Origin of the sequence: Butyrivibrio sp. WCE2006 (genome assembly GCF_000701985.1) — a bacterium.
GTDB lineage: Bacteria > Bacillota > Clostridia > Lachnospirales > Lachnospiraceae > Butyrivibrio.
Genome location: NZ_JNKH01000009.1, coordinates 1 through 115,343 on the forward strand (window position 1 = coordinate 1; position 115,343 = coordinate 115,343).

Consider the following 115,343-nt stretch of genomic DNA (forward strand, 5'->3'; position numbering starts at 1 on the left):
TTTTTGGAATTTTCAGGGTTGCATTACTATTTCATTGTCAAAGTGCTTTGTCTTGGCTTGTCAGCCGCAACTCTGATAGAATATCATGTCTACGACTTTCTGTCAAGAAGTTTTTTGCTTTTCTTCAAAAGATTTAATCAAGCAGTTATCAACTCTTGTATTGTTCTCTCTCGAAGTGAGCGAAATTGATTATAGCATCACTTACATGGGAATGCAACTAATAATTTTTAAAAATGTAAAATTTATTGCATCGTCTATTCGATATCCAATTATATGTTGAATAAGCATTACCCACATGTAAGTTTCAAGTGCTCCAAAGCATGCTCCAAGTAGTTTATTAACATTACTGAGTATAGGAACCTTGCCTGCTCCTTTTGTCCCTCTGGCAATTCCCTGGACCACTCTATATATAACCACCACTATTGCCAGCTCAACTATCGTTCTGAATATCTGCAGGTTCTCTCCATGAATCAGCTTTCCTATAGAACCTGCGGAGAGTGTAAATATCACGAATCCTACAGCGAGTCCTGCTATTTCAATCAGTTCATTGATCAGTCCAAACTTGAATCCATAGGACACTCTCCACAATAGTACAATTAATACCGCAAGTGATACTATCACCTGCGGCATTGATATAAATTCCATTACATCCATTATAATTCCCCTTATCTATAGATTCCCCTCCCGAAACAAGGATCGGAGTTTATCAAACTTTTACTATATATAATAGATACTTTATAAAACTTTTATCTTTACCACTTATTATTTTATAAAACTTTAATCACAATATTTATCTGTATAGGTTCTCGAAATGATTTTCATCTTGGCGTTCAAAAAGTAATAGAATTCTGGACTTATTGAGGCACAACAGATAAAAATCATATGCATACGATATAGTAAAATATTAGCGTGTTCGTACGTCATTAACAGTAAACGCCTTCATCAAAAGATGAAAGCGTTCTTAATAAAGACTTGTACATTTCTAATTATTTTAATTCAAGAGTATCAATAGAGTTCTCGGTAACCAGAATAAACTTACTCCTTACATTAGTAGGTATCATGACTTTAACCGCGCGGTCGAAACCTGCTCTGTATTTTTCATTTCCCTTCATATCATAAAGTATGTACTCATTTTCGCCGTAAACAAGTATCTGTCCGCTTTCAAATAGCACATCTACGTATTCGGTATCAAAGTACAATGTGGTTTCCAGATTACCTGATTCACCATATATCTGCAATCTATACGCACCCTCATCAGTATTGTTTACAAAAACAATACCCACATGGGATTCGTTATAAAACACCGATTTTATTTCTTCTTCTCCGGTAAGACTCTCTGTCTGGCTGGTCGGAACTTCTTTTCCTGAATAAAACATTATTCTGTCATCAGCTACTGCAAATATCCTGGAGTCATTCATAAACTGCACATAAGGCACTACCACATTAGGATAATCGTATCCGCTGGCATAATTATCTGCCAGATTTTGTCCGACAGCACCGAAATTAAAAAACGCCACGCTTGTCTTTATTCTGCCACTATCCGCTTTCAGATATGACACACAGACCAATTCTCCACTCGGTGATATGGCTATGTCGACAGGATAACCACTATCCTGCATTGTAGTTTTGAAATTCGCAAGAGTATTACCTGAAGCATCGAAAAGATATATCCAGGTCACATTCTTATCATCAAGAGCAGCTGCAACTACCCCCTGTGAAGCTACACAAAAATCTCTGATAGGAAGATTAGTATCAATCTCACCCAGTGTCCCACTGGTATTAGCCACATATATGTTGTGCCCGTTATAGTCGCCTATAGCCACAACATTTTTACAGGTATGAACTGTTGGGTTCTGCATCTGGTATGTCTGGTTCCAAAGCTGCTGCCCCTGACCATCTATACAGCTTGCGCCGTCTTTACTGTAGGATAAAATATATCCCCCAAGATTTATTGCCTTTGCCCCGCTGGCATCAGTTATTCTAACCGATGAAATGATCGAACTTTCCGTAAATTGTTTATCTCTCCAGCTGATATATACAGCAGCAACTACAAAGACAGCTATTACCAATATGACTACCGTTCTTATAAACACAGCTATACGGTGTTTTCTGATTTTTTCCTGATATGAAGGCCCGGTGCTCTCATAATCATCTTCCGCATCAAGAGACTTATCCTGATTGTCATCCCAATCATAATCTCTGTTTAAGGCTTCAAAGGGATCGTAATCCCTTTCATCACCTGCGGAATTCTTCTTTTGTAATTTCTTAATATACTTGGTGAAATCTTTGACTTCTGCCATTTAAAACTCTTTTCCAAAAAATGCATTATTATAATTTTGCAGCCAACATAATTGGCTGCAATAATCAATAATTTACAAAAATCTATATACAGTAATTGAATCGTATTCACGCTCAGGTCCAAATACAGCATCAGGGAATCCTGCATGATGTATTGCATCAGGGAAGATCTGTGTTTCTAAGCAAAAACCTTCTCTTGGCTTATAGTCGACACCGCCTTTTCCTCCTTCAGCTTCAAGGAAGTTACCTGCGTAAAACTGAAATCCGGGAAGAGTTGTTGAACACTGCATGGTAATGCCTGACTCAGGACATTTTACCGTAGCAAAAACTCGTCTTGTTCCATCGGCGCCATCTATAATGAAATTATGATCATAGCCACCGCCAAGCTTAATCTGAGGGTCATCAGCATCTATCTCCAGGCCGATTCCTTTTTCTTTTCTAAAATCAAAAGGAGTACCCTCTACATCTGCGAACTCTCCTGTAGGAATAAGTCCATCACCAACAACTGTTGTCTTTGATGAATTGAACTGGGCAATGTGATCGGTAATTGAACCGGTGCCCTGTCCACGAAGGTTAAAGTAGCAATGGTTAGTAAGATTTATCAATGTTTTTGCATCACTTACCGCATGGTAATGAAGTGATAATGCATTGTCTTCTGACAGTGAATATGTAACGTAAAACACTCTGTTACCTGAAAAACCAAGATCCCCATCCTCTGCTTTCAGTGTGAAGGTCACGCTGTCCTCAGTTTCTGAAGCCTCCCATACTCTTTTATGAAAGCCATTGTCAAAATCACTGTGAAGGTTATTAGGTCCATCATTAACGGCCATCTGAAATTTCTTTCCGTCTATTTCATAACTTGCTCCGCCAACTCTGTTTGCAACAGGACCTACGACTACACCAAGAAAACATGAGTTATCAAAATACTTCTCAGGATCATCAAATCCAAGAACTATATCTCTTTTTTCTCCGTTTTTGTCCTTCACAAAAATATTACGGATTGCGGCACCGTAATTCATAAGGCAAACTTCTGTCCCCTGGCTGTTTGTCATATGATATCCATAGATAGGTGCACCGTCTTTTGCTTCTCCAAGAAATTCTCTTTTCACACTCATCATCTTACCTCCAAAGATTTATAATTCAGTTCTGCCTTCCAATGCACGAAGCAAAGTAACTTCGTCAATGTATTCCAGATCTCCTCCTACCGGAACACCACTTGCAATTCTTGTAACCTTAATACCTGTCGGCTTAACAAGCTTACTGATATACATTCCTGTAGTCTCGCCCTCGAGGCTTGAATTTGTTGCAATAATAACTTCATCGACCGGATCAGTCTGTAGCCTTTGCATCAGCTCTTTAAGTTTTATATCTCCCGGCCCGATTCCAAGCATTGGCGAAATAGCCCCATGGAGCACATGATAAACGCCATCATATTTTCCTGTCTTCTCATAAGCTGCAAGGTCTCTTGCATTCTCCACAACCATTATCGTTCTATGATCACGCTTTTCATTGGCACAGATCGGGCAAATCTCGTTGTCTGTAAGAGTGCAGCATTTACTGCAGTAATGTACATTTTCTCTTGCATCCGTAAGCGAGTTTGCCAGCCTTAAAACCCTGTCCTTGGGAAGTCCTATTATATAAAAAGCCAATCTCTGGGCCGACTTGCCTCCAATCCCCGGAAGGGATGAAAGCTCTTCGATCAATCTGTTAATATGTCCGCTATATAAATCCATTAAAATGAAAGTCCTCCGAGACCACCGAGGCCTCCTGTCATTTTGCCCATGATGTCGCCCTGGGCCTTTTCAGCAAGATCCATAGCCTCGTTAACAGCAGCAACTATCATATCCTGCAGCATCTCAACATCATCAGGATCTACTGCATCCTGTGCAATAGTTATAGATAACAGTTTTTTGCTTCCATTAACAACTGCCTCTACTGCACCACCGCCTGCGCTCGCCTTAAACTCCTTTGTTTCAAGCTCTTTCTGGCTCTCCTCCATCTGGCGCTGCATGCGCTGTGCCTGTTTCATAAGATTATTCATGTTTCCGGGCATGCCCCCGGGAAATCCACCTCTTTTTGCCATTTTATTATTCCTCCTGTTAATACTTTATTTAAGCATAGCACTTAGCAATATTTCAAACTTGTTTCGTAAATCCAATATGCAAAACTATAAACCTTCTCACACTCAGCGCAGCAAGTGCTCAGAGCTGAGTAAATAGTAACTATAAGTTCGCTATGTTAGCGGTGCTTATTTACTCATCTTCATCATGGTCCTTCTCTTCGAAGGCATTCTCGTCATCCATAGCCTGTTGATCATCAAAATATGAATCATCATCAATTCCGGTAATTATGTTTCCTCCGGAATTCTCATATTCCTCATAAGATTGCTCCTGAGACCCTTCCAACTGTGAATCAGACTCGTCATCTTCAGTCATCTGCATCTCCAAAGGAAGCTCCGGCATCTCTACGTCCTCTTCAGTAACTATGTCAAAGTGGATGTTATTAAGGCTTACGTACTGTTCCTGCATGGGCTTATCGTGATCGGCGTAACGCATTTCAAAATCTATATGTTTCCCTATAGCTTCATCCAGCACAGCAGATAATTCAGATTTCCCCGGATCATCGTTATACTTTTGCACGCGCTCCTTATTATCGAGCACAATGAAAAGTTTGTTATCATTTCCCTGACTCAGTACCGCTTTCTCCATGTATACTCGCATCGGATTACTCATTTTCACAAGAATCCTGCCCCAGTTGTTAACAACCTTTTTCACATCTTCAGCTACCGCTGACTCAAGAATCTGTGTCTTTTCTGGTGTTTGACCCGTTCCGGAGGCATTCGCTGAATTCCTACCGTTTCCGTACGTGCCACCCCCTCCTGAACTTACCGCAATCTGACCGGATTTTATCCCGTCCAGCACGCCATCAAGTTCCTGACTTTTCTCTTCGAGGATTCTGATTCTGTCAAGCAAAGCGTCATTCCCCTCATCCATCTGCGGCTTGCAAAGTCTGATGATTGCAACCTCTATAAGAATTCGTTTCTGCGGCGCATATTTTAGGCTCTGTGAAAGCTCGGAGAAAACTCTGATATATCGCATTATTGTATCCACATCAGAATTCTTAGCAAGTTCTTTCAGGATATTTAAGTTGTCGGTGGACATATCCACCGCATCCTCCATGTCATCCGATGTACTTACCAGCATCAGATTCCGGAGATACCATATGAAGTCATTTACAAACTGGGAAAGCTCGCGCCCCTTTATTACTATCTCAGACAGCAGGTTCAGCGCTCCAGTCACATCCTGCTTTATCAGATGTGAAAAAAGTCTTCCAAATATCTCGGTATCTACTGCACCAAGTACTCCAAGCACCTTATCGTAGGTCAGCTCTTCACCATAATTAAACGCTATACACTGATCCAGAAGACTTAAAGAATCTCGCATGGATCCGTCTGCTGCCTTGGCAACATATCTTAAGGCTTTATCCTCAACCTGTATTCCTTCTTTATCAACAACTTCCCTAAGTCTGTCAGCAATGGTATCTATGGTTATTCTATGAAAATCATACCTCTGACATCTTGAAAGGATTGTAATCGGTATCTTCTGGACCTCTGTGGTTGCCAAAATGAATATTACATAAGACGGCGGTTCCTCAAGACTCTTCAACAGTGCATTAAATGCTCCCGTTGAAAGCATATGAACCTCATCGATAATGTATACCTTATATTTTCCAACTGTAGGGGAATAGGAAATCTCATCTATAATCTCACGAATATTATCTACGCCGTTATTTGATGCAGCATCAATTTCAATAACATTCCCCATCGCCGCACCGGACTCTATCGCCTTGCAGGTAGGACACTCTCCACAGGGACTTCCATCCCTTGGTGTTTCGCAGTTAACCGCTCTTGCCATGATCTTCGCAACAGAGGTCTTACCGGTTCCTCTGGTTCCGCAAAACAGGTATGCGTGTCCGATTCTGTCTGATTTGATCTGATTCTTCAGCGTAGTTACTATATGATCCTGTCCCTTAACATCATCAAAGACAGGGGGTCTGAACTTTCTGTATAAAGCTACGTATGCCATCTAAAAATCCCCAAATATTTTGAACTTCAACTAACTAATTATACTCAATTACGAGGGCATCAACAACTCTTTATTAAATTTGTAAAGCTCACTATGAATCCTTTGCAAATAGAAAAAAGGTATGCAGCACATACCGCATACCTTCACTTAAAACTTTATATTCACTTTTGTTTGTTACTCAAATTATTACTCGGGCTTAAACTCGTCCTTGCCTACTCCGCAAAGCGGGCAAACAAAATCTGCCGGGAGTTCATCCCACTTTGTTCCGGGTGCTATTCCGTTATCCGGATCGCCTGCTGCCTCATCATAAACATAGCCACATGTGCCACATACATACTTCATAGAAAAGCTCCTTTCCTGTTAGATGTACAAGTAATATCAACAATCATATTATACCATAGGCCATATAGTGTAATTATTATTATTTTGTAAATTTATTGGCTTATTTTCGAATGTATTCACGCATATCATAGTTCGTATATGAGCATCATAAAATATGAAAAACAATACGTTTTTATGTCAGTGCTATCACAATATATTGATTGACTTAACTTATCCACCCTTTTATAATAATAAAGCATGTAAAAATCAGCGCACAATTATGCAGAGCTACTCAAGAGGTCCAAGAGGGAGCACTCGAAATGCTTTAGGCCGGTTTCCGGCGCGTGGGTTCGAATCCCACGCTCTGCGCGCAAAAAGAGCTTCGCAAACGCGAAGCTCTTTTTGTATGTAATCATTATGTAATCGGATTCCAAAATTCCCTCGAAAATTCAGAAATCGTATCGAATCAGATTCTGCAATTACAAAGTGTATTTTATCTTATCTTCAACAGAAATGTCGGTTCCAAGCTGAACTTCTATTACCTGAAGTTCCTCGTCACTTTCATTGATAATGGTGTGCTTGCTTCCGGCTTTCATGTTTACCACATCACCCGGACGTACTATCTGCTCCTGTCCATCAATGATGACTTTTCCTACGCCTCGAACAATACTCCAGACCTCATCTCTTCTCTCATGGCTATGATAGTTCATCTCATGCCCAGGATTTAATGTGACCTTGATTGTAAGAGAATCCTTTTCAGCATCCAGCACTCTGTAACTTCCCCAGGATTTCTCAGCAAACATTATCGGCTGCTCGATTTTTTCTACGAAGGGCTTTATGTATGAGCTCTGTTCCTTATCAGACACAAGGATACCCTCCGGAGAAGCTGCAACTACTGCATCCTTTAGTCCCATAACAATAACAGGAATATTGAGATCATTTATTACATGAACTCCATCACACTTATCATTTAAAAGTGCCTCACCGATTACATTTTCTTCCATGGCTTCGGTAAGTGTATTCCAGGTTCCAAGATCTTTCCAGAGACCTGCAAATCGCATAACACTGATATTTGATTCCTTTTCAACTACTGCATAGTCAAAGGAAATCTTTTCAAGGGTTGCATACTTTCCAAAAAGATCATCATAATCCTTGAAATCAATGATCTCATGAGCCTTATCAAGAAGATAAGAAAGCTTATATGCAAAAATACCGCCGTTCCAAAGAGCGCCCTTTGAAATGTATTCCTTTGCGGTAGCTACATCCGGTTTCTCTTTGAAAGATACTACTTTTGATACATCAGATTTATCCTCAGGAATAATATATCCATATTTCTCTGAAGGATAAGTGGGATCCATTCCCAATAATGTAAGATTCGCATCTCCTTTAGCTGCAAGGTCAGAGAGTTTTTCAAGTGCTAGGAAATACTCTCTGTCAACATACGGATCCACGGGGCATACAACCACAGGTTCATCAAGTGCTACTCCCTGCTTATCATGAAGATAGGCACTGGCGAGTGCTATTGCAGGAAATGTATCTCTTCTGCAAGGTTCGATTGATATTCCCACGTCTGTTCCGAGCTGATTATGAATGGCTGAAATCTGTGTCTTACTGGTTGCTATCGTGATCTTAGCATCCTTGTCAACTTCCTTAAGCTGACGATAGACACGCTGAACCATGGATTCATAATCACCGTTCTGATCCTTAAATATTTTAATAAACTGCTTTGATCTTATATCGTTGGAGAGAGGCCAAAGACGCTGACCTGATCCTCCGGATAATAATACAATATTCATCTAAATACTATCTTTCCTTTTATTTCTTTGTATCACAATAGGCTAGTGTTCTGCACAATCTGTATATCCAATCATAATGGTTAATCGTCATATAATTTTTATCCTGCAGAGCTTTTCACCTTATGAGTAATATACTTTACTCCTCAGTTACTCATTTTGCAAGTTTTTTATTTTATTCTACAGTTACGCTCTTTGCAAGGTTTCTTGGCTTATCTACATCAAGTCCCTTTGCAACGCTTATGTAATAACCCAAAAGCTGAAGAGGTATAACCGCAAGAGATGCCGCAAAGTGCTCATCAATCTTTGGAACATATGCTGCAAAATCAACCGTATCCTCTATCTCATAGTGGCCATAGGTCGTAAGTCCCATCAGATAAGCTCCTCTGGCCTTACATTCAACCATATTGCTGATTGTCTTTTCATAAAGGTCATTCTGAGTAAGCACACCTATAACCAGGATTCCATCCTCGATAAGGCTTATGGTACCATGCTTAAGCTCACCTGCTGCATAAGCCTCTGAATGAATATATGAAATTTCTTTCATCTTAAGGCTTCCCTCAAGAGAAGCTGCATAATCAATTCCACGTCCTACAAAGAATACATCCTTTGCATTTGCATATTTTGCTGCAAACCACTGAAGTCTTTCCTTATCATCGAGAATCTTCTGTATCTTTTCAGGTATAGTCTTCATCTCAGAGATATACTCTGCACATTTTTCATCATCGATAAGTTCTCTCACGTATCCAAAATGAACAGCAAGAGCATAGCATGCTACAAGCTGAGTGCTGTATGCCTTTGTAGTAGCAACCGCGATCTCTGGTCCTGCGAGGGTATACAGTACGTGATCAGCCTCTCTGGCGATTGATGAACCCACAACATTTACTACTCCAAGAGTAGCAACACCCTGATTCTTAGCCTCACGGAGCGCAGCAAGAGAATCAGCTGTCTCACCTGACTGTGAAATGATCATTACGAGATCATCTTTATCAAGAAGCGGTTTTCTATATCTGAATTCTGAAGCAAGTTCAACTCTGACAGGAATATGGGAAAGCTCCTCAAACACATACTGGGCAGCCATACCCACATGCCATGCAGAACCGCAGGCAACAATGTAAATCTGTCTTATGTTTTTAATCTTTTCATCACTTATTCCGCACTCTGAAAGGTCTATTTTATTGCCTTTAACCACAGAGTTAATTGTATCTTCAACAGCCTTTGGCTGCTCATGGATTTCCTTCATCATGAAATGCTCAAATCCACCTTTTTCAGCAGCCTCAGCATCCCATTTGATCTCTACCTTATCCTTCTGGATTTCATCACCATCAAGGTTGTAGAACTTTGCATCGCCTTCTGTAAGACATGCCATTTCCTGATTGCCAATGTAGTAAACATTTCTTGTGTACTTAAGGATTGCAGGCACATCAGATGCGACATAGGTAGCACCATCCTCAACACCGATAACCATAGGGGAGTCTTTGCGGGCAACCCATATCTGATCCGGATAATCCTTGAACATAAGCGCAAGTGCATAGGATCCGCGCACACGTACCATTGTTTTAGCAATAGCATCTATGGGGCCGATATTATACTTCTTGTAATAGTAGTCAACAAGCTTAACTGCCACCTCAGTATCAGTCTGTGAATAGAATTCATAACCATGACGAAGAAGCTTTTCTCTAAGTTCCTGATAATTCTCGATGATTCCATTATGAACACCAACAACATTTGCTTCTTCTACTGTTGTGCCATGTGCAAACTCATTAGCTGAAACATGAGGATGAGCATTGATTTCAGAGGGTTCGCCATGAGTTGCCCATCTGGTATGACCGATACCGATAGTTCCCTGAAGAGAAGTTCCATCATTGGTCTTTTCAGCAAGAACCTTAAGTCTGCCCTTTGCCTTTACAACCTTGACCTTCCCGTCTAAATCTCTAACAGCCAGGCCTGCTGAATCATATCCGCGATACTCAAGCTTAGACAAACCATCCAAAAGAATCGGAGCTGCCTGCTTTCTACCTACATATCCTACTATTCCACACATAAAACATATCCTTTCTTATCTTACAACCACTGCGCCGAGAATATTCACGCCAAACTTCTTACAAAGCTCAACTTCTCTTGCAACATCCTCAAAACGTGATTTGTCTATTTTTTCAACAAGAACAACAGCATCAGAATCTGAGAGATCCTTCATGGAAACAGCATCATTGACTGCTGAGCTTCCAGCCTTTACGCTTGACAGATGGGCATCCTGATTCATCTCTTTACAAATGGCATTTCTGATCTTAACAGAAATATCATCATCAGATGCACCCATAATATATACACTATTACTTGAAAGTTTTGAAGCCCCAATGGCAGCCCCCTGGGATACGAGTCCAAACTCGCCTGCATTACTCTTAACCTCTCCGATAACAGAAATGCCAAAAGCTCTTCTTATATCATCAGCGGTGTGAACCTTACCTGAAAGGACATAAAACAAGGCATAGAGGAACGCTACTATAAAAATTCCACCTACAAGGCCTGCAGCAATGTATTTCTTGCTTACAGTTCTCACAACCATCGTTTCTACAGAAGAATCATCAGTAGCATCTGCCTCTTCGTTTTCATTTGAATAATCGGCCACAATAGCATTAAAATAGGCTTTTTCCTCAACAGACATTGCATTGGAAAGACCTGTTATATAATTTCTCAATGTATTAATAGTATTCTCACTGTTGGTCTGAAGTCCAAGAATATAGCCGTCATAGCCTTCAAAATAATATGTTCCAACAGGAGTGATATCATAGTTGTATACACCACTTACAGTTTCTGTAACAGCATCAAAATGACTATCAAGAACATCCATAACAGCCTTAGCATCTTCCTTGGTATTTCCAAAGGTACTAATTGTCAAAATAGAATCAGCATCCAGCACTATTCTAACCATCTCTCTTATGGATGTAGCATCAAGTTCTTCATCTGCACCGATTGCTTTTTTTATCTCAGCAACGGTATCAGCAGTCATAAGTTCATTACTGTATGCAACAACAATATTATTAAGTCTGCTTTCTGCATTACTTATTTCTATTGTATTACCGGATAAATCCGAATCCAGAGGTGAGGATATACCATCAGCAGCACCTCTGATGCTTACAGATGTGTTACTGCCATTTACAAAGTCATCCATTACATACTGTTTTGTTACTCTGGAGACATCGTAGGCATTCATGGTAAGAACAGGAGATTTTTCATTATGCTCAATTGCACGCATATAGTTCTGCATATTCTCTTCGTACTGTTCAGCAGCTACTTCACAATACTTTGCGCTGGGCTCCGTTAGTTTAATCCGTAGTTCTGCAGCATTGGAATTGCTTGAATTTGCAACAGCAACAGGCTCACCTGTTTCCTTATCAACAACAACTCCACTCTTCAAATATCCGAAGGCACCTAAAAGAACAGCTCCCACTATTGCACATACTACCATTACCTTCCATCTGCGAAGAAGATACAGCGCAAGATCTATGAGATCTATCTCCATATTGTCTTTGTAATCCATCAAAGTAACTCCTTTCACTTCTTAACTAGTCACTAATTTTTTATATAAACAGAAATTCAGAGATTTTTCAAGGATGATATGTCCCGACTATATCAGCAACCATACTTTTCACTTCTGCGCTATCCTTTTTAGAAGCCTCATCAAGTATTCTTAACTTCTCTTCAAATTCTGAATCATTCATCTCTATCGGATGTCCAATATATATCATGTTATTTGCAGTCTTCTCTTTGCCCTCATCATCCATAAGAAGCTCCTCGTACAGCTTCTCTCCCGGGCGAAGTCCTGTGTAAACTATCTCTATATCTTCATCCGGCTTATAACCTGAGAGCTTAATGAGATTCCTTGCCATATCGTCTATTCTGACCGGTTTTCCCATATCAAGGATAAATATCTCACCACCGGTCGCATAATATGACGCCTGCAAAACCAGAGAAACCGCTTCAGGAATCGTCATGAAGTATCTCACTATGTCCTTGTGCGTCACTGTAACAGGTCCGCCCTCAGCAATCTGCTGCTTAAACAGCGGTATAACGGATCCATTGGATCCGAGAACATTGCCAAATCTCACTGCTGCAAAAATCGTACCACTACTCTTTCTGTTCATCATCTGAACAATCATTTCACAGACTCGCTTCGAAGCCCCCATAAATGATGTAGGGTTAACAGCTTTATCCGTAGAAATAAGCAGAAATCTCTTGACTCCATATTTAGCTGCCGCAAGAGCTGTCTTATAGGTTCCAAAAATATTGTTCTTAACTGCTTCGTTCGGACTCTTTTCCATAAGCGGAACATGCTTGTGTGCAGCAGCATGAAAAATAATATCAGGTCTGTACTGCTTAAGTACATTATTGATTCTGTCCGTGTTTCGAACAGATCCGATAAGTGCTTCAACCTTAAGATCCGGATATTTTCGCTTAAGCTCCTGCTCGATATCATATGCATTATTCTCATATATATCAAAAATAATTAGCAACTTGGGATTTGCAGCCGCTATCTGTCTGCACAGTTCTGACCCGATAGAGCCACCACCACCTGTGACCATGACTACCTTGTCACTGATTGCTTCTAAGATTTCGCTATTATTAACTCTTACCTCATCTCTCTCCAAGAGGTCCTCAAGATTTACATCACGAAGTCTCGATACACTTACTTCTTCAGATACTATCTGGGTCAATCCCGGAACAGTCTGTAATTTACATCCAGTTTCCTTACATATATTAAGGATTTCTCGTCTGTCTTTATCGCTGGCGGAAGGGATTGCGAATATAATCCTGTCAATGTCATACTTTTCGCAAAGCTCAGTTATGCTGTTTCGTCCGCCACCTATCTTAATTCCTCCCAGATATCTGCCCCAGGTAGTCTTATTATCATCAATTATCACCCTTACTTTATATCTTTTGTCGAGCTTTAAATCTGTAATAAGTTCACGTCCTGCTGCGCCGGCACCAATTATCATAACATTGGCACGTTCTATGAGTTCTCTGTCCTTAGGATTAATCCTAAATACACTGCCTCTGAATATTCTGTAGGAAAATCTGATTCCCATACAGAATATCAGATTAAGTATTATTCCCATAAACATGCAGCTTCTGGGAAGATTTATCCTTTCAATTCTGTTCTCCGTAAAAAGAAGGATCGCAATAACAAAATATGCCCCGATAATCCTGTATACTTCAGTAAGTGAGGCAAATCTCCAAATGCTGTGATACAGCCTGAAAACATAATATACAGCAAGGGTTGTCAACGTAGCTATCGGCAGCATATACAAAATATTATCTGTATAAATCTGAGGTATTTCGCGATATTTGAAATCAAAACGCACAAGCAAAGAGAGCAGATGTGCTGCAACAACGCTAAGCGCATCTGCTACCAAAATCAGAATAATCCTGCAATAATATCTAACGTCTGTCTTCTGTTTGTTGTATAAGTCCGGCACTATAGTATACCAATCCTTGCTATCGAATTATCACTTCCTATTTAACGAACACTTAACGACAAAAGATTACTTCCTGTAATAGTCTACAAGTTTTTTAACAGCTCTGATAACATCATCTACATCTTCATCCGTCATCATAGGATAAAGCGGTATACTCATGATTCCCTTATATACATCCTCTGCAACAGGACAAAGTCCCTTCTTATATCCCATCTCCTGGTATAATGGCATCCAGTAAACCGGAATATAGTGTACCTGGCACTGAACATTCTCAGCACTCATTGCTTCAAAAAATTCACGCCTTGTGCAGCTTAGTTTCTCAAGATCAAGTCTTATGACATACAGATGTCTGCTGGAATCCGACTGAGGAATATCCTCCTCAAGTAAAATTTCCGGCACGTCAGCAAAAGCTGCATTATACATCTCAACAATTTCTTTTCTTCTCTTAACAAAACGATCAAGTTTATCAAGCTGGCTTGACAGAAGAGCAGCCTGTATATCGGTCATCCTCAGATTCATTCCTAAAAGCTGCTGCTCATAGTACCAGACTCCCCCGTTATCCTCGTCAGCAGGAGTCATAAATTTGGAATGATCATGTTCCATACCATGAGAACGGAAAAGATAAGCTTTTCTGGCATATTCGTCATTATTGGTGATGACAGCACCACCTTCACCTGCTGTTACCGTCTTCACAGGATGAAATGAAAAAGTAGTAATATCTGCCAATGATCCGACAGGTATTCCATTATATTTAGATCCTATGGAATGAGCTGCGTCCTCTATGAATACCAGATTGAACTCATCACAGATTTTCCTTATCTCCTCAACCTCCACAACCTGCCCGGTGTAATCAACCGCAACTATTGCCTTGGTCTTCTCAGTTATATGCTCCCTTATACTCTTGGGATCAATCTGATAAGTCTTGGGATTAATATCTGCAAAAACAGGCTTAGCACCACAATATAGAGCGCAGTTTGCACTTGCCATAAATGTAAGTGGAGTGGTTATAACTTCATCACCCGGTCCAACTCCTGCGATCACACATGCTGTATGCAGAGCAGCGGTATCATTTGTCATGACTATCGCATGCTTTGCTCCGGTTATTTTTCTAAGCTTTTCCTCCGCTTCATCAACCTTGGGACCACATGTAATAAACGGACTCACAAGAGTTTGTGCAACAGCATCAACATCCTCTTTTGTAATGCACTGACTTCCATAATAAATTTTTTCACTGCGGACCGGCGTTCCGCCATTAATTGCAAGCTCTTCCATTAGTATATTTAAATCCTTTCACAAGGGTAAATAGAGCTGAGATTTAGACCAGCCTTATCTACAATCATTATAAATGAACAAAATCAATCTCTTCTGAAGAGGTCTCTGGTATAAACCTTCTCCTCAACATCATCAAGAACAGAATCGTATCTGTTTGCAATAATACTGTCGCAACCAGTCTTGAACTTATTTATATCATTAACAACGAGAGATCCAAAGAAAGTAGTTCCGTCAGGAAGTGTCGGCTCATAAATGATAACCGTTGCACCCTTTGCCTTGAGGCGCTTCATAACTCCCTGAATAGAGCTCTGTCTGAAATTATCACTGTTGCTCTTCATAGTAAGTCTGTATACACCAACAGTTATGGGACGCTCTTTGTCTGCATTCCACATACTGCTTGCAGTATAATAACCTGCTTTTTCAAGAACTCTGTCTGCAATATGATCCTTACGTGTTCTGTTACTCTCAACAATAGCTCTGATAAGATCTTCGGGAACATCCTGGAAATTAGCAAGAAGCTGCTTTGTATCCTTAGGAAGGCAATAACCACCGTATCCAAAACTGGGATTGTTATAGTGTGTTCCTATTCTGGGATCCAGACATACACCTTCAATAATATCCTTTGTATCAAGACCCTTAAGCTCAGCATATGTATCAAGCTCATTAAAGTAAGATACACGGAGTGCAAGATATGTATTAGCAAAAAGCTTAACCGCCTCAGCCTCTGTAAAGCCCATAAACAGAGTATCAATATTCTCTTTTTCTGCGCCTTCAACAAGGAGAGATGCAAATGTCTCTGCAGCTTTTCGACTATTATCATCGCAGCCAACAATTATACGGCTGGGATAGAGATTGTCATAAAGTGCCTTGGATTCCCTAAGAAACTCAGGACTAAACAGAATTCTGTCTGTCTTAAACTGCTCCCTTACCTTCTGTGTATAACCTACAGGGATGGTGGATTTAATTATCATAACCGCACGGTCTGATGATTTAAGTACGAGATCAATAACGGCTTCAACTGCTGAACAGTCAAAGAAATTCTTCTGAGGATCATAGTTAGTGGGTGCAGCTATGATAACATAGTCAGCATCTGCATAAGCTGCAGCACCATCTGTAGTCGCATGAAGTTTTAATCCTCTCTCTTCATGCTCATCCAAAAACTTTTCAATATAATCATCCTGTATAGGACTTTTCCAATTGTTTAATTTCTCAACCTTTTCAGGAAGAATGTCTACTGCTGTAACCTCATTGTGCTGTGATAAAAGTACTGCCAAAGAAAGGCCTACATAGCCTGTTCCTGCAACTGCGATTTTCATATTATTTTGTCCTCCCAAAATTTATGATGTAATTTGTTTCATTCCATAAAATGATGTGGGTGTCAAAAGTAATTTTTGACACCATATGATATACGAATTGCTTCAAAACTTCGTCATTCTCACAATTCTACAAATATTCGGGTCATAAAATTATTTTACAACGCCCTTTTCAAGGTACTCTTCCAGATTGGTTCTGATGTGCTCCTCTGCACGTTCAACCGCAACCTTCTCCATATCATGCTTCACCATGATCTCAACAAGCTGCTCAAAAGTTGTTGCTGTCGGATTCCATCCAAGCTCTTTCTTAGCCTTAGTGGGATCTCCCCAAAGGTTAACTACGTCGGTAGGTCTGTAAAAATCAGGACTTACTTCAATTATGACCTTGCCTGTGGCTTTATCTATACCCTTCTCATCTATGCCTTCGCCCTGCCACTCAAGCTCTATTCCTGCATAACGGAAAGCAAGTGTTGCAAATTCTCTCACAGAATGCTGAACTCCTGTAGCAATTACAAAGTCCTCAGGCTTGTCATTCTGAAGAATCAGCCACATACATTCAACGTAATCCTTAGCATAACCCCAGTCACGAAGTGAATCCAGATTACCAAGGTAAAGCTTATCCTGTTTTCCCTGGGAAATTCTTGCAGCTGCAAGAGTTATCTTCCTTGTAACGAAAGTCTCGCCTCTTCTTTCTGACTCATGGTTAAACAGAATACCCGAACAGCAGAACATGTTGTAAGCTTCTCTGTATTCCTTAACAATCCAGAATCCATACTGCTTGGCAACAGCATAAGGGCTGTAGGGATGGAAGGGAGTATTCTCGTTCTGAGGAACTTCCTCAACCTTACCATAAAGTTCTGAAGTTGATGCCTGATATATTCGGCATGTATCAGCAAGTCCACAAAGACGAACAGCCTCAAGAACTCTTAATACACCTGTTGCATCAACATCTGCCGTAAATTCAGGTGAATCAAAGGATACCTGAACATGGCTCTGAGCTGCCAGGTTATATATTTCATCAGGTCTGACAAGGCTTACCACCTGCATGATACTCATGGAATCTCCAAGATCCCCATAGTGAAGATGAAAATTCGGTGCACCCTCAAGGTGTGCTATTCTCTCCCTAAAATCTACAGATGAACGTCGTATAACGCCATGAACCTCATAGCCTTTTCCCAGTAGAAGCTCTGCGAGATAAGAGCCATCCTGTCCTGTTACGCCTGTTATCAGTGCTTTCTTTGCCATAATAATTCCTTTTCTAATTTCATAATGAATTAGGGCCTAAAAGTAAATATAGCCTAAATCATTGTAATAATCTGAGTAATTATATCATAAAAATAATGGTACATCATCACGATATAACTTCCATCATTCCCACTAAATCTTAGGTTCTATTTTTCAAATACATTACCCTATCAATACATGAATAAATTATATAAGCAACTACGCCTATCAAGAAAGTTAACCCTGCATACTTTAAAATATTAATTACAAATGTTGCAGTACTATTATACCAATAATATATCCAGTCTGTTTTTTCCCACAGGCTATAGAATACCCCATTATCATGGATGAGGTATATCATAAACGTTGAACTTCCAAGAAAGTTAATTATCCTGCTGCTAAATGTTTTCATACGTCTGAATAATTCAAATAGCATTATTCCTGATATTATTACTAATACATGCCAATTACTGTACTCTGTTACCACCTGGATATATATTTTTCCACCAAATTTTTCGAAATTCTCCATGCTTAATGACCTGACATTATATGCAGATAAGCATATTAAGCAAATCACAAATAAACCACCAAGCACTATAAATGGCAGTTTTATTCTTCTTAATGGATCATATTTTTTAATATATCCCGAAAAAGAATACAGAAAAATACCTGTGCCCAATGTACGTAGTCCCGGAATCAAACCATCTAATAAAGCTCCGGTCCACCCAAATTCTACCATCGCAAATATAATTAACAAAAATTCTGAATATTGTTTGAAGTCAAGTTTAGACAGCCAGCTATTAAGAAATAGCTTACCAATAAGAATTATCATAAAGTAGTAGCCAACATACCATGACATGGTATTAAAATTGGATATGTCTGCCAGACCTACATATCTTCCGACTTCAAGTTTTGTAAGTCTATACCATAAAAATGATCCGCCTATTAAAGCTACTGATGCAAAAGCAAGCTGTGACAATAGTTTCTTAGAAATCTTAACCATATTCACATTTTCTTTTTGTACCAGAAAATAACCAGATATTAATACAAAAATCGCATTACCTAAAGGTCCAAAAAAAGATCCAAAATCTGACAACCATAATCTTTTAAAAATAATTGGATTATTAAAATATCCATTATCCATCCTGGTCATTGATGAATAATCGGTAAGCTGAATATTAATGCAATGAACAAAAATGTGATGAATTATGATCATGACCATTGCCAGCACTCGTAGCAATTCAAAATTAGAAGACCTATTATCGCTTTTTTCTTTCATTCATACTCCGCCAATCGTACTTTTTCGAGAATTAATATCAATTTGCTTCTTCTGACTTAAATGCCCAAAACTTATTAATTATAAAGTTAACCGGAACGCTAACAAGAAGATTTATTATGGGCGCGATAAACTCTGATATATGAAAAATCTGAACCCACAAAACCATCAATACACTATTTAAGAATAATCCTGTAAACGAATATGAAATATATGTTTTTATCAAAGCCTTCCACAAGTTGCGGCTCTGGCCCTCTTCCATAACAAAAACCATCTTATTATTCCAATAAAATGACCATAATACGCTGAGTACAAAAGCTATGACAGTTGCAATTAGATAATCAATGCGCTCAAAAACCCCTACAGCTCTCATCAAAAGAAGAGAGAACGTATATAACAAATAGGAAATTACTGTATTACTGACACCCACAATTCCAAACTTCACGAACTGCATCAATGCAGCGTGAATCTCATCAGTATAGTCTCTTCCAACAATCTTAAAGCAGCTTTTAAAAACAAAAGCTGCTATTCCTTCAATAATGTTCCATGCAATATTAGTACTTTTCACAATAACCTCTCTAACGTGCAAGCATATTTAGATCCCAAAACAGGGAACATATGATTACATCTTATTTAATCATATGTCTTATAGCTTATTTTAAAGAACTGATACCCAATCTTAATAAGCCAATCAGGCCAGAACTTTCTAAACATATAAATCTCTTCTTCTTTTCTCTTATTATCCTCAGTCCATTCTTTACTCGTCGCATCATCATGTATACGATAGTAGGTCAGAACCTTATCTACATACAGAAAAGGGTGTTTTGTGCCGGCAAGATCAACAAACGTCTCCCAATCACAGGCAAATTTTAAACGTGACTGAAAAATAGTGGTTCTACACAATTCCTTGTTATAAGCGCATGTAGGACAGCATATAGAATTACCAAATGCTAAACAATATTTCTTAAAAAATTTAATTCCTGACAGAGTCTTGCTTTTCATAGGAGATCTAAAAAATCTTCTAAGTCTTGAATTTAAATCTGTGGTAATTTCACCATGTTTAATTGGGTAATAATCTGTAAATGCCATAATGGCATCAGGTCTCTTTTTTATAGCGTTCACAAGTTCAATTGAATAGCTTCTATTATACAAATCATCCTGATGAGCAACAGTTACCCATGGTGTCTTGGCTTTACTTACTGCAAAGTTCCAATCATCAACTATATCACTCTTTCCTTCCCTTATATACAGAGGAATTCCGTGTTTCTCAGCTATTCCCTTAATATAATCATCCGGAGTTGAAGTGCACATAATAATATCACTATATTTTCTCTGATACATAAGTGATTCTACACAGTCATTTAAATATGGAGAATCTTTATATGCACAGACTGCAAATGTATGTATCTTAGACATAAATTAATCCTCATCCTTAAGATATTCTTCTACTATATATCTTGGTCTTCTCTTGGTTTCAAGATAAATCTTTCCTATGTACTCTCCAATCACCCCAAGACATATCATAATAATTCCACCAATACCCCAAACAGATATGACGGTAGTGGTCCATCCGGGAATGGTTCTTCCATTAAGTTCACCAATAATACAATAAACAAGAACAAAAAGGCTCACAAAGAATATTAGTATTCCCAATCCACTGATCATTCTTATAGGCTTTACACTTAATGAAGTTATTCCTTCCATGGCAAAATGCAGCATTTTCTTAAGAGGATATTTACTCTCTCCTGCAAAACGTTCCGCACGGTCATAAAAAACTCTATCCGTTTTATAACCAACCATGGGGACCAGACCTCTTAGAAACAGATTGACTTCATCAAATTCAGCCAGTCCATCCAAAGCCCTTTTGCTCATGAGTCTGTAATCGGCATGATTATACTCAATATTGGCTCCAAGTAATGACATAAACTTATAAAAGCTTTGCGCAGTAAATCTCTTAAAAAATGTATCCGTTGTTCTTTCTGCACGAACACCATAAACTATATCTGCTCCTTGAAAATACTTTTCAAGCATTTCATCAATAGCATCTATATCATCCTGAAGATCAACATCCATTGAAATAACGACATCACCAATTTGACGTGCTACCATAAGTCCGGCAAGAAGCGCATTCTGATGTCCGCGATTCCTACTGAGGCATACACCTTGAAACAGACTATCTTCATCATGAAGCTTTTTAATAATTTCCCATGTTCTATCAGCTGAACCATCATTCACAAACATCACTCTGCTATTCTTAGCAATCTTGCCAGAAGATATTAACTGATTCATTTTTTCTTTCAAACGTTTTGATGTTTCCGGCAAAACTTCTTCTTCGTTATAGCACGGTAAAACGCATATCAATCTATTCATCTACCATCAACCTCTACTTATTATTCTGATAAACATTCTGATATATCCTTCCACACTATTTCAACATCTTGCGGAATATCATAGTATTCTTTCATCCAGATATCTGTAAATTCAAATCCCTCGTCACAGGACATCATTCCACGACCTGCCTCGTTGTCGTATTCCAGAAGATATATCGTATCCGAATTTCCATCATAATTTCTTAGTATACTCCTATTTAAAGAATCTGCATAATAATTCCTCTCGTATTTGCGATAAGTGCTGATCATATTAAGTGTCCCAATCAGTAAAAAGAGAAGCATAACCCAAATAAAAGGAATCTTCATCAATGTAGTCTTATTGATAAACATTTGAAATAAAAGGTTAATAAAAATCACTGACAAAAAAACATAGGGTATACACTGCCTTAGTGAAAAAGTTGGCGCTATCAGCAAACAGTAAACTGAAGAAATAGCCGCCATCATTATTGGAATAAACTCTGCCATTTTAAATATGACAAAGAACTCCACTATTCCAATACATAAAACTACTTGAAACACAAAGAACAACAAGTTTTTCATTTCTGTAGAAATATGTACATTTAACAACAATTCTCCTGCCTTTTCCAAGAGACATGGAATAATAAGTACTATCTCCAATATCCAAGCCACTTTATTCATTTTATTATAAAGTAGCATCATCATGCCCAATCCAAATATTGTCAAAACAACATTGAACCAAAGCATATCTGAATGGTTAAGCAGCTCCATAAGCATATTAAAGCTATTTACAATTTTGTCCCAAAATGACATCTCAAAGTACTCTGTATTTGATTCCATACGGGCAAAATTACCGGGAGCCAAAATCATCATGGCTAAAAGAGCAAATGAAGAAACAACTATTACAATATTGCCTTTCCACTTTGATCCTGCAAAGAAATCTATACCGGCTCTAAATAATGCCCACACAAAAAAGCCGCCGCCAAGCTGCTCCTGGGACAATACTGCAAGTGGAAACAAAACAATGAACATCCACCAATCCTTAAAACTTATCTTTGAACCGCTCTTTATTTTATTGACTAATCTCTCATAGAAATATATGCTGCTTAAAAACGGAAGTAATGGCCAAACATAGAGTACAGAAGCTGAAGCCCAATAGTACCCGTTAGATAATGTATCTCCTTTAAGGATTCCATAACCTACAACAAAAACAATCGCAGCAATCACATCATTAGTTTCTTTATAGTACAATTTCAAAAGCTTCAATGCGACAATATATGTCAAAATAATAATAACAGCCTGAATCGCCATGAATAAATGTGGCCCATTCTTTTGAAGTGGAATAAGCATAAGAGCATATATTATTCTTCCACCCCAATTGTGATAAATAAATACAGCCCACTCGAGAAGGTCCTTTATTCCATAGTCTGTTCCTGAGATATTACTGGAATCATATCCGTAACTAAGGGATGAATTACCAAAATCGTCAAAATACATACCAACAAAATGATGTTGCATGATCAAAAAGAAAAAGAACACCCCAAAAACAAGGATCACCTTAGCATTTTGGCTAAAAGCCTCATCAAATTTACTCTTTATATTCTTAATGTAAGAATCCATACTTTTCTCCAGAAACTATTAAAACTTAAAATATATAAACGGATTATACGACAATCCCGCAAGATACGTTAAAGTAATAAAAAACAGAATCAAGTACCCTGCTTTTGCCAAACGTTTATTTTTAAACCGCTCTTCTGCAACTCTAAAAACCGGAGTTGACGCAATAATTGCAACAATCAACATAAAATAATACAAGTATGTAAATTTGAACAACACTGAATCTACATTAAACCCGGCTAAATTAATTGTAAACATATTTTTTATATAATTTATTGCAATTTCAATATTATCCGCTCTAAAAAAGACCCATCCTACTATAACTACGATGCCAGTATAAATTCTTCCAATCCATACAGGTAATCTTTTTAATACTTTTCCAAATCCCAGTCTCTCGATAAACATAAACAATCCATGATACAATCCCCATATAATAAATTGCCATGCTGCTCCATGCCATATTCCTGTAAGAAGGAATACAATCCAAAGGTTCAAATACGTTCTGGCTTTACCCTTTCTGTTTCCTCCTAAAGGGATATACACATAGTCTCTAAACCAGGTAGAAAGAGAAATATGCCATCTTCTCCAAAATTCCTGAATACTGCCGGATATATACGGATAGTTAAAGTTTTCATTAAAGTGAAACCCAAATATCAAGCCCAATCCAATTGCCATATCTGAGTAAGCAGAAAAATCATAGTAGATTTGTAATGTATACGAAATCGCCCCAATCCAGGCATAAACAGAATTAAACTGTCCAGAAAGACCAAAAACAGCATCTGCCATAGCGCCCATAGCATTCGCCACAAACACCTTCTTGGCAAAACCTATAATAAATCTTTTAACTCCGGCTTCAGCCATCTCCAATGTAGTATGTCTGTTCTCAATTTCACGATTCACATCACTATATCTTACAATTGGTCCTGCAATTAACTGGGGAAACATCATTATATAGAGCATAAGACGCCAAATGTTTTTCTGGGCCGGAACTACGCCTTTATAAACATCAATAATATAAGACATAATCTGGAATGTAAAAAACGAAATACCTATAGGTAATGCTATTGACGGTATATTAAAAGATATTTCTCTGCCTGCAATCTTCGTACAGACAATACCTAAATTATCTGCTATAAAATTCATATATTTGAAAAAAAGCAAATCTATGATATCTACAGAAAGCCCTAAAATCAAAAACAATCCTTTTCTGTTGCTTTTCTCTATCATCAGGCCACACAAATAATTAATTATAACCAAACCTATAAGTAAAAAGAGATATTTCATTCCTCCCCAGGAATAAAAAATCAAAGAAGCAACTAAAACAACCAAATTTTTAAATTGTATTTTCCCGCTTCCTTCTGCTAAATAATATGAAATCAGCACTACCGGCAAAAAAACAAAAACAAATATTATTGATGAAAAGACCATTACAAATCAATTACTCCCTATTATTTATTAGTCAGTAGCTGTGGATTTTCAAGAAGATAATCTATAAATCCAAAACTCATCCTCGAAACATGTGCTTCATTAACTTCTAAAATCAAAATGTCAGATTTAGATAAATATTCACCCATATCATCAAACTCATCATATGCATCAAAAGCAGAAAATGTTCTTGCCTCAGCCCCATTATTTAAATAAATGTAGTTGTTTTCATAGTGAGCCACAGTATTAAATATCCCATTATTTTCAAGGGCTGACAGGCTTTGCCCCATAAAACTTCCCCCCCTTAGGAATACCGAAGGAACATCTTTTTCTTCTGTCACTGTCAAATTAGACTTGAAAAAAGTATCGTTCATGGCAGGAACAATAAGGTTTAAACTGTCATAAAGATCTGTATCCGGAGCTACAGGCTTATTTTTCTTACATTTCTCTATCTGCTGGGTTGCTTCAGACAAATCCCATTTGCTATTTTCTTCGATATATTTTTTAAATTCTATGGCACATCTATTCCCCCATGGCTGCGACCAATGTATTCCTGTCGAATAAAACACCGGCGCATCTATCTCATCAATATGTTCATCTATATACTTATGAGAATCAAAATACTTTAGATTACTATTTGAAAGATATCTGACAAATCTGGAATAGTCATTTTCTCCACCATTTTCCATCAAATGATATTCTGATGAAATCTTATCTTTGCAAAAATATGCTTTGCTTGGAGTAATAAAAATATACATTTCCTTGTTATTTTCCAAGCAAAGCTTATCTATTCTATTAAGTTTTTCCATTAATTCATCATAATAGGCTTCATCAGATACCGGATATATATTCAGCTCACGATATATGTATTCCGGTTCAAAAAGATATTTATCTTTTTCAATAAGCACATTACTATTTGGAGATTCATTGAATAAAGAATAAAGCAATTGAGATCTAAGTTTTATTAATGTTTTTCTACCCCAAAAATGATTCTCAATATAATTATTAACCTCCGACTGAGTCGTACCCTCCAAAACAGATTCCATTGTTGGCGACTCCACTGATGTATCCTGCGTCACTCCGCCTAAACTAATAAAATGATCCGGAAATACTCCTATAAAAGGAAATAATAATATTAAAATAAAACAATATACAAACAATGAACTTCTATTAGAATTCTTTTTCTTCATTACCCTTTAACCAAAACCATTCTTATTATTTACTTTTATGTGTAAGCTTCTCTGAATAATACGCTGAATTCTTTTTCAATTCAACATTCAAATAATCCGCTCCATACTTCTCAACAAGCGTTTCTACATCGGAAAACAAGTTAGTCCCCATACCCAGTCTATCTCCTGAAATAGAAGCGCCAAGACTTGCTACCACTGTCGGAAAAATATCCATAGAGGAAAAAGCGCGATCTACGCTCTCAATATTTTGTAACCGATCCGCAGGGTTTATTATAGCGAAATATGTTTTCCTTGTATATCCACTATTAACTCCCTGTGCATCAATATATCCAGTGTCCATTGTAGGATGGTCGCCTGAAATAATTATTGTAGTGTTACTATAAAAATCTTGAGACTTTATCCATTCTACAAACTGATCAACTTGTTTACTGGAACATGCGATAACATTACTATATTGATCATCATAAACATTCTCGCAAAGTGGACACAAATAACCATCAATAAAATGGGTGTCAACTGTTAGTAATGAACAGTTAAATGGTTCGCCTTTTTTTGCTAATTTGGTAATTTCACTCTTAGCATATTCAAATAGCTTTTGATCTTCATATCCCCACCACTCATAATAATCTTCAGGAATATACCCCTTGTCTATGGCAGTATAATAATCAAATACATCATAATCACCGTGATTTTTGAAATATGAATATCTTCCACCAAATTTCGCATCTGAACCTATCATAAATTCCTGATTATATCCATTTTCCTTTAAAATATCTCCCAATGAATATATTCCAGGCAAAAAATCATTCTCATATTCAAAGGTACCGTTTAACATCCTATTACTAACTATAGCCTCGTTTACAACAATTCCGGCTGTCTGAGCAACAATAGCTCCAGTCGTAAATGTTGCACCTGAAAGGGCTACTGCCCCGTTTATATCATTACTCGTTGAAAACCAATTTTTATCAGAAGCAATGGATGTAAGTTCAGGGATATAATTACTGCTCATGGCCCCGCCAAACGATTCATCAGCATATGTTGATTCCATTGATTCCAAAAATATATAAATCAAATTTCTCTTTTTATCAGGAAATAATATGTCTACGCTTTTAGGATCGACATAATTATTATCATATATGTCTGTGCTATCAGCTACATATGATAAATAATCAGCAATACCAAATTCTTCTGAAGTAGTTAATATGAGAAGCGCTATAGCTCCAATCCCGTATCCCAACTGAAGAACAACTATGAACATTTTCCATAATTTTTTGATTTTCACAAAATCTATCACAAAAAATATTCCAAAGCATAAAAATCCAATTATGACTATGGTTACGACTATCTCAACAAAAGGACCAAAATTTGTCCCCTCAAGAGAATTATTTATATGGAATATTATTTGTCCTAATTCTACATTCCTAAAATTCTGAAGAAGATAGTACCTAAGATATACACCTTCTAAAAATGCAAGCCACACAACAAAAGAAATAAACGAAATCAGCACCCTAAATACATTATTAATGTTTCTCTGGTCATTGCCTGTAGGCATAAATAGCAATATTATCAACAAAACCGTCATTAAAATTGCTGACGCAAAACCTACATTCATGATAAACTCACATAAAGAAAGCCTTATATCCCGAGCAAAACCAGGCTCAATATACATTAAGGGATCGTCATTCGGTGGATTTACCAAGATACGTTGTTCATTAACGTCTTCCACTCCGCTATTCTCTATATCCATACAATAATCAATGAATGTTAATGAATCATAAGACCTGACCCTTAATCCAAAGAACAAAACATTGACTTTAGAAAGTCCAAATTTTTTACCAGAATCAACAAAATCAATTCTATAATAATCTCCGTCTGCTGTAGAAATATCTATTATCGATTTATTATCCCTAATAAAGCCGTATGAAGCCTTCTCTTCACTGTATTGTCTACCGACATCACCCCAGTATAATTTTGAATAGCAACCGTTTACATCATATTTGTTGTCAAAAACAAATTCTAATTTTGTATACAGAGTACTGTTCTTTTTTGCATAAATAAGAGCCAGACTAAGCATGCAGAGAATGCTGCATGCAATAATTAGTCCGGCTACTCTAAGTTTATTTTTTAAAGTTCTATCTATCTGCATTCTTACTAATTTTTCTAAAACACTTTGAGACGTAACATTTAACCATTTCACATAATACCATATATCGGGCAATTATAGTAATAATTCCCCATTATCATCTCACTACCTTCTCAAAATCAGCCTTAGGATGTTTGCATACCGGGCAGATGAAATCATCAGGAAGTTCCTCTCCTACCCACTCATATCCACATATCTTACAGCGCCATATGGTCTCGCCCTTTGGAGTTGTTCCTACAGCTTCAGGCTTCGGCTTTATATTGTCCTGATAGTAGCTATAGGTTGCTGATGGAGTAGCATCCAACACTTCCATAGCTGTTGGCTTACCAATAAACAAAGTATGAGAGCCAAGATCAACTGTCTGCTCCACTTCAATTGAGAAGAAAGCATTTGTTCCTCTTGTGATATACGGTATTCCATTATCAGCATATTTGCAGTCACTAAAGCTTTCAAATTTATTGACATCTCTTCCCGACTGGAATCCGAAATGCTTGAACAATTCAAAATCTGCTGCCTCACTTATTACAGATATATTGCATTTTTTCGTCTGCATAACCATATCATGAGTATAGTTTGCTTTATTTACAGCAAAAGAAATCTGATTTGGCTCAGACGCCACCTGAATTGCAGTGTTCGTGATACAACCATTTTCTTTATCACCCACTTTAGCAGTTAAAACAAATAACCCATACGACAGTTTGTACATAGCCTTATTATCCATAGTGCTTCCTCCTCATAGAATTAGTTATTATTAACTTATGCAGCCCACATCAATATTATCGCAAACCTTTTTAAAAAATTGATAGCCAGCCTTAGAATCCTCAACAACAACTACATCATTTTCACCAAGCAAATTTTCACGTTTAAAATCATTGTCATACATCTTCTTCAGGCTATTGTATGTCTTTTTTAGCTTACCATATTTACCAGACTTCTTTCACATTCAAGTTCTATCGTATCAAATATCTTGTCTTTTGCCTAACCATTAGTATTTCTTCAACCATACATCCTTTAATATAATTTCCCTATCCTATTAACTTGCATTATCCCAAACAATAACAATCATTCTTCATTTACAATCTCTCCATCAAGATTATAATATGTCTTGCCAGCAATAGCCCCTGTCTCATCATAACGTATATCAATGCTACAGTAGCCATCAGGTCTTAATATCAGCTCATTATCAAGTCCATAAAACTCTTCATGTATTACCTGTCGTTTATCATTGTAGGCTCTGACAATATACCAATACTCTCCATAATTGAGAATCGGATCGTTTTCCACATCATAGTATCTTTCAACGATTATATTCCCTGCTTCATCATATTCTCTTTCTATTTTAGCAGCACCGCTTATTGACGCAACCGGATTCAAACTCAAATCAAAAAACCTACATGATGTCCAGTTTCCCAAATCCTTGTATTCATAATCTGTTCCATGATAACCATTTGGAATATCTATGGGATTACCTTCCAAGTCAAAATACTCTTCGTGAACAACTTTGTAATCACCATTCAACACGCGACGAGTATCAAAGTCAGGTGTCCTTCTGTATTTTATGGCTTTCAATTCCAAACTTTCGTTAGAATCCATAACCAAAAGATAATTGTAATCAACAGCTCCTGCCGTAAAAATAACCGATTTAGACAGATGACCTTCCTCATCAAATTCACTGCGCAGAACCGGTATTGATATCACTTCGCCTGCTGTCTCTTTATCTCTACCTAATGTAAGTTTTATTGTACAAACCTGATAGTCATCGGCATATGAATTATTATCTCTTAGCGCCAAATCGTATGTTGCAGTATATTTTCCAGGATATATTTCTATCAAAGTTCCATTTTCTATATCCTTATCCTGTCCATCTATTATAACAGCCCCATCATCTGTTATACTTAGTCCATTCGCTACAGCTAAATCGTCCAGATCAACAGCGTACTCTTTTGTACAATAACCGGTAAGATGATATCCTTTACTCTCTAGCTCTTTTATTACGGAATCATCATTAGTATATACAACGTCTGACTCAGATATGGGTGTGTATAAGAACCCGGCATTTGTTAGTACCTGAGCCTCATCATTAACATCCATTATTACAGTAGTATTACTCTGTGCACCAAGCGAAGCCCCACTAAATATTGATGCCTTTATTCCTCCTATTTCTTTATTATAAAGGTAAGGATAAGTATCATTATAAACTTCGCCATCAGCATTCTCTACTATTGTCGTTAATACTTCCTTTTCATCATTGATTCTTGGAATTACATATTTTTTTGCTGCAATTATTTCAAACATACCACAAGTAAGCAACAGCAATAATGCTACCGTACTTATGATTACTGTGACAGCATTGGATTTTATAATTCTTTTATCAAACACTAATGAAACAAGAAGAAAACTTATACTCCAAATAATAATCAATACAACTGCAAATGTGATAAATAAAACAAGCATTGTTGGCATTACACCTATGTTGTCCATAGTTACCATTATTGCTGTTCTTAGCCATAAATAAGTAATTGGTAAAGCATAGATAAATATTGAAAGCAGGAATGCAAAAACAAGAGCAGGATATAATGTCCTGGTTTCTCCATATTCCGCTAACTCTCCTAGGTATACACCTATCAAAACAAAAATTAGAAACGCTATATTTATCCAATAAATCATGTCTGAGAAAGCGCTTACTAACATTATAAAAGCCACTAACAATGAAATTGTACGGACTGATTTTATCTTTGATTTTATGGAAGTGCTAATAGCAGAGATAAAACAGCTTGTATATAGAATAAAAGCAGCCATTCCATAGTCGGACAAAAGTGATATAAAAGAGTTTTCTACCGGACCTGCAGTATCACCAGTTATACCAAGGAACAATGCTGCAAGAGGCCTTATTATACTATATGTGTATAGCATCCCCCCTCCAAATATACTATGTTGAAGATTTCCATTTCTCCACACATTTATTGCAAAATCAAGGTCAGCTACTCTGTTCCTAAATCCCTTGTCACCATAATAGTTTAGATAAACATCTTTATTTATAGCTGCAAACATAACTGCAAATCTATTTATTAGATTTTCAATAACCTCAATAGTAGTACCTTTAATGGATGTAAATAATACCAAAATGACTAGCAGAAGAAACAATATGCTCCACATGATACGCCCCTTAATATTATGTAGCACACTATTCCAAAAAAAGGCTTTAATTCCATGCCTATTTATAACCACAAAAATCACCAATAAAACTAATAATAAAGCAGAAACATGCCTTAATTGAGCAATTATCATTATTAATGCTGACAATATCGTTCCAGCAATCATTTTCCTTTTGTCTTTAACATAAAATAATGAAACAAATGCCAATACCAATGCCGCATTTCCTTCAGCAATAGGATGCAAAAATGCCATATGCATTCTGTCAGAAAAATCATGGACTACAAAATAATCCAAAGTCCCAATCAATAAAGTCACAAAAAGAATCATCCATAGTCTATTAAATGCGACAGACAACTCCCCTTTTGTCGAAACTGCAATACTATATCCAGCAAATACAATAAAGAAAATGGATAGTGAATACCTGTAAGATATATTAGAAGCATGTTCAATAAACAAAAAATATAGCATCCACATTACTGTCAACACAGCGAATATCGAATGCTTTTTAATAAAAGCAAATAAATTACTAATATTATTTTTTAACCCTGTAACTACAAAAAAGAGGCTTACTAGAATAATTTCTAGAAAGCCATCTCTGTACTCATCTTTCATCGAAAGCAAAACAGCAAATGCTATGCCAATATATAAATAATCAGTCCAAGATACTAATCTTTCTCTCATATGCTCGTTCCTTCCAATCATACTTTGAAATAGCACACTTTTATTGCATTTACTATATTTCCTTAAGACCTATTTATTTTGATAATTTCCTCTTAGCTATTTTCAAATATGCCTCTTTAAACAAACCCAGTATTTCTTCAAACACCTCTGGCAAAAGCATCCTTAAGCCTAATATTACAGTCGTAATATATATAATGAATCCCAAAACTTCATTAATGAAAAAATTCAACGCAAAATAAACACAAATTACTATCAAAAAATACGCACATTCTTTTTTAGCAAAGCGATAATTAGGATTTTGTACCTCACAAATAATAAGCCACAATAAAGCTGTTAAGAATGTAGCTATCGCAAATGCATCCATTTTCCTATAAAAGAAATATAATATTGTGTTTAATAAAGTAGCGATAATTATAAGTTCTATCAATTGAAATAAGTATTTATTCTGTTTCTTATTTACTTTATATAAATTTACGTAAACCCCCTTTACCACTGCATAAAATGAATGTGCCCCAAAAAGAAAAACTAATGGAGTAACAGAGTCAGTATACTTAGGCAGGAAAATTTTAGTAACCCAGACAATTGGAAAAACAGTTGAAATTGCCAATACTCCAAATATCATAGATATACGCTTGGATTTTTTAATATATTCTGCACTACTATTTTTGCAAAATGCATTATAAAAAGAAACTGTTATAGGAGAAATCAATGCATTGATCAAGCTTTCAGCACTAACAGCAAAGGAATATTGTGCAAACTGAAGATTTGCCATCAATGCTTTGATAAACCATCTATCCAAACTAGTAAATAATAGATTAGCAAAATTACCAATTAAGAGAACTATTCCCTGCTTTATCATCTCCATTGCCCTTTGGAAAGACAGCATCCCAGGTCTAATAGTCTTTTTTTTCGACAGTTGCAGATAAAAATATACAGCACATCCAAAGGTTACAAAAACTGATACAGCTGAATAATGTAAATAATTATCGCTATGAAACACGAACATTATTAGCAATTGTATAATCAATATAGAAAACTTTTGAATATTTAGTGCCAGTCCATAATTCTTAAATTCTCCTATAGCTTGAAATAATGATCTAAAAAAGCCCAGGAAATTATCACAAATCATAGCAATAGAAACAATAACTCCAATTGTACTGTGCATTATCGCAGAAACTATAAATATACAAAATCCAACTATCAAGTTCAAAATAATATAATTATTTATGTCAACTGCGATAGTCTTATCATTTATACCATCCAGCTCTTTTCCGCCGTAATATAAATACATACCATCCGCATATCCTAACTGAATTACGCCAGCATATCCAACATACAATGTAAATGTTTTAAAATATGAATAAGAATCAACTGATAAAAATTTAGGTAGTACAAAACTTGATACTAATCCAATAAACAAATACAAAACATTTGCCACCAGTATATAAGCCATGTTTTTCTTCATGCAATTTCTCCTAATATCATTGGTTAATGCAACACATAAAATAAAACTCACCTAAAGAAAGGATGAAAATTGATTTGATATTGCAAATCTTTATTCCTTTCTTTAACTTTAGTAGCTGGATTTCCAATATATATTGCATTCTCCTCTACTGTACCTTTTATTACAGCTCCAGCACCAATTATGCACCCATCATTAAGAATTGATCCATCAAGGATAATTGCATTACACCCAATCCAAACATGATCCCCCATGCTAACAGGAGCCTCATAATACTCAAAATCTTTACTATTAGCCTTATGTGAAGCAGTGATTATTTTTGAATAAATAGATATTGAGCAATCGTCTCCTATCGTCAATCCACCACGGCCATCCAAATGGCAATATTCATTTATTATGCTTCTTTCACCTATTTGTATCTTACTTGGTCGTATTACTCTTGTTCGTAGCCCGATTCTTGACCCTTTCCCAATTTTCATGCCTGATATGACATAAAATAATTTTCGTATATGCCACACAGGGATTATTGCAACTATGTAGTTCAAAAACCAACCATAAAAGCTCTTGATGAAATCAAAACATGTAACAAAAACGATATTAGAGTCTTTTATATTCTTTAGTACTTCCCTGTTCATTAATTACACCCTAAAACAGTCATTATATCTTTTAGCAACTTTTGCCATAATATTATCCCAATCAAGCTCATCAACGGCAAACCTTTTGGCTTCTTCGCCCACCCGATGAGCATAATCTGGATCTTTTTTGTTTTTTTCACAAAACTCAATCATAGCATTCCTTAAATTCTCGACCTGCTCTTTTTTATTTTTATAATCATAAGAAATTATAAAATCTTTATCAGCAATATCCTTTATATACCCAAAGATTGGGATTACCGTTGCTTTTCCAGCTGAAATTGACATAATTGCCGAGCCTGAATTTTGCATGCTATCTTTTTCATAAGGCAGCACTGTGGCATCACAGCCTGCAAGTGCACTACCTAATTCCTCATCGGATAGAAAATGCAGCTTTAGCTTTATGTTATCTATCCCTTTAACACTATCTTCTATTCTTTTTTTAAGTTCATCATTGTTAACCTTCCCACAGATTAACAATTCCGCATTGTTATGTAAGTATTCGCAATCAAATGCCTTAATAAGATATGGAACCCCTTTATATTTGGAAATAGCCCCAAAATATAAAAAATGCACTTTCGAATCTTTATGATTATTATCCTGAACATAGTTGTTTATTGACTTACAATAGTTACCATGTGGAACAAATAATATCTTATTTTCCGGGAAATGATAATCTTTAGTCAAAATTTCAGCTGATTCCGTACAATGAACAATTACAAGGCTAGTCCATTTTAAGAAAGACCTTATGAACTCATCTTGCCTTGCATTAATTCCATTATGACTTTTGGCATTATGCATTGTCCAAACCACTTTTCCTCCTAAAATATGAAATAAATACAAAAAAAGAAGGATTAAACGACTTTTCACAAATGAAGCGGCTCCTTTATGAGCCGCATTTTCTTCTAACCAATTAAAATGAAAAATAACCTTTTTGTTCTTTAGTACACTCAAAATGGATTTGAGAATCAGATTTAGATCTCCTTCCCACCTTTTATTGATTATTTCACAATCATTGCTTTCCAATGCTTCTGTTGCTAGCTTAACATAATCGTTTGAATTACTGTGTGGTGGATAAAATATAACTCTCATTCTAACAATTACCCTTTCAATCAATCATTTTTATTCATCCAATTTATAAATCATTTCCCTAGAAATAGATTTTTTGCCCCCTTTGTCAGCCAAAGTCCATGCTGTAACGAAGCATATAAAGAACAGCTCAGGTCTAGAATAGACCTCTGTTATATAAATCATCAATATAGCCCAAAGCATGCTGACTGCAGGAATACTTAACCGTACATCTGCTTTATCAATTTTCACAGAAAGAATCCAAATAATCAGGGAAAATAATATCCCACCTACAATTCCACCAAAAACAAGAAAATATAAATATGTACAATGCGGATGGTAATAACCAAACATATTCTGTTTTGCTATATCTGTAAATTGTACGCCAACACCATACATTGGTGAACTTTTAAACCATTGTATCGCTGCATCCCAAACATAAGTCCTAACTGTTAATGTCAAATCTTTATGCAAAAGCCCAACAATAATAAATGAGAAAAGCCTTTCAAAATCTAATAAAACAATCAAAACAAAAACCATTAATGCTATCATTACACCCAAAAAGGCTGTTACTGACCTTTTTATTAGTTCTTTGAGGCAATAGATCAAAAAGAAGACCATGATGCCAACAATACCTGTTGCAGATCTTGCAATCAAAGTTGATAGGATTGTTGCCGCAATACCTACATATTCTAACAAATTGAATTTTCTCATTTCCAATTTTTTAGCTTGAAAAGTACTATACAAATACGGAATGTGATACATTACAAAAAGGTTTTTGTTTCCCAAAAACCAGTTATCAGGATTGACATCTCCACTCATAAACCATCCGTTTGGATAAATAATCAAAGTGAAAAAATTACAAATAACATAAATAAAAAACAGGCTTTCGACAGCAAAGAATAAACTATATTTATCCTTTCTCATCGAAATATCGGCAAACATACTACATGTAATCACCGTTCCTGATGTAAGAATAATAGACCTGATATCGCCCCTATTAATGTATGTAGATACAAACAAAGCAACATACAGTAAAGAAATTAGTATAACAACTTTAGAGTAGTCGCGTTTCCAAATGTAATACACTGGAATCACTCCCATCAAAATCACTCTAAAACCATCGTATATGAAGTTTATTAATGCCAATTCACTCATCACATCTACAAATGTAGGTTTTGTAAACACAATTAGAAAAAAAAGCATATAAAAATATGTTATCTTTACTTTTCTCTTCATTTTATATTTCGTCCATTGAATTATTATGAGTGTTTTCCTATTATAAGCATTTCTTTCAATCAGAAGCTCTTAATTTCAAAATAACTAGCCCCCAATTTTATTGGAGGCCTAATAATATTTGATGATAAGCATCTACCATTTTATTAACAATTTTATCCCATGTATAATCTTGTACTATTGTCTCATGGGCCTTCATAGAAATTGCCTTTGCTTTATCTCTATTGCTCAATAATTCCTTTATCGTGACACACCATCTCTCAACATCTAATGGTAATATGAATCCATTTTCACCATCTTTTATAACCGTTGCAGATCCGCCATTATCTGTTGTTAAGAAGGGTGTCCCAAAAAACATAGCTTCCAACATTACCATTCCAAATATTTCATAGTTCGTCGGAAGAAGAAACAAATCTGACATCCTATAGATGAGCGGAACCTGATCCTGCGGAACTTTTTGAGCATAATATATGTTTTTTTCAATTCCTAACTTACTAATTTCCTTCTTACAAGCTTCTTTATAGTCTTCCGGACCATCACCCAATATTGCAAGCTTACAATTTGGAATATCTTTAGAGACTTCTTTAAAAATATTTAACAGAAAAATAATGTTTCTTCTCTCTGAAATCTGTCCAATATATAAAAGAAGCCTATCATTTTGTTTGAATTCTTCTAAATCTTTTACAACCTTCCCTTTTTTTGCTGTCTCATTACCATCAAACCTTTTTATGTCGAGGCCTACTCCTGTTACAGCAATCTTTTTAAACCCTCGTTCGCTCAAAAATTCCTTCGCATAATTACTTTTAGCAAACATCCAAATATTCTCTTTTGCTTTTCTCGGAATCCATAAACGATCAATCAATTTAATCTTCAAATTATATTTTCTATTTGTCACATTATAATATGGTCCATGAGTCATACATACCCTTTTTTTGTATTTACTAAAAAAGGCAAGATATCTACTAAACAACTGATCATATTCGCAAACCTGTATAATGTCATATTCCTTTAAAATTTCCCCAACATTTGGAAAGAAACCGTTACCCGCAACACTGAATCCCTTAGCCCATATAACCCGAATATGTGAATCTTCATATTGTATGATGTCTTCATGTGTAGGTGCATTTCCTCCATAATACATTACATCACACTCGATACCTTTAGATATTAATGCCTTAGCTATTCCTATTTCCTGTAAGTTGTATGTTTTTAAATTTACTATATTTCCATTTGTACGAAATATCAGTACTCTCATAATCTCACCACGTAATTCTTTGTAAATTATTATAAGTCAAATTTTTTAACATATTTTATATACGTTTTTAATATATAAAGCAATAAACCAAAATCATGCCAATATCTTTTGATACAAATCAAACGCTGAACCTTTCCAACTATATTTCCCCAGTACTGTCTCTCTTTGCTCATTAGTAATCACTTTAACAGTTGATAAATCTATCTCCCAGTTTCTTGGATCTATATAATTGACAGCTTCTCCAAATATTTCATGCATTATTATTGTATCTGATACAACTATGCTCTTTGCCCCTGCACTCATTGCCTCTAATGGAGGAAGCCCAAACCCCTCATAATACGTTGGAAATAAAAAGGCTTTGCAATCTCTCATCAAAGTTTTAGCTTCTTCATCACTAACATAACCAATCAATCTCATATTATTCGGACATTCAAAACCAAGCCCCTCAGCAAATACTGTCCTATTGATCGAGCCAGACACAACAAAAGTTTGATCTGGATTTCTTTTCGCTACTTCTGCTATCCATTTAAAATTCTTGTTTGGTTCTAAACTACACATTGAAAAGAAATAGCCATTCTCTTGCAAATTGTACTTATTCAACGTTGTTTCATCATATCCTATTCGTTCAAAATGTTGCCATGCATCTGGAATAACCACTATTTTATCTGCATTAACATTATAGTACTTACATAATTCTTTTTTCGAAAACTCGGATACTGTGAGAATCTTATTGCTTCGCTTTATCGCATTCCAAAACAAAACCGTGTACCAAGCGATAAATTTTTTACTAAAAAATTGTGGGCATGCATTAATTTTAACATCATGTATACATACTATACCCGGTGCAGGGATAGGAGCGACATTACATAGATTTAAAGAAATGGCATTTCTCTTATTTACATATAGCGGAAATGACAAATGCTCCCAAAGACGATTATGTAACTTTCCAACTTTCGTGATTTTTATATTTTTAAAATCAGGGACCTCAGATATTTCCGGAGGTATAGCCATTTCGACCTCACCCGGTTTTACTATCTTATCCAATTCTTCAAGAAGTTCCCGAGCATACCTTTCCACTCCGGTAATCTTATGGAGAAGAAATCTGCCATTGATAATTATTTTTTTCACAATTTCACCTATATATTTTTGCCTATCTCATTTGGAACTCTGCAAACAAGGATCAAAGTATAAATATTTCTTTAAGCATAAACAAAGATGAACAAATTGAAAATACAGCTCCGAACAAAAAACAACGATAATTACAGAGCATTTAATTTGATCATCTTATTTATATTTAAATCCAAATATTCTAACATTTCCTTAAGTTCATCAATTAATCACTTTTAATAAATTCGCCTTAAATTGAGTGTCTAAAAAATTCTCTTCAACACGTTTTTTTCCTGCTTCGCCCATGCTTTTCCTGAGTTCTGAATCTTCACCGAGCCTTTGTAAAGCATTTGCATACATTTTTACATCTCTATTAGGCACCTCTATACCTGTAATATCATTCAAGTTCACATAATTCACGCCAGAACCAGGGATAGTAAAGGTCACTGCCGGCTTCCCATAATACATTCCTTCTGCCAGAGCTAACCCAAAGGCTTCATTCTTAGTAATAGATGGAAAGCAAAATATATCCATAGCAGTTAAATAGCCTTTAAGTTCTACATCATCGACAAGTCCTAAAAAATGTATTTTTTTATCAGCCCCAGCCTCTGCTTTGAGATTATCAGTTTCTTCTCCCTTACCGGTAATATAAAATTGAAATCTATCATCCAAAAGATGTGCTGCCTTTATCAGATACTTAAACCCTTTATATTCCGTATGACGCCCAACGGCTAAACAAATAATCTTCCCTTCGTTCATACTCCTAATCTTAGCAGCCATCTCTTCAACTTCTGGTGTTGACTGAAGGCGTTCAACATTTATGCAATTTGGCACGACAACACATTTCTCTTTCGCCTTTTTAAGCCATGAACTCCCATCAACATAATTAGGACTGGTAGCAATTATCACATTAGCCCTCTCTATCAGCTTTTTGTTTTGACAGACAAAGAAGTTTTTAAGAATTTTCTGTTTAACTATATCAAGATGCCAATATATAACTAGTTTTGTTGACAAAGGAATGTTTCTCAAAAGATATCTAGCCACAAAAGGGTTAGGATAATGAAAAATAATTATATCCGGGCAAAAAGATGCTATTAACTCCTTAATTCTTTTCCCCATACTTATAGATAATCCCTGTGATGATACTGTAGAAAACACTCCACATCGAATGATTTCTACCCCATCAACTATATCCGTCTTATCATCCGCTGAATCATTGAAACAAATCACTTTTTGCTCAAACTTTCCCGCAAGAGAATTGACACAATCTTGAGCAATCTGCTCCGTTCCTCCACGAAACGGGTAATAGTATTTAGATATATGTAGAACTTTTTTCATACTCATATTTTCCTCAAAAAACATAATACATAATTCCTGCGGAATAAATTATTTATATAGTTTTCACAAACCACACTTATATAATCTCAAGATGGAATAACTACAAATAAAATCATTAGCTTATCTTATATGTTACAACTAATTACACTCATATTAAAAGAGTATTTCAATCATGCATATAAACACAGAATGGTATTATAACATATTATGATAGCAATCAAAAGTCATATTATCTAGCCTATTTTCTGTTTAATCTTTGCAATTTCTTTAATAGTACCTTTTCTCTTCTAACACCGCTCTTGTTTTCATACAATCAGCCAAAATAAGTCCATATACGAACCAATTTAGAGGTCCATCAAATGTCCCCAGCACAATCTGTACAATCAAAATATATGTCAAAAATGCCACATTCAGCACATTGCCATAAAACAGGCACATAATTATCAAAAACGCTACTAACACTACTACAAGCAATACGCCTAATGCACCGCCATTTATCATAACATTAAGAAATGAGTTTTTTATTGGGCGGCTGTATCCAATAACATTCCCGACTCCAGAAATCGACAACCCTCCAAAGCCAACGCCTCTCCAATTAGTAACATGCATAGCCTCTATAAATGCTCTAAAGGGATTTGTAATCTCAAACGCCATTGCTGTATCTGTTCCCATGAACAAATTTCCAATTCTTAATCCATAGATTGGAGAGAGCATAGCAATTGTGAGTATTATCGCCAAAGCCACAGTCATAATACTGATCCATTTTATTTTTGACTTAAAATCCTTGGCTAATTGATTTCTATTATTTGAAATATATGCAAATAACAGTATTAACATTGCTATTGCAACTGAGATGATTCCTGTCATCCCGTATGATAAGAACATTGTCAGAAGAAAAATGGCACTAGACACTACTGTTTTCCAGCTGATCTTATGCACAAGTCTATATACACATAACAGGAGAAACACTCCGCAAACCACTGACAATTCAGCTGCATCATTATATAGAAGCTTTAATCTCATCGCCTTTGTTCCAGTCATATATTCTGCATGCTGCCATAGTAATGATCCCGGTGTGAATAACGCAATAACCCATAGTATAAAATGCAGGATGGCTCCAACAAAAACAAGCTTTTCAATATCCAAATGTTCAAGCTCATTAATTACCCATATAGTTAATGTAATATTCAATAAGGTGTGAATCAGAAAGACTGCTATAGCTGTTTTATCAGACGCTCCGGTGATAAAATGGCTAATCAAAGCATATGCTACAAAAAACAGAAATATTTCACCAATACTTTTTACAAGCATGCTTCTTTTAAATACATACCATATTAGAATAGCTCCGGAGAAAATGTATAGAAGATGTGTGCCGCTTAACCCAAGTGCACTCAAACTATTATTAAAAACGAGTAATAACCCCAACAAATATTCCATAATATCCCATCCTTGAAATCTTACTTTAATCATTCTCGCATTTAAAAGCTATGCTTATATTTCATATGAAATACCTTGGCAGCTAAAAATGCCCATCCCTTTTTTATCCAATTTATTCGTTCAATATGAACACATGGCAGTTCTGTTATCTGATCCTCACTTACCGTCCCCTCGGTCAGTTCATGATCAATCCATACATTGAATAATATTTCTCCAATTCGTCCTATATATCTTCCCTGATATGCGTCATATGCATTATCTTTTTGAAGTTCTTCCACTTCCGGTAGTATTGAGAACATCCATGAACAATATCTGTCAACTAAGTCTCTTCTCATTATCATCATATTGAACATATATCCATAAACTCTATTCAATACCCTGTCAAATGAATCCAGATAACCCGGATATTTTTTCTCAATTACTCTCCTCGTATCATCGAGCTGACTTATGTAATGAGTATGTGCATAATGAGATTTAATTGTCTCAATATAATATTTTCTTTTACCCGGAATTAGGATAGCCTTATCCTTTAGTATCTGCCTTAATTCCTCACCACCTATTACCCGGTCAAAGGGTTCATAATCATAATCTCTTTCAGGTGACCCAAAATACCTTCGGTAATGCACAAGGCCTATATAATCGGCATCAAGATTTTTCCATGCCCAATATAATCCTGTAAGCTCACAGTAGCTTCCGTTTTTTACAGAGATATTGTCTCCTGTATCATCAGCAGTATATCCCTGTATCCGCGAATCTCTTAAAGCAGCACCAACCTCAACAGGCAGATAAACCGGGTCATCCGGCACTCTATATTCTTTTGTCGTCGCAATAATAATTTTTATATCTATCATCGTTATCCAATTTTACTAGTAATCAAGCATTCTTTGCAAGTTTTTGCACCATTCCCATAAACATCCCAATGACAAGATAAATGAGAAATGCTGCATTTACAGTGTAAATCATAAAGTGCAATGTGCTTACCGTTAGCGTAGCACAAGTAAGTATTGCAACTTTTCTTATCATTATATCCTTACAGATAATTATTAATACAATTGCATAAACAAGGATGCCCATATAGAAAATAAAAGCTAGTAATCCTAAATCAAACAAAATGGAAGAAAATGTGTTAAATGAATACTCTTCTATTATATCATGTACCTGCAGCATTCCTCTCCCCAGTAAAATATTTCTAATTCCTCCTTGGACGTATTTCGGTAAGATGTACCTGATAGAAGTTACATTATTCATACTAAATGCACCCTCTTTTAGTAGAATTACGGCAAAAAAAAGCGAGATAACAGACCCTGTAGCCTTATATCTTATGTCATCAATAAATAAAATTGTTATTGTGGCAAAGATAATTGTTACAAACAAATCTACTTCTTTTATCAAAAAATACCCTGTCTGATGATCCACCAAATACTTTACAATGCAGAGAATAGTAATTGCACAAAGAAATATCCATAACTTACTAATTGCATTTTCTATTATGCCTTCATTTCTGATAACTATGGCATATCCCGCAAAAACAACTGAGAACATGGACAAAAACCACCTATCAGTCGTTGCTACCTTATTCACAAAACGATAGTAGGCCAGATAACATATAACTACCAGTACAAAATACCAGTATTTTCTTGCAAAGCTAAGCAGAATCTTTGAATTTTCCTTGACTCCGCTAAATATAAAAAACAACACCACCGGTATTATCTGATAGAACCCATCCCTTGAAAAATCCAATATTGACAGCATCATTGCCACAAGAAGCCCAATGACTGGATATTCATTCCATGTAATGTCAGATTTATTCTCCACTTTTTCCATACAAAAAACCTTCATCCAATTTGCCGTTGACTTCACTTCTCCATTATAGCAAAAAGGAGCTATTAAAATGATAAATCATTTTTCGCTCCTTTGTTTATACATTTTTAGAAATCATATTATTTTGAGCCAAATTATATCGAAACGTTACCACTACAAGAAACAAGCTTTCTTTATTAGTTTGTTTCTTGTAGACTTATCTATTGCACTCGATTATTTATCCAACACTATTGCTGGTGATTGGCAATCCATTCATTAAACTTATTTTCAGTACTAATAAGTTTTTTACCAGCTTCATTCTCAAGATAAATAAATATTTCGTATTCGTTTAAATCTGTATTTATATCCTCACTAAATCGTACTTTTGCTTCAAAACCTGACTCATCATATTTCGTTCCGTCATAAAAATAATATGTAACGTCTTTTCGCATCTGTCGTATCGTAGGAATTAAATAGTAAATCCCGGTATCTGTGTTTTTTAATACAACCTTAATCTTATCTGTCCCTTTAGATTCAATATTCTTTTCAACAACCCATCCTTTTATATCTATATAGTCACTACTCTTTTGCTTAAATTTACTTACATTTTGTATTGAAAAATCTACTCCACTATCCTTGGTAAGTATTTGCATATCTGTTGCTGTAAATTGAACAGTCTTACTATTCCAAAAAGCATATCCAACACATAACAGTAGCACTATTATTAGCACTATTTCAAGAGCAATCACAATATTGTTCTTTTTGAATAATCTATCCTTCCCTTGGTTCATGATGTACTCCTATTTCGAAAATATGTTATAAAGAAAAAGGCAATAAAAAGCATCCATGAAACTACAGATAACACAATTCCAAGCTTAAGACCATATGTGAAATATGAGAATTTTATTGAATGCTTTCCTTTTGGCACCAAAAGTAGCATCATCCCTCCGGAATCAATAATAGTTGCTTTCTTGTTGTCTATTGTTGCTGTCCATCCCAGATCATTTGGAACAGAAAAATAAACAATTTTGTCAGTATCATAATCTGAAGTACACTGAAATCCATGCGCATCTCTACTAAAGTCTTTTACTGCATTTTTTTCCGCATCTGTTATTAAATCATCAATCGGCCCCTCATAATCGATAGAATTTACATCTATATGATTCATATATGAACGAACTTTATCTTCATCTGATGAAAAAATAACTGCCCCATGCATCAAAGCTATGCCTCGCTGCTCCTTAGGTAACGAAAACAATTCATTGGCAAATAAATAATTGTCCATCGCAACACCTATCGGAAAAGCCTTTCCTTCAGTAACATATAAAGAAGTTTTACCGTACTTTACTGAATCTATAATATCCGCAGCTTTCTCATCGAATGTAATCCCATATTTCCCGCTTAATAGTTGTGGCAAACCTTTAACGCTAAGTCTTTCTTCGGTCGAAACACCATTATCTATATCTAACAAAATGTTAAAGTCGTGTGATGAGTTCTCTATAGTAGAACTAAAAACACCTATACCTGCTGCTTCACTTGTAAGTGTATTAACATTATCTACGGAATTATATCTATACTGATCGTTGATTTTGGGTAGATTAATTGAAGCTTTATATTTCTCAATATATTCTTGCGTATCAGTATCATACCTATAATAATGTAATGTTAATCCAGTAGTCACAACACAATATGCTATTGTCAGTAACAGTATTGCCTTAAAGTAGAATCTATTACACCTTAGAATCAAATCCAATACTATTGGTCCCAAAATAGCCAGCACAAAATAATATGTAAATCTATCATCAAAGAATATCATCTGGTCTTTATTGCTATTCCAAGGTACATATCTAATGCATAAGTAAAACACAATTGTAGCAATAACGTATACAAGTACTCCATCAGACATAAAATAGTCTTCCGGATTTTCCAAAACTTTAACCGTGGCAAGAGCCATGACAAGAACTAGCATATACCACCAACGTTGATAAGCAGCTGTAAAAAGCAAAAATCCGGATTGTGCAAATGGAAATAAAGTTATCCCCAAAAGTACTATCAAGAGTTTCTGTAACCAACCTCTGTCTTTCTTAATGAATCCAATTACACAAGCCAATCCAAATAGAGGCAAATAACATGATGTAGACGTCCATCTTTTGAGAATAACCGCATTATTTGCCCTCATTGCATCCCCTGGCAATAAAATACCTTTTATCAAATACAATAGTGATTTTGAGTCATATACAAAATTCGACAAGTACAAACCCATTTCGCTTCTAGTATTCCCTGTAATATATAGTATACTTGGGATAAATAATATTGAAGCCATCCCCACACCAAGCATACCACATCCAAAACAAACAATCAGTTTTCTAATATTATCTTTAATTGGTTTGCCCCAGAATCTGAACACAAAATAAATTGCCATAAATATTACTTCTTGTATAAAAAAGAAATAATTAACCAGGCAATTTATAAAAATCACAAAAATAAATAATGGTCTTTTTTTCTTATCATCAATGGTCTCCATACCCCAAAGTAATAATGGAAAAAAGGCTACAACATCATGGAAATGAAAAAATTCAAGATTTACAGTTTGAAATCCGGAAAATGCGTAAATCAGAGCCCCTATAAGCGCATAATCAGCTCTGTCCTCTGAAAAGCCCTTCGTAAACAGTCTCAAATAAATGTATGATGTCAAACAGGCTATGACATATTTAAAGATATATAGTGGTCCTGCTAAATACGGAAAGGTTCCCTTTGGAAACATTAAATAAATCCAATAAAACGGACTTCCTAAATTATAAAAGCTAAATCCCCCAATAACCGAGGATCCTAAATCCAAATTCCAGCACCACTGCCCACCTTTACCATATCTAACAACATTCCAAACTGCCTGTGCAAAGGTCATCTGCTGAGAATTGAAATCATCGCAAACCAAGAGTACACCATTGTCACTAAATATAAAATATCCAAAAATCATACAAGCCGTAATAAAGCCTATGATTGCACACCATAATATCCCACTTGGTTTTACACATTTTAACCTTAATAAATTCACGATTAGTATCCCCTCCAAATATCACTTTCGCTTTATTAAATATTGATTTTATCAAATCAAACATTCAATAACTAAATATTATTTTTCATAATATTGCTATATTCCTTACTTATCTTCTCAGCAATATCATCCCAGGAGTACTTCTCTCGTATAAGATCAGCCCCTGCGATGCCAACGTTTCTCCAGTTTGACTCGTCTTCAATAGTTCTTTCCATAGTCTCCATAAGGCTACCAGCATTTCCTGCCTCGCAGACGTAACCTGTCTCTCTGTCCTTAACTATTTCGGTAAATGCCGGAATATTGGTTGCTATTACAGGTTTCTTATATGCATATGAGAGCTGAATAACTCCGCTCTGATATACATCAAGATATGGCAGAACGGCAATATCACAGGCTGAGTAGTAATATCCCACTTCTTCATCAGGTATGAATCCGATATCAGTCTTAAGATTTTTATCTGTCAGTCCGTATCTGTCTATAACTTCCTGATATATGCCAAAGTCATCCTTCCAGACGCTTCCCGCAATCGCAAGATATATATCGTCACGTTTCTTAAGCAGCTCCCCAAAGGCTTCAAGAAGAACTGCAACACCTTTTACCTTTTTTATCTGCCCAAAGAACAGAAATACCTTTTTATCCTTTGGTATACCAAGGTGTTCCCTCGCCTTGTCTTTTTCATAAATGTCAGCAAAATCAAGGAAATTCCCATGTGGGATATATGAAACTTTATCCGCACACTCAGGGAACAGCTCCTTAAACCTTGTTACATTCGTCTTAGCCTGAACAATTATTGCATCAGCTGCCTCATAGATTTTCCCATGATAGTATCTGTCATAGAATTTCTCATTAAAAGGCAGTATATCATGCACTGTAACAACTATTCCGGCGCCCTGTGCTTTTAACCTTTTTATGTAATGATAATCCATTGGAGAAAGCTGAAACCACTGCAAATGAACTATATCCGTATTGTTTGCTTTTTGCTTTTTACAAATGTATCTATATGATTTTATGTAATTGGTGACTTTATCCAGTTTTGATACATCTTTCCTGGAGGTATTAAATGCCTTGTGACAGGGGCACTTACAATACTCATTATCAGACTTATCATCGATGACGAGCTCTATATCGGTGCCCAGTGTCTTTAACGCATTAGCCAGGCTATAGGTATATTTATAATTAACCTTCGCAATTTGATCAATTAGTAGTATTTTCATATGTCTATATCAAGTCTCAGGATATCCTCAGCAGCCTTAGAAGTGAAGTTCTGCTCTATAAACTTCTCGCCTGCATCAGACATCTCTCGAAGCTTGTCATAATCCTCATAGATTGAGCAGATGTAATCTGCCATTTCCTGTGCATTATCCACAACATACATATTTTCCATTGTGGCATCAAGTCCCTCTGCACCGATTGATGTTGTAACAAGAGGAATCTGATAGTAAGCAGCTTCTACAACCTTGCCCTTTACACCTGCACCGAATCTAAGCGGCACTATATCTATTCTGGTGTTCTTATACATTTCGGCAAGTTCTTCATCGGAAAGGAATCCGTCGATAATTATGTTATCGCTGGCAAGAGACATTACTTCTTCATTTGCCTTGCTTCCGACAACATGCCACTTAATGTCAGGATACTTCTTAACGATGAGAGGCATAACCTCTTTACCAAACCACATTACAGCATCTATGTTCGGCGGATGTCCGAATCCTCCCACATACATAAGGTCCTGTCTCTGAGAGAAGTCTTTCCTTATTCCCTCCGGCTTATCATCATATATATAAAGAGGTATATTTCTTATAGGCTTGTCCGGGAATGCCTTCTGCATTATTCCCTGTTCAAAGCTTCCAACCACATGTCCAACGTCTGCCTTTGAGAACAATTCGTACTCAATCTTCTTCCATTCTTCAGCAGATGCAAGCTTCTCCTTCTTGCCGGTGATCTCATATTCACGCTTTTCTCTTATATGATGAAGATCGTGAGCGAAATATATTATCTTAGCATCACCACAGTACTCTTTTATAAGATCGATGTACTTAATGGAGATATGCGGTCTCTGAAGGTATATATAGTCAAAGTACTTCAGGTTTTCTTTCAAAAATTCCTGCCAATTGTTATTGTAGTAGTTTCCGTATAGTACCTCAATTCCAAGCTGGTTAAGTGTAGTAGTATAAGGCTCATGTTTATAGAAGTTGTCACCTATAAAGGTCACCTGGAATCCCATTTTCACAAACATCTTAAGGTACATGTATGTACATTTGCAGCCTGCATCCTGGTCATAGTGCGGAACATACTGGTCTATAACAAGGATATGCTTCTTGTATCTGCTTCTGTCCTTAGCTACAAAGACATTCTCACCATTCTTGAAATGATCTTTTTCAAGAACATCTTTCCACTTCTCGTAGAATTTCTTGGCATTTTCTACCTGATATGCCTTTTGTCCCGATGTAAGGTTAGTACCATTTGATACGCCTTCAAAATGAACAACAACTGATGCCGGCTGATAGACAACCTTGTAGCCATGCTTTCTGACTTCAAAAGCAAGGTCAGTGTCCTCGTAGTAAGCAGGAACAAATCTCTCATCAAAGCCGCCAATCTCTTTCCAAAGGCTGCTCCTGATCATGATAGCCGCACCCGAGATGTAATCAGCCTCTTTCACATAGCAAAACTCAGGTCCATTGGGATTCTTTCTGTTTCCGTAGTTCCAGGCTGATCCGTCATTCCAAAGAATTCCGCCTGCCTCCTGAAGATAACCTGTAGGATATATGAGCTTTGAACCAACCATACCTATAGTCTCATCATCCATAAGCTTAACCAGTTCATCCAGCCAGTTCTCAAGTACCTGGGTGTCATTATTAAGGAAGAGAATATATTTTCCTCTTGCCTGTTTTGCTGCATTATTACAGTTTAGGAGGAATCTCAGATTCTCCTTATTCCTTATATGATTTACTCCCTTTACCACCTCGTCAAGTCTGGTAGTAAAGTCAAATGAGTTATCATCAGCAATAATTATTTCATAGGAAATATTATTTGTCTGCTCTTTTATTGATTTCAGGCAGTGATATGTATAATCAAACTGATTATATACCGGTATAACTATAGAAACCGTGGGATTATCATAATGGTTGAAACTAATTGGTTCCAATCCTTCAAGCTTCTTAATCTTTTTAATTTTATACTCTTTAAGTAAAACAACACCTTTATTCTCAATTCTGTTATCATCGATGTCTTCAACATATCTGTATCTTAGAAAAACACCTTCCATGCCTTCCTTTTTAATAGTTCTGATAAAACTCTTAATGTGTCTCGGACTAAGCGCGCTCAGTATAAACGCAGGATGTAACACACATCTTCTTATTACCTTTGCAAAGAAAAGTCTCCTGGATCCCTGCGGAAATAATTTATATTTTAATGAATCCTTGTTTGAATCATTGTCGTTTGTTGTTCCCATTTCTACTCCTCATATATAGACAAATTTTTTATGATATTCCCAAAGTCTATTTATATACGTCAACCTTACCCTTCTGCAGGTAAATTGTTCCGGGGATATCATATTCCCTCATTGGTACTCTGAATATGCAGACATCATCCATCCAGCACATCTGGACATGGTCATCCTGGAATCCGTTAGCGATTCCAACGGTGACGGTATAGCCTCCCTTATTCAGCTCAGGCAGCTTAAAAGTAAACTCAACCTCGGCTTCTCCCTCAAGAGCAGGAAGTTCAACTCCTATAGTATTAGTATTTATACCTATGACCTCGTTGCCAAGTCTGTCCCTGATTCCAAGTCCCATTATAGGTCTGTTCGCCATCTCATTAAACTTAACCTTGGCAATGAACCTGAATACATCTCCTGGCTCAAAAACGTCGGAAGTTTTATAAAATTCATTGTAGAGGCCGCAATGAGTAAGCGTAACCTGTCCATTTCCTTTATTTTTGATTCCACTTACTACTTCAGGAATGTTCAATCCTCTGTCGTTTTTCTTAAGTGATATATTTCCTTTGGCGGGACGATAATAATCCTCATCGTATGCTGCGTTCTTCTTCTCTTCATCGATTTTGTTAAGGATATACTCCTGATATTTCTGAAGTCCTTCTCCCACATCTCCATCAAATTTGAGTTCGCCATGATCAAGCCACAGAACTCTGTCGCAGAACCTTGTAACCGCTGCAGTATCATGAGTAACAAGAAGAACTGTCTTGTCCTTCATGAGTCTGTCCATGGCTCTGTAGCATTTTTGCTGGAATCTTATATCACCTACAGAAAGAGCTTCGTCAACAATAAGCACATCCGGATCTGAGAAAATCTGTGTAGCGAATGCAAGACGTACAAACATTCCGCTTGAATAGTTCTTTACAGGCTGATTGATAAACTCTCCTATATCTGCAAATTCTATTATTTTCTCCATCTTCTCCTTCATCTCTTCCTGCGAAAAGCCAAGGAGTTTTCCATTCAGATTGATGTTCTCTATACCGGTGTAGTCGGGGTTAAATCCTGCACCAAGCTCCAAAAGGGCGGCAATTTTACCGTTGATATTCATCTCTCCGCTGGTGGCAGTGAGAACTTCCGTAAGCATCTTAAGAAGTGTAGACTTACCCGCTCCGTTAGAGCCTATGATTCCTACCTTCTCTCCTTTTCTTATCTCAAAGGATACATTTTTTAATGCAAAAAAGGATTTATGATAGCTCTTCTTAAATGGGTTAAATGCTTCTTTCAGTCTGTCCATTTCGGACTCATAGAGCTTATATTCTTTAGTTAATTTGTCTGCTTTTACAACAATTTCGTCCATATATTATTCCTTAATCAAAATAGATCTCCACGTTATCCGGATCTAATACAGTTATTACATCTTCACTCAGTAGTTACAGTAAATCAGAGAAATGTATGCGAAGTGTCTTATACACTTTCATACCCAGTAAAATCAGTACTGCAACAACTATCCAGAAATACAGAGTCATCATGGGAGACTGCTGCCAGAAGCCTCTTCCTTCAATAAGGGCATCTCTGTTACCTTCAAAAATATAATAAAGAGGATTAAATCTTAAAACCTTTATTACTTTAGCATTCATTGATTCAGGAGCCCAGAATACAGGAGTCATCCAGAATCCCAACTGCAAAATGATATTTACGAGCTGTGCTGCATCCTTAAAGAATACTGATACCGCACCCACCAGATAAGACAAGCCCACAAGGAGCATCATTACACACAATGAATAATATGGCACGCTGAGCCATGCTATTGTCGGTTTATATCCATAAATCAGATACAGAAAAATCACAAACAGCATCAAAAACAAATGTATGCAAAGTGATGATAAAACCTTAATAATAGGAAGCTGCCATACTTTAAACTTCATCTTTTTTACAAGATAGGAGTACTCGTAAAATACATTTGTTGATGACAATAATCCATCATTGAAAAATGTCCATGGTATATAGCCGGCTACAAACCAGAGTATAAACTGTACATTGTTTACCGGGGGATTCCTAAAGCCCACCTGAAATACATACCAGAATACAAGCACGGTGATAAGGGGCTGTACATATGCCCATACTATTCCCAGCGCTGATCCGGAATATCTTGATTTTAAGTCATTTTTTACAAGGCTTAGGATAAGCTTTATATCTTCTCTTGTTATTTTCATTTTTCTCCTCTATAAACGCTTGTCTATCTCGGTCTAATACAGATACCCTAAGCGCTAATGATATCTGCTCCATTTATAAATATGAGTTTTACCTGAAGACTTTCTCATACTTTCCGGCGATATATTCCCAGCTATAGGCCTCTCTGATCCTGTTCTTGGCCTTCTCGGAATACTTCTCTATCTCGTCGGATGGCATTTTTTCCACCTTATCGATAAGAGATGACAGGCTTCCATACTCTTTGCTCCAGTAAAGAGCGCTGTCTTCTCCACATTCTCTGTTGAATCCCACATCCAGAAGCAGATTCATCTTCGTACTACCAAGAGCCTCCAAAAGGCTGGGGTTTGTTCCTCCTACAGAGTGTCCGTGTATGTATCCGAAAGCATTTTCTCTTATTTTCTTTAAAAGCTGTTTATCATAAACCGTGCCCACAAACCTTATACGTCTGTCTCTGCTGAAGTGAAGAATATCCTCCAGCTCATCCATATAGGTCTTGTTGATATTGGTTATTATCACAAGATTTCTGTCACTTCCGCTCTTCATATACTCGCGGATCATTGTCTCATAATTATTCTCAGGAACAAATCTTCCTACAATAAGCCAGCCAATCTCATTTAATGAATGATCGTGCATCCACTCAGTATACTTGGCATCATCATCAGCAAGCTTACTCTTTTCCAACTCAGCGCCATATGAAATATACGTTGTGTTAGGATTATATGAATCATATGTGGCATTTATATAAGTCTCAATGTTCTTGCTGTCACATATTACAAGATCCGAATGCTTTATCATCAGTCTCTCAGAGATTTTCCAATATCTTCTGATAGCAGGCTTCCAGGTGGATCTCCTCCACTCGTGTCCGTCGGGATTAACGTAGTATTCACCACCAAGCTCATGTATCTTGTTGGCGATAATTCCTATAAAAGGTCCGATTCTGCAGGTAAGCACATAGAGAATCGGTTTCTCAGTCCTGTGTTTTCTGAAATACCTGATACAGTAAGCTGCTGCCATAAGGTCATATACTATCGCCTGAGCAGCACCAATCTGAGGCACATTTATCTTAAAGCAGTGAGCATTGTGATATGTAAACTCACTTTCACTGATAGGCACAGCACCTTTAAGCTTAGTCTCATCCATTGCTCCCTGGCCGTTAGCTTTGCAGGCAACAAGGTATCTTATTTTAACATTGTTAGCATGATATTCTGTCAGTTTATCAACAAAGGTCTCATATCCGCCGTAATTACCAAGACCCTTGGCACCTATAATACCGACTACTACCTCTCCAGCCCTTGAATCGTCAAGTTCAGCGTCTTCCTGAATCCTGGCATCATTCCTTGAAAGCAGGCAATGTGCAAGTATTATTCCATAAGCAATCCAGTTAACCGGATCGTCATATCTTCCTGCTGTGAACATGTATACTGTCACATAGATGAAAAGTGCAAGCGGCAGAATCCCTCCATAAAGAAGCACATATCCGATAAGGAAAATAACTATTCCGAGTACCAGAACACATCCTACGATTCCACCCTCTGCCATGAAGTAGAAGTACGCATTTTTAAAGCCCTCTACCAGCTCTGCCTGACTTAATCTGTCTGAATAAAGGAGCTGTCCGATTCCGGTTCCCTTCCATCCTGTTTCCTTCATGATATCGGAAAATACTCCAACCGGTTCCTTTATCATATAGAAGAGACCCAAATCAGTTCCCTGGATCAAGGATGCAAGTCTAAAGCCATAAGTCGGGGAAATAACAATGATGGATATCAGCACAACAACAATAAATGTGGCGGAAAGAATCCATTTATATTTCGCTGCAGGATCAGCCACAATCTTATCTCTGTTCTTGGCAACATGTGCCATGAGCATTACAGATATGGCAAGTACGAGACAGATCATTCCTCCCATTCCATAAGAAAGCAACATATCAAGAAGAAGGATAAGACCTGCGAGAACTATTTGCCAGGACAATTTATATACAAGAATCTGATAAACACAGATAATAAGTGCAATTCCTGATACAAAGGATAAATACGAAGGCTCTGAATACAGGAGTTTAAGTCTGTTAAGGGAAGTACCTGATACATATTCATCAACCTTCCACAAAACTGAACCCGGAAGCATAAAAGCTGCCAGAGTCATCACTCCCTGACACAGTGCCACGCTGTAAACAAAGGCATGCTGTTCATATTTCTGAAAATTATTAATTACCCAGGATGCAAGGGTTATGTTCAAAAGCGCAGTCAGTATAAACGTCCCGGTCGCAGGAAAATCCATGGTGTGCGTAATCAGCTGTACCACCACTGCATAAACTACAGCAACCAGTGTTGTTCTAACTATCCCTTTCAGCTGTTGTTTTCTGGTTATGATATACCACGCCAGAACCAGAACTGAAAACACACTGATCAGTTCAGGCAGTCCGAAAGCTGCCAGCGACTTATTAAAGACTATTAAAAAACCCAAAATATATTCCATTTATATTTATCCTTAATTTGCGAGGTTTTAATCAAACTTAGATTTTATCAACAAGCCACAGATTGGTCAAGCCATGGCAATGGCAATGAACATATACATAAACGAAGTTCCATACACGTGCTGGAAGCAGAACATGCTGCATACCACATAACCCGTTACAGCAATAAGCCCCATTAAAGCGTGCTTATCTTCTGCTGCCTTTTTCCACATAATTATAAAAGAACTCACAATTATACCTATATATGAAAAACATCCCAGGATTCCGTTCTCAACAATCATGTTCAAATACTCGTTGTGAGCCGTCATGAGCGCTTTTTCACCAAATTCGCTTTCGATTATCACTCTGAGATCCTCAAAAGAATTCAGATACTGCTCATAGCATCCCTGCCCCATTCCGATAAGTTGTCTGAAAAACGGCATTCTGCCAAAGGCCATTACAGCGCATTTCCAGTTGGCCCCTCGCCTGTTCCCCCAGTGTACATCAAAATTAAAAAGGCCTATTCCTGATAATGTCCCTGCCTTTTCAGGATTATTTGTGGTTATTACTATTGCGGCAATGGTCCCTATAACAAGCACGGCACCAATAGCCACCAATGCCCTATATATATTTTTGAAAATACCGGCCTTCCACTCTCTGTTTTTAGTGCAATAGATGACCAAATACAGAAGGATTCCGGCGGCAAGAATCAGAAATCCCACTCCTGTTCTAAGGAGCTTATTGGGTCCGTCATTATATTCGTCAACAAAGGTAAATTTGCCCGTAAATACATGATAAATAAGAAGATATACTACACTCGTGGAGATTCCAAAAGTAATAAGAAGCTCTGAGAATCTTTTCATCAGCTCTCTTTCTCTTATGCATATCCCGAGAATTACAAAAAACTCTCCTGCCATAACAAGAAGAATTGTGTCACTTCCTATCTCCCAGGCTCCGGCAAAAATAAACAACTGAGTGATCACCACGATAGTTCTTCTGAGAAGTCCCTTTTCATGGATGAACATTCCCATGGCTACGCCCATCATTACTGCCAGATAAATACATGCCCAGTTTGTCTGTCCAAGTGTTGATGTAAAAAGATTGAATTTTTTACCCATATCAAGGGGATAGATGTCAAAGCCGTTCAGAATAATAAACAGACTGCTTAGACCCGCACCTATTGAAAAGGCTATGAGTATAAGTAATTTATCTTCAAAATAATGGTATACAAGGAGAGCCGCCAAAAGAATCAGCCCCTGAGATATGATACCCATATGCCAGCTTCCGTTTCCGACAATTGATAAATCACGGTCCACGGAAAACAGCCAGGTTACCATATTAAATAGAAGATGCGCAGCAATAAGGATAATTGGAATCGGATATGAGGTTAGCTTTCTGCCATCCCCCTTTTCAGCTCCCTTACCTGCCACTTTCTCTTTAAATATCCTGCCAAAGACTTTTTCAGCAGTAAAGCATATTACACCTGCCAGAACCAGGAATGCAATGGTAATTCCCCTGTAAAACTTGTATTTTGCATCAGCTATATCGATATATCCGTTATTGTAATATAGCGGCAAAATTGCCAGCATGGCGATCAAATAATAAGTAGTTACATCGCTGCCATACTCATGTATTATCTGTGCTGTTGATTTATCCCTTTGTTTCAAGACTTTTCCTCCGCTTTTCACACTATACGCATTCTATCATATTTTAATGAATACTGCTTAAATACATTCCGTGAAAGATTATAGATTCCTGTTTTTCCTCAGAAAAACGGGAATCGTATTGGACCAGGTCCTCGCGAAGCGAGGGGCGTGTCCTGCCGAAGGCAGGATTTTTGCGGGCGATTTCCGCTTTTGCCCGCAAAAAGTCATGGAAATCTTTATTTGAGATTCCCATTACTTTATAAAAAATTAACCAAATTACATTTTTTCATAATTGATTGACCAAAAACCGATTTGTAAAATTAATGTGGATGTTTATTGATGACTTACAGATTATTGAATGATGATTCTTATATTAACGAGGTCTTCTCATGCCTGATAGATTCAGAAAGAACAAATGGTTAATCAGAACAATATATGTTATCGTTTTCCTCGCACTCTTTTCACAGATGGTGAGCATATATTTTCTGGATAATTATATGTTTGTACATAGACTCGGACTTGATATAAATTTCCGATACCTTCCATTTATTCTAATAGGAAGCTTATTTGGTTATTTTCTTGCTCTGAATGCCTATCTCGTCCTCTTTATTACGGCTGTCTTTTTAAACAGCATGGACGCATTTCTGCTGACTCCTTATATGATAGTTATATTCCTATACTCTATTTTTTCACAGTACAGGTGGTTTAGGACCAAAGAAAAAACTATCAGCGCTTTTATATGCAGTTATTTGGTTTGCCTTATTTTCGAAAGTCTGAATAACGAATATATGATCAAATATGATTTCGAGATGGGGCGGATAAATACCATTCTTAATCACACAACCGGCCCGCTTTTTTCGTGTCTTGTCGGATGTTTTTTCCTATATATATTTTTTAACCATGCACCGGATTTCTTAAAAGGGATTTTTCCTTTAGGTTACATGTACACCCGTGAGTATGTGGAAAATCTGATCCTGCAGAATTCCATAAAAAAGACCCGCATCAGCACTAAAATCAGCACGCTTATCATCATTGAAACTGTGCTATTAAGCGTGTTCTCCATTATTTTTATAAGCATTCTGTTCCCGGATCTGAGGCATATGATGAATGATGGCTTAAGACAAACACGCAAAATAGGGGATGACATTATTTTCAGATACAATAATTACGGTATAGCGTTTACAGTTAAAATGATTTTTATGGAACTGAGCATTGCTGTCCCCATCGCAGCTAATATCCATTTCTATGCAAAAACGAGAATCGGCAGTCCTATTGGGCAATTGTCTAATTATATGCTCAAATTCACCGACACAAACGATGAAAACCGCACAGAATATCTTCAAACCATAAAAAGCAATCCTATCAACACCCATGATGAGATCACAGACTTGTACTATTCCATGATGATCACATTAAATGAAGTAACCGGCTACATTGAGAGAATCAAGGAAGAACAAAAGCTGGAGGAAGATCTGAGAGTCGCTGAAGCTGCAAGTGAAGCCAAGTCATCTTTCCTTTCAAATATGTCCCACGAAATCCGCACGCCTATAAACGCCGTGCTCGGAATGAATGAAATGATCCTTCGTGAAAGCTCCGAGCCTTCGACCCTTGAGTATGCATCCACCATTCAGAGTGCCGGGAACACTCTGCTCTCTCTGGTAAATGACATCCTTGATTTTTCAAAAATCGAAGCCGGAAAAATGGATATTCTGCCTGTGCAATATAACCTTAGCTCTGTGATCAATGACCTGGTAAACATGATCTTTCGCAGGGCAAAGGACAAAAACCTTGAGCTGAAAGTAAATGTATCCGAAAGTATCCCTGATCTTTTGTTTGGTGACGAGATAAGGATTAAGCAGTGTGCTACAAACATCCTTACAAATGCCGTTAAATACACTGAAAAGGGTTCTGTTACACTGGACATCTCGTTTGAAAAGTTGGAAGAATATGATAATTCCGGGAAAGAGAACACTAATGCTAATGACACAAATGATGTGACTGTAAGTTCTTTAAAGGATTCTTCTGTTTCATATGGTGCAAATAATGAAACTATCAGTTCTGTAAAGGATTCTACTGTTTCAAATGGAACAAACTCTGATAAGCCAAAGACTGATAATACTGAATATATCACTGTCGAATCTGAGAATCGAAGAAATTTTGTCGGTAAGATTGCTCTAAAGATACGGGTTATCGACACCGGAATCGGCATTAAAGAAGAGGACATCAATAAATTGTACTCTCCCTTCGAGCGCATCGAAGAAATACGCAATCGCTCAATTGAGGGCACAGGCCTCGGCATGAGCATCGTCAAGAAGCTTCTTGCCATGATGAATACCCGCCTCACCGTCGAAAGTGTCTACGGAGAAGGCTCTGACTTTTCATTTGTCGTAGAGCAGGAAGTCTGCGACTGGGAGCCCATCGGAGATTTTGAAAAGCGTTACAAGGAAACTATCTCTACCAGGAAAAAATATCACGAGAGTTTTGTTGCACCTGACGCCAAAATACTCGTTGTTGATGATACCAGCATGAATCTTACGGTTATTATAGGTCTCCTTAAGAAAACCCTTATACAGATCGTCACTGCAACAAGCGGACGAGAAGCCCTTGGTTTGGTTGCTAAGGAAAAATTTGATCTAATTTTCCTGGATCACAGAATGCCTGATATGGATGGAATCGAGACCCTGGATGCCATAAAGAAGCTTCCCGATAATCCTAATTCTGATACCATGTGCATCGCTCTCACAGCAAATGCCGTTGCAGGCGCCAGAGAATTTTATCTTAATGCAGGCTTTGAAGATTATCTTTCCAAACCTATAGATCCGGCGCGACTTGAAAACATGCTCGCCATGTACTTACCTAAAGATAAAGTACATAAGGCTGATCCATCCGGTTCTGACGAGGCTGAATCCTCCGGAGATTTTAATACCGCCAGTGATAATGGTTCGTCAATTATTAATTTCAACAGTTTTTCCGGAATAAATATGGAAGAAGCCATTAAAAACTGTGGAAGTAAAGAAACTGCTCTCATGGTAATTGATGATTTCAAAATAAACCTTCCGGATAAGTATTCTGCCATAAAAGAATTCGAAAGCACAGATGATATAAAGAATTTCACCATACATGTCCATTCTCTTAAAAGTTCTGCCAGAATAATCGGAGCCGGCAAATTATCAGAACTTGCAGCTGAGCTGGAGATGCTTGGTGATAAGTGGAATGAATCCTCAAAGGATCCGTCTGTGCGGGATACCATCCACGAAAAGGCCATAGTTCTCCTTGATATGCTCGGAGAATACTTGTCTTTCTGGGGACTATCTGCTGATGAATCCTCAAACGAAGAGTCAGACTCAAAGCCCGTTATTTCACCTGATGAACTGGACAGCGCCTTTAATAATATAAAAGAACTCATGGAGGCATTCGATTATGACAATGCTTCAGAAATTTATAAGATGCTATCTGACTATACCATTCCTGCTGATAAGCTGGAAAAATATAACCTTACCGGCAAATACCTTGCCAGTGTTGACCGTGAGAAGCTTTTGGAATTATTGTGAGGACTAAATATGGATACTGTTCTTTTAAACAATCAAATCGAAATGCCAATCCAGGGCATAGGTACAAAAGACTTATTTGATCCTGACATCTGTGAGCAGGTAGTTCTTTTCTCTTTTATGAACGGATACAGGCTCATCGATACGACGCCTTCCTACCATAATCAGGCCTCTATAGGAATTGTTATTTCAGAGCTGTCCATCGACAGGTCCGAGCTGTTTATCACCTCACGAATCAGTCCTTTTTATTATAAGAAAAACAGAACGCTTAGATGTATCGAAAAAACCTTAAAAAATCTTCGCACTGACTATCTCGACCTTGCTTTATTAGAAACTCCAATCATAAAAGGATGGCAAAATGCCTGGCAGCAATTAGAAAAGGCTGTTGAAAAGGGGCTTGTAAAATCTATCGGTGTCTGTAATTTTATGACCGAAAAATCCCTGGATGAATTGTGCAGTATTGCGAACATCAAGCCTGTGGTTGACCAGATTCAATGCCATCCGTTTTTACAACAGCGTCATATACAAAAAAAGCTGAATGAGAAAAACATTCAGCTTGAAGCGTGGTATCCACTAGGACATGGACATTCACTTTTATTAAATAATTCTGTTCTAATGGATATTGCTACCGCGCATCATACCACTGTTCCGCAGATAATTCTAAAATGGCATCAGCAGATGGGGCATGTCTATATCACAAAGTCATCAAACCCGGATCATATTCAAAGGAATCTGCATCTGGATCACTTATGTCTTACGCCTGATGATATGAAGCAGATCGAAGCCTTAGATGTGAGTCGAAGCTTCTATCAGATTCCTGAGTTTGTTCAGAAGCTGGAATATTCCTTAGTTCACTAGAAAGGTTGCTAAGCATCTCCCGAAGTAGTGAACCACGCTCAGCGTATGCCGTTACGGGATTATCATCATCCGCCACCAAATTATTTATGGCTCCCAGAGCGTTATTCCCATCCGCCGTAAAATTACTGATGGCTCCTAATGTGTTATCCCTGAGACTTCCCAGAATCGAAGATGTATTGTTATCCTCTGTTCCTACCGCAAGATCTGAAAACAAGCCTGATGTAAAATCAGCTTTATCAGTCAAAGAGTTTTGAAGTGAATCCTTCATCATCGCAGCATAAAGGTAATTCTGCATTATCAGTGTACTTCTGGCCTCGCCATCAAAAGCGGACTCCGCACCTGCTCCTGCAATACCTGAAAGCTTCTGCGCCAGTTTCTCAGAGATATTCTCCCCTGCTGAATCCTCTGATAATCTCTCAGCTGCTGTCTTCAAGGTCTCCAACGTCTCATCACTCATATTTGCATTTTCTAATCTGCCGGATTGTATGGCTGCTTCCAGAATGGCCGAAAAAGTATTTGCTCCTGTAAGTTCACTTGTAGCATCTAAAGATTCAAGCGAACCACCAGGGTCAGCAAGTGCAGCTATGCCTTTGATAACTGATCCCCCAGTTAATGTTTTGTTGTTTAAGGAATTAAGTGAAGTTAAATTGCTGTAATTTGAAACTATGGACGAAAGATAATCATAATCCATAATAAGACTCCCCCGTGATATTCCCTGATCCATATAAAACGCTCCCCGGCTACAGTAAGCTTCAAAAGTATTTTCAGCCCACCATAGCACTACGTATTGTTGCGCAGGGACTTTGAAAATGTTGCACTTAGCAATCAAAATCCGGCGCATCAATCGACATCAGGTAAAATCCTATGTCGTTTACCATAGATCAAGGAGTATCTATAACAATTCTCATACAACAGAGCTATCCAGCCACTATATATTTTCAACCACAATATATAGTAGTTTCCCCATAAATAGTATACCACAATTATGATTTTTTGCTACTCGTTTTTTTGACGGATTCTAAACTTTTACCGTTTATTTAATTATCATATTATTTCGCTTGTTTTCACTATTGACAAGTAATATGATTTAGTTTATTATATCAACGCACTTAAGGGAGAAGTGCATCGCTCACAAGATAATCATCTTGTGATTTCCATTATTTACAAAATCATAAACAGACGGTTCTGAGGAACTATTGAATTGATACACTGATTTTTGCTCAATAAGCAAGCTATTTTTGAAGTTCAAACCATTGAGCAATAATGCGAAACGTTTTACATTTTTCTATTTTTGTACAAAGTTTTTGGCACTTCACATACAAATATTTCTGATGAAATTCCGGAATATCAGATAATTCACACTATTTTATGCATATAACCGAAAGGATAAATCTATGGACATGAGAAAAGCATTTAAGAAAAGAGAAGAAGAACTTACCATGGTCTTAAAAGACTGTGATTCAAAACTAAAGAAAGCACCTTCAGGTAATTTAAAAGTCAACAATTCCAAAAAGGCTACATGCTATTATCTTAGAAAATCAGGAACAGATAAAGTAGGTACATATATCAGAAAGCAGAATATTGATACTGCAAGGAATCTTGCTCAAAGAGACTATGAACTTGAGGTTAAGGATTCCATATGTAAAGAAATATCTGCCATACAGTCTTATAACCGCAAAATGCCAAAGGCCACCTACGAACATACCTATGACAATCTGAATATTGCAAGGAAAGTTCTGGTAATTCCCCACTATGTGCCTGATGAAGAATATGTATCTACATGGCTTGCAGAACCCTATGATCCTCTTGAATTTGAAGATGGTTCTGTATTGCACTATGCAGACAACGATATTCGGGTCCGATCAAAATCAGAAGTCATGATAGCCAATGCTCTCTACAAAGCCGGTATTCCTTTTAAGTACGAATGCCCTGCATTTATTGGCAATAAAAAGATTTATCCTGACTTCACAATATTAAAAATGCCAAGCAGAAAAATAATCTATTGGGAACACCTGGGAATGCTTGATGATGACCTGTATCTCAACAAAAATATGGAGAAACTGGATAACTATGAGGCAAACGGAGCCTTTCTTGGAGACGGACTAATCATAACAAGAGAAACAGCGAAGCGCCCCCTAAACATGAAACAGATATGGACTCTGATTGAGCACCACTTCATGCAGTAATGGTAGGACTCACCCTGTGGGGCTACTTACTGCCCGCCGTGCAGTCTATTCGCGCACTTGTTTTATTGGGACTCCCTCTGCGGGAACTTCTTACTGCCCGCCGTGCAGTCTATTCGCATACTTGTTTTATAAGGACTCCCTTCACGGAGATATTATTCCGGTTAGTGATAAGTCTATTGCGTGTTATTGTCTTATGGGACTGACTCATCATATAAATATTCTATTTGAATATCAGTCCCAAAGATATCATCCTACTTCAAGGACTCTTCATAACCCCAAACTCTAATTCACTCTTTTCAGTCTAATTCAAATTTCTTCGCGCTCAGACTGATTACAGACCGAAATAGTATCCCCGCGAAGGGAGTTCTGAACAAAAAGCAGCCGGAAAAATGCTCAGCATTTTTCCGGCTGCCCAGAATAATTCATATTAAACATTACATAAAATTACTTAACAGTTACTTCTGTGATGTGAGGGTTAACACCTTCATACCAGTAAAGGAAGCCCTTCATATCAACTGTATCACCAACCTTAAGGTTCTGAACTGCCTTATAAGCATCTGAAGTCTTGTCGCAAAGGTATGATTCAACAGTAAATGTGTATGTCTTACCATCAGCAGAAACATTGAAGTAAAGGTCATCACCTTCAATACCTGAACCATCATAGTTGTAAAGGAACGGTACATCATTACCATCAGCATCCTTGCTTGCTTCGATTACCATATCTGTGAAAGATACGTATTCGTTCTGGTGATCAATAAGATTCTCATCAGCAAGCTGTGCTGTTACGTCTGTAGGCTCAGCAACAAAGCTGCCATCCTCGATTTCAAACTTAGCATCTGTGATTTCTACTTCACCTGACCACTCTGACTTATAACCAGTAACCTTGATCTTTGTGCCTTCCTTAAGTTCATCATACTCTTCCTGTGTGCAAGGCATGTTGTAAAGGAAGTAAGCACCATCTTCAGCCTGTGTATAGAATGTAGCGTTACCAACGCCTTCATTCTCCCACCAGCCCTGCTTAGCCTGAACGTAGGTCTCAACAGTAACCTCTGAATCAAGATCAGCAGCTACATAATCATCATGTGTCATAACTTCACCTGAAGCTGTACTCTCAGCATCTTCGCCTTCAGCTTCCTCAGCATCAGTTTCTTCTGTGCTCTCTTCAGCTGCTTCTTCTGTTGTCTCTTCTTCAGCACTCTCTTCAGCTTCTGCTTCTTCTGTTGTCTCTTCAGCTGCATCCTCAGCCTCAGTAGCTTCTTCAGCTGCGCTCTCTTCTGTCTCAGTCTCAACTGCAGCTTCTTCTGCAGGCTGGCTCTTAGCGCCACAACCGATCATGCTGAATGCAAGACCAAGTGTTAATAATGTTGCGATAGTCTTCTTTTTCATAATAATCCTCCTAATAAAAAGACAGCGGACATATAAATGTTCTCTGCCATTTACATTACCGCCGCCTATTATATCACAATTTCCCTATTTGCGAGAAATTCTTCAACAATTTATTAAGTATTGCCTTCAAGCAAAAATAGTAATCACATGCTCAAATCAATATAGAATATTAACGTTTCCGTTTCAGAGCCCGTCTTACAAGGTATGCCCCTATAAGTATCCAGACTAAAACCAGTCCTTCTATAAGTCTTCTGGATTCGACAGGAAGCTCTCCAAACTCCGCCTTTCCTGAGACAACAGCACTGCTCTGATCAAGATGATAGAGACTTCTTGTATCCTCATAAAGCTTATCTATGTAAGCATCGTCCACCTTGGTTTTTCTGCGAACTGACTTTGTTACATTTTCAATCAGCTGTCCTGCTGCATCTCTAAGTGAGGCAGAACCGTTAAAAACGCTTGTTGTGAATGTGTATTGCTGGTTGTTAAGAAGAAGCTTTGTAGCATCTATCTTCACATCGTAATAAGTGGAATTATCCTCACCTGCTCTGCTCAGATAGTCCTGATATTCAGCAGATTCCTGAGCCTTTGAAGTAACAGGAACGTATCCTTCTGTTTCAGCATAAGCAATCTGGACATCATTTGTCAGCATATATTGAGCAAAAAGCCATGAAGCAAGTACCTCCTGAGGATCTTCCTTACTGAAAATACAAAGTGAAGGCCCCTGAGAAATCATGGCATACTGACTTCCATCATTAGTATTTGGTGAAGTCGCAACCTGCGGTACAGGATAAACTAAGGTCTCAAAGTCAACAATCTTATCCTCAGCGATATCGCAAAGCGGCGCATTGGTGCCCATCCAGGTTGATCCGGCAGTTGAATCCACAGCAAATATGCATTGTCCTGCGTTCAGGAAATTTGCAGGATATCCTGAAATCTTAAAGGTTGAAAAGGCTCCGCTTTTTGCATGCTTTGCTATTGTTTCAAGATTCTTTTTTGTATCATCATTAAAAAGAAGGATATCTCCTGCAGGATTGGAATACTCTGCCCCCTGCTGCCTTAACATCTGAATCATCATGTTATCGGTAGATTTGTAGATAAATGGTATCAAAACCTTCTGTCCATTAAGCTTAAAGGTTCCATCATCATTTTTCTCGGTGGCTGCCTCAGACACTTCCCATATGAAATCCCAGGTAAGTACTTCCGGAAGCTCAAATCCAAGTTTCTCCACAAAATCCTTGTTTACATAGCAGGCCTCTGTAGATCTCATATATGGCACCGCATAATGGCTTTGCCCTATTTTGCACTCTATAAGGAACTGCGGAATAATTTCATCCCCGGTGGGCGCATTAAATTTTACTTCACTTCCTCCAAGCCCATACTTGTCATTTGCAAAAAGGTCATCCAACGGCACAACCGTATTCTCTCCGGTCAGATATGTTGCGATATGGTCCGGATAAGTTATACAAACATTCGGTGTAGTATTTGTAGAAATATTCGTTATTACGTCATTATATATCTTTCCGTAATCCGTATATAAACGAATATTCACATCGATATTTGGATATATTTTCTCAAAATCAGAAATCGCTTTTTCGTATATCTTTGTCTGAGTCTTGTTTGTATCATTCTTGGCCCAGAAGGTAATCTCATATTTCTTTGATTCATCAAAAGTCTCAGGGATTTCAAACCCTTGAGTTTTCCTGCTTCCGTGGCAGGCAGTAAGAGACAGTGATGCAAAAATAACCAAAATTGATATTGATACTGTCCGAATACGAGTTCTAAGTCCAACGCCTGCCCATGAACCTGCAGCCGACATTTTATCCAGAATATATCCGCTCACACTTTTCCTTAATGTATGACTTTCCGAACGATAACGAGAAAAAATCGTACGGAAATCCGGCTTACTTTTAATTCCACCTATATCCCGCCGCAGAATCCTATCTATTACATAAAAGCTCATCCCTTCGTGCCTCCTCTTGCGACTCCTGCCATAATCCTTTTTCTGAAAATAAGGAACAGCACCATAAGAGGTATGGATATTACAACTACCGCAGCCATCATTGCCGGAATGTTTTCACGTCCAAAACCATTTTCGCGAATCTCCTGGATTCCGTTTGATACAAGAAAATATGCAGAATCATCAGTGATGAGTCTCGGCCAGACATAAGAGTTCCAGCATTCGATGACTTTAAGGATGGTGATCGTGATAATTGTTGGTCTTGAAATAGGAATCATGACACGCCACAAATATCGAAGATCACTTGTGCCATCAACTTTTGCTGCCTTGTATAGCTCATCCGGAATCTGCTCGAAGTTTTCCTTTAACAGATAAATATAGAAAACCGCAACAACTGAAGGAAGCACCAGCCCAGGAAATGAATTGCGCATATTAAGATCAGTTATTGTCACATAATTGGTTATAATGACCAGCTCATTGGGAATCATCATGAGTGAGAGAAAAAATGCAAACAAAAGGTTTTTCCCCGGGAATTCGAGCCTTGAAAATGCGAAGGCTGAAAGAACCACTATCACTAGCATGATAGCCGTTGTCAGAACTGTAAAAATCACTGAATTGATCAGGTACCTTCCAAGTGACACCTCTGTAAAGGCACTGACATAATTCTGAAATGTTGGCGATGTGGCGATAAGCCTGGGCACAAACTCGCTGTTATAGGAGCTGTAGCTCTTGAATGACGTAATGATCATCCAATAAAAAGGGAACAATACGATTATTGCCCAAAATGTAAGGAAAAGATATTTTACAACGGTCGAAGTATTATTCTTTACCGATGTTTTCCGTATTATTTTTTCCCTTGAATTATTATCTATTGAATCATTTTCTTTTGAACTTGTTTCCATAGAATCATTTCCTTTAGATCTTGTTTCTGTTGAATCATTTTCCATAAAACTTGGACTTCTTGCGGAGCTAATGCAGAAGTCATGTTTTTTCTCTACTGATAGTATACGGTCTTTTCACTGACAAGAAGATTTATGACAGTGATCGTAAAGACAATTGCAAACAGGATTATGGCAGCTGCCGATGCGTAGGACGGGTAACCACCGCTATTTCCGTAAAGCATGTCATAGATGTATCCGACAATTGTATTCATTCCGGCAGCATTCAGGTCTGTTCCAAAAAGTGCAACCTCATCGCTGTATGCTTTGAAGGCTCCGATAAATCCGGTAATCACAAGATAAAAGATCATAGGTGAGATCATCGGCAATGTAATTTTTACAAAAACTCTCCATTTGGGAGTAGCATCTATCTGAGCTGCTTTATAGTATATTCTGTCAACAGATGCCAAAGCACTGGTTAAAATCAGTATCTTAAAAGGTAATACAATCCAGATGGTGTAAAAGCACATGACGAACATCTTCGCCCAGTATGGTCCGTCGATGAAGTCCACGCTTTCACCTCCAAAGAGATTTATCAGCACATTTACCATTCCGTCTGTATATGCTGTCTTCTGAAAAAGTATCATGAAAACAAGGCCAACCGCCAAGGTATTTGTCACATATGGCAAAAAGTATATAGTCTGAAAAAGGTCTCTTAGCTTTTCAATAGAGCTTAGCGCCAGTGAAATCAAAAGCGCGATTCCTGTGGACAGCGGCACCGTCACAAGAACGATAATGAAGGTGTTTTTCAATGCCTTAATAAAATACGGGTCATGAAGAACATATGAATAATTATAGCCCCCGACTCCCATATAACTTCCCGATGCGTAGTTATATCCCTCTTCAAAGGAATATATGAAAACATCTATCATCGGATAGACAAGGAAAACTCCAAGAAATATTATGGCAGGCAGCAAGCATAAAAATGCCGTATATATCTGTTTTTTGTTGCTCATGGGAATTTCATCCTCATTCGTCAGCTTCACTGACATCTTCCTAATTAAAATCTGTGACTTATTTTCGCGTTATTGAACCTTTAGCATATTTCCTTATTGTTGTAGAAAAAGCCTCAATTATCTTTCTTAGATTACTTACTTATTCTAAGATTTATCTGGGTTGCTTCATCAAAAACATGCACTTTTGATGGTTTGAGTCTAAATGCTACTTCACCGCTTAGAATCTGTGGTCTTCTCTCTGAAGGAATGATTGCTCTTATAATATTTCCGTCAAAATCTGCATTCTTAGAGATTATGCTGGTATCACGTCCCATAACCTCCATTTTTACAAAATCGCAGTGCAAAACATTTTTATCACTGTCTGAAACCACATCTCCTAAAGAGACATCCTTATTATCAAGAAAATCTGCCGCTTTTTGTGAGCCTTTCTCCAACTCACCATCGTTTCTGCGCTTAGATTCTGCGTCGATTCCTTTCTCAGTAACCATCTCAAATCCTTCAGGCCGAACCGCTATATAAACATTCCTCTCGGTTCCGTTATTGCGCACTGAAGCATTCTCCTCAATCACGTTTCCGGATCTGCTATAATTTTCTATATTATCTTTCTTAACTGTTCCTACGGAATTATTATCATTCCCTTCAGTATTTTCTCTTCCGGAACTGCTAGCAGAAGCAAGTGCATCAGACTCATCATAGAGCATCTTTTCCTCCATGACTCTGTCTTTTCCTATATAAATACCACCATCCTTAAGTTTTCCATGGAAAACATTTATCTGAGGTGTTCCAAGGAATTTTGCAACAAAGAGATTATCAGGATGATCATAAACTTCCTGGGGTGCTCCATGCTGCATGATTTCTCCGTTTTTCATGACCAGCATCACGTCGCAGATACTCATTGCTTCTTCCTGATCGTGGGTTACGAATATAGTGGTAATTCCTGTCTCAAGCTGAATCCTCTTAAGCTCCTCCCTTGTTTGAAGGCGAAGTCTGGCATCGAGGTTTGACAGCGGCTCATCAAGAAGAAGAACCTTTGGTCTTTTCACAAGTGCTCTTGCTATGGCTACTCTCTGCTGCTGTCCGCCAGACATCTCAGAGGGCTTTCTGTCCAAAAGATTCTCAATCTGAACTAGCTTTGCGACTTCCAGAACTCTTCTATCCATCTCTTCTTTTGAAAGTTTGTTTTTTCCCCGGAGATTTTCAAGAGGAAATTTGATATTATCCTCTACATTCAGATGCGGATATAATGCATAATTCTGAAAAACCAGCCCCACTCCCCTGTTTTCAGGAGGAAGCTCTGTTACATCCTCATCTCCAAAATATATTTTTCCTGCGGTTGGTTTTTCCAGTCCGCTTATAAGATTTAAAACCGTACTTTTTCCGCAACCAGACGGACCGAGAAGTCCTACCAGTTTTCCATCCGGTATCTCGTAGGTAAAATTCTTTACCGCGATTGTTTCTTCTTTAATTTTCCTGTTCCTGCTTGGGAATTTTTTTGTGAGATTATCTAAAACTATTTTCATACTCCCCTGGTCCTCATGGTTCCAAGTCTATTGACACTTTGATAATCAGATAAGTTGCCTGACCGATTATCAATATGCGTTATCAATACACAACACCATCTTTTAATAACTTTTTCTTTTTGCTCGCAGTACCATCTTCTAATAGCTATTACTTTTACTTACAATAGCATCTATAATACTGCACTATTTTTAATCACTTAAGCTAGTTCAGCATCTTGAAATTATCTGTACTAGTCAATTCTCATCTGTAAAGTCAATTACCGGAAATCCTGCTTCATAATACTGCTTAAGGAAGCTCTCGCTGTCTCTGTTCATGATGAGTTCCTGAGGAAAATGTATCTCCTCCAGCATACTTATTGCAGTAGGAAATCTTCCTATGTCAGTCGCTATGTGAGCATCCGTGTTTACGCATATCGTTACCCCGAGTTCTGCGCATCTCACTGCGATTTCTTTGCATCTTTGAGCCACATCTCCGTCCCAGATTACGCTGTGCTCATTTATTTCTATGGGCTTGCGAAGCTCTTTTGCCCGAAGAAGTACCTCATCAGTTTCAAAAGGAATTCCAGCTCTTCCGATATGTCCAAGCATCAGAATCCTTGGATCCTCAAGAACAGTGATGTACATCTGAGTAGCCTGATTTTGGGTTATTCCCTGAAGTCCCCATTTTCCATGGACACTTGCAATTATAAAATCAAGACGCTCAGTGGTTCTTTGAAATAAATCCTTATCCTCAGTATATGGATCCCCGACAATTGATTTTTTTATTGGAAGTCCCATTCCGAAAAGATACCCATCCGGTGTAACTATATCGACTTCACACCCTCTAAGGAGCTTAACTCCATGCCATAATCTTTTCCAACAGCCCTGATTTGTGAAAAACTGATACGAGCGCAAGTCCTCATCCTCAGCAACCACCATTGAACTGAAATGATCTGTACTTGCAAGGAGTTCCAATCCTACGGTTTCAGCCTCCCTGACATTCTCCTCAATCGTTGAGTATGCATGTGCTGAGTAAAGTGTATGAGTGTGAAGATCACATTTTATGTTCAGCATAATTCTCCCCCTGGAATTATTCTTGAAATTTTTGACTTCTTGTACGTCACACAGTCTACTTCAAATTTATTCACAATTAGACTGATTTCCTTTATCAATGATAGCAGATTTTCCCATTTTTTCCACACAATTGACCTAAAATACTGCGCGAAATAGTATACTTCAGGTTACTGGCGTACCATTAGTTGTAAACAACATATATTTAAACCTCCGCCTGGCTCGTAAAGAACCTCCCCTTGTACTCTGCACATAAAATCAGCCTTCCCCGGCATTAAAATACCTTGGAAGGCTTCATATATTGAGAAAGTACACTTGGCGAAGTACTTTTTCGCAATATTTATCGATATCTGGCTGATCCCTATTAAATCTCAATCAGATTTTTGCAGATAAACCATATATATATATTAAATCTCTATCAGATCTCTGCTGTTAAATCCAACTGCATATTTACCGATTCCGACTCTGTCTCTTACATTAACTTCAAATTCTATTTCTGAATTAGCGCGGAGATATACCTTTTCAAATCCTACAAGTTCAAGGTAATCTTTTTGTTCATCAGGCAGGCGATATACCTGTATGATTTCAGCGCCGTCCTCATCTGATTTATTTATGAGTTTACCCTTTGCTGCGTGTCTGCCGGTATTGTAGGACAAATCTGTTATCTCAAAATCGGAGTAGGTAAGTCCAAATCCGAAGGGGAACTGCACCGGTATATTTTCCTTATATATATGTCTGTAACCGATGTGGAAGCCCTCGCGATAATGTACCATGCGGCTGTCACCAAAATCGCCCACGCTAAGAGCTGATGAATCTGAGGCTGAGCGGTAGAAAGTTTCAGGGAGATGTCCACAGGGATTTATATCACCGTATATAACCTCTGCAAGAGCATTTCCGCCCTCCATTCCGTTATAGTACATCCATATAAGAGCCTTACACTTATCAAGCCAGCGAGTCATATCCACTACTCCGCCGCCAATCATGGCAACTATAGTGTCGGGGCGCTTTTCAAGAAGAGCTTCAAGCAGTTCATTCTGCTCATAAGGAAGTGATATATCCTTCCTGTCGAGACCCTCTGAATCTATATCGTGGTTAAGACCTCCTACGAAAATTACATGGTCATAATCGCTGCAGGCTGCCAGCGCTTCATCTCTTAACTTTTTCCTGTATTCGGAGAGTTCCTTTGCAGCGGTATCCTCACCCTCTGCAGTCTTTCCACCTTCATTTTCAAGACTTATAGCCTGCCAGTTTGTTCCGTTTGGTGCAGAGTTTTCAACTATGGTGCTTGCATAACCTCTCAGATAATCTATCTGGGTTGCTCCACCAATCCTTGCCTTCAATCCCATAAGAGGTGAGATTTCATACAAAGCCTTAATTTCTGCACTTCCGCCACCATTAGAATGAATTCTGTTGGCATTTTCTCCGATAACCAGAATCTTCTTATTCTTTATCTGATATCTGCCAAGGGGTAATATATGCTCCTCATTTTTAAGTAAAACAACACTTCCTCTTGCTATATCAAGGCAGTCCTGTCTTGCAGCAAATGAGTTGTAGGCAGCATCCTTCCTTGTCATTGCATCTTCATCAAGCATGTTAAGACGCAGCATCAAAATAAGTATTCTGATAACCTTTCTATCTATCAGTTCTTCATCGATCTCTCCGCTTAAAACCTTTTCCTTCAAAGGGTTAGCCAGCTTGTAGTTGTCAAAATCATCCGTAACAGACATCTCACAATCTATATCTGCTTCTGCGGCTCCTACCGTGTCATGGACTGCTCCCCAGTCTGAAACCACAAAGCCCTGATAGCCCCACTGCTTTCTGAGTATCTCATTTAAAAGGAATTTGCTTTCGCTGCAGTATTCTCCTTTTATCTTGTTATATGCCACCATGATGCTGTAGGGATTAGCATTGTCTATGACATCCTTAAAAACCTGCAGATACAGATCCTTTAATACTTCATCATCTATTTCTTCATCTACTTCAAGTCTTGCAGTTTCCTGATGATTTAAGGCGAAATGCTTAAGACATGCCGCCACATCCCATCTCTGAACTCCCTTTACATACTCCGTGGCAAGCTCAGAAGTCAGGAATGGATCTTCACTGAAATACTCGAAATTTCTTCCGCAAAGAGGTGATCTCTTTAAATTGATTCCGGGCGCAAGTATCACATCTTTTCTTCTTCCTCTGGCCTCTGATCCAAGAACACTTCCTGTTCTGGATGCAAGATTTCTGTTCCATGTAGCAGCAACAGCACTGTTGCAGGGAAGATAAGTCACATAATCATCTGTATTCCCAACAGGAATCCACTGACTATTCTGAAAATCCGCCCTGACTCCCATGGGACCGTCAGACATTACAAGCGGCGGAATTCCAAGGTGCGGAACTCCCTTTGTTTTAAAAAGACCATCCCCGTGGATCATTCCGATCTTTTCATCAAGGGTAAGTGCCTCAAGTATCTCCTCTGCGCGGTATTTAAGTGTTTGTATTGATCCTTCCATTATTTTTCCTCACGTATAAATAATTGTTCTTATCTGACTTGGCCGGTACCGTTCCCATTCACGCTTCACAATCCTGAGTAACGGATCCGGACTAAATATTATTTACTTCGTTTTATAATATGAACATCCTTTGGTGCTATACGATGCATACCGGATGCAAGTTCTATGCCGCTAATAAGTTCAGTTCCATCCTCGTGAAGCTCGTAAATACCCTCGCTGTCTCCATGATTTAGAACATAAAGGATCTTTTCCTCATCATTTTCCCTGCTGGTTACTTCCACATCACTTGATGTAAAGGTAATAGGATGAACTCCGGCCTTTGACAGAACATCTGACAGGAAAGCTGCCCTGAAATCTTCATCAGACTCTGTCGCAATATAATATGCGCGTCCGCTTCCTAGCTTTCTTGATGTCAGCACCGGCATTCCCTGGTAGAAGTCCTCAAGATAACCATAGTCATCCAGCATCTTTGCTCCTTCAAGATGTACCAGATCGCAAAGCTTGCGTGCGTAAAATCTTTGTCCATGATAGCTGAAGTGATTGTGCTTATCTGCAGGAAAAGCATCTGTTTCCTCAACCCAGATTCCAAGAATATCACGGAGCTTTCCAGGATATCCTCCTGTCACAACAAGGTCGCTCTCATTAACATATCCGCTGAAAACACCTGTCACAAAGCTGCCGCCATTTTCAATAAATGAACGGATCCTCTGATCAAGATCGCCTTTTATCATGTAAAGAAGAGGTGCTATCACAACCTTGTATTTAGAAAGGTCTGAGTCCTGGGAAATGATATCCACATTTACATTGAGCTTTCTAAGAGACTCATAGTACTGAGTGATTATCTCTTTATAATTCATCTCATTTGTAGGACCTGCAGATAGCTCCGTTGCCCACCAGTTGTCCCAGTCAAACATAACTGCGACCTCTGACTTTGTCTTCATTCCGATAGAGCATCTTCCGATTTCCCACAGTTCTTTTCCAAGCTCCGTAACTTCCCTGAATACTCTTGTATTACCTGTACCCACGTGGTCTATAACCGCACCGTGATACTTTTCACAGGCACCTATGCTTCTCCTCATCTGGAAAAAGAGCACGCTGTCTGCGCCGTGGGCCATGGCCTGATAACTCCATAGTCTCATGACTCCGGGTCTCTTTAAGGAATTATAGGGCTGCCAGTTAGTAACACTTGGAGTCTGCTCCATAAGTGCAAAAGGTGCACCGTCACCAACGCCTCTCATAAGGTCGTGGCTCATGGCAATTCTTGCAGGAGAATCCGTTGGCTGAGGATAATTATCCCAGGATACAAAATCCATTTCCTTAGCCCACTTTCTGTAATCCAGCGGCTTAAAGAATGCCATAAGATTTGTTGTTATATGGGCATCCGGTATTATTTTTCTTATTTCATCCCTTTCAAGGCAGTAGCAGGAAAGAATCGCGTCAGACATGAATCTTCTGTAATCAATTGAGATTCCCTGAAAATCTGTGTGCAGTCTTCCTCCCCACACGCTTTCCTCAGAAAGAGCATTAGGTAAAACTATTTCATCATAATCATAAAAAGTGTGTCCCCAAAAGGATGTGTTCCAGGCCTTATTCACTTCTTCGATGGTCTTATATCTGTCCTGAACCCATTCCCTGAAGGCTCTCTCACAGTTTTCGCAGTAGCACTCACCGCCAAACTCATTGGAAATATGCCATGCGATTATGTTTTCCTGATTTTTGAAATGATCTGCAAGTCTTGCTGCCAGTCTTCCGGCATACATACGATAAGTGGGACTTGAAGGACAGGAGTTGTGGCGTCCGCCAAATTTTCTCTTTCTACCCTCAAAATCAGTTCTTAAAATGTCAGGGTGACGCTTTGCCATCCATGCGGGATGCGCTCCTGTGGATGTTGCCATTATTATGTTCATGCCATTTTCAGTAACAAGCTTCACAATCTTATCAAGTCTGTCAAAATCGTACTCATCCTCCGAGGGCTGAATCGATGCCCAGGAAAAAACATTAAGCGTGACAGTATCTATTCCTGCCTGCTTAAACAGCTTCATATCCTCTTCCCATACATCCTCCGGCCACTGCTCCGGATTGTAGTCGCCCCCATAGGGAACTTTTTTCAGATTATCATTCCAGTTCATTTCGCCTCCTAATTGTTTTCCCCAATTCATGACTTCTAAATCGCAACAGCTAAATGCGTTTTAAAGGTCCACGAATTTTATTTATTAAAAAATGTCGCACATTTACGACTTACTTTCTTTCATATGCCTTCTGAACTCTGCAGGTGTCATTCCGGCATGCTTTCTGAATTTCTTTCCAAAATAGTCCACATCGTTGTAGCCTACAAGCTGCGCAACTTCATAGACCTTATACTGCCCCTCGGCAAGAAATCCCTTAGCTTTGTTTATACGGCACTCATTCAGATAGTAGTTATATCCTGTTCCTGTGGTCCTTGTGAAAAGTCGTCCAAGGTACCCACTGTTGTATCCAAACTGAGAAGCCAGATCCTCCAATGTCAGAGGCTGAGCATAATTTCTGTCTGTGTATGAAATAATATCGTCAATGATATTTTCATAGGTGCCATGCTCATGGAGCTTAAACAATACCTTCTCCAGAGTTTCCATCATGTACTGCATTATTTCATAAAGGTAGAACCGCCCCTCAATAAATTCAATTATCCCGGCGTGGGAATCAAACAGATCCTGAACCACTGGATACTGCTTCGTCAGTCTGTCCTTTATCTGTAAAAGTATCTCAGTCACAAACAGACAGGCATCTGAGTTTCCTGAAATATTTTCTTTTATATAGTTATAAAGCTCCTCAGAAGAATTGATCATTGCAGTCCTGTTTCCCTGTATCACTGCATCCAGGATCTTTTCAGACAGGCTGTTTTGCACATCCTTAATATTCTCTGAGGACTTATTGTTTTCCTTCTCCTGTGAAAAACCGCTGCTCTCCTCTTTCACCCTGTCTGCTCTTACAAAATGCTCGCCCTCATCACAGAAAAACCTTCTGTCAGCAAGGCTCTTAGCAGACTCATAGGATTCTTCAATCTCCGTGGGAGACTCCACAGATTTTCCTATAGCAATAAAAATATCATCCAAAGGGCTATCGGATTCTATCGGGGATTTTTCATAATGGTGAATAAAATCATCGAATCTTGATATAGCCGCTTTTCCCTTTAGGAGCAGGCAATCATTGCCATTCACCTCTAAAATTTCATAATTATTTTCATCAAGGAAGGTTGGCAAAAGATCTGTCAGCTTATAATCCTCTGATAGAGACTCTTTTCTTTTCCCTGCCTGATAGGTTTCATGAATGACCACCTGATAAAGAGGGAATAAAAGCTTCATGGATTCCAGCTCTTCTCTGCTTTCATCTGTGAAAACCACTTCTTCCTTTTCATTCTTTTCAAAGTAGGTTCCAAGAAAAAGCTCACTCACAACAACGCTCTTTGCCTTATTTCTTATCTGGCCTGAGCGCCTGCCTTCCTTTACATTTTTGTCTATTTCATCTTTTATCTTCTTAACTGTATCGTAGAGCTCATCCTCATCAACAGGTTTTGTGATATAGTTTGTGACTCTGTTTCTGATGGCATCCTGTGCATATGAAAAGTTGGAAAAACCGGAAAGTATTATGAAATACCCCTCATAACCCAGGGCTCTTGATTTTTTTATGACATCAATTCCGTGAATCTTGGGCATCTGCATATCCATGACTACCAATGAAGGATTAAGCTTCATTATTGAAGAAAGTGCCTCTTCACCATTGGTGGCAGTTCCTGCGATTTCGAATCCAAGTTCTTCCCAATCAATAATTAGTTTTATACCTTCTCTGATATTCTCTTCATCATCCGCAATAAGTACAGTTTCCATGCAGATTTCCTCCCGAAAATTCTAGTTTGCCAATTATCATTCTAACATACCGAATTTATTAAATTAGTAAAAAAAGTATTAAATAAGGCTGCGGCCAACACGTGCCGCAGCCTCAAAAAGATGTTTATTATTACTCAGCAAGTGCTGCGTTCTCAGCCTCTGCACGAAGCTTAGCTTCGTTCTCCTGGAACTCGATGCACTCATCATAGCCATACTCGTTAGCCTGCTGAATCATGTCGTCTACAATCTTGTCAAATTCTTCATCTGACTCAGCGTAGATAGCCTTCCATGAGTTGTCCTTCACACAGGTTGCAACCTGATCCCAAACAACCTGGAGTTCATCTGAATGAACGCCACCTGTGTACATTGTTCCGGGTGCAAGGATGTAATCCTGCTTATCAAGATAGAGGTCAGGAGTGTTAGCACCTGCGAATTCTCTCCAGTCTTTTTCAATATCTGAACCAGCCTCTGTTGAGTAGCTTGCCCAGTTACGATAGTTGAAGGTCTCACCGTTACTGTCAGGGTTAGGAGCATCAAGTGCCCATGTTGAGTTGTTCATCTTGAAAGAACCGTCATCATATGTTCCGTCATAACCATTGCCCATCTCTGTTGAGATATCTGTCTTGCATGCAAGACCTGTCTCTGTGAAGCATGTGTTGCCGTTTTCATCATAGTACCAGCATACATCCTTAGGACCATACTCAGAAATCATACGTCCCTCAGGAGTTGAGAGCCAGTTGATGATAGCCATGCAAAGTTCAGGATACTCTGTGTTTGCACCGATTGACCAGATTCTGTTACCGCCGTATACGTTAAGACCATATCTGATAGGCTTAGCATCTGTAGGCTTTACAGGGAACATTCCCTTGCCGTCTGCGAGGTGATCAGGTGTGTTGTAAAGAGCAGAACCCATGAAGTTAAATACATTTAAGAAAGCTGTTCCGTTCTGATAATCTTCCTGCATACCATTGAAGCCCTGTGTCTGTGAATCGGGATCAAGAAGGCCCTTCTGGTAAAGTGTGTTGTAGAATTTAAGTGCTGTAAGGTAAGGACCATTCTCCTCAAGTACGGGATGGAAGGTCTGTGTTGATGAATCATAAAGTCCAAGACCGAACTCATCATATCCGTAGTAAGCTGTAGCTGTAGACTTAACGAACATTACCATGTCGCCGTCCCAGTCATTGAAAAGTGATACACCGTAGGTCGGGTTGCCATTATCATCTGTAGGGCAAGCTTCCTTCATCTGTGCAAGTACATCTACAAGGCCATCCAGGTCCTTAATTTCAGGTGAACCGATTTCCTTGTAAAGATCATAACGAAGATCCCATGTGTACATGAATGAACCGGGGTCCTTAGCAGATCTTGTTACATCAAAACCAAAACCGTAAAGCTTTCCGTCTGATGAAATACCCTTGTTCTTTTCAAGTGCAGGTGCCATGTTAGCATCGATGTAAGGGCCATATTCCTTAATAAGGTCATCCTCTTCCCAGTCAAAGAGCATTCCCTTATCTACTGCCTGCTGATACTGCTCACCATCGCTTCCCCAGATTACCAGGTCGCCAAGGTTGCCGGATTCCATACGTGTATCAAATACGCCATCATTTTCAGGGATGATGTTAAGCTTTACATTGAACTTATCAAGCATAACCTTTCCAAACCAGCCAGTCTGCTCACCTGAGTAGTTTGCAAGCTGATCGTAAACATCAAGTGTTACTGTCTCCTCAGGAATGATGTCAGATAAATCGCCTTCGATATCACCCTGTGCTTTTGCAGTATCATCAGCATCTTCTGCTGCTTCCTCTGCATCATCTGAAGCCTCTGCAGTATCCTCTGCTGCATCACTGTCAGCATCCTCTGCTTCGTCTTTTGCTTCATCCTCAGACTCATCGGCTGTATCGCCTTCGTCTTCAGCTTTTTCGGCATCTACAGCTGTTCCTGCAGGATTGCTTGTTCCGCAGGCTGTCAGTGAAAACACCATTGTAGATGCAAGTAGAATTGATAAAACCTTCTTTTTCATTTTGTTCCTCCTTTATATTTGAAACCGTAAGGTTTGTTGACTGAATATTTTGAATAATCCACACTTAATAAGGAAGTTCCGATCTCGGACACTGTGCTCTCTGGGATTCTCACTAGGCTCGAAAACACCTCGCCAAGTGTTCACCCATGGCTCGCACTAAACTCGAAAGGACCTCGTTAAGTGCTCTGCTCAACCCTTTACTGCTCCAATCATGATACCCTTTTCAAAGTAGCGTTGCATGAAGGGATATACCAAAAGGATCGGGATGATTGTTACCATTGCTATTGTGTATTTGATTACCTTTCCGTTTAAGGCTGAATCAAGAACGCTCTTGCTGATTCCTGATGTGCTGCCGGCGCTCATGAGAGCAGAAAGGTTACTTGTTGTATTAAGGTAGATGTAAAGTCTGTGCTGCAGTGTATAAAGCTTTGGAGCTGACTGCATAAGGATCAGTGAATCCTGGAATGAGTTCCAGTGTCCTACTGCGCCAAAGATTGCAATAGTTGCAAGTATCGGCTTGGACAGCGGAAGGATTATTGTCCAGAAAATCTTAAGATGTGATGCACCATCCAGTGATGCACTTTCCTGAAGTTCTCCTGGGATTGCTGATTCAATATAGGTCTTAACAAGGATTATGTTGTAGGGTGCAACGATTCCGGGGATGATGTATGCCCAGAAGGAATTTGTCAGACCCAGCATAGCCATGTTCAGATACCAGGGGATGATTCCTGCATTGAAGTACATTGTGATAACGAGGAATCTGTACCAGAAGCTCCTTCCCCACATGTCCTTTTGTGTTACAAGAAATCCCACAAAAGCTGATGCCAATACCATGAAAAGTGTTCCAAGGATTGTTCTTGCAATTGTTATTCCAAAGGATCCGAACAGGTCATTTACCTGAAGAAGTCTTATATAGTTCTCGAAATGTATTCCCTGCGGTACAAAGTTTATCAGTCCTTTTCTAACCAATTCATTGTCACTTATGGTGTTAATGAAAAGATAGTAGAACGGGAAAATACATATGATGGTGAAGATTGTAAATACCGCATAGTTTATGATATTGAACACAATATCGCCGGGCTTTTTCATCATCATTTTGTTATGTCTTTTTTCATATTCCCTCTCAGCCTTCGCCTCAAGTCTTGCTGCATTAGCCATGCTTGTCATTTTTACTCCTTTACAATTCCATAACGATTATTAGTTACCTAACGCTTAAACAATAGTCTCTCCGCGAAGTACTTTACTGATTGTATTTGCAACATATAAGAGTGTTACACTAATAACTGATTTCAGCATACCAACCACAGTTGACAGCGGAATTGCGCCCTTAACGATACCCATCTTATAAACATAAAGATCAAGAACAGTTATCTGAGCTGTATTTGAAGAATTTTCAAAAACCAGGTACTGATCCATTCCGTTTGAAAGGATACCGGCTACAGCCATCAGCAACAGAACATAGAAGGTAGGCATAAGTCCGGGAACAGTTACATGCCACATCTTCTGGAAACGTCCTGCGCCGTCAACTGTTGCAGCTTCATAAAGCTGCTGGTCAATACCTGAGATGCCGGCTATGTAAATAATTGCGCTCCATCCAAGTCCCTTCCACAGTCCCCACAGAAGCATCTTCAGCCATGTGTGTGAACCACTCATAAGGAAGTTTTTACCTTCACTCCATACACCAAGATTGATCATCATTGAGCTGATGAATCCGTCTGTTGAAAAGATACAAAATGCAATTGCGAATACCAAAACCCAGCTTATGAAGTTAGGAATTGTTGTAAATGTCTGTACGAATCTCCTGAATCTGGGATTTTTTATCTCTGAGAGGAAAATTGCAAATGCCATGGGCATCCAGCTGGTTGCTATTCCAAGACCGCTCATTGCCAGTGTATTTTTCATGACATTAACAATGTCTCTCGTTGTTGATTTATTTCTTACAAGCTGTCCGAACCACTTGAATCCGGCAAAGTTTGCCATGCTCAGTGTGTCACCTGACTTATAATCGAAGAATGCATATCTCCATCCCCAAAGAGGAAGGTAGCAGAACACAAATGTCAGAAGTATGAAAGGAAGGAACATAAGGAAAAGTTTAAATCTTGTTTCCATCTCAAACTTTTCTTCCTTGCCGGGTCTTCCTGTCAGGACAAGTACTGCAATTGATATAACTGCCATAGCCACAAGAAGTATCAGCATGATGTAGAAGAAATTCTGGAACATCGGCTCAACCTTTGAAGGCTTTGTTGTTGCAGCTATCTGGAAGTATGCTGACCATATTCCACCCATTGCACAAGCTGAAATTACAGCTCCGACTGTGCTGAAAAGATTTCCTGTGAATTTGCACTTTCTGTTTCCAAGTGAAAGACACGCTCCAACAGCACATGCAATAATTCCGATACAAATTGCAAGACTTGAAAGATTGAGAAGTCTCATTGTGGACTCAAGTACCCAGCCCTTCTTGAAAGCTCTTCCAAAGTTTGCAATTAAGTTTCCATAAGAAAAACCTGAAGTCAGAAGCGATGTGCTTCTATTGATCAAACCACTTACTCTTGCTACGTTTAATCCGGGAAAAAACAGGATTACGAGAAGTGCTACTGAAATAATTCTGTAGGGGTAGTAGGCAATCTGTGCCACTTTTTCTTTTTTCAATTTTTTATCCTCCCTAAATACTCCATACCTGACAAAGTGCTATATATAAGACAAAAAAACACCCGCAGGCTCAGCAGTTTAACTGCATTTCCTACGAGTGTTAGTTTAGAAGAATTTTATATTTTCAAGTACCTAAATATTTTTACATAAAACACTGTACATTTTGTACATGACATTTATGAGAATACAATGTTTCTGAACTTTCTTGTAGCCATACCTGTTCCGTAATCCACACGCTGTGTCAGCATAAGGAAGGTTGTTCTGCTCTCAGGATCATTGCAGAAATAAGGTCCGAGCCAGCCGTCCCAGCCGTATTCACCCTTACCTGCCATAATTCCGCTGCGGTCAGGATTCTTCATGATTCTCATAAGGTTTCCGTATGAGAATCCTCCAAGCAGTGGCCAGTTGGAATTAAGATCATTTTGCTGTGCATCAGAAAGCTGAGGGCTTGTCATGAAGCGAACTGCTCTCTTTGTAAGGATTTCCTTTCCCTCAAAGATTCCGTCATTCATAAGCATTCTGGCGAAGTTTGCATAATCATCAATTGTGGAGAAAAGACCTGCTCCGCCTGATTCAAAAGCGTTCTTTTTACCATCATCACGGATTCCCAAGTTATTTCCGCTGTAGGCAACAGGCTCTTCACCATAACAGTTGTAAGCCATGGCATATCTGTCCATTTTTTCCTCAGGCACATAGAAGGCTGTATCCTTCATATTAAGCGGATCAAAAATTCTTTCCTTCAGGAACTCTCCGAACTTTTTCCCTGATGCCTTCTCAACTACAGCACCAAGAATATCTGCGCTTGTTCCATATCTAAAGTGATCACCGGGCTGGAAGGCAAGCGGAATCTTTCCAAGTCGGTCAGCAAATTCCATGGTGCTCATCATGTTATCTGATGAAAATCTATCGATCATCTCATTGTAGAGATTACCTGTCTCAATCTCAGCAGGTGAATTAATAAAAGGATATACAAGTCCGGAAGTCATATCCAGGAGGTCCTTAATCAGCATCGGACGATCCCATCTTACGGGGCGTCTGTCTCCGCCTTCAACAATTTCCTGGTTTTTAAAGCTCTCTATATAATTCCCTACAGGCTCGTACAGGTCAATAACACCTTCCTGAAAAAGGATCATGGCAGCTGCAGCTGTGACTGGTTTACTCTGTGAATAGAGGCGAACGATTGTGTCTCTCTTAAAAGGCTTTTTCTCTTCAAGATTTGCCATGCCCGCTTCGGCATACATCTCTTCTTTTCCGTCCTTAAGAACAAGAACGTTAACACCCACAAGCTCCTTTGCTTCGATCATTTTGTCCATGCAGTTTTGTAATAATTGTTGTTTGTCTTTCATTTTCTCCTCCAAGTTCCATTGATATAAGTTTTTCTATACTTCCAAATTGTTATTGTACGCTCTTTTACTAATTCAGAAATCTAATTTTTTCACTCTGAACTCTCAGGAAGTCTCAGTTCAACACTTGTGCCTCTGCCTTCCTGTGAGCGGATGGTCATTCCATAGTTTTCACCATAGTGAAGCTTTATCCTCTGATGGATATTGTAAAGTCCTATGCTGGCTGCACCTCTTCCATCGCTGTCATTCCTCTTTTCATCAAGAGATTTATTTAAAGCCATAACCTCTTCCTCAGTCATGCCCTTGCCATCATCATTAATAGTGATAATAAGCTGTCTCTCCTCTGCTTCACCATCAGAGGCTCCATTTGTGTTTCTGTTTTCATACTCCGCCACAATACTGATATGACCGTTTTTATCCATTTCCTTAAGTCCATGGCTTATGGCATTTTCAACTATAGGTTGTATGAGAAGCGGCAGAATCCTGTACTTATCCGTATCCACATCATCTGATATATAGAAATTCCACGCCACCTTTTCTCCAAATCGAAGCCTTTGTATCTGAAGGTAGCTCTCCACATGCTTTAATTCATCGGACAATTTCGAGGTTGAAGTGCCGGTGCTTTCCAGAACATAGTGCATTATTTTTGCAAGATATTTAACCGAGGTTGCCACATCCCTGTCTCCGCCTCTTATGGCCTGCATTCTTATGGCCTCTAAGGTGTTATACAGAAAATGCGGATTTATCTGACCGGCGAGCATCTTGAATTCCATGTTCTGCTGCATGTTCACAAGCTCCTGCTCACGGATTCTGGCTTCATAATATTTTGACTCATTTTCTCTTATCTGCTCTGTAGTCAGTTTCAAGTCATTAAAAGTATCTGAAAGCTCATCATCACCGCTTATGCTCTCGATAATATCGTAGTCACCTGTGCTTGCTCTGTGCATCGCTTCTCTAAGGGTATATACCCTGCCTGTAAAATATCTTGAATACAAAACTATTGATATCACAGGTCCCGCGATTGCAAGAATCATCACAAAAATGAATCTTCTAAGGATATCCCTTACAGAATCGTTGGCCTTATAGTCTCCCACAAGAACGAAAAATCTTTTATCTACCTTATAAGGTACAAAGCTGGAAACATAGGTGAGGGCCATCTTTCCATCCAGCATCATATTACCGGTATAATTAAAGTTCTCTGTGTTTTCTGAAATTATATCCGGCATCTCCTTTTCTCTGTCATCATATTCTGATGAGAAAAAAGCCGGCTCACCGGACAGGGATGCAAGCATGTAGTTGTCAGTTGTGATAAGGCGGTTCCTCAGATAATTCGTACTGACCGTGGCAACCACATAGGCTCTGTTTTCTGATTCACCTGTATTAAAGCGCCGTACAAGAGTAAGTTCGAAGGCGTCCTCATACTCGTTAAGCGGAACATGAGTGCAGGTGTATGAATCCCATGCATTAGGATCTATTTTCCTGTACCACTCGTAGCGCGAAAAAGGATCATTTATATCTCCGCTTCCTGCGGCTACTTCTGCCACATCTCCCGCTTCCTCAAGTCCTGTGGTCCCTACATTTATAATGTAATTATCCGTCGGAATTACAGGATTATTGGTATAAATATTTATCGTGGATATTCCTGCAGTGGACCTCTTTAATGAAGTAATGGTATTTATCACCTGATTATACTGGTATCTGGCATGGTCATCAAAATCCACCTGTGAAAACATGTCACGATAGGATTGAACAGACACAATGGGCTCAAGATTAGTGTAAAGGCTTGAAGTCACATCAAATAAAATGGATTTCACGCGAATATTATCTGCCTTCACCTGCTCCTCATATCTGTTATTCATTTGTCTTAGAAGCAGGACTGCCGCTATAGTTCCGATGATACCTATAGGAATAATAAGAGTCAGCAAAAGTATCCTGTACATCTGCCTGCCGACTCTTCCACGGCGCTTCATGACTTACCTCCGGCGGCATTCCTTAAAATCTCATATCTATTCTTTGCATTTTCCCGGTTTATTTCTACTACCTTATCAGAGCCAAGTCGTACAAGGGTACTTATCATTGTCTCCTTTAAAATCTCGAATTCCTCCTCAGACTCTGCAAAAACCATTTTCCAGGAGTAGTCATTGACGGTCTGTCTGCACTGGAGCTCCACAGTTTTCAGGTATTCAGGATAATCTCCTGCTGCCCACTCTGTTCCCGGAATAACGGATATCATTTCCTTTTCCTCAAAGTATTCTATCGGTGTCTTGTCCGTTTTATAATGCCTCTGCCAGTCATCTGATATACTGCTGGCAGTTTTTTCCTGATAATCATCAAAGGCCTGATATGAAAATGGTACTCCATCACTATCGATATTCTTCATATCAACAGGCTTAAAATTCAGGGCTGATACGCCTTCCTTCCAGGTTCCTCCGCCAAACTCCTCCGGAACCTCAAGATTTTCATCCATAGTTATGAAGGCATCTATTCCAAACTGCGTAAGTATCGGCCCATCTTCAGTGCTTTCCCAGGTAAGAGATCTGGGTCCCCTGAAGTCTCCTGTGGGAGAGCCGCAGCACTCAGTTCCTTCATCCGAGTAGAGCCAGTCTATAAAATCCACCATTCTCTGGGGATCCTTGGTGGTCTGCCCAACCATTATTGAAAAGCTCTGCTTACCATTTGGATCATTACCCCAGCAAATGTAGCTTGCATCCTCTATTCCTATGGAAGCAAAGCCTTTACCCACTGCCAGGTGTTCATCTGAGTTATATAAGGATTCTCCCATCCAGGGCCAGAACGAATACAAAACAGCGCCTTCCCTGAATTTCGCTGCAACGGTTTCATAGTTCTGATATGGAGAATCCGGATCCACAAGTCCCATTTGGTTTGCTTCAAAAAGGAAATGCAGCATCTTGAAATAAATTGAGTCGCTGTCAGTTATATCCTGTATCTCACCGGTCTCAGGGTTTAACATAATAAATTCCTGGGGATCATATCCGTATAGAGATGCCAAAGCTCCTGCATTCTGCATGATTGCACCATCCCAGTCGCCAAACAGACTAAATGCATATACATCTCTGCCAATATCACTCTGTATTGCCAGATTCTGCATCTTTCTAAGAACAGGAAGCAAATCCTCCAAAGTGTTAACCTTCGGATAGCCGGCTCTTTTATATAAATCCCATCTTATTGTGGGAGCATTAGTTGGTTCTATCGCTTCTGAAGGCTCAGTTGCAGGATATTCAGCTATTTCACTTGGCACCGCCCAGTTTCCATCAACGCCTGCAAACGCTGATGTGACAGCAATCTGATCTTTAAATTTATTAAGGTTATCGCATTTTTCAAGGTACCCGGTCATATCCAGTACGAGACCTTCTCTCACAAGATCTGAGAGTCTTCCATGATCTACGTTGGTGATGATAATGTCTCCAAGATTCCCTGAAGCACGCATGGTCTCATAGGTTGCATCTGAATTATCATCTATATTTGTGGAGATTATATTAAGCTGCATGTTGAACTTATCCCGAACAATTTTGTCAAACCAGCCTCTCTGGAGACCCTGTGTATTTGCCTGGGTGTCATAGACATCTATTGTTAAGAACTCAGGATACTTGCGCTCGCCTTCTGTCCTGTTATCTACACTAAAAGGAAGTCTGCACCCTGTCAGGATGCAGACTGAAAGAAGAAATGAAATTGTTGCAACTAATGATTTTTTCATATTATCTGTCGGCGATATTAAATCGCTTTCTTTAATTAAACTCTTTTAAATACCGGTATTGATTCGATGGGAGCAGCTGCCTTAATGGTCTGACCGCCTTCATAAACCTTGTTGTCACGAATGTCTTCCCATTTTCCTTCAGGGAGATAAACCTCTCTCTCAAACTGATTGAGCTCAAGGATTGGAGCAACAAGATATTTATCACCAAACATGTACTCATCATAGATTTCCCAGCACTTCTTGTCCTCAGGGAACTCGTAGAAGAGTGTTCTTATGATAGGTGAACCGTTCTTACTAGTCTCCTCATAAAGAGTTTTGATGTAAGGCTTTAACTCATGGCGAAGGTTTAACTGATCCTTCATGATCTTGAAGTTGTCCTCACCGTAGCTCCAAAGCTCATTGTCCTGACCTGTGTGGAGGTAACCGCCGCCAAAACTTCTGTTATCAAGCGGAGGAATATTGTAAGGTCCGCGGTCTCCGTGGATTCTGAGAATCGGTGAAAATACCGCAAACTCATACCATCTGATAAGAAGCTGTCTGAAATCAGGATCATTTACATCATCTGTCATGAATCCTCCGATATCAGTAGTCCACCAGGATATTCCTGCAAGTCCCATGTTCAGTCCTGCTGCCACCTGATCGCGAAGTGCTTCAAATGTACTTGGCACATCACCTGACCATACAACATTTCCATACTTCTGGCTTCCTGCCCATGCAGAACGAAGAAGGCTTACTACAGGTTTATCCTGAAGCTTTGTCATGTGATCATAGAACACACGGCTGTAGAACTGAGGATATATATTACTTACTTCAAGAGCAGGTCCCATGTAGTATCTGAGAGAATCAAAATCATACTTCACAAGATCAGGCTCTGAGTTATCAAGCCAGAACATATCGATTCCAAGATCATAGTAGTTCTTCTTGCAAACGTCCCATACATACTCTCTGGCTTCAGGGTTTGTAGCATCGAAAACAGTGCAGTCACCCTCGAAGTCATAGTTCTGAAGTCCGCCTCTCTCATTTTTCACAAGAAGGCCTCTCTCCAGCATGTCGTAGAAGTGCTCACTTCTCTTATCAACGGTGGGCCATACTGAAACAACAACCTTGATTCCCATGCTGTGAAGTTCATCCACCATTGCCTTGGGATCCGGCCAGTAGGTCTTGTCAAATTTCCAGTCACCCTGTACTGTCCAGTGGAAGAAGTCGATTACGATGCAGTCGATCGGAACTCCGTGCTCCTTGCAATCATGAGCAACCTTAAGAACCTCCTCCTGTGTGCGGTAGCGAAGCTTGCACTGCCAAAGACCAAGAAGATCATCAGGCATCTCGGGAGAACGTCCTGTAACCTCTGTATAATTCTCAACGATTTCTCTGGGTGTATCTGCAACAGTGATCCAATAATCAAGTTCCTTTGTTGACTCTGCAACCCACTCTGTGTAGTTATTACCGAAAGTTGCACGTCCAACAGCGGGATTATTCCATAAAAATCCGTAGCCAAGGCTTGATACGGCAAAAGGAATTGAAACCTGTGAATTCCTCTGCTCAAGATCCAGGATACATCCCTTAAGATCTGTGTATGCATGCTGATACTGACCCATTCCGAAGATTTTCTCGCCATCATTACTTTCGAATTTCTGTGTAATGCGGTAATCTCCTCCAACATGAGGTCTGTAATCTCTGTTTATATATTTAAGGCATCTTGATTCCTTTGACTCTGTGCCGCCATAGCAGCGGAAGTACTCTCTAAGGAACATTTTGTCATCCTTATAATAGGTGATTACACCGGCAAAGTTCACGGTTGCCTTTACTCTGCCATTTGTTATCTCAGCAAAAGGGCCATCCTCCCTTTGTGTAATGCTGATACTGGTCTTAACGCCATCCTGATCCTTATTAACTTCTTCTGTAAGAGCCCAGTTTCTTCCTGTAAATTCAGGATACATAGTAGTGCGGACTCTCAGGGCATTTTTGCCCCAGCTCTCAATTCTAAGAGTCTCACCCTGTCTTTTTGCTATAAGAACGCCTTTGTCATTTAGAAAAATCATCGTATGCCCTCTCTTAATTATAAGTATTTCTGACCATGTAATTTTGTGAGATTTTAGAAGTTTTTTTTACCCTAATAATTATACATATTCCCCATGATTTTCTGTACATATAGATTCTTCTACTCTGTATAAACTTTAATCAGAAAAGCTCTGCCTTCTCTAATGCTTATCTCAGCAGTATTGCCCTTGGGTACTTCGTTTGAAACTCCAAGAGGAAAATCCGTGATAATATCTGCATCGGTAATATTGTATTTTGCATTCTTTATGGTAACTCCGCCTGCATCCCCTCCTGCTGCAAGGATTGAGAAATATTTACAATCATCTGAAACTTTATATGTTGTGTTCTCCCTTCCGGATATCACAACTATCTCTGAATAATCATCAACTATCATTCCCGTTAACCCTTTGGATTCAAGCATCATTAAAATCGCAAGATTTCCCAGGGTATGATCAAACCTTTTTCCAAGGGCTCCGACTATGAGAAAGTCAGTAAAACCTCGGCTCATGCCTTCTTTTACTGCATAGACCGTATCCGTATCATCCTTTTCAGTAGGTAAAGTTATGGTCTCCACATCAAGATGCGGATTCTCATGGGAATCAAAATCCCCAACAATAAGTGAAGGCCAGGCTCCAAGCTTTTCCATATGCAAAAGCCCGCAGTCACAGTAAATGACAAAGTCATCCTTCTTTATATGACCACGGACAAAGCTGTAATTTTCAATTAGTGCCCCACCAACAATTACACATTTACTCATATTTTTTCCTCGTATTTTATTTTGACCACAAAAACGTACTGCCCCGGCATATCAGGCAAAGCCTGCTTCCTGCGGGTTTCATTAACTTTTCCGCAGAATATCAAAGCTTCACATTGCCGTCCAGAGCAAGGGAATCCGTAACATAACATTTATAGCCGTTTTGCTGACAGAATTCCTTTATCTTTTCAACAAGCCGCATGTCTCTTGTGTACTCTATCATATACACTATAAGTCCTTCTTTTTTAGCTCTTGCAAGGTATTCTTCATAGAATGCTCTGTCCAGGGCTTTTCGCTCACCAAATACTTTCTTCTCATAATCCTCAATGGTACTGTAAACCGATTCCTGATTTACTCCGTCTATGAGATTTTGGTTGCCACTATTAAGGAGGGCTGTGACGAAATCATTACCGCCGTTTATGATTATCGGAAGATTATAGGTATTTTTCAGTCTTGTAAGGATTTTCACGATTCCTTTATATATCCAGCTGTGATTATACATATAGTAGACATCACAATTATCTATGAAAAATCCGTCCACTCCTTTAAGAACCAGCTCTGCCGCAATATTGTCGCAGATATAATCCTGCCATTTCTCCTCTGAAACATCTATCCAATATTCTCCGGGCCAGTTTTCATAAGGTGCGAGTGTAATGTCTGAAAAAGAGCTGTAATAATCCCTGAATTCCTCTATGGATCCGATATTGAGATAACTGTACACCCGTCTTCCACCGGATTTTAAAGAGATCATATCCTCGGAGGAAACATACTGTGCATCTATTATCGCAAGACCTATATCCTTGTCATTATCGAGCTTAGCATGAAGTTGTTCTGCTGTTGCTCCGATGTAAACACCATATCCAAGCGGTCCGTCAGGGGATTCCACATCCACAATATATTTTGCGCCGGCAGAAATCCCCGGTGCCAAAAATAAGCTACAGATAACTACTGCCACATAAAAAAGTATCACAGGCAAAGCTGATAAACGCTTTTGCCATATCCTTCTGTATCTATTTTTCTGCATAACATTCCACCTCATAAACTCTAATGTAGCTGTTTATGTTAACAAAGCTTTCTACTTGCTATCATTTCAGTAACTGTTTTGCACCATTCTTTTCATAATAAAAAATATACTGCTGAATGATACCTGCGTTTTCTCCATATTCAGGAAATGGATCTACGCCACCATATTCTTCATCAATAGCCCTTTTAATCCAAACATCGATGGGAGCTCTGCCCATTCTTGAATATGCAAAAAGGCAGACGCAGTTGGACACCTTTATTCCAACCCCATGAACCGTCATAAGCTTTTCAAAAAGTGCTTCATCATCCAGTCTGCAAATCTCCTCAAGGTCAAGCTCTCCACTTAAAACCTTTCTGATAGCATCATAAACATATGGAGCTCTGTATCCAAGTCCGCATTCCTTAAAATCATCAAGGGTGGCACCCGCCATCTGCTCCGGTGTAGGGAATGAATATATGGGATCCTTACAAGCTTCATCAGTACTCCACTCACCATCTTCTTCAAAATGCACGTCTGTTACATCAATTTCACTTCCGAATTTTCTGCATAATGCTTCCACAGCACTTGAAATGGCAGGAATGCTCTTTCTTTGAGAAATGATAAAGGAAACCAGCATCTCCCACTTATCCTGTCTTAAAATTCTGAGTCCCCTTCCAAAGTCTATGGCTTTGTCGGTAAAATCATGCTTACCGTATTCTTTCCTACATATATCTTCGTAGCTCCTGTCCAAATCAAAATATGCGGTCCAGATTTCTTCCCATTCTTTTTCAGAACAGGACACCTCAAACTTTTTATCTCCGAGTTCTTTTATAAAAACAACATGCTCACCGGTAATAAACATAAAAATCCCGGAACCTGCTTCCTTTACACGGAAACACTGTCCACTTATCTGGATTTTTTTAAGATCAAAATCGTCTCTTACTTCTATTATCATTTAATTACAACTAAACTCCTGTCTTTACGAATTTTCTTAACTCAAAGGATCAAACCTGCTTCATTCAGGATTTACAACATCAAACAACTAAGTAAATCCTACTTATGAATAAACTGCAAAACATTTGAAGCGTCAACCTTCTGATATGGAAGTCTTATATATCTTCCATCCTCCATACCAAGACTGTTTAAAGGCTCTTCCCTTGCCAGCAATATGGAAAGATCATACATGGCTTTAGCCTGACCTTCCTTATCATTGTAAATTGTACCTGCAATGGTCTTATTAACTACAGCTTCAAGTCCCACATCTGTTCCATCAATTCCAATTATGATCGGTCTGTCTACAGCAGAGATCTTTGCACTATTATAGGCATCAACCGCACCAAGGGCCATATCATCATTGTTAGCAAGTACAAGCTCTATGGCCTCGTCATTTCGTTCAATAAGCTGAGCCATCTTAGTCTGGGCCTGGGCTCTGTTCCAATTTGCTATGGCATAGCCCACCTTATCAACATCTATTCCTTCGTCAACCAGCGTTTTTACCGAATACTCTGTCCTTACTATGGAATCCTGGTGCCCTGCTTCTCCCTCAAGGACTACATACTGAATCTTTCCGTCTCCATTTTTATCAGCATTTAATGACTCTCTTCTTATCATGTTGGCAGCCAGTTCTCCCTGCATTATTCCTGACTCAAAGGCATCAGCACCCACGTAATACAGCTTTGGCCACTGTGTAATGTCCTCTTCCACCAACTCTCTGTTGAAGAAAATTATCGGAACATCATTTTTCTTACCAAGATCGATTATGGTGTTGGGAGCAGTCCTGTCCACAAGGTTCACACAGAGTACATCAACGCCCTTTTCGATCATTTTCCGAACCTGCTCATTTTGCGTTATCTGACTCTGGGAAGCATAGGCATACTCAACACTTACTCCGTCCTCAACATTTTCATCAAAACAATCTATAAGCTGCGTAAGAAAGGTATCATACTGATCATAGGCGCATACTCCTATCTTTATTTCCTTATGTGTGGATTGTGTTCTGGCACACCCTGTAAGTGAAACAGATAACACTAGCAAAACAAGAATCCGGGCAAAAAAACGGAATCTATTGCATTGTTGTAAAAAGGTATTTCTGATTGTCATCTTTAAAAACACTCTCCTGATTGATAACTCGGTATTCTACAGTCTCATCCTCCATGGGAGATAGTTTGTGTTCCAGCTTCGCTACAGCCTTCTCAACTGCAACATATCCCATTCGAAACTCGTTTGGAACTATCATGCTCACAATTTTTCCCCTATCCAGGTATGAGATATTTCTAAGTGATGTTCCTTCTCCATATATCTCTATAGGTCTTATTAGTTTTCCGTCCTTATCTGTCTCATATTTATAGGCTGTTGATTTTGTTTTGAAGGCATTTTCTATTTCAGCAAAAAACTCCGCAGATGTCTGAAGGCTCTCATCATCCAGCGCAACAAGGATATCTACCGGCTTTTCCTTATAAGTTTCCTTAACAAGATATCCGTTTTCTTCCGGCAGAGTGTTTTCAATGATATTCTCACCGGAGAGTCCAAATGACTGTAAAAAATCCCTGCCAGTCTGTCCGGAGTTTTCACTTTCCTCATAGTTACCCGGCTCTTTATCTGTATCAGCTTTTTTATCAAGAATAATGCACCAAACCGCAGTGGCCTTTTTGACCCTAAGTACATCAAAAAGTCCGTTGAGCCTCTCCTTTGCTGCATTAGTCGTAATTCTATTGCAGATAATACCTATCCTTTTCTCTGATAGTCCGGTCTGATGTCTTAACAGCACCTCATTGCCCAAGGCTCTTCCTATCTGATAATTATCCGGTGCAATAGTGGCAAACTTACCCTCAATATCAACATCAGTCTGGGCATCTGTCCCTGTAAGGGCAAGAACCGCTTTTCCGCTTATGTCTTTTATTGATTCTGCCGTGCCTTCACTGGATACAAGCTCTGTCACAACCGCATTGGCACCATTGATTATCTGATCATCTATAACTGAAAACTCATCATCACCATTTTCAAATTCAGAGGTTGTCACAAGATCAATAATTGCATTGTAATCCGCTGCAGCGCTCTCTGCCCCGGCTATAAAGGATGTCCACTTCTCGCTCTGGCTGTTTTCCACCACCACGGAAATATTATAAACATCATCCTCAGAGGAACCACCTACCAGAGAGTATGCAGAAACTATGATTCCAAGCACCAGAAGTATCGTGACACCTATAAAAAACAAGTGTCTGTTCTTATTCATAGCGCAGGCCTCCCTTCTCCAGCATCTCTCTGTTTTCCTCTGTAGCGGGTATTGCCGGAAGATGTATTGTCACCTTTGTCCCTTCATCAGGCTCACTTTCAATATGAAGACCATAGCTATCTCCAAATCTGAGCTGAATTCTCTTATGAACGTTTATAAGTCCGACACCTGAGCCGTTCTTGCTGGCTCTCTTGTCCTCAGTCAGAAGATATGGCAGCTTTTCAGAAGGAATTCCATAGCCGTTATCTATTACTTCTATGAAAATATCATCATCCTTACGATATCCCTTAAGAGTTATCTCTCCATCCTCGTCCATGTTCTTTACTCCGTAGTAAATCGCATTTTCCAGAATAGGCTGAACAATAAGCTTAACTGTGAGAAATCCCTTAATCTCCGGATCTATTTCATAGTTCATTACAAAGGCATTTTTAAATCTTACCTTTTGTATGTTCATATAATTTTCTGCATGACGAAGCTCATCCTCAATAGGAATAATAGTGCGCCCCTTACTTAGAGACACCCTGAACAGACTTGCAAGCTGGGTTATCATGAAAACCGCTTCCTCGTAATGTTCTCCCTCGATCATCCAGACTATAGAATCAAGTGTGTTATATAAAAAGTGCGGATTTATCTGAGATTGCAAAGCATCAAGCTCACTCTTTCTCTTTTCCTCCTGCTCTATGACTATGTCCTTCATCAGTCTGTTTATCTCATCAAGTGAACGCTGTAGGGTTTTTCCCAGGTGTTCAACCTCATATGTTCCGCCAATATATATTGCAGAATCAGAATTTCCCGCTTCCATATTTTTAATGGATTCATTTAGCTTTAAAAGAGGCTCTGTAACTCTCCAGGTAACAAGCTGATTCATTATGATCATGGCAAGGCCGGTAAGTGCAGCAACCAGAATAACGAAATATCTGGTACTTTTCATGCCAAGGTAGAAATTTCTTACAGGAGTTACGCTTACAAGCTTCCATCCGGTGTAGCTTACAGTATCGACCACAACTATTCGCTTTTCACCCTCGAAGCTCTCTTCATATACTCCGTCATCATAGCCTGCTGCCTGAGCAAAGTTCTCATCATGAATTCCCAAAGAAATCTGTTCAGCTTTGGGATGGTAAATAAGCTGTCCGTTACCTGTTATGAGATATACATACTGTGATGAATTCGCCTGATTTACACCTTCAAGCATCTGCTGTATGGTCTCATAATTCATGTCCACCAAAAGGACACCCATCCTCGGTTTTCCGCCATAGTTCAGGTCAACCGCACGGCTAAGAGATATAACCCAGTGATAACGATAATCCGTTTCATCCATGAAAAGGTTCTGAACATGGGGCGTTGAAAAATGGAGATTTTCCATTTTGTTGAACGCAGTAGTAAACCAGTTTTGTTCCGTGACATTTGCCATTTCTTTTTGCAAGGCTATAGGCGCTGCACTGATGAGATCGCCATTACTTGCAAAAAGGGCAAAACTCACCAGATTATCCTTATTTGCTTCATACAAAAGATTTATCTCAGATGAAAGGTCCTCGCTTTCAAAATCCATATCCTTAATGATGTCATAGTACATGGCATCGGAAATTCTGCGCATTCTTCTAAGGTAATCCTCGATACTGTCCGTGGTCCTTGAGAGCATAAGCAGTGAATTATCCGTCATCATCTGCCGGGATCTTCCCTCAAATCTCTGATACATGGACATGCCCAAAAAGAGCATGCAAACTGATGATACCAATGTGAAGGATATCAGGATGATGCTCTGTATTGTGCGGGGATATAACTTAAGCAGATATTTTTTAAGATAATCCCTGTTTGTATTTAGATGGCGATGTTCCGAATTGTTTTTTGAAAACATAGCTAAAATAGTTGGGGTCTCCATAACCGACCTGCTGAGCAATTACGTAGGTCTTTTCGTCTTTTTCTATAAGTAGCTGAAGTGCTTTCTCCATGCGATAATCCGTGAGATAAGTAACAAAGGTCTTACCTGTCTCTTTCTTAAACACAGTGGAAAAATAAGCACTGCTTACTGAAAGTTCCATGCAGACTCTGTCCACTGACAGATCCTGATCAGCATAATGATCATTCACGTATTCTATCGCTTTTTTTACAAAGGACTTTGTGGTGTCGGTACGCTTTTCCCGAAGCAGATTCTGAAGCTTTACGCAGGTTTCCTTGAGCCATTCACAAAGCTGCGTTTTTTCAAGCTGTGAAACCACATCATATACGTCTTCTTCAAGATTAAATACCGTCTCGATTTCAAGCTGATTACCACGCATAAAACGATAAATCTCGCTTATCATTTCCAACACGAAGAATTTATACTCCGAAACCGACATGTCAGCCGAAGTTCCGACTTCAATATAATCCTCTACTGATTTAATAAGGGCGGTCTCATCCTCCATTTTGATCTTCTTAAATATCTCATGGAGGTCCATATCCTCTGCTTTACTTTGTTTTACGGCAGGCGGTGCAATCTCAGATATATTGATAGCCTTTGTGGTTCCGTAAAGCACCCTGTATGCCACAGCATCCTTAGCTCCGTTATAGGATTCCTTAAGGTTCTCGATGCTTCCCACAATTTCTCCGATTCCTACTGTGACATTGGCTTTACAAACGGTCTTGGCAAGTCTGCAGAATCTGTCCATATCATCGGTAAATTTATTCTTGGAATCGGTGGAAGTTATCTGGGCTATCAGTACAGTGCTCCCACGGTATGAAAATAGCCTTGCATTATAGGCTGCATCTATTCTCTCTTCTGCCAGTCTCCTGACTGACAAGGATAACAGAACATGACTTACGCCCTCAGGCAGGTCTCCGGTACTGATATGAAGTATTGCAACACAGTAAAAAGGCCCTTCCAATTTTATCTGATAATCCTCAAGGTACTTCGGTATCCTTTTTTCCTCAACCTTACCGTCAAGAAGAGCTGCAAAAAAATCTTCCTGCAAAAGCGGCAGTGATTCCATGTAATAATTGGTCAGCTTTTCCAGGTTCTGTCTCTCATCACGCTCTTTATCAAGAGATTCATGAATTCTCTCAAATACACTTTTGAGCTCACCTGCATCGATGGGTTTTAGTATATATTCCTCGGCCTCAAGTCTTATTGCTTCTTTGGCATATTCGAATTCATCATAGCCTGAAAAAATGATGATACGTATTCCGGGATAAAGTTCCTTCAACCGTTTAGCAAGCTCAAGTCCTGTCATGTAAGGCATCTGTATATCTGTCATTACCACATCAGGTGTGCGAAGCTCCGCAGCTTCAAGAGCTTCAAGACCATTCCTTGCGTATAACGGATCCTCAAATCCCATTTCATCCCAATTAAGTTTTCTTTTTATGGCTTGTGTAACCTCTTCCTCATCATCCACAAGCAATACGGAATATTTCATTTGATCACTTCCTAAAATGTATGAATCATCTCAATACGATTTTCGTTTTTCTAAAGAAAAAAACGAAAATCTAAACATACTTATCTGTTACCTTTTTCCACATAACTGCCATTATTGCGGTGCAGATTATAATCTGCACAAGTCCGGCCAAAGGACTAAATAAAACAAGTCCTGCCATCACAAGTGTGGAAATTCCAAAAAACACAACTATCAGCCCTGCTGCCCTGCAATAGCCATCAATATCCTTCGGAGGCTTTTCCTCTCTACTGCGGACTGACTTGTAATCCTTCAGAACAAGAAGCTTATAGGCATAATAAGCGCAAATAACAAATAATAAAATTGATATACCTGAATTTTGTAAAATTATATTAAAGTCCATATGTCACTCTCTTTATTTTCATTACATCTATATTTTAGCAAGTTCCGTCAAGTACTCTGCTAATTATAAAAAGAAAATGGGACGATTTCTTCTATATAAGAAGACCTCACCCCATTTTCAATGTTCTTTATTATTTCATTTATGCCCGTGTCAGGTCAATACAAATATTGCATCTACAGGCAAATATCTTAATTAAATTATTTCTTAGCAACGTACTTTCTGATATCAAGTGAAATAGCCACGAAGATAACAATACCGATTGCGATGTACTGTGCGTTTGCATTTACTCCAAGGTACTGAAGAGCTGCCTTTAAGAGTTCGAATACTGCTACACCGATGATAGCACTTGAAACCTTACCACGTCCACCTGTAACTGATACACCACCGATTGTGCAGGCCGCGATAGCTTCCATCTCATAACCGTAACCAAGGTTAACAGATGCACCACCGGCCTTTGCACCGAGCATGAAACCTGCAAGACCATACATCATAGCTGCCTTCATGTAGATGAGTACCATTGTAAGCTTAACCGGAACACCGGCAACCTCTGCTGCCTGCGGATTTCCACCGATTGCATACATATATTTACCATGACGGGTCATGTTGAATATGAACCATGTGATAGCTGCAACTAAAATAGCAATAATTACCAGATAGCTTATTCCGAAGATATTACCTGTTGCAATATCTGTGTACTGCTTTACATATCCACCAAGAGGTGTTGCATTTGTATAGATAAGAGCAAGACCATAAACGATTTCCATCATAGCAAGTGTTGCGATGAATGGCGGAACGTGAAGGAATGCGATAAAGAATCCTGTGATTGCTCCAAAGAATCCTGTAATTGCAAGTACAATGAGAAGAACAACAAATACATTCAAAGGCTTCATGTCAGGGAAGAATTTTCCTGAATAATCCAGCTTCTGAAGAAGTGTACCTGCGATACATGCTGCAAAACCGATCATACGACCTGCTGAAAGGTCACAACCTGCTGTAATAACGCATCCTGCAATACCAAGTGCGATTACAAGTCTGGGTGCCATGTTTGTAAGAATATTTAAGAAGTTACCGGGTGTGATAAAGTTCTTGTTTGTAAAACCTGTATATATAACCAGGATAAACATAACAATGATAACTCCGTTATTTATCAGAAAATCTTTCATTTTCTGCTGCTTTGTCTTTTCCATTTTTATCTCCTTTTTTATCCTAAAAAGCTTGAAATAACCTCTTCAAGGAATCAGTTGAACTGTGTTGCGTAACTCATTACTTTTTCCTGAGTCATATCTGCCTCATTGTCGATTTCTCCAGTCTTCTTGCCGTTACACATTACAACCACGCGGTCGCTCATTCCGAGAAGTTCCGGCATTTCAGAGGAAATCATGATGATTGCCTTACCCTGCTTTGCAAGATCTGTCATTATTTCATATATTTCATGCTTAGCACCGATATCGATACCTCTTGTAGGTTCATCCATTATAAGGATATCGGGATCATTTGCCAGCCATCTTGATATGATAACTTTCTGCTGGTTACCACCTGAAAGGTTTGCAATGTGCTCCTGCATGTTTGGTGTCTTAATTCTGAGCTTGTTAATGCTGTCATCAACAACCTTGTTGATTCTCGCATGATCAAGTACAAATCCTGCCTGAAGGAATTTGTTATAAACAGATACGCCAACGTTATCCTTTATGGAAAGACATCCGAAAATACCCCTGGCTCTTCTATCTTCTGTTATCATTCCTATTCCGGCCTTCATGGCATCTCTCGAGGTTTTAATATCAACCTTTTTGCCATGAATCTTAATTTCTCCCTTTGAAATATTTCTTATTCCAAAGATACCTTCCATAAGTTCTGTTCTCTGTGCACCTACCAGACCGCCAAATCCTAGGATTTCACCCTTTCTGAGCTTAAAGGACACATTCTGGAATGATCTTGCATGGATTGAAGATAATCCATCAACTTCCATGATAACTTCACCGAATTTTCTGTCCTTAGGCGGATAGATGTTTGTCAGCTCACGTCCTACCATCTTGGCAATAATGTCATCCATTGACATCTCGGCTGCAGGCCATGTTCCGATATATGTTCCATCTCGCATGATTGTGATGTCATCAGCTATGCGCTTGATCTCATCCATCTTATGGGAGATGTAGATCATGGCAACTCCTCTGCTTCTGAGTTTTTCCATAATCTTGAAAAGTGTTTCAACTTCATTATCTGAAAGAGAAGATGTTGGCTCATCGAAGATGATTACCTTTGCATCGTGAGAAACAGCTTTCGCAATTTCCACTGACTGCATCTGTCCGATTGATAAAGTAGAAAGCATTGCCTTAGGGTCGAAATGCATATCAACTTCATTCAGCCACTTCTCTGTTTCTTCGTACATTGTTTTATGATCAATCACCTGAATAGGTCCTATTTTCTTAACAGGGAACCTTCCAAGGTACATGTTTTCACCGACACTTCTTGCAGGTATCGGCTGCAATTCCTGATGCACCATGGCTATTCCCATTTTCATAGCCTCATCAGGATTATTTATAATTACTTTCTGTCCATCTATAAGCACCTCACCGGCATCCATCTTATAGATTCCGAACAAACATTTCATAAGCGTGGATTTTCCGGCACCGTTTTCACCCATAAGTGCGTGAACAGTTCCGGGACGAATTGATAACTGTACGTTATCAAGTGCCTTAACGCCGGGAAATGACTTGGATACACCCCTCAATTCCAATTTGTATTCTGATGCCATAATCCCTCCTAAATTAACGATTAAATAGCCTTCATAACCTCCACCGGCCAGCATGATCCCTTGCCGGGTGGCCTCAATGGTTTGCACTGAATAACAGATAATCCTGCCGAGTGCTTTGCTCAAGTAAATCTTTTGCTATATTCTTTTACAAAATCCGTTCTTCATGTAAATGGTGCGGATACATCCTGTGCATCCGCACCATAAAAGTTTTAACTAAGTAGTTGTATTCGCTTAAAAATACCTCGCTAAGTGATTACTTAACAGCGTCAAGAATCTCCTGAGCGTTGTCAGCAGTAACCTTTACATAGTCACATCCGATGTAACGATCATTTGTACCACCTGTAAGGTAGTTGATAGCTGCATCTGCTGCGCTGTGTGACTGTGAGAAGTGATCGTTGAATACTGTACCTGTCATTGTTCCTGCGATAACATCCTCAAGTGCCTCTGAAAGAGCATCAACACCTACAAGATAGATGTCAGAACCAACTGTTCTGTTAGCAGCCTGGATTGACTGAAGAGCACCAAGTGCCATAGCATCGTTGTTGCAGAATACAACTTCTGTCTCAGGATGAGCTGAAAGTGCGTTAGCAACAAGCTGCTGAGCTGTAGCCTGATCCCAGTTACCTACCTCGTCATCAAGGCACTCAACTTCAAGGCCTGCATCCTCAAGAGCCTTGATTGAGAACTCTGTACGATACTGAGCATCTACGTTCTCCGGGTCACCTTCGATCATGATGTACTGAACCTTGCCATCCTTGTTAAGATCAACTGTGTCAAGACCAAGATCAACGATGATCTCACCCTGGTATGTACCGGACTGACGAGCATCACATCCTACATAGCATACGTTCCAGTTGTTATCTTCCCATCTCTGCTCTTCGTCTGCATCGGGCTCACGGTTGATATAAACGAGCGGGATGTTAGCGCCAACTACAAGGTCTGTAATTGTTGCAGCTGATGAAGAGTTAACAGGGTTGATGATAAGTACGTCAACACCACTTGTGATAAAGTTCTGAATCTGGTTTGTCTGAGTTGCCTGATCGTTAGCACCATCAACGATTGTGATGTTGTCAGCTGTAAAGCCCTGTGCTACGAGGTAGCTCTGAAGTTCGTTTCTGAAAAGTGTCATGAAGTTATCAGAGAACTGATAAATACATACACCAACCTTCTTGTCTGCCAGGTCGCCGCTTGCTGCGTTTACAACCTCTTCTGCTGTTTCCTCAACTGCATCAGCAACTTCTTCTGCTGTATCAGCTACTTCCTCTGCAGCTGATGAAGCTGTACTTGCTGCGTTGTCAGCTGTGTTTGATGCTGATGAGCAACCTGCAAGCATTGACATTGAAAGTGTTGCCACTGTCAAAAGACTTACTATTTTCTTTTTCATAATTATTGTGTCCTCCTATACATTTGTGCATCCATTCGTCAAAATGCACATGTTTTTGTTTACAGTTGATATTTTATCAGTACAAGTTTTCATAAAACATAGAGAATTCTTCTCTCGTTCTTGAAAATTCTATGCAAATTAGTGAAAATCAAATATTTTTCCTTATTTACAGAGGAATTTTTATATATAGTGCTTAGCCAGGCAAAAGCTTGTAAAGAAACCCTTTAAGTACTTTTGCTGAACAAAGAGTCGCTCGCGACTCTTTGCGCGCTGGTGCGCGCAAGCTTTAGCTTGCAAAATTCATCTGCGCACCAGTCGCATCCATAGCGGAGCGCTTTTTATTCAATAGGAAAACCGAAGGAATTTCCTATTGAACAAAAAACACCGGGCTTGAATGCCCGGTGCGTCATAAAATATTCAACCTCTTCTTTTTTCAGGATACTTTTCAAAGAATGCTTCTTTTTCCTCAAGTGTCTGTTTATTTGCCAGTCTGAGAGCTTTCCTTAAGTCTCCTTCAGTGTTATCAAAGGAATAGCCTATCGCAAAATAAACTCCTTCTGGATTACTTCCCCTTTCTCTGACCTTCTCTATCTTTTCTATAAAATCCTTCTCACAGGCATTTTCACATATAACTGCAAATTCTTCACCGCCTGATCTGAACACTTCTGTTTCATCAAAAACATCAAGTAAAATCTCTCCTGCTTCCTCAAGAGCTTTGTTCCCGGCGTCATGGCCGTGATTATCATTCAGAGCCTTAAGTCCGTTCATCTTGAAAAATGCCACACCGAAGGGACTCTTTACCCACTTTAGCTGCTCTGCATATTCATCAACCACTCTGTTCATGGCGGCACGGTTTCTTACACCCGTTCTCATATCCACACTTGTGAGCCATTCCAGACGGTTTATGAATTGATTATTTGCCATTTCGGAGGACAGGAAAAGTGAAAGTATTTCCAAAGTTTCTTTAATTGTAAGGGCATTATCCACATTGAAATCAGATAATAAAATATAACCCAAAACCCTCTTTCTCTGTAATAAAGGCATAAGACAAAGGCTGGTGGTATTCTCAAGCCTTAGCTTATTGGCCCACTCCGGCATAGTCTCTTCTATTCTCTCAAACTCATCCTTATTCCTCATAATAAAGCAGTCACTCTCACCTATAAGCTCTGCCCATTTATCAGCTATACTGTATGGTACTGTCATAGCAAAGTGACCTGCTGCAAAAATATCATTATTACTGCTTTGACTGATTATTTCAGCCTCTTCCTTATCAGGATTTATAGAAATTACACAGGCAGAGGACGCTCTTGTATACTCCCTGATGCTGTCAATTACCTGCTTTAGATTTGTCTTAAAATCATTGTCATTTCTAAGTTCAAGGCAGCTCTTTATAACAAATCCGGCTATAGTTGGCGAAATTGTTGAAAATTTGCCGGCATCCATCTCCTTTGTAAGCTCATATATAAACTGGCAATATCCGGTTTTGCCATCTTCCTCAGGCTTTAAAGGCAAAAGAAGATTATCTGACCATGCTCCAAGCATCTTTGTAGTATTCACATAGGTATGATATTTCTCTCCTTTGAAAGCTACCCTGTAGCACATGTCTTCAAACTCAGGTTCTTTAGGGATGTACTTTGTATAGAGTTCTCCCTCCACGTCTTCACCTGTCATACTGAACTTTTCATTAGTAGCAAAAAGTCTGATCTCTTCAAGTTCACCATCGTCATTTCTGGTTACTGAGATAATGGCACAAGGGTTCTCTACTGACTGAGCTATTATTTTGTATTTCTCATAGGTAGATTTTTCCGGATTCATTAGCCTGCCTCCTGATTTAACTATAAATCCAATAATTCAGGGATTCATTACTTGCACATAAGAAATCTATGTTTATTCTACCACATAACAATATTCGGAATAGTAAAAAGAAAATAAAGAAAGCTGTTACACCTATCCGTATGTAACAGCTTTCTGCAATTAAACCATATTATAATGCAAATTTACAGGCATAATCGTGTAATGAACCTTTAGCACTATCTTCTAATTAATATCAGTTCTTTACAATCATCTTTCCGCCGCGCTTGGAAACAACATCAAAGATAACTGCTGCCAGAAGAACGATACCCTTTACCACCTTCTGCATGTTTGCATCGACACCCATAAGTGACATACCAAGGTTGATAACACCCATAAGAACCGCACCAACGATAACTCCGGGAACAGTTCCGATTCCGCCGTAGGCAGAAGCTCCACCGATAAAGCAGGAACCGATAGCGTCCATCTCGTAGTTCTGTCCATATGTGGGCTGTGCAGATGTAAGTCTTGCGATTGTGATCATTCCTGCAAGGGCTGCAAGGAATCCCATATTTGTATAAGCAAGGAAGTAAACCTTGTTTGTGTTGATACCTGAAAGCTTTGTAGCCTTTTCATTTCCACCAACTGCGTAGAAATAACGACCTACTGTTGTGTTGCTTGTGATGTAGCCATATACAAGAACTACAACAAGAACCCAGATAAGTACTGTAGGAATACCCTTGTGCTGAGCAAGCTTGTAGGAAAAGATAACAATAACTGCTGAGATTGCAACAAGCTTTGCAATAAATGCACCAAACATCTCAACCTCATAGTTCTTTCTTGTTCTCTTCATACGATTGCTAACCTGAATCATAATGAAAAGAGCAGTTGCAACAAGACCTGCAAAGAAGCAGGTAAGGTTAAGTGTTCCGTTACCAATGAAATCTTTAACATAACAGTCAGCACCACCACCAAAGAGGTTTACGAAGAATGTCTTATCCTTGATTGAAACTGTAAGACCGTTAAGTACTACGTTTGAAAGTCCTCTGAAAACAAGCATTCCTGCCAGTGTTACGATGAAAGGAGGAATTCTTACGAATGCGATCCAGAATCCCTGGAATGCACCGATTGCTGTTCCGATGATGATCATTACGATTATTGCGATCCAGATCGGTACATTTAAGTTGACCATCAAAATCGCTCCGACAGCACCTACGAAGCAGACAACTGAACCAACCGAAAGATCGATGTTACCACCGGTCAATATACAAAGCAGCATACCTGTTGCAAGAACAAACACGTAAGCGTTCTGTGAAATCAAGTTACTAACATTCATCGGCAGAAGGATAGCTCCGCCTGTTCTCCAAGAAAAGAAAGCAACAACTATGATAAGTACAATTATCATGGTGTTTTTCTTTAAAAAGCCAAGTATCTGATTCTTACTCATGTTTAACCTCCTTATTTCCGGCTGACTGTAAGATATAAGTCATAATTTTTTCCTGAGTTGCATCTTTACCATCAAGTTCCCCGACCATTCTGCCTTCGTTCATGACATAAATTCTGTCGCACATTCCAAGAATCTCAGGCAACTCAGAGGAAATCATGATCACTGATTTACCCTCAGATACCAGCTGGTTAATAATGCAATAAATCTCGTATTTAGCACCTACGTCAATACCTCTTGTAGGCTCATCAAGTATCAGAATTTCCGGGTCTGCGAACATCCACTTTGCAAGCAGTACCTTCTGCTGGTTACCACCGGAAAGATTTCCGACATTCTGCTCAACTGTAGGAGCTTTAGTGTTGAGCTTTTTCTTATAATCCACAGCTACCTGATACTCTTTATCCTTGTTTATTACTTTTCTGTGGCTTACCTCTTCCAAATTGGCAAGAGTTGTATTGATCTTTATGGGATTGGAAAGGATAAGACCATTACCCTTTCTATCCTCTGTTACATAAGCAAGTCCATGCTTTATGGCGCTCTGTACGTTCTTAAGATTAACCTCTTCTCCATTTATAAAGAGCTGACCTGAAATGTTTTCGCCATAGCTCTTTCCGAAAATACTCATGGCAAGTTCTGTTCTTCCCGCTCCCATAAGTCCTGAGATACCAACAACCTCACCTTTTCTAACGTTGATGTTGACATCCTTTACGACTTTTCTATCCTTATATAATGGATGGTAAACATTCCAATTCTTTACCTCCATCATTACTTCGCCGATATTGTGTTCTCTCTTGGGGAAACGGTCTGAAAGCTCACGGCCAACCATTCCCTTGATTATTCTTGATTCTGAGAAATCATCAATACCTTTTGTCATGGTCTCAATTGTTGAACCATCTCGGATAACCGTTATCTTATCTGCAACATAAGAAATCTCGTTCAACTTATGAGAAATAATGATAGATGTAAGTCCACGCTCTTTCTTAAGCTTCAACAAAAGATCCAGCAATGCTTTTGAATCAGTTTCATTAAGCGATGATGTGGGCTCATCAAGTATGAGAAGTCTCGCATTCTTTGAAAGTGCCTTTGCTATCTCTACCAGCTGCTGCTTACCAACACCGATATCCTTGATAAGAGTTTCCGTACTGTCCTTTAATCCGACAATATCAAGATATTCACGTGCCAGATCACTGGTCTCATTCCAGTTGATTCTGAACTTTGTTCCTCTTTCATTTCCAAGGAACATATTCTCTGCAATTGTCATATATGGAATAAGTGCAAGCTCCTGATGAATGATAACGATTCCTTTTCCTTCGCTATCCTTAATATCATTGAACTCACACACTTTGCCGTCATATATAATATCGCCTGTGTAGGTTCCATACGGATAAACTCCGCTTAGTACATTCATCAGTGTGGATTTACCTGCTCCATTTTCACCTACCAGTGCGTGAATTTCGCCTTCTTCAACCTGGAGATTTACATTATCCAGGGCTTTCACACCGGGGAAAATTTTGGTGATACTTTTCATCTCAAGTAATATCTTCGCCAAGTTAACCCCTCCTTTTCCTATTATGCTTTTCCATTATTAAGATACCCAAATATATTTTTTCGTGGTTAGAGGCGGGTTAAATAACCCGCCTCATGAGAATACATTTAATTAGTATTACTGAAGCTGATCCTCTGTGTAGTAACCAGAGTCGATAAGAAGTTCCTTGTAGTTGTTAACGTCTGCAAATACGGGCTCGCAAAGGTATGAAGGAATAATTCCTGTGCCATTGTCATATGTCTCTGTATCGTTTACAGGAGCTTCTGTGCCCTTCATGATAGCGTCAACCATCTCAACTGTCTTAGCTGCAAGTGTACGTGTATCCTTGAAGATAGACATTGACTGCTTGCCTGCGATCATGTTCTTAACGTTTGCTACGTCACAGTCCTGACCTGTGATGATCGGCCAATCGCCTGTGTAGTTAGCTTCAAGTGAGTTTGTAACACCAAGTGCTGTAGAGTCGTTTGAGCAAAGAACTGCATCAAGCTTTGTTCCATCAGCATAGTTAGCAGAAATGATAGCATCCATTCTTGACTGCGCTGTCTCTGTTGCCCAGTTAGCTGTTGCTACGTTATCGAAGTCAACCTGTCCGGACTTAACAACAATCTTGCCTTCGTCGATGTACTTTTTAAGTACGTCAATTGCACCGCCGTAGAAGAATCTTGCGTTGTTGTCACCGGGATCACCAGTGAAGATTTCCATGTTGAAAGGACCTGCAGCGTTATCAAGATCAAGCTGATCTCTGATGTACTCGCCCTGCTTTGTTCCTACCATGTAGTTATCGAATGTAGCATAATAGCTTACTGCGTCTGAATTCATGATAAGACGGTCATAAGCAATAACCTTAACGTTCTGTTCCTTAGCCTGCTCAAGAACTGTTCCAAGAGAATCACCATCGATAGATGCGATAACAAGAACCTGTGCGCCTGAGCTGATCATGTTCTCAATCTGAGAAACCTGTGTAGCTATGTCGTTTGATGCATACTGAAGGTCAACCTCATAGCCGGCTTCCTGAAGCAGCTTCTGCATGTTCTCACCGTCCTGGTTCCATCTCTGAAGGTCCTTTGTAGGCATCGCAACACCAACCTTACCGCCGCCGGATGCTGTGGTTTCTGTAGCCTCAGCTTCTGTTGATGTATCAGTTGTTGCCTCTGTCTTTGTCTCTGTGTCAGTTGAAGCAGGAGCAGATGTATTTCCGCCACCACATCCAACAAGCAATGATGCAGCCATCGCTACTGTCAGAAAAGTACTAACTAATTTTCTCTTCATTTTGTTTCCCTCCCTAGTGAGAAATTGTTATCGGGTGTAACCCCCGTCGTTTACAGCTTAGACTTTAACATAAAAATATTAGTAATAATTTATGAAGTTCTTCAAATTTTTATAATTAAAGTTTGTAAAAAAATACCCTTATAGCATTTTTTTGCCATAAGGGTATTTGTGGTATAAAAATGTGCTATTTATTGTAAACCTCAGATATATCTGCCATTTACGATAGTAATAAAACACCGGGTATATCTGCTAATTACAATAGTAATAATTTTCTGATGCCAAGAAAATCATTAAGAAAGTCATTAGGCTATAGCACTTTTTATTCCTCTATTTGTGAGGGAACATTCAGATATACATCCTCTTTTAAGTGGAAGCCACTGTTTATTATGACTTCATCCATGTTTTCCTTGGTCACACTGACGGGATCGATCTTTAAGTAGGGAATACTATAGGTTCCATCAGATATGGTCGAGAGATCATTTTCTCCAGTTCCGATCTGTTCTTCCTTCGCAAGATTTACTGCGCATTCAGCAGCTCTCTGGGCAAGTTTTTCAATAGGCTTATAAACTGTCATAAGCTGTGTGCCTTCAACTATTCTCTGGCACGCCTCAAGATCTGCATCCTGTCCCACCACCATAATCTTTCCAGCCAGGCGCTTCTCGGAAAGTGCTGTAACAACCCTGCTTGCAAGATCATCATTGCCGCACATGATCGCATCACATTCCGAAACCACATCCATGTTTTTATACATGTATTCGCCTGCAAGCTCCGCTTTCCAGCCATCACAATAATACGAATCCACTATTTCGTTTCCATTTTCTTCCATAACGGATTTGAAGCCGTCGCAGACCATTGGTACATTATTGTCCTTGGGAGAACCATTTATCATTGTTACTTTTCCGCCCACAAGTCCATTGTCCACCAGAGCCTGTCCCATAAGCTCTCCGACCTTCTCATTATCAAAGGATATATAGAGATCCACATCTGAATCGCTTATCAGTCTGTCATATGCTATGACTTTTACACCTGCATCCTTTGCCTTTTTGATATTTGTCTTTAAAGCCTGAGAGTCAATACAGACGATCACTATTACATCCATTTTCTTTTTAATAAAATATTCTATCTGCTTTTTTTGCTCTGCAACATCTCCATTTGCATTTTGAATATTTACATCTGCTCCAAGCTCTTTAGCCATGGAGACAAACACATCCCTGTCTCTCTGCCATCTCTCAATGACAAAAGAATCAAAGGTCACACCTATCTGTATCTTCTTTTCCTCATCCTTTCCCTGAGTTCCCTGCAAAGTCTCTTCACTTCCGCATCCAACGGGAAAAATACAAAGTACAAGTATAATTATAAGAGCCTGCATTATTCGTTTAGCTAGTATTTTCATCTGTTCACAGTCTTCCTATCCTTATATTCTGTTGGCGTAAGTCCTACGTTTTTCTTGAAGCTTCGGCTAAAGTAGTTAGGATCTGCATAGCCGCACATAAGACATATCTCTTTCATTGATTTATCAGAATTAAGCAAAAGATCCTTTGCTTTTTCAATCCTGACACTGGTGAGATATTCTATAAAATTGGATCCACTCTCATCTTTAAAAATCTTGCTGAAATAATATGGCGATATATTAACAACTCTTGATACATCATCCAGTGAGATATCCCTGGAGTAGTTCTCTTCTATGTATTTCTTTGCAGTCTTGATGGCGTCAGTGGATTTTTCCGCACGTTTTATGAAAACATTTCTGCAGGCATCCGAGATTTTTTTCATAAACCATTCCTTGAGCTCATCTGCCGTCTCAAGCGCCATTATTTCAGGAAGATAGTGATTTCTTCCTGAGTAATGATATGTCTGCCCGCCGTTTAAATACATAAGGTGTTCCGCATAAAGGGAAAATTCCAGCACCTTAAGGCGCATCGCCATTATGTCACCGTTGCTGCTAACCTGAGTCATCCAGTCAGCGTATTTCTCCGCTATGGCTATGGCTTCATCGATATCACCCTTTGAAACCGCATCAAACAAGGGTTTTTCCAAATCGATTGGATATCCCTCATCATAATCGCAGTTAATAGGAAGATCCTCAACATGCGCAACCGTTCCGGTGGTCGCAATCAGTGCATTTAATGCTTCATGATAGGAATCCCCAAGCTCCAGAAGTGGTTTGATCTTGCCCACTCCGATTCGGAATTTAATATCAGTTCTTTTCCTTAAGTACCTTGCAAGCTCCCTTGCCCTATCGACTACTTCCGATCTGGTGGCATAATCCATTTTATGCTCTGATGTCGGAACCAGAACCGCTATCTTATTTGCCATAACGTTTCCGATCTTACAGTCAAAAAATTCCTTTACACACTCTCGTATTTCCTGATATTTTCCGGAAACTTTAACAGAGCTTCCGATGGCATTAGTCATGTGATTGCCCTCCTGAGCATCACCGCTGACTATTGCCATCATGTATCCATAATCCTCTTTAATTCCAAGAATTGTTTTGTAGTTATCTATATCCTCCTCAAAATGCTCCTGCAAAAGAATATCGTAGATAAGTCCGTTTTCAATAATAGGCTCGACAGTTTCAAGCTTTTCTCTGATTAAAAGGTCGCTGCTTCGCTTTTCCCGCTCTCTATCTATCTGCGCCATGGCCTTTTTCAGGACTTCAATGATCTTCATTTTATCGACAGGCTTATTTATATAGTCAAGAACCCCGAGCTTTATGGCCTCTTTTGCGTAGTCGAATTTATCATAGGCAGTCATAACTATGAAAATAGTGTTTGCGGAAAACTTCTTAATTTCCTTCATGGCTTCAATACCATTTATACCCGGCATGTGAATATCCATCACTGCAATATCCGGTCTGAAGCGCTCTGCCAGCTCTATGACATTTCTCCCTGTCTTGGCAAACTCAACATCGCACTGATTCCCAAACTCCTTCTCTATTATGAATTTCATCGAGTCAATGACGATACCCTCATCGTCTGCAAGCATTATTCTGTACATATTACCCCAATCCTATACCCTTTATTTCTTTTTATAAGCTTTATTCTTGAATCCCAAATTTTAATTCTTAAATTACGAGCATTTTTATTTGGCTCATTTTTGAATTCTTAAATATGAGCATTTTTTTATTTGAGCTCATTTTTGAATTCTTAAATATGAGCATCTTTTTATTTGAGCTCATTTTTGAATTCTTAAATATGAGCATCTTTTTTATTTAGGCTCATCAGAACATAAAGTTTATTCGTTTTCAACATTGGGAAGCGGAAGTCTTATTATAACTTCGCACCCCTTGTCTATACCTTCGCTTTTTATTGTCACGGCATCTTCTTTTCCGGTAAATATCCTTAGCCTTGATATTACATTGTCCATTCCGATACCGTTATTGTCGTACTGACCTTCCTTTTTACTCCAGTTTCCTACAAGAATTTTCTCTATATCCTCCTGCTCAATACCTTTCCCGTTATCACTGACACTGATGCAGGCATCGCTGTCTTCCCTGTAAATCTTAAGAGTAATGGTTCCCTTATCTCCCATTTCCCTTATTCCGTGATTTACTGCATTTTCCACCACAGGTTGCAGAATCATGTTAGGCATTGGTATTTTCAAAAGCCTCTCATCAATCTGCTTGTGATACTTGATATCCCCTGAAAATCTTACATTCAATATCCTTATGTAATTGTCCACCAACGTCATTTCTTCCCCAATAGTGACCTCTGTGTCATGGTTTTTAACATTATATCTGAAAAAATCTGCCACAGTCTGGACATATTCATAAGTTCTATCCGCAGATTCCATCATTGCCAGCTGAGCTCCCGCATTTAGTGTATTAAACAAAAAGTGCGGATTTATCTGTGCCTGAAGGTACTTGAGCTGAGCATCCTTAAGATGTGCCTCCATTGTAAGCTCTTTTTCCTGCATAAGGCGTTCCTTTTCCATACTCTCACGCTGTCTGATAATATACTCCTTGATGCTTATTATCATCTTGTTAAAGGCACCGATGACTATACCTATCTCATCATGATATTTTGTCTGAGGTATATTTGTATCAAAATTTCCTTCCGCTATCTCATTGGCTGAAACCGCAAGCTTCTTAAGAGGCTCGATCATCATGCCTACTATTGTGATGATACTGATGATGTTTCCGGTCATGACCAGCGTTAGAACCATTACGCTTATACTTTCAAAGGTTCTAAAGGCTGTGGCAAGCTCTGTATATCTCTCAGAATTGCTGATAAACTGCTCATTGTTAAGTCTCGAAATATAGGCATTTATATATTCATACAATTCTGTTGCACTCTCGTAATAGTTTCTGTATTTCTCTACGTTTCTTCCTCGTTTTGCCTCGACAGTCAAAGATACTTCCTCCAGATACTGCCCGGTCATGTTTTTTATATTTCTCCTCATCCTGCTAAAGGCAAGATCAGTTACCTCATCTCCTAGCTCATCGGAAAGCATCTGCAAGGTTTGCGCGCTTTTATAGTAGTTTTCCAGGGAATCCGTCGTCTTCGAACTAAGGTACACAGTCATATTATCCTGAACCTCTGTCAGAGAGTCAGTCAGTTCGTTCAACTGCCTATTGTCCTGGTATACCAATTCCATATCTATGGCCATTTTATTAATGCCCAGGATGAGAAATACATTAACTATGAAGATTATCATATTTGCAGCCAGATATATTCCGACTACCTTTTTTTGAAGGGGAAGATTAAAAAATTTATTCATCATTCTCCTCCGATTCTAAATAATCTGACACATTATTCTTGTTGATTAGCGTAACATCTGCGGTGAAATATTCACTTGTATTTCCAAATTCGTAGTAGTCCGATAACGCTTCTATGCAATATTCTCCCATCTGAGGTGTATCTATGGAAATTGTGGCATATACGATATTTTTCTCAATCGCGCTGACAATGGATTCAGAGTTGTAGTATCCGAGAATATTCACATCGCCAACTTTATTAAAATCAACAACCGCCTGGTATGCACAGACAGTATTCAGCTCATTTAAACATACGATTACATCCGGAATGCTTTTCTTGAGGAAAATATCTCTTATGGACTCTTCAACAGAAAATGGATTCTTATTATCTACAGGTACTATTGATATTGCAAACTCTGAATTTGTCGCATTTTCCTGATCCAGAGTCTCCTGAAGTCCCGATATTATAATATTCTGTCCACTGTCCTGGGCATCTGTATTGACAAGAACTGCTATCTGCATAGTCTTGCGGTGTCCCATTTTTGCAGACTCTATAAAATCTTCTCTTCTCTTTTCCTTGATAATATTGAAGATCTGCCTGCCGTATTCTCTTCCGATATTATAGCTTCCCACGCCAATAAAACTCAGCCTCTTGGAATGAGTGCTGTCTCCGTAAAGTGTTACAACCGGGATTCCCTTCCCATCTGCATCATTTATGAGCTGTGTCATTTCATCTGACTCATTTGCAAAAACTATTATTCCATCTACATTTGAAGCTATGGCTATTTTCATAAGCTGCTCACAGCTGTAATCTCCTGCAAGATTCTGCCCAAGGAGATCCACGTAGATATTCTCTTTTTGAGCAGCATCAAAAGCGCCTTTATATATCGATTGCCAGAAGTCAGACTTGTAATTATCGGTTATCATTACGTAATATTTATCATATTGCGTTACGTCCGATGCCTTCCTGAAATCTGCCATATAAAAGCGAAAAACAAGTGCTCCCACCACAAGTGTTGCAAGGGTAAAGAGCACAGTTATTATCAGCAGCAAATTCTGCTTATTAAATTTTGATGATGATTTATCTGATGATTCCTGTGTCCCCATATGATGAATTCTAACAGATTAGAACGTGGGGCTCAATGATGAGTATCAGCTAAGTTAAACTTGATATGGATATAGTATAGAAATCTTTTTCGACATTTTTAATTCGGACTTATTCTGCCTCATTCTTCTAAATTCTATTTTGAGGTAGGGAGCTGGAAAATCTTCTTTCTAACTCTTTTTGTCATTTTTGCATTTGCGGTAGTGGACTGATTGAAATTCTCCCTAACGCTTTTGACAATTTTTGCATTTGCGTTAGTGCACTGGCTGAAATTCTTGCCCTCAGCACAGCCAGTGCACTGAGCAGAACTGACTATACCCCGTTAACATCATACTTTCAGGGATTTCAGATACTTCTTCTGCTCATCTGTAATTCTTCTGCTCTCCACGCTTTTCTGAATCGCTTTGTTATGAGTCCAGTCATCAAGCCTTTTCTCCTCTATAAAAGGAAGGATACTTTCATACTGCTTGGCGAGGGCTGTCGCAAAATACCACGCGATCATCATATTGACGTAATACTCTTCTGATCTGAGTTTAGCCACCATCTCAGGATACTTGGAATCATAGTCCTCATCCAGAAAATGCTCCATCAACATGCCCACTCCGAATCTTATGGTATACGTCTTTTCTGAGCTGAGCCATTCCTTTATGTGTATAAACAGCTCCTCTTTATGCTTCTTAAAAATCTTTGGAGACATCTGATCACACGTAGCCCAGTTATCTACATAGGGTAGAAACTTCTCCAGCTCCTCCATACAATCATTCAGATCTTTTATACCGGAGATGATAAAGGCATGCAGCTGGTTTTCCTCAAAATACTTATGAGGTAATGCTCCAAGAAAATCTTTATAATTTCCGGCCTTCAAAATTTCTTTTGCCATTGTCTTAAGCTCCGGAGTCCTCACTCCGATTATTGACTCCGGATTTACATTAGGTATGATTTTTATCTGCATATCACGATACTTCAGATCCTGAAGATCATACAATTTTCTGTGCAAATCCTCCAATAAACCAAAAAAATTCGCATCCTTCAGATACTCTCCCGGTGAACTTTTTCTGTTTTTATCTATGTCCATCATCAACACTTCTCTCCGTCAATCCCACATATTTCTCTTATTATTCTTTTTATAGGCTTTTGCCCATTTGGATATTTCTTTTTTCATAGCATGGTTGTTTGTATTCTCCCTGCCCAGATTTTTGTATAGCTCATACCTCTTTGCAGACAGTTCTCCGCTTGCGATGGCTGCTTTGATCGCACAACCCGGTTCTGTATCGTGCCTGCAATTACTGAACCGGCATCTGCTCTCCAATTCCACAATATCTGAAAATGTTTCATCAATTCCATCCTGCACATTGGCCATTCCGACTTCTCGCATACCTGGCGTATCTATGATCGTAACACCATTTGAAAGTTCAATCAGCTTCCGATATGTGGTTGTGTGTCTTCCCTTGTCATCATCTTCTCTGATCTCAGATGTCTTCATGGTCTCTTCGCCGGTAATGGAATTTATCAGCGTTGATTTTCCAGCACCTGAAGATCCCATCAGGCAAATGGTAGTTCCGGGTGTCATGTAATCCCCCAGTTCCTCAAGGCCAATACCGTAAATTGCAGAAATTGCATGAGCACGCACTTTGTCGGAAATCTGTTCCACTTCGCGCACATATCTTCCGGGACTTGTGCAAAGATCGGATTTTGTAAGAATAACAACAGGCTCAGTTCCTCCCTGAATGGCAATGCTTACATATCTGGCTATACGATTATAGCTGTAGTCTTCATTAAGGGAAGTAACGATAAACAGGTAATCCACATTTGCTGCCATATATTGCATGACTCCTGTTTTAGCCTGATCAGGCCGCTGCAAAAAATTTTGCCTCTCACAAACAGACAAGATCACGGAATCCCCCTGCCTGTTATACAAAAATGTCACATAGTCGCCTACAACCGGAAGCTTTTCTGCGTCTTCCTCATAAAAACTCCCTTTCAGCTTTGCCGGAATCTCCTGCTCCCAGAACATGATCTTATAGCTGTTTTTGTTAACCTCTGAAATTCTTCCCAATTTTTCAACATGAAGCCACTGACAGGAAAGCTTTAATGGCTTGTAATAAGGAAATCCCTTCGTAAAATCTTCTATTTCTTTCTCATCCTCACACGTTTCAAAGACAGGCGCTTCATAAAAATATCCATGAATATCTTCAAATTCTTCATTCAGCGGAAGTGCCATAAAAGCATCAGAATTTCCAAATGCCGGATGATGAATATCAAAGTGATCACAGGTCAAAAAGCCGTGTTTTGGATAATACTCCGGTTCACCACAAATCACAATTCCTTTA

At 38.8% G+C, this 115,343-nt stretch carries 83 protein-coding genes and 1 tRNA gene (1 of these 84 running past the window's edge); 4 read left to right on the forward strand and 80 right to left on the reverse strand.

All coding sequences use genetic code 11. The features are described 5' to 3' along the window. Positions 1–201: 201 nt before the first annotated feature. From T501_RS08010 to T501_RS08040, 7 genes are all read right to left on the reverse strand, one after another. Positions 202–654, reverse strand: coding sequence for a CvpA family protein (locus T501_RS08010; protein ID WP_044914216.1), 453 nt, complete (start codon positions 652–654; stop codon positions 202–204). A gap of 332 nt (positions 655–986) precedes the next feature. Next, positions 987–2,300, reverse strand: coding sequence for a DUF5711 family protein (locus tag T501_RS08015; protein WP_050008199.1), 1,314 nt, complete (start codon positions 2,298–2,300; stop codon positions 987–989). Between the two features lie 72 nt (positions 2,301–2,372). Continuing rightward, entirely contained in the window at positions 2,373–3,413 is a 1,041-nt protein-coding gene (locus tag T501_RS08020; protein WP_044914217.1) for an aldose epimerase family protein, read from the reverse strand. An 18-nt stretch (positions 3,414–3,431) separates the two neighbouring features. Continuing rightward, the gene (recR, locus tag T501_RS08025) at positions 3,432–4,031 is read right to left on the reverse strand and encodes a recombination mediator RecR (RefSeq protein ID WP_026510196.1); all 600 of its coding nucleotides are present in this window, start codon (positions 4,029–4,031) and stop codon (positions 3,432–3,434) included. After that, positions 4,031–4,381, reverse strand: a complete 351-nt coding sequence (locus T501_RS08030) for a YbaB/EbfC family nucleoid-associated protein (protein WP_026510195.1) — start codon at positions 4,379–4,381, stop codon at positions 4,031–4,033. The genes recR and T501_RS08030 overlap by 1 nt, the downstream gene beginning before the upstream one ends. Before the next feature lie 169 nt (positions 4,382–4,550). Beyond that, a complete protein-coding gene (gene dnaX / locus T501_RS08035) occupies positions 4,551–6,383 on the reverse strand; it encodes a DNA polymerase III subunit gamma/tau (protein ID WP_081843090.1) in 1,833 nt (610 codons plus the stop codon). 186 nt (positions 6,384–6,569) lie between these two features. Then, positions 6,570–6,725, reverse strand: a complete 156-nt coding sequence (locus T501_RS08040) for a rubredoxin (RefSeq protein WP_044914219.1) — start codon at positions 6,723–6,725, stop codon at positions 6,570–6,572. A 261-nt stretch (positions 6,726–6,986) separates the two neighbouring features. Here T501_RS08040 and T501_RS08045 point away from each other — a divergent pair. Continuing rightward, positions 6,987–7,073, forward strand: a tRNA-Ser gene (locus tag T501_RS08045). Between the two features lie 110 nt (positions 7,074–7,183). Here the strand turns inward: T501_RS08045 and T501_RS08050 are convergent. The 35 genes from T501_RS08050 to T501_RS08220 all read right to left on the reverse strand — a co-directional run bounded on the left by T501_RS08050 (position 7,184) and on the right by T501_RS08220 (position 55,766). Beyond that, complete coding sequence (locus tag T501_RS08050; protein WP_026510193.1) at positions 7,184–8,500, reverse strand: sugar phosphate nucleotidyltransferase; 1,317 nt, start codon at positions 8,498–8,500, stop codon at positions 7,184–7,186. A gap of 172 nt (positions 8,501–8,672) precedes the next feature. Next, positions 8,673–10,541, reverse strand: coding sequence for a glutamine--fructose-6-phosphate transaminase (isomerizing) (glmS, locus tag T501_RS08055; protein WP_026510192.1), 1,869 nt, complete (start codon positions 10,539–10,541; stop codon positions 8,673–8,675). Between the two features lie 15 nt (positions 10,542–10,556). Beyond that, entirely contained in the window at positions 10,557–12,038 is a 1,482-nt protein-coding gene (locus T501_RS08060; RefSeq protein ID WP_044914220.1) for a hypothetical protein, read from the reverse strand. 67 nt (positions 12,039–12,105) lie between these two features. Next, a complete protein-coding gene (locus T501_RS08065) occupies positions 12,106–13,974 on the reverse strand; it encodes a polysaccharide biosynthesis protein (protein WP_044914222.1) in 1,869 nt (622 codons plus the stop codon). A 66-nt stretch (positions 13,975–14,040) separates the two neighbouring features. Continuing rightward, positions 14,041–15,246 carry a UDP-4-amino-4,6-dideoxy-N-acetyl-beta-L-altrosamine transaminase gene (gene pseC / locus T501_RS08070; RefSeq protein ID WP_044914224.1) on the reverse strand — a complete coding sequence of 402 codons (1,206 nt, stop codon included), beginning with the start codon at positions 15,244–15,246 and terminating at the stop codon, positions 14,041–14,043. Between the two features lie 83 nt (positions 15,247–15,329). Continuing rightward, positions 15,330–16,562, reverse strand: a complete 1,233-nt coding sequence (locus tag T501_RS08075; RefSeq protein ID WP_026510188.1) for a nucleotide sugar dehydrogenase — start codon at positions 16,560–16,562, stop codon at positions 15,330–15,332. A gap of 150 nt (positions 16,563–16,712) precedes the next feature. Further along, positions 16,713–17,804: a GDP-mannose 4,6-dehydratase gene (gene gmd / locus T501_RS08080; RefSeq protein WP_044914225.1), complete on the reverse strand. Its 1,092-nt coding sequence runs from the start codon at positions 17,802–17,804 to the stop codon at positions 16,713–16,715. A 139-nt stretch (positions 17,805–17,943) separates the two neighbouring features. Then, a complete protein-coding gene (locus tag T501_RS08085) occupies positions 17,944–19,062 on the reverse strand; it encodes an acyltransferase family protein (RefSeq protein WP_044914226.1) in 1,119 nt (372 codons plus the stop codon). Positions 19,063–19,099: 37 nt separating this feature from the next. After that, positions 19,100–19,627, reverse strand: a complete 528-nt coding sequence (locus tag T501_RS08090; RefSeq protein ID WP_242845499.1) for a GtrA family protein — start codon at positions 19,625–19,627, stop codon at positions 19,100–19,102. A gap of 65 nt (positions 19,628–19,692) precedes the next feature. Next, a complete protein-coding gene (locus T501_RS08095) occupies positions 19,693–20,475 on the reverse strand; it encodes a glycosyltransferase (protein ID WP_044914227.1) in 783 nt (260 codons plus the stop codon). 3 nt (positions 20,476–20,478) lie between these two features. Next, the gene (locus tag T501_RS08100; RefSeq protein WP_044914229.1) at positions 20,479–21,429 is read right to left on the reverse strand and encodes a glycosyltransferase family 2 protein; all 951 of its coding nucleotides are present in this window, start codon (positions 21,427–21,429) and stop codon (positions 20,479–20,481) included. 20 nt (positions 21,430–21,449) lie between these two features. Further along, complete coding sequence (locus tag T501_RS08105; RefSeq protein WP_044914230.1) at positions 21,450–23,027, reverse strand: DUF6056 family protein; 1,578 nt, start codon at positions 23,025–23,027, stop codon at positions 21,450–21,452. A gap of 18 nt (positions 23,028–23,045) precedes the next feature. After that, positions 23,046–24,452, reverse strand: a complete 1,407-nt coding sequence (locus T501_RS08110; protein ID WP_044914231.1) for an MBOAT family O-acyltransferase — start codon at positions 24,450–24,452, stop codon at positions 23,046–23,048. 20 nt (positions 24,453–24,472) lie between these two features. Then, positions 24,473–25,639: an alginate O-acetyltransferase AlgX-related protein gene (locus T501_RS08115; RefSeq protein ID WP_155994817.1), complete on the reverse strand. Its 1,167-nt coding sequence runs from the start codon at positions 25,637–25,639 to the stop codon at positions 24,473–24,475. A 25-nt stretch (positions 25,640–25,664) separates the two neighbouring features. Continuing rightward, entirely contained in the window at positions 25,665–27,836 is a 2,172-nt protein-coding gene (locus tag T501_RS08120; protein ID WP_155994818.1) for an LTA synthase family protein, read from the reverse strand. Between the two features lie 43 nt (positions 27,837–27,879). After that, positions 27,880–28,503, reverse strand: coding sequence for a flavin reductase (locus tag T501_RS08125; RefSeq protein ID WP_044914233.1), 624 nt, complete (start codon positions 28,501–28,503; stop codon positions 27,880–27,882). Between the two features lie 341 nt (positions 28,504–28,844). After that, on the reverse strand, positions 28,845–31,619 hold the full coding sequence (locus T501_RS08130) for a hypothetical protein (RefSeq protein ID WP_044914235.1): 2,775 nt from the start codon (positions 31,617–31,619) through the stop codon (positions 28,845–28,847). A gap of 73 nt (positions 31,620–31,692) precedes the next feature. Continuing rightward, positions 31,693–33,084: an MATE family efflux transporter gene (locus tag T501_RS08135; RefSeq protein WP_026510177.1), complete on the reverse strand. Its 1,392-nt coding sequence runs from the start codon at positions 33,082–33,084 to the stop codon at positions 31,693–31,695. 47 nt (positions 33,085–33,131) lie between these two features. Then, complete coding sequence (locus T501_RS08140) at positions 33,132–33,716, reverse strand: acyltransferase (protein WP_044914237.1); 585 nt, start codon at positions 33,714–33,716, stop codon at positions 33,132–33,134. Positions 33,717–33,719: 3 nt separating this feature from the next. Continuing rightward, positions 33,720–34,829, reverse strand: coding sequence for a glycosyltransferase family 4 protein (locus T501_RS08145; protein ID WP_155994819.1), 1,110 nt, complete (start codon positions 34,827–34,829; stop codon positions 33,720–33,722). 6 nt (positions 34,830–34,835) lie between these two features. Continuing rightward, positions 34,836–36,020, reverse strand: coding sequence for an O-antigen ligase family protein (locus tag T501_RS08150; protein ID WP_026510174.1), 1,185 nt, complete (start codon positions 36,018–36,020; stop codon positions 34,836–34,838). 97 nt (positions 36,021–36,117) lie between these two features. Beyond that, positions 36,118–37,272 (reverse strand): glycosyltransferase family 4 protein, encoded by a 1,155-nt coding sequence (locus T501_RS08155; RefSeq protein ID WP_044914241.1) that lies wholly within the window; start codon positions 37,270–37,272, stop codon positions 36,118–36,120. 93 nt (positions 37,273–37,365) lie between these two features. Beyond that, entirely contained in the window at positions 37,366–38,400 is a 1,035-nt protein-coding gene (locus T501_RS08160) for a glycosyltransferase family 4 protein (RefSeq protein WP_050008201.1), read from the reverse strand. Positions 38,401–38,601: 201 nt separating this feature from the next. Next, positions 38,602–39,723 (reverse strand): glycosyltransferase, encoded by a 1,122-nt coding sequence (locus T501_RS08165; RefSeq protein WP_242845501.1) that lies wholly within the window; start codon positions 39,721–39,723, stop codon positions 38,602–38,604. Between the two features lie 261 nt (positions 39,724–39,984). Then, on the reverse strand, positions 39,985–41,187 hold the full coding sequence (locus T501_RS08170; protein WP_155994820.1) for a hypothetical protein: 1,203 nt from the start codon (positions 41,185–41,187) through the stop codon (positions 39,985–39,987). An 8-nt stretch (positions 41,188–41,195) separates the two neighbouring features. Beyond that, positions 41,196–42,005 carry a DUF4422 domain-containing protein gene (locus T501_RS08175; RefSeq protein WP_044914243.1) on the reverse strand — a complete coding sequence of 270 codons (810 nt, stop codon included), beginning with the start codon at positions 42,003–42,005 and terminating at the stop codon, positions 41,196–41,198. Between the two features lie 22 nt (positions 42,006–42,027). Then, on the reverse strand, positions 42,028–42,978 hold the full coding sequence (locus T501_RS08180) for a hypothetical protein (RefSeq protein WP_044914244.1): 951 nt from the start codon (positions 42,976–42,978) through the stop codon (positions 42,028–42,030). Positions 42,979–43,202: 224 nt separating this feature from the next. Continuing rightward, the gene (locus T501_RS08185; RefSeq protein ID WP_044914246.1) at positions 43,203–43,745 is read right to left on the reverse strand and encodes a hypothetical protein; all 543 of its coding nucleotides are present in this window, start codon (positions 43,743–43,745) and stop codon (positions 43,203–43,205) included. Then, positions 43,742–46,009 carry a YfhO family protein gene (locus T501_RS08190; protein WP_050008202.1) on the reverse strand — a complete coding sequence of 756 codons (2,268 nt, stop codon included), beginning with the start codon at positions 46,007–46,009 and terminating at the stop codon, positions 43,742–43,744. Before T501_RS08190 ends, T501_RS08185 begins: the two co-directional genes overlap by 4 nt. 71 nt (positions 46,010–46,080) lie before the next feature. Then, a complete protein-coding gene (locus T501_RS08195) occupies positions 46,081–47,223 on the reverse strand; it encodes a glycosyltransferase family 4 protein (RefSeq protein ID WP_044914247.1) in 1,143 nt (380 codons plus the stop codon). Further along, complete coding sequence (locus T501_RS08200; protein WP_050008203.1) at positions 47,220–49,457, reverse strand: glycosyltransferase; 2,238 nt, start codon at positions 49,455–49,457, stop codon at positions 47,220–47,222. The genes T501_RS08195 and T501_RS08200 overlap by 4 nt, the downstream gene beginning before the upstream one ends. Positions 49,458–49,503: 46 nt before the next feature. Then, on the reverse strand, positions 49,504–50,796 hold the full coding sequence (locus tag T501_RS08205; protein ID WP_044914248.1) for an ABC transporter ATP-binding protein: 1,293 nt from the start codon (positions 50,794–50,796) through the stop codon (positions 49,504–49,506). A 73-nt stretch (positions 50,797–50,869) separates the two neighbouring features. Continuing rightward, entirely contained in the window at positions 50,870–51,652 is a 783-nt protein-coding gene (locus T501_RS08210; protein WP_026510164.1) for an ABC transporter permease, read from the reverse strand. An 88-nt stretch (positions 51,653–51,740) separates the two neighbouring features. Continuing rightward, positions 51,741–54,122 carry a beta 1-4 rhamnosyltransferase Cps2T gene (gene cps2T / locus T501_RS22525; protein ID WP_330377023.1) on the reverse strand — a complete coding sequence of 794 codons (2,382 nt, stop codon included), beginning with the start codon at positions 54,120–54,122 and terminating at the stop codon, positions 51,741–51,743. A 66-nt stretch (positions 54,123–54,188) separates the two neighbouring features. After that, entirely contained in the window at positions 54,189–55,766 is a 1,578-nt protein-coding gene (locus T501_RS08220) for an O-antigen ligase family protein (RefSeq protein ID WP_044914250.1), read from the reverse strand. Positions 55,767–56,686: 920 nt separating this feature from the next. On the opposite strand from T501_RS08220, the gene T501_RS22530 reads away from it, so the two are divergent. Further along, positions 56,687–59,296, forward strand: a complete 2,610-nt coding sequence (locus T501_RS22530; RefSeq protein WP_442856358.1) for a response regulator — start codon at positions 56,687–56,689, stop codon at positions 59,294–59,296. A 9-nt stretch (positions 59,297–59,305) separates the two neighbouring features. After that, on the forward strand, positions 59,306–60,151 hold the full coding sequence (locus tag T501_RS20745; protein WP_081843091.1) for an aldo/keto reductase family protein: 846 nt from the start codon (positions 59,306–59,308) through the stop codon (positions 60,149–60,151). Here T501_RS20745 and T501_RS08230 read toward each other — a convergent pair. Then, on the reverse strand, positions 60,048–60,875 hold the full coding sequence (locus T501_RS08230) for a hypothetical protein (RefSeq protein ID WP_155994821.1): 828 nt from the start codon (positions 60,873–60,875) through the stop codon (positions 60,048–60,050). The two genes, T501_RS20745 and T501_RS08230, sit on opposite strands and share 104 nt — an antisense overlap. Positions 60,876–61,545: 670 nt before the next feature. Here T501_RS08230 and T501_RS20130 point away from each other — a divergent pair. Then, positions 61,546–62,337 carry a hypothetical protein gene (locus T501_RS20130; RefSeq protein ID WP_049945734.1) on the forward strand — a complete coding sequence of 264 codons (792 nt, stop codon included), beginning with the start codon at positions 61,546–61,548 and terminating at the stop codon, positions 62,335–62,337. A 444-nt stretch (positions 62,338–62,781) separates the two neighbouring features. Here the strand turns inward: T501_RS20130 and T501_RS08240 are convergent, their stop codons facing one another. From T501_RS08240 to rsgA, 37 genes are all read right to left on the reverse strand, one after another. Continuing rightward, positions 62,782–63,723: a hypothetical protein gene (locus tag T501_RS08240; RefSeq protein ID WP_044914252.1), complete on the reverse strand. Its 942-nt coding sequence runs from the start codon at positions 63,721–63,723 to the stop codon at positions 62,782–62,784. Between the two features lie 169 nt (positions 63,724–63,892). After that, complete coding sequence (locus T501_RS08245; RefSeq protein ID WP_242845502.1) at positions 63,893–65,683, reverse strand: ABC transporter substrate-binding protein; 1,791 nt, start codon at positions 65,681–65,683, stop codon at positions 63,893–63,895. Next, a complete protein-coding gene (locus tag T501_RS08250) occupies positions 65,680–66,627 on the reverse strand; it encodes a carbohydrate ABC transporter permease (RefSeq protein ID WP_242832978.1) in 948 nt (315 codons plus the stop codon). The genes T501_RS08245 and T501_RS08250 overlap by 4 nt, the downstream gene beginning before the upstream one ends. Before the next feature lie 47 nt (positions 66,628–66,674). After that, complete coding sequence (locus T501_RS08255) at positions 66,675–67,604, reverse strand: carbohydrate ABC transporter permease (RefSeq protein WP_330377025.1); 930 nt, start codon at positions 67,602–67,604, stop codon at positions 66,675–66,677. 101 nt (positions 67,605–67,705) lie between these two features. Beyond that, positions 67,706–69,094: an ABC transporter ATP-binding protein gene (locus T501_RS22535; RefSeq protein ID WP_044914255.1), complete on the reverse strand. Its 1,389-nt coding sequence runs from the start codon at positions 69,092–69,094 to the stop codon at positions 67,706–67,708. A 234-nt stretch (positions 69,095–69,328) separates the two neighbouring features. Beyond that, positions 69,329–70,147: a PHP domain-containing protein gene (locus tag T501_RS08265; RefSeq protein WP_242845503.1), complete on the reverse strand. Its 819-nt coding sequence runs from the start codon at positions 70,145–70,147 to the stop codon at positions 69,329–69,331. 404 nt (positions 70,148–70,551) lie between these two features. Then, positions 70,552–72,642, reverse strand: a complete 2,091-nt coding sequence (locus T501_RS08270) for a beta-glucosidase (protein WP_044914320.1) — start codon at positions 72,640–72,642, stop codon at positions 70,552–70,554. A gap of 98 nt (positions 72,643–72,740) precedes the next feature. Then, the gene (locus T501_RS08275) at positions 72,741–74,771 is read right to left on the reverse strand and encodes a beta-galactosidase (protein ID WP_026510154.1); all 2,031 of its coding nucleotides are present in this window, start codon (positions 74,769–74,771) and stop codon (positions 72,741–72,743) included. Positions 74,772–74,873: 102 nt separating this feature from the next. Beyond that, positions 74,874–76,505 carry a response regulator transcription factor gene (locus tag T501_RS08280; RefSeq protein WP_044914258.1) on the reverse strand — a complete coding sequence of 544 codons (1,632 nt, stop codon included), beginning with the start codon at positions 76,503–76,505 and terminating at the stop codon, positions 74,874–74,876. Positions 76,506–76,635: 130 nt separating this feature from the next. Next, positions 76,636–78,522 (reverse strand): type 2 periplasmic-binding domain-containing protein, encoded by a 1,887-nt coding sequence (locus T501_RS08285; protein WP_044914260.1) that lies wholly within the window; start codon positions 78,520–78,522, stop codon positions 76,636–76,638. 189 nt (positions 78,523–78,711) lie between these two features. After that, positions 78,712–79,680 (reverse strand): carbohydrate ABC transporter permease, encoded by a 969-nt coding sequence (locus T501_RS08290; RefSeq protein WP_044914322.1) that lies wholly within the window; start codon positions 79,678–79,680, stop codon positions 78,712–78,714. Between the two features lie 54 nt (positions 79,681–79,734). Beyond that, positions 79,735–81,171 carry an ABC transporter permease subunit gene (locus T501_RS22540; protein WP_081675220.1) on the reverse strand — a complete coding sequence of 479 codons (1,437 nt, stop codon included), beginning with the start codon at positions 81,169–81,171 and terminating at the stop codon, positions 79,735–79,737. 176 nt (positions 81,172–81,347) lie between these two features. Continuing rightward, the gene (locus T501_RS08300) at positions 81,348–82,517 is read right to left on the reverse strand and encodes a serine hydrolase domain-containing protein (protein ID WP_044914261.1); all 1,170 of its coding nucleotides are present in this window, start codon (positions 82,515–82,517) and stop codon (positions 81,348–81,350) included. An 89-nt stretch (positions 82,518–82,606) separates the two neighbouring features. Next, complete coding sequence (locus T501_RS08305; RefSeq protein WP_044914263.1) at positions 82,607–84,484, reverse strand: sensor histidine kinase; 1,878 nt, start codon at positions 84,482–84,484, stop codon at positions 82,607–82,609. Continuing rightward, the gene (locus T501_RS08310; RefSeq protein ID WP_050008205.1) at positions 84,481–86,229 is read right to left on the reverse strand and encodes an extracellular solute-binding protein; all 1,749 of its coding nucleotides are present in this window, start codon (positions 86,227–86,229) and stop codon (positions 84,481–84,483) included. Before T501_RS08310 ends, T501_RS08305 begins: the two co-directional genes overlap by 4 nt. Before the next feature lie 35 nt (positions 86,230–86,264). Continuing rightward, positions 86,265–88,271, reverse strand: coding sequence for a glycoside hydrolase family 31 protein (locus T501_RS08315; RefSeq protein WP_044914265.1), 2,007 nt, complete (start codon positions 88,269–88,271; stop codon positions 86,265–86,267). Between the two features lie 119 nt (positions 88,272–88,390). Continuing rightward, a complete protein-coding gene (locus tag T501_RS08320; RefSeq protein ID WP_026510145.1) occupies positions 88,391–89,026 on the reverse strand; it encodes a thiamine diphosphokinase in 636 nt (211 codons plus the stop codon). 100 nt (positions 89,027–89,126) lie between these two features. Further along, a complete protein-coding gene (locus tag T501_RS08325) occupies positions 89,127–90,047 on the reverse strand; it encodes an endo alpha-1,4 polygalactosaminidase (RefSeq protein ID WP_050008206.1) in 921 nt (306 codons plus the stop codon). A 61-nt stretch (positions 90,048–90,108) separates the two neighbouring features. Next, positions 90,109–90,981: a DNA-3-methyladenine glycosylase family protein gene (locus tag T501_RS08330; RefSeq protein WP_026510143.1), complete on the reverse strand. Its 873-nt coding sequence runs from the start codon at positions 90,979–90,981 to the stop codon at positions 90,109–90,111. A gap of 98 nt (positions 90,982–91,079) precedes the next feature. Next, on the reverse strand, positions 91,080–92,126 hold the full coding sequence (locus T501_RS08335) for a galactose ABC transporter substrate-binding protein (RefSeq protein WP_044914267.1): 1,047 nt from the start codon (positions 92,124–92,126) through the stop codon (positions 91,080–91,082). Next, positions 92,089–93,258, reverse strand: a complete 1,170-nt coding sequence (locus T501_RS08340; RefSeq protein WP_044914269.1) for a substrate-binding domain-containing protein — start codon at positions 93,256–93,258, stop codon at positions 92,089–92,091. The genes T501_RS08335 and T501_RS08340 overlap by 38 nt, the downstream gene beginning before the upstream one ends. After that, positions 93,251–95,137, reverse strand: a complete 1,887-nt coding sequence (locus tag T501_RS08345) for a sensor histidine kinase (protein ID WP_242845504.1) — start codon at positions 95,135–95,137, stop codon at positions 93,251–93,253. The genes T501_RS08340 and T501_RS08345 overlap by 8 nt, the downstream gene beginning before the upstream one ends. Next, entirely contained in the window at positions 95,055–96,647 is a 1,593-nt protein-coding gene (locus T501_RS08350; RefSeq protein ID WP_044914273.1) for a response regulator, read from the reverse strand. The genes T501_RS08345 and T501_RS08350 overlap by 83 nt, the downstream gene beginning before the upstream one ends. Positions 96,648–96,717: 70 nt before the next feature. After that, positions 96,718–97,026, reverse strand: a complete 309-nt coding sequence (locus T501_RS08355) for a hypothetical protein (protein WP_044914275.1) — start codon at positions 97,024–97,026, stop codon at positions 96,718–96,720. Between the two features lie 197 nt (positions 97,027–97,223). Continuing rightward, complete coding sequence (locus T501_RS08360; protein WP_044914277.1) at positions 97,224–98,213, reverse strand: galactose/methyl galactoside ABC transporter permease MglC; 990 nt, start codon at positions 98,211–98,213, stop codon at positions 97,224–97,226. A gap of 50 nt (positions 98,214–98,263) precedes the next feature. Beyond that, positions 98,264–99,778 (reverse strand): sugar ABC transporter ATP-binding protein, encoded by a 1,515-nt coding sequence (locus tag T501_RS08365; RefSeq protein ID WP_044914279.1) that lies wholly within the window; start codon positions 99,776–99,778, stop codon positions 98,264–98,266. Between the two features lie 253 nt (positions 99,779–100,031). Next, complete coding sequence (locus T501_RS08370; RefSeq protein WP_026510135.1) at positions 100,032–101,162, reverse strand: galactose ABC transporter substrate-binding protein; 1,131 nt, start codon at positions 101,160–101,162, stop codon at positions 100,032–100,034. A 417-nt stretch (positions 101,163–101,579) separates the two neighbouring features. Further along, positions 101,580–102,977, reverse strand: a complete 1,398-nt coding sequence (locus T501_RS08375; protein WP_044914280.1) for a GGDEF domain-containing protein — start codon at positions 102,975–102,977, stop codon at positions 101,580–101,582. A 232-nt stretch (positions 102,978–103,209) separates the two neighbouring features. Next, a complete protein-coding gene (gene mmsB, locus T501_RS08380; protein ID WP_044914281.1) occupies positions 103,210–104,400 on the reverse strand; it encodes a multiple monosaccharide ABC transporter permease in 1,191 nt (396 codons plus the stop codon). Further along, positions 104,393–105,946, reverse strand: a complete 1,554-nt coding sequence (gene mmsA, locus T501_RS08385) for a multiple monosaccharide ABC transporter ATP-binding protein (protein WP_044914282.1) — start codon at positions 105,944–105,946, stop codon at positions 104,393–104,395. Before mmsA ends, mmsB begins: the two co-directional genes overlap by 8 nt. A 114-nt stretch (positions 105,947–106,060) precedes the next feature. Beyond that, positions 106,061–107,212, reverse strand: a complete 1,152-nt coding sequence (chvE, locus tag T501_RS08390; protein ID WP_026510131.1) for a multiple monosaccharide ABC transporter substrate-binding protein — start codon at positions 107,210–107,212, stop codon at positions 106,061–106,063. 319 nt (positions 107,213–107,531) lie between these two features. Beyond that, positions 107,532–108,605, reverse strand: a complete 1,074-nt coding sequence (locus T501_RS08395) for a sugar ABC transporter substrate-binding protein (RefSeq protein WP_026510130.1) — start codon at positions 108,603–108,605, stop codon at positions 107,532–107,534. Then, entirely contained in the window at positions 108,602–110,209 is a 1,608-nt protein-coding gene (locus T501_RS08400; protein WP_044914283.1) for a helix-turn-helix domain-containing protein, read from the reverse strand. Before T501_RS08400 ends, T501_RS08395 begins: the two co-directional genes overlap by 4 nt. Before the next feature lie 237 nt (positions 110,210–110,446). Next, entirely contained in the window at positions 110,447–111,934 is a 1,488-nt protein-coding gene (locus tag T501_RS08405) for a histidine kinase (protein ID WP_044914284.1), read from the reverse strand. Beyond that, positions 111,924–113,015, reverse strand: a complete 1,092-nt coding sequence (locus T501_RS08410) for a substrate-binding domain-containing protein (RefSeq protein WP_044914285.1) — start codon at positions 113,013–113,015, stop codon at positions 111,924–111,926. The genes T501_RS08405 and T501_RS08410 overlap by 11 nt, the downstream gene beginning before the upstream one ends. A gap of 326 nt (positions 113,016–113,341) precedes the next feature. Then, positions 113,342–113,965: a DNA alkylation repair protein gene (locus T501_RS08415; protein ID WP_044914327.1), complete on the reverse strand. Its 624-nt coding sequence runs from the start codon at positions 113,963–113,965 to the stop codon at positions 113,342–113,344. Positions 113,966–114,106: 141 nt separating this feature from the next. Continuing rightward, positions 114,107–115,343, reverse strand: partial view of a ribosome small subunit-dependent GTPase A gene (gene rsgA, locus T501_RS20135; RefSeq protein ID WP_050008207.1) — the 3' portion only. It continues 347 nt past the right edge of the window; the window shows 1,237 of its 1,584 coding nt (coding positions 348–1,584); its start codon lies off the right edge, out of view — the gene reads right to left on this strand; its stop codon occupies positions 114,107–114,109.

Excerpts from the sequence above, each read along its gene's own strand:
- T501_RS08010 (WP_044914216.1), bottom strand. The coding sequence starts at position 654 with ATGGATGTAATGGAATTTATATCAATGCCGCAGGTGATAGTATCACTT.
- T501_RS08015 (WP_050008199.1), bottom strand. The coding sequence starts at position 2,300 with ATGGCAGAAGTCAAAGATTTCACCAAGTATATTAAGAAATTACAAAAG.
- T501_RS08020 (WP_044914217.1), bottom strand. The coding sequence starts at position 3,413 with ATGAGTGTGAAAAGAGAATTTCTTGGAGAAGCAAAAGACGGTGCACCT.
- recR (WP_026510196.1), bottom strand. The coding sequence starts at position 4,031 with ATGGATTTATATAGCGGACATATTAACAGATTGATCGAAGAGCTTTCA.
- T501_RS08030 (WP_026510195.1), bottom strand. The coding sequence starts at position 4,381 with ATGGCAAAAAGAGGTGGATTTCCCGGGGGCATGCCCGGAAACATGAAT.
- dnaX (WP_081843090.1), bottom strand. The coding sequence starts at position 6,383 with ATGGCATACGTAGCTTTATACAGAAAGTTCAGACCCCCTGTCTTTGAT.
- T501_RS08040 (WP_044914219.1), bottom strand. The coding sequence starts at position 6,725 with ATGAAGTATGTATGTGGCACATGTGGCTATGTTTATGATGAGGCAGCA.
- T501_RS08050 (WP_026510193.1), bottom strand. The coding sequence starts at position 8,500 with ATGAATATTGTATTATTATCCGGAGGATCAGGTCAGCGTCTTTGGCCT.
- glmS (WP_026510192.1), bottom strand. The coding sequence starts at position 10,541 with ATGTGTGGAATAGTAGGATATGTAGGTAGAAAGCAGGCAGCTCCGATT.
- T501_RS08060 (WP_044914220.1), bottom strand. The coding sequence starts at position 12,038 with ATGGATTACAAAGACAATATGGAGATAGATCTCATAGATCTTGCGCTG.
- pseC (WP_044914224.1), bottom strand. The coding sequence starts at position 15,246 with ATGGAAGAGCTTGCAATTAATGGCGGAACGCCGGTCCGCAGTGAAAAA.
- T501_RS08075 (WP_026510188.1), bottom strand. The coding sequence starts at position 16,562 with ATGAAAATCGCAGTTGCAGGAACAGGCTATGTAGGCCTTTCTTTGGCA.
- gmd (WP_044914225.1), bottom strand. The coding sequence starts at position 17,804 with ATGGCAAAGAAAGCACTGATAACAGGCGTAACAGGACAGGATGGCTCT.
- T501_RS08085 (WP_044914226.1), bottom strand. The coding sequence starts at position 19,062 with ATGAAAGAAAAAAGCGATAATAGGTCTTCTAATTTTGAATTGCTACGA.
- T501_RS08095 (WP_044914227.1), bottom strand. The coding sequence starts at position 20,475 with ATGTCTAAGATACATACATTTGCAGTCTGTGCATATAAAGATTCTCCA.
- T501_RS08100 (WP_044914229.1), bottom strand. The coding sequence starts at position 21,429 with ATGAATAGATTGATATGCGTTTTACCGTGCTATAACGAAGAAGAAGTT.
- T501_RS08105 (WP_044914230.1), bottom strand. The coding sequence starts at position 23,027 with ATGGATTCTTACATTAAGAATATAAAGAGTAAATTTGATGAGGCTTTT.
- T501_RS08110 (WP_044914231.1), bottom strand. The coding sequence starts at position 24,452 with ATGGTCTTTTCATCAATAATATTTGTTTTTGTTTTTTTGCCGGTAGTG.
- T501_RS08115 (WP_155994817.1), bottom strand. The coding sequence starts at position 25,639 with ATGAAGAAAAAGAATTCTAATAGAAGTTCATTGTTTGTATATTGTTTT.
- T501_RS08125 (WP_044914233.1), bottom strand. The coding sequence starts at position 28,503 with ATGGATAATAAGGCTATGTACAAACTGTCGTATGGGTTATTTGTTTTA.
- T501_RS08130 (WP_044914235.1), bottom strand. The coding sequence starts at position 31,619 with ATGAGAGAAAGATTAGTATCTTGGACTGATTATTTATATATTGGCATA.
- T501_RS08135 (WP_026510177.1), bottom strand. The coding sequence starts at position 33,084 with ATGAAGAAAAACATGGCTTATATACTGGTGGCAAATGTTTTGTATTTG.
- T501_RS08140 (WP_044914237.1), bottom strand. The coding sequence starts at position 33,716 with ATGAACAGGGAAGTACTAAAGAATATAAAAGACTCTAATATCGTTTTT.
- T501_RS08150 (WP_026510174.1), bottom strand. The coding sequence starts at position 36,020 with ATGAAGAGAAAAGTAAAGATAACATATTTTTATATGCTTTTTTTTCTA.
- T501_RS08155 (WP_044914241.1), bottom strand. The coding sequence starts at position 37,272 with ATGAGAGTACTGATATTTCGTACAAATGGAAATATAGTAAATTTAAAA.
- T501_RS08165 (WP_242845501.1), bottom strand. The coding sequence starts at position 39,723 with ATGAGTATGAAAAAAGTTCTACATATATCTAAATACTATTACCCGTTT.
- T501_RS08170 (WP_155994820.1), bottom strand. The coding sequence starts at position 41,187 with ATGATTAAAGTAAGATTTCAAGGATGGGATATTATGGAATATTTGTTG.
- T501_RS08175 (WP_044914243.1), bottom strand. The coding sequence starts at position 42,005 with ATGATAGATATAAAAATTATTATTGCGACGACAAAAGAATATAGAGTG.
- T501_RS08180 (WP_044914244.1), bottom strand. The coding sequence starts at position 42,978 with ATGGAAAAAGTGGAGAATAAATCTGACATTACATGGAATGAATATCCA.
- T501_RS08185 (WP_044914246.1), bottom strand. The coding sequence starts at position 43,745 with ATGAACCAAGGGAAGGATAGATTATTCAAAAAGAACAATATTGTGATT.
- T501_RS08195 (WP_044914247.1), bottom strand. The coding sequence starts at position 47,223 with ATGAAAATACTACTAATTGATCAAATTGCGAAGGTTAATTATAAATAT.
- T501_RS08200 (WP_050008203.1), bottom strand. The coding sequence starts at position 49,457 with ATGGGAACAACAAACGACAATGATTCAAACAAGGATTCATTAAAATAT.
- T501_RS08205 (WP_044914248.1), bottom strand. The coding sequence starts at position 50,796 with ATGGACGAAATTGTTGTAAAAGCAGACAAATTAACTAAAGAATATAAG.
- T501_RS08210 (WP_026510164.1), bottom strand. The coding sequence starts at position 51,652 with ATGAAAATAACAAGAGAAGATATAAAGCTTATCCTAAGCCTTGTAAAA.
- cps2T (WP_330377023.1), bottom strand. The coding sequence starts at position 54,122 with ATGGAATATATTTTGGGTTTTTTAATAGTCTTTAATAAGTCGCTGGCA.
- T501_RS22530 (WP_442856358.1), top strand. The coding sequence starts at position 56,687 with ATGTACACCCGTGAGTATGTGGAAAATCTGATCCTGCAGAATTCCATA.
- T501_RS20745 (WP_081843091.1), top strand. The coding sequence starts at position 59,306 with ATGGATACTGTTCTTTTAAACAATCAAATCGAAATGCCAATCCAGGGC.
- T501_RS08230 (WP_155994821.1), bottom strand. The coding sequence starts at position 60,875 with ATGGATCAGGGAATATCACGGGGGAGTCTTATTATGGATTATGATTAT.
- T501_RS20130 (WP_049945734.1), top strand. The coding sequence starts at position 61,546 with ATGGACATGAGAAAAGCATTTAAGAAAAGAGAAGAAGAACTTACCATG.
- T501_RS08240 (WP_044914252.1), bottom strand. The coding sequence starts at position 63,723 with ATGAAAAAGAAGACTATCGCAACATTATTAACACTTGGTCTTGCATTC.
- T501_RS08245 (WP_242845502.1), bottom strand. The coding sequence starts at position 65,683 with ATGAGCTTTTATGTAATAGATAGGATTCTGCGGCGGGATATAGGTGGA.
- T501_RS08250 (WP_242832978.1), bottom strand. The coding sequence starts at position 66,627 with ATGGAAAATGATTCAACAGAAACAAGATCTAAAGGAAATGATTCTATG.
- T501_RS22535 (WP_044914255.1), bottom strand. The coding sequence starts at position 69,094 with ATGAAAATAGTTTTAGATAATCTCACAAAAAAATTCCCAAGCAGGAAC.
- T501_RS08265 (WP_242845503.1), bottom strand. The coding sequence starts at position 70,147 with ATGCTGAACATAAAATGTGATCTTCACACTCATACACTTTACTCAGCA.
- T501_RS08270 (WP_044914320.1), bottom strand. The coding sequence starts at position 72,642 with ATGGAAGGATCAATACAAACACTTAAATACCGCGCAGAGGAGATACTT.
- T501_RS08275 (WP_026510154.1), bottom strand. The coding sequence starts at position 74,771 with ATGAACTGGAATGATAATCTGAAAAAAGTTCCCTATGGGGGCGACTAC.
- T501_RS08280 (WP_044914258.1), bottom strand. The coding sequence starts at position 76,505 with ATGGAAACTGTACTTATTGCGGATGATGAAGAGAATATCAGAGAAGGT.
- T501_RS08285 (WP_044914260.1), bottom strand. The coding sequence starts at position 78,522 with ATGAAAAAGAAGGTTTTATCAATTCTACTTGCATCTACAATGGTGTTT.
- T501_RS08290 (WP_044914322.1), bottom strand. The coding sequence starts at position 79,680 with ATGGCTAATGCAGCAAGACTTGAGGCGAAGGCTGAGAGGGAATATGAA.
- T501_RS08300 (WP_044914261.1), bottom strand. The coding sequence starts at position 82,517 with ATGAAAGACAAACAACAATTATTACAAAACTGCATGGACAAAATGATC.
- T501_RS08305 (WP_044914263.1), bottom strand. The coding sequence starts at position 84,484 with ATGAAGCGCCGTGGAAGAGTCGGCAGGCAGATGTACAGGATACTTTTG.
- T501_RS08310 (WP_050008205.1), bottom strand. The coding sequence starts at position 86,229 with ATGAAAAAATCATTAGTTGCAACAATTTCATTTCTTCTTTCAGTCTGC.
- T501_RS08315 (WP_044914265.1), bottom strand. The coding sequence starts at position 88,271 with ATGATTTTTCTAAATGACAAAGGCGTTCTTATAGCAAAAAGACAGGGT.
- T501_RS08320 (WP_026510145.1), bottom strand. The coding sequence starts at position 89,026 with ATGAGTAAATGTGTAATTGTTGGTGGGGCACTAATTGAAAATTACAGC.
- T501_RS08325 (WP_050008206.1), bottom strand. The coding sequence starts at position 90,047 with ATGCAGAAAAATAGATACAGAAGGATATGGCAAAAGCGTTTATCAGCT.
- T501_RS08330 (WP_026510143.1), bottom strand. The coding sequence starts at position 90,981 with ATGATAATAGAAGTAAGAGACGATTTTGATCTTAAAAAAATCCAGATA.
- T501_RS08335 (WP_044914267.1), bottom strand. The coding sequence starts at position 92,126 with ATGACAATCAGAAATACCTTTTTACAACAATGCAATAGATTCCGTTTT.
- T501_RS08340 (WP_044914269.1), bottom strand. The coding sequence starts at position 93,258 with ATGAATAAGAACAGACACTTGTTTTTTATAGGTGTCACGATACTTCTG.
- T501_RS08345 (WP_242845504.1), bottom strand. The coding sequence starts at position 95,137 with ATGGAGACCCCAACTATTTTAGCTATGTTTTCAAAAAACAATTCGGAA.
- T501_RS08350 (WP_044914273.1), bottom strand. The coding sequence starts at position 96,647 with ATGAAATATTCCGTATTGCTTGTGGATGATGAGGAAGAGGTTACACAA.
- T501_RS08355 (WP_044914275.1), bottom strand. The coding sequence starts at position 97,026 with ATGGACTTTAATATAATTTTACAAAATTCAGGTATATCAATTTTATTA.
- T501_RS08360 (WP_044914277.1), bottom strand. The coding sequence starts at position 98,213 with ATGGAAAAGACAAAGCAGCAGAAAATGAAAGATTTTCTGATAAATAAC.
- T501_RS08365 (WP_044914279.1), bottom strand. The coding sequence starts at position 99,778 with ATGGCATCAGAATACAAATTGGAATTGAGGGGTGTATCCAAGTCATTT.
- T501_RS08370 (WP_026510135.1), bottom strand. The coding sequence starts at position 101,162 with ATGAAAAAGAAAATAGTAAGTCTTTTGACAGTGGCAACACTTTCAATG.
- T501_RS08375 (WP_044914280.1), bottom strand. The coding sequence starts at position 102,977 with ATGAATCCGGAAAAATCTACCTATGAGAAATACAAAATAATAGCTCAG.
- mmsB (WP_044914281.1), bottom strand. The coding sequence starts at position 104,400 with ATGAGTAAGAATCAGATACTTGGCTTTTTAAAGAAAAACACCATGATA.
- chvE (WP_026510131.1), bottom strand. The coding sequence starts at position 107,212 with ATGAAGAGAAAATTAGTTAGTACTTTTCTGACAGTAGCGATGGCTGCA.
- T501_RS08395 (WP_026510130.1), bottom strand. The coding sequence starts at position 108,605 with ATGAAAATACTAGCTAAACGAATAATGCAGGCTCTTATAATTATACTT.
- T501_RS08400 (WP_044914283.1), bottom strand. The coding sequence starts at position 110,209 with ATGTACAGAATAATGCTTGCAGACGATGAGGGTATCGTCATTGACTCG.
- T501_RS08405 (WP_044914284.1), bottom strand. The coding sequence starts at position 111,934 with ATGATGAATAAATTTTTTAATCTTCCCCTTCAAAAAAAGGTAGTCGGA.
- T501_RS08410 (WP_044914285.1), bottom strand. The coding sequence starts at position 113,015 with ATGGGGACACAGGAATCATCAGATAAATCATCATCAAAATTTAATAAG.
- T501_RS08415 (WP_044914327.1), bottom strand. The coding sequence starts at position 113,965 with ATGCAGATAAAAATCATACCTAATGTAAATCCGGAGTCAATAATCGGA.